Annotated in this window: 108 protein-coding genes, 1 tRNA gene and 1 pseudogene (1 of these 110 running past the window's edge); 52 read left to right on the top strand and 58 right to left on the bottom strand. The window is 71.0% G+C overall.

The annotated features are described in order from the left end of the window. Positions 1–325, bottom strand: the 5' portion of a protein-coding gene (dcd, locus tag AB0B94_RS03580) for a dCTP deaminase (protein ID WP_030332009.1). 254 nt of this gene lie to the left of the window's left edge; 325 of the gene's 579 nt are visible here — the first part of the coding sequence; its start codon is at positions 323–325; its stop codon lies beyond the left edge, outside the window. 99 nt (positions 326–424) lie between these two features. Here dcd and AB0B94_RS03575 point away from each other — a divergent pair, with 99 nt between their 5' ends. Beyond that, positions 425–982 carry a pyridoxamine 5'-phosphate oxidase family protein gene (locus AB0B94_RS03575; RefSeq protein ID WP_357267901.1) on the top strand — a complete coding sequence of 186 codons (558 nt, stop codon included), beginning with the start codon at positions 425–427 and terminating at the stop codon, positions 980–982. Between the two features lie 246 nt (positions 983–1228). Beyond that, a tRNA-Gly gene (locus AB0B94_RS03570) sits at positions 1229–1302 on the top strand. Between the two features lie 199 nt (positions 1303–1501). Here AB0B94_RS03570 and AB0B94_RS03565 read toward each other — a convergent pair. Further along, a complete protein-coding gene (locus tag AB0B94_RS03565) occupies positions 1502–2494 on the bottom strand; it encodes a TIR domain-containing protein (protein ID WP_357267899.1) in 993 nt (330 codons plus the stop codon). A 166-nt stretch (positions 2495–2660) separates the two neighbouring features. Here AB0B94_RS03565 and AB0B94_RS03560 point away from each other — a divergent pair, with 166 nt between their 5' ends. Next, on the top strand, positions 2661–3194 hold the full coding sequence (locus tag AB0B94_RS03560) for a hypothetical protein (protein WP_357267897.1): 534 nt from the start codon (positions 2661–2663) through the stop codon (positions 3192–3194). A gap of 194 nt (positions 3195–3388) precedes the next feature. On the opposite strand, the gene AB0B94_RS03555 is transcribed toward AB0B94_RS03560, so the two are convergent. Together AB0B94_RS03555 and AB0B94_RS03550 are read right to left on the bottom strand one after the other, a co-directional pair. Further along, positions 3389–4327 carry an LD-carboxypeptidase gene (locus AB0B94_RS03555; protein WP_357268420.1) on the bottom strand — a complete coding sequence of 313 codons (939 nt, stop codon included), beginning with the start codon at positions 4325–4327 and terminating at the stop codon, positions 3389–3391. Positions 4328–4514: 187 nt separating this feature from the next. Then, the gene (locus AB0B94_RS03550) at positions 4515–4712 is read right to left on the bottom strand and encodes a hypothetical protein (RefSeq protein ID WP_357267895.1); all 198 of its coding nucleotides are present in this window, start codon (positions 4710–4712) and stop codon (positions 4515–4517) included. A 588-nt stretch (positions 4713–5300) separates the two neighbouring features. On the opposite strand from AB0B94_RS03550, the gene AB0B94_RS03545 reads away from it, so the two are divergent. Further along, on the top strand, positions 5301–5642 hold the full coding sequence (locus AB0B94_RS03545) for a VOC family protein (protein WP_357267893.1): 342 nt from the start codon (positions 5301–5303) through the stop codon (positions 5640–5642). 24 nt (positions 5643–5666) lie between these two features. On the opposite strand, the gene AB0B94_RS03540 is transcribed toward AB0B94_RS03545, so the two are convergent. The 3 genes from AB0B94_RS03540 to AB0B94_RS03530 form a co-directional block, all read right to left on the bottom strand. Next, entirely contained in the window at positions 5667–6311 is a 645-nt protein-coding gene (locus tag AB0B94_RS03540) for a dihydrofolate reductase family protein (RefSeq protein ID WP_357267890.1), read from the bottom strand. Positions 6312–6343: 32 nt separating this feature from the next. Then, positions 6344–7048, bottom strand: coding sequence for a dihydrofolate reductase family protein (locus AB0B94_RS03535; RefSeq protein WP_357267888.1), 705 nt, complete (start codon positions 7046–7048; stop codon positions 6344–6346). Between the two features lie 78 nt (positions 7049–7126). Further along, the gene (locus tag AB0B94_RS03530; protein WP_357267886.1) at positions 7127–7495 is read right to left on the bottom strand and encodes a hypothetical protein; all 369 of its coding nucleotides are present in this window, start codon (positions 7493–7495) and stop codon (positions 7127–7129) included. Between the two features lie 220 nt (positions 7496–7715). On the opposite strand from AB0B94_RS03530, the gene AB0B94_RS03525 reads away from it, so the two are divergent. Next, positions 7716–8603, top strand: coding sequence for an LLM class flavin-dependent oxidoreductase (locus AB0B94_RS03525; protein WP_357267884.1), 888 nt, complete (start codon positions 7716–7718; stop codon positions 8601–8603). A 30-nt stretch (positions 8604–8633) separates the two neighbouring features. Here AB0B94_RS03525 and AB0B94_RS03520 read toward each other — a convergent pair whose 3' ends face one another. Genes AB0B94_RS03520 through AB0B94_RS03510 form a run of 3 tightly spaced genes read right to left on the bottom strand, consistent with a single transcriptional unit; the run spans position 8634 to position 10754 of the window. After that, a complete protein-coding gene (locus tag AB0B94_RS03520) occupies positions 8634–9065 on the bottom strand; it encodes an ASCH domain-containing protein (RefSeq protein ID WP_357267882.1) in 432 nt (143 codons plus the stop codon). Between the two features lie 57 nt (positions 9066–9122). After that, positions 9123–10169, bottom strand: a complete 1047-nt coding sequence (locus tag AB0B94_RS03515) for a questin oxidase family protein (RefSeq protein ID WP_357267880.1) — start codon at positions 10167–10169, stop codon at positions 9123–9125. A gap of 33 nt (positions 10170–10202) precedes the next feature. Beyond that, the gene (locus AB0B94_RS03510; RefSeq protein ID WP_357267874.1) at positions 10203–10754 is read right to left on the bottom strand and encodes a phosphoribosyltransferase family protein; all 552 of its coding nucleotides are present in this window, start codon (positions 10752–10754) and stop codon (positions 10203–10205) included. 187 nt (positions 10755–10941) lie between these two features. Here AB0B94_RS03510 and AB0B94_RS03505 point away from each other — a divergent pair, with 187 nt between their 5' ends. The 4 genes from AB0B94_RS03505 (at position 10942) to AB0B94_RS03490 (ending at position 15271) form a co-directional block, all read left to right on the top strand. Beyond that, positions 10942–11580 (top strand): septal ring lytic transglycosylase RlpA family protein, encoded by a 639-nt coding sequence (locus AB0B94_RS03505; protein ID WP_238669732.1) that lies wholly within the window; start codon positions 10942–10944, stop codon positions 11578–11580. A gap of 104 nt (positions 11581–11684) precedes the next feature. Continuing rightward, the gene (locus AB0B94_RS03500; RefSeq protein ID WP_357268418.1) at positions 11685–12809 is read left to right on the top strand and encodes a PP2C family protein-serine/threonine phosphatase; all 1125 of its coding nucleotides are present in this window, start codon (positions 11685–11687) and stop codon (positions 12807–12809) included. 128 nt (positions 12810–12937) lie between these two features. Then, on the top strand, positions 12938–14794 hold the full coding sequence (locus AB0B94_RS03495; protein ID WP_357267872.1) for an acyl-CoA dehydrogenase: 1857 nt from the start codon (positions 12938–12940) through the stop codon (positions 14792–14794). A gap of 207 nt (positions 14795–15001) precedes the next feature. Continuing rightward, positions 15002–15271: a DUF6458 family protein gene (locus AB0B94_RS03490; protein WP_030487564.1), complete on the top strand. Its 270-nt coding sequence runs from the start codon at positions 15002–15004 to the stop codon at positions 15269–15271. Positions 15272–15320: 49 nt separating this feature from the next. On the opposite strand, the gene AB0B94_RS03485 is transcribed toward AB0B94_RS03490, so the two are convergent. After that, entirely contained in the window at positions 15321–15860 is a 540-nt protein-coding gene (locus AB0B94_RS03485; RefSeq protein WP_357267869.1) for a histidine phosphatase family protein, read from the bottom strand. Between the two features lie 112 nt (positions 15861–15972). Here AB0B94_RS03485 and AB0B94_RS03480 point away from each other — a divergent pair, with 112 nt between their 5' ends. After that, positions 15973–16260 (top strand): DUF6458 family protein, encoded by a 288-nt coding sequence (locus tag AB0B94_RS03480; protein ID WP_357267866.1) that lies wholly within the window; start codon positions 15973–15975, stop codon positions 16258–16260. A 257-nt stretch (positions 16261–16517) separates the two neighbouring features. On the opposite strand, the gene AB0B94_RS03475 is transcribed toward AB0B94_RS03480, so the two are convergent. Continuing rightward, positions 16518–17195, bottom strand: coding sequence for a hemolysin III family protein (locus AB0B94_RS03475; RefSeq protein ID WP_357267862.1), 678 nt, complete (start codon positions 17193–17195; stop codon positions 16518–16520). A gap of 107 nt (positions 17196–17302) precedes the next feature. Between AB0B94_RS03475 and AB0B94_RS03470 the strand changes: the two genes are divergently transcribed. From AB0B94_RS03470 to AB0B94_RS03460, 3 genes are read left to right on the top strand one after another with little or no spacing between them, the layout of a single operon-like run. Continuing rightward, positions 17303–18007 (top strand): allophanate hydrolase subunit 1, encoded by a 705-nt coding sequence (locus AB0B94_RS03470; protein WP_357267860.1) that lies wholly within the window; start codon positions 17303–17305, stop codon positions 18005–18007. Beyond that, positions 18004–18867: a biotin-dependent carboxyltransferase family protein gene (locus AB0B94_RS03465; protein WP_357267858.1), complete on the top strand. Its 864-nt coding sequence runs from the start codon at positions 18004–18006 to the stop codon at positions 18865–18867. The genes AB0B94_RS03470 and AB0B94_RS03465 overlap by 4 nt, the downstream gene beginning before the upstream one ends. Continuing rightward, entirely contained in the window at positions 18851–19600 is a 750-nt protein-coding gene (locus AB0B94_RS03460) for a 5-oxoprolinase subunit PxpA (protein WP_357267856.1), read from the top strand. Before AB0B94_RS03465 ends, AB0B94_RS03460 begins: the two co-directional genes overlap by 17 nt. Before the next feature lie 32 nt (positions 19601–19632). Here AB0B94_RS03460 and AB0B94_RS03455 read toward each other — a convergent pair whose 3' ends face one another. Next, positions 19633–21471: an NHL domain-containing thioredoxin family protein gene (locus AB0B94_RS03455; protein WP_357267854.1), complete on the bottom strand. Its 1839-nt coding sequence runs from the start codon at positions 21469–21471 to the stop codon at positions 19633–19635. A gap of 66 nt (positions 21472–21537) precedes the next feature. Further along, positions 21538–21720 carry a hypothetical protein gene (locus tag AB0B94_RS03450; protein WP_357267852.1) on the bottom strand — a complete coding sequence of 61 codons (183 nt, stop codon included), beginning with the start codon at positions 21718–21720 and terminating at the stop codon, positions 21538–21540. Between the two features lie 1077 nt (positions 21721–22797). On the opposite strand from AB0B94_RS03450, the gene AB0B94_RS03445 reads away from it, so the two are divergent. Continuing rightward, positions 22798–23754 (top strand): hypothetical protein, encoded by a 957-nt coding sequence (locus AB0B94_RS03445; protein ID WP_357267850.1) that lies wholly within the window; start codon positions 22798–22800, stop codon positions 23752–23754. A gap of 142 nt (positions 23755–23896) precedes the next feature. Here AB0B94_RS03445 and AB0B94_RS03440 read toward each other — a convergent pair whose 3' ends face one another. The 6 genes from AB0B94_RS03440 to AB0B94_RS03415 all read right to left on the bottom strand — a co-directional run bounded on the left by AB0B94_RS03440 (position 23897) and on the right by AB0B94_RS03415 (position 28165). Beyond that, positions 23897–24118, bottom strand: coding sequence for an HNH endonuclease signature motif containing protein (locus AB0B94_RS03440; protein ID WP_357267848.1), 222 nt, complete (start codon positions 24116–24118; stop codon positions 23897–23899). 142 nt (positions 24119–24260) lie between these two features. Then, entirely contained in the window at positions 24261–24707 is a 447-nt protein-coding gene (locus tag AB0B94_RS03435) for a hypothetical protein (RefSeq protein WP_357267846.1), read from the bottom strand. A 320-nt stretch (positions 24708–25027) separates the two neighbouring features. Next, positions 25028–25945 (bottom strand): P22 phage major capsid protein family protein, encoded by a 918-nt coding sequence (locus AB0B94_RS03430; RefSeq protein WP_357267844.1) that lies wholly within the window; start codon positions 25943–25945, stop codon positions 25028–25030. Between the two features lie 399 nt (positions 25946–26344). After that, positions 26345–26749, bottom strand: a complete 405-nt coding sequence (locus AB0B94_RS03425) for a hypothetical protein (protein ID WP_357267842.1) — start codon at positions 26747–26749, stop codon at positions 26345–26347. Between the two features lie 313 nt (positions 26750–27062). Next, positions 27063–27203 (bottom strand): hypothetical protein, encoded by a 141-nt coding sequence (locus AB0B94_RS03420; RefSeq protein WP_357267840.1) that lies wholly within the window; start codon positions 27201–27203, stop codon positions 27063–27065. 56 nt (positions 27204–27259) lie between these two features. Beyond that, positions 27260–28165, bottom strand: a complete 906-nt coding sequence (locus AB0B94_RS03415) for a hypothetical protein (protein WP_357267838.1) — start codon at positions 28163–28165, stop codon at positions 27260–27262. Positions 28166–28627: 462 nt separating this feature from the next. Between AB0B94_RS03415 and AB0B94_RS03410 the strand changes: the two genes are divergently transcribed. Beyond that, a complete protein-coding gene (locus AB0B94_RS03410; RefSeq protein ID WP_357267836.1) occupies positions 28628–29206 on the top strand; it encodes a hypothetical protein in 579 nt (192 codons plus the stop codon). Between the two features lie 479 nt (positions 29207–29685). Here AB0B94_RS03410 and AB0B94_RS03405 read toward each other — a convergent pair. The 9 genes and pseudogenes from AB0B94_RS03405 to pdhA all read right to left on the bottom strand — a co-directional run. Further along, positions 29686–30036, bottom strand: a pseudogene (locus AB0B94_RS03405) (DUF2637 domain-containing protein); the annotation flags it as partial. Next, a complete protein-coding gene (locus AB0B94_RS03400) occupies positions 30033–30347 on the bottom strand; it encodes a hypothetical protein (RefSeq protein ID WP_357267834.1) in 315 nt (104 codons plus the stop codon). The gene AB0B94_RS03400 and the pseudogene AB0B94_RS03405, both read right to left, overlap by 4 nt. A gap of 87 nt (positions 30348–30434) precedes the next feature. Beyond that, complete coding sequence (locus tag AB0B94_RS03395; RefSeq protein ID WP_357267832.1) at positions 30435–31982, bottom strand: recombinase family protein; 1548 nt, start codon at positions 31980–31982, stop codon at positions 30435–30437. A 43-nt stretch (positions 31983–32025) separates the two neighbouring features. Next, entirely contained in the window at positions 32026–32148 is a 123-nt protein-coding gene (locus AB0B94_RS03390) for a hypothetical protein (RefSeq protein ID WP_357267830.1), read from the bottom strand. Between the two features lie 117 nt (positions 32149–32265). Then, the gene (locus AB0B94_RS03385; protein WP_357267828.1) at positions 32266–34953 is read right to left on the bottom strand and encodes a hypothetical protein; all 2688 of its coding nucleotides are present in this window, start codon (positions 34951–34953) and stop codon (positions 32266–32268) included. A gap of 342 nt (positions 34954–35295) precedes the next feature. Further along, positions 35296–35433 carry a hypothetical protein gene (locus tag AB0B94_RS03380; protein WP_165435866.1) on the bottom strand — a complete coding sequence of 46 codons (138 nt, stop codon included), beginning with the start codon at positions 35431–35433 and terminating at the stop codon, positions 35296–35298. Positions 35434–35651: 218 nt separating this feature from the next. Then, entirely contained in the window at positions 35652–37160 is a 1509-nt protein-coding gene (locus AB0B94_RS03375; RefSeq protein ID WP_357267826.1) for a dihydrolipoamide acetyltransferase family protein, read from the bottom strand. Beyond that, entirely contained in the window at positions 37157–38146 is a 990-nt protein-coding gene (locus tag AB0B94_RS03370; RefSeq protein WP_357267824.1) for an alpha-ketoacid dehydrogenase subunit beta, read from the bottom strand. Before AB0B94_RS03370 ends, AB0B94_RS03375 begins: the two co-directional genes overlap by 4 nt. After that, complete coding sequence (gene pdhA / locus AB0B94_RS03365; protein WP_238669744.1) at positions 38146–39321, bottom strand: pyruvate dehydrogenase (acetyl-transferring) E1 component subunit alpha; 1176 nt, start codon at positions 39319–39321, stop codon at positions 38146–38148. Before pdhA ends, AB0B94_RS03370 begins: the two co-directional genes overlap by 1 nt. 525 nt (positions 39322–39846) lie before the next feature. Here pdhA and AB0B94_RS03360 point away from each other — a divergent pair. After that, positions 39847–40764, top strand: a complete 918-nt coding sequence (locus tag AB0B94_RS03360; RefSeq protein WP_357267822.1) for a hypothetical protein — start codon at positions 39847–39849, stop codon at positions 40762–40764. A gap of 65 nt (positions 40765–40829) precedes the next feature. Then, entirely contained in the window at positions 40830–41453 is a 624-nt protein-coding gene (locus AB0B94_RS03355) for a phosphatase PAP2 family protein (protein WP_357267820.1), read from the top strand. Between the two features lie 63 nt (positions 41454–41516). On the opposite strand, the gene AB0B94_RS03350 is transcribed toward AB0B94_RS03355, so the two are convergent. The 3 genes from AB0B94_RS03350 to AB0B94_RS03340 all read right to left on the bottom strand — a co-directional run bounded on the left by AB0B94_RS03350 (position 41517) and on the right by AB0B94_RS03340 (position 46318). After that, a complete protein-coding gene (locus tag AB0B94_RS03350; protein ID WP_357267818.1) occupies positions 41517–42740 on the bottom strand; it encodes a hypothetical protein in 1224 nt (407 codons plus the stop codon). Between the two features lie 75 nt (positions 42741–42815). Then, positions 42816–44501, bottom strand: coding sequence for a GTPase (locus AB0B94_RS03345; protein WP_357267816.1), 1686 nt, complete (start codon positions 44499–44501; stop codon positions 42816–42818). Further along, the gene (locus tag AB0B94_RS03340) at positions 44498–46318 is read right to left on the bottom strand and encodes an ABC transporter (RefSeq protein ID WP_357267814.1); all 1821 of its coding nucleotides are present in this window, start codon (positions 46316–46318) and stop codon (positions 44498–44500) included. Before AB0B94_RS03340 ends, AB0B94_RS03345 begins: the two co-directional genes overlap by 4 nt. A 220-nt stretch (positions 46319–46538) precedes the next feature. Here AB0B94_RS03340 and dnaK point away from each other — a divergent pair, with 220 nt between their 5' ends. From dnaK to AB0B94_RS03315, 5 genes are all read left to right on the top strand, one after another. Then, positions 46539–48407: a molecular chaperone DnaK gene (gene dnaK / locus AB0B94_RS03335; RefSeq protein ID WP_357267812.1), complete on the top strand. Its 1869-nt coding sequence runs from the start codon at positions 46539–46541 to the stop codon at positions 48405–48407. Positions 48408–48455: 48 nt separating this feature from the next. Next, positions 48456–49211: a nucleotide exchange factor GrpE gene (grpE, locus tag AB0B94_RS03330; protein WP_357267810.1), complete on the top strand. Its 756-nt coding sequence runs from the start codon at positions 48456–48458 to the stop codon at positions 49209–49211. Between the two features lie 85 nt (positions 49212–49296). Further along, positions 49297–50478 (top strand): molecular chaperone DnaJ, encoded by a 1182-nt coding sequence (gene dnaJ / locus AB0B94_RS03325; RefSeq protein ID WP_357267808.1) that lies wholly within the window; start codon positions 49297–49299, stop codon positions 50476–50478. A gap of 30 nt (positions 50479–50508) precedes the next feature. Then, positions 50509–50949: a helix-turn-helix transcriptional regulator gene (locus tag AB0B94_RS03320; protein WP_030332087.1), complete on the top strand. Its 441-nt coding sequence runs from the start codon at positions 50509–50511 to the stop codon at positions 50947–50949. Between the two features lie 136 nt (positions 50950–51085). Beyond that, positions 51086–51280 (top strand): hypothetical protein, encoded by a 195-nt coding sequence (locus AB0B94_RS03315; RefSeq protein WP_238669752.1) that lies wholly within the window; start codon positions 51086–51088, stop codon positions 51278–51280. 346 nt (positions 51281–51626) lie between these two features. Here the strand turns inward: AB0B94_RS03315 and AB0B94_RS03310 are convergent, their stop codons facing one another. The 4 genes from AB0B94_RS03310 to AB0B94_RS03295 form a co-directional block, all read right to left on the bottom strand. Beyond that, entirely contained in the window at positions 51627–52058 is a 432-nt protein-coding gene (locus AB0B94_RS03310) for a hypothetical protein (RefSeq protein WP_030332093.1), read from the bottom strand. A gap of 292 nt (positions 52059–52350) precedes the next feature. After that, on the bottom strand, positions 52351–53565 hold the full coding sequence (locus tag AB0B94_RS03305) for a cation:proton antiporter (RefSeq protein ID WP_357267805.1): 1215 nt from the start codon (positions 53563–53565) through the stop codon (positions 52351–52353). A 5-nt stretch (positions 53566–53570) separates the two neighbouring features. Next, the gene (locus AB0B94_RS03300; RefSeq protein ID WP_030332098.1) at positions 53571–54071 is read right to left on the bottom strand and encodes a TrkA C-terminal domain-containing protein; all 501 of its coding nucleotides are present in this window, start codon (positions 54069–54071) and stop codon (positions 53571–53573) included. Between the two features lie 250 nt (positions 54072–54321). Next, the gene (locus AB0B94_RS03295) at positions 54322–55458 is read right to left on the bottom strand and encodes an epoxide hydrolase (RefSeq protein ID WP_357267803.1); all 1137 of its coding nucleotides are present in this window, start codon (positions 55456–55458) and stop codon (positions 54322–54324) included. A gap of 85 nt (positions 55459–55543) precedes the next feature. Here AB0B94_RS03295 and AB0B94_RS03290 point away from each other — a divergent pair, with 85 nt between their 5' ends. The 10 genes from AB0B94_RS03290 (at position 55544) to AB0B94_RS03245 (ending at position 64248) form a co-directional block, all read left to right on the top strand. Further along, complete coding sequence (locus tag AB0B94_RS03290) at positions 55544–56188, top strand: helix-turn-helix domain-containing protein (protein ID WP_357267801.1); 645 nt, start codon at positions 55544–55546, stop codon at positions 56186–56188. Between the two features lie 85 nt (positions 56189–56273). Continuing rightward, a complete protein-coding gene (gene clpB, locus AB0B94_RS03285; protein ID WP_357267799.1) occupies positions 56274–58865 on the top strand; it encodes an ATP-dependent chaperone ClpB in 2592 nt (863 codons plus the stop codon). A 112-nt stretch (positions 58866–58977) separates the two neighbouring features. Further along, the gene (locus tag AB0B94_RS03280) at positions 58978–59358 is read left to right on the top strand and encodes a hypothetical protein (protein WP_357267797.1); all 381 of its coding nucleotides are present in this window, start codon (positions 58978–58980) and stop codon (positions 59356–59358) included. 144 nt (positions 59359–59502) lie between these two features. Further along, complete coding sequence (locus tag AB0B94_RS03275) at positions 59503–60027, top strand: hypothetical protein (protein WP_357267795.1); 525 nt, start codon at positions 59503–59505, stop codon at positions 60025–60027. An 82-nt stretch (positions 60028–60109) separates the two neighbouring features. Continuing rightward, complete coding sequence (locus AB0B94_RS03270; protein ID WP_357267793.1) at positions 60110–60688, top strand: DUF4178 domain-containing protein; 579 nt, start codon at positions 60110–60112, stop codon at positions 60686–60688. 102 nt (positions 60689–60790) lie between these two features. After that, positions 60791–61555, top strand: coding sequence for a hypothetical protein (locus tag AB0B94_RS03265; RefSeq protein WP_357267791.1), 765 nt, complete (start codon positions 60791–60793; stop codon positions 61553–61555). 72 nt (positions 61556–61627) lie between these two features. Next, the gene (locus tag AB0B94_RS03260) at positions 61628–62284 is read left to right on the top strand and encodes a hypothetical protein (protein WP_357267789.1); all 657 of its coding nucleotides are present in this window, start codon (positions 61628–61630) and stop codon (positions 62282–62284) included. A 10-nt stretch (positions 62285–62294) separates the two neighbouring features. Continuing rightward, positions 62295–63104 carry an SDR family oxidoreductase gene (locus AB0B94_RS03255; RefSeq protein ID WP_357267787.1) on the top strand — a complete coding sequence of 270 codons (810 nt, stop codon included), beginning with the start codon at positions 62295–62297 and terminating at the stop codon, positions 63102–63104. 169 nt (positions 63105–63273) lie between these two features. Then, entirely contained in the window at positions 63274–63813 is a 540-nt protein-coding gene (gene pyrE / locus AB0B94_RS03250) for an orotate phosphoribosyltransferase (protein ID WP_112586136.1), read from the top strand. Between the two features lie 57 nt (positions 63814–63870). Continuing rightward, the gene (locus AB0B94_RS03245; protein ID WP_030332125.1) at positions 63871–64248 is read left to right on the top strand and encodes a metalloregulator ArsR/SmtB family transcription factor; all 378 of its coding nucleotides are present in this window, start codon (positions 63871–63873) and stop codon (positions 64246–64248) included. A gap of 166 nt (positions 64249–64414) precedes the next feature. On the opposite strand, the gene AB0B94_RS03240 is transcribed toward AB0B94_RS03245, so the two are convergent. Further along, complete coding sequence (locus tag AB0B94_RS03240; protein ID WP_357267785.1) at positions 64415–65236, bottom strand: DedA family protein; 822 nt, start codon at positions 65234–65236, stop codon at positions 64415–64417. 130 nt (positions 65237–65366) lie between these two features. After that, positions 65367–66917: an LPXTG cell wall anchor domain-containing protein gene (locus AB0B94_RS03235; RefSeq protein ID WP_357267783.1), complete on the bottom strand. Its 1551-nt coding sequence runs from the start codon at positions 66915–66917 to the stop codon at positions 65367–65369. Positions 66918–67098: 181 nt separating this feature from the next. Between AB0B94_RS03235 and AB0B94_RS03230 the strand changes: the two genes are divergently transcribed. Then, entirely contained in the window at positions 67099–67578 is a 480-nt protein-coding gene (locus AB0B94_RS03230) for a SigE family RNA polymerase sigma factor (protein WP_112586142.1), read from the top strand. Between the two features lie 2 nt (positions 67579–67580). Beyond that, entirely contained in the window at positions 67581–68642 is a 1062-nt protein-coding gene (locus AB0B94_RS03225) for an LCP family protein (RefSeq protein ID WP_357267781.1), read from the top strand. A 76-nt stretch (positions 68643–68718) separates the two neighbouring features. On the opposite strand, the gene AB0B94_RS03220 is transcribed toward AB0B94_RS03225, so the two are convergent. Together AB0B94_RS03220 and AB0B94_RS03215 are read right to left on the bottom strand one after the other, a co-directional pair. After that, the gene (locus AB0B94_RS03220; RefSeq protein ID WP_357267779.1) at positions 68719–70290 is read right to left on the bottom strand and encodes an LPXTG cell wall anchor domain-containing protein; all 1572 of its coding nucleotides are present in this window, start codon (positions 70288–70290) and stop codon (positions 68719–68721) included. A gap of 146 nt (positions 70291–70436) precedes the next feature. Next, entirely contained in the window at positions 70437–70649 is a 213-nt protein-coding gene (locus tag AB0B94_RS03215) for a hypothetical protein (RefSeq protein WP_357267777.1), read from the bottom strand. 123 nt (positions 70650–70772) lie between these two features. Here AB0B94_RS03215 and AB0B94_RS03210 point away from each other — a divergent pair, with 123 nt between their 5' ends. Both AB0B94_RS03210 and fbaA read left to right on the top strand, forming a co-directional pair. Further along, positions 70773–71156, top strand: a complete 384-nt coding sequence (locus AB0B94_RS03210; protein WP_357267775.1) for a phage holin family protein — start codon at positions 70773–70775, stop codon at positions 71154–71156. Between the two features lie 135 nt (positions 71157–71291). Further along, entirely contained in the window at positions 71292–72317 is a 1026-nt protein-coding gene (gene fbaA / locus AB0B94_RS03205) for a class II fructose-bisphosphate aldolase (RefSeq protein WP_124853722.1), read from the top strand. 51 nt (positions 72318–72368) lie between these two features. Here fbaA and AB0B94_RS03200 read toward each other — a convergent pair whose 3' ends face one another. Continuing rightward, positions 72369–73562, bottom strand: coding sequence for a hypothetical protein (locus tag AB0B94_RS03200; protein WP_357267772.1), 1194 nt, complete (start codon positions 73560–73562; stop codon positions 72369–72371). 249 nt (positions 73563–73811) lie between these two features. Between AB0B94_RS03200 and AB0B94_RS03195 the strand changes: the two genes are divergently transcribed. Next, entirely contained in the window at positions 73812–74240 is a 429-nt protein-coding gene (locus tag AB0B94_RS03195) for a DUF3151 domain-containing protein (protein ID WP_238672738.1), read from the top strand. A 44-nt stretch (positions 74241–74284) separates the two neighbouring features. Here the strand turns inward: AB0B94_RS03195 and AB0B94_RS03190 are convergent, their stop codons facing one another. Together AB0B94_RS03190 and AB0B94_RS03185 are read right to left on the bottom strand one after the other, a co-directional pair. Further along, the gene (locus AB0B94_RS03190) at positions 74285–76099 is read right to left on the bottom strand and encodes a chromosome partitioning protein (RefSeq protein WP_357268416.1); all 1815 of its coding nucleotides are present in this window, start codon (positions 76097–76099) and stop codon (positions 74285–74287) included. Positions 76100–76839: 740 nt separating this feature from the next. After that, positions 76840–77904 (bottom strand): diacylglycerol kinase family protein, encoded by a 1065-nt coding sequence (locus AB0B94_RS03185; protein WP_357267770.1) that lies wholly within the window; start codon positions 77902–77904, stop codon positions 76840–76842. Between the two features lie 124 nt (positions 77905–78028). Between AB0B94_RS03185 and AB0B94_RS03180 the strand changes: the two genes are divergently transcribed. The 6 genes from AB0B94_RS03180 (at position 78029) to AB0B94_RS03155 (ending at position 84013) form a co-directional block, all read left to right on the top strand. Beyond that, positions 78029–79318, top strand: a complete 1290-nt coding sequence (locus AB0B94_RS03180; RefSeq protein ID WP_238672740.1) for an adenylosuccinate synthase — start codon at positions 78029–78031, stop codon at positions 79316–79318. Positions 79319–79500: 182 nt separating this feature from the next. Continuing rightward, positions 79501–80181 carry a type IV toxin-antitoxin system AbiEi family antitoxin domain-containing protein gene (locus AB0B94_RS03175; RefSeq protein WP_357267767.1) on the top strand — a complete coding sequence of 227 codons (681 nt, stop codon included), beginning with the start codon at positions 79501–79503 and terminating at the stop codon, positions 80179–80181. Further along, on the top strand, positions 80156–80431 hold the full coding sequence (locus AB0B94_RS03170) for a DUF559 domain-containing protein (RefSeq protein WP_357267766.1): 276 nt from the start codon (positions 80156–80158) through the stop codon (positions 80429–80431). The genes AB0B94_RS03175 and AB0B94_RS03170 overlap by 26 nt, the downstream gene beginning before the upstream one ends. A gap of 119 nt (positions 80432–80550) precedes the next feature. After that, the gene (gene purD, locus AB0B94_RS03165) at positions 80551–81801 is read left to right on the top strand and encodes a phosphoribosylamine--glycine ligase (protein WP_357267765.1); all 1251 of its coding nucleotides are present in this window, start codon (positions 80551–80553) and stop codon (positions 81799–81801) included. A 416-nt stretch (positions 81802–82217) separates the two neighbouring features. After that, entirely contained in the window at positions 82218–82802 is a 585-nt protein-coding gene (locus AB0B94_RS03160) for a SigE family RNA polymerase sigma factor (RefSeq protein ID WP_357267763.1), read from the top strand. A 5-nt stretch (positions 82803–82807) separates the two neighbouring features. Next, positions 82808–84013, top strand: a complete 1206-nt coding sequence (locus AB0B94_RS03155; protein ID WP_357267761.1) for a hypothetical protein — start codon at positions 82808–82810, stop codon at positions 84011–84013. Positions 84014–84068: 55 nt separating this feature from the next. Here AB0B94_RS03155 and AB0B94_RS03150 read toward each other — a convergent pair whose 3' ends face one another. The 3 genes from AB0B94_RS03150 to AB0B94_RS03140 form a co-directional block, all read right to left on the bottom strand. Next, positions 84069–85631, bottom strand: a complete 1563-nt coding sequence (locus AB0B94_RS03150; RefSeq protein WP_357267759.1) for an AMP-binding protein — start codon at positions 85629–85631, stop codon at positions 84069–84071. A 252-nt stretch (positions 85632–85883) separates the two neighbouring features. Beyond that, positions 85884–87098 carry an acyl-CoA dehydrogenase family protein gene (locus AB0B94_RS03145; protein WP_357267756.1) on the bottom strand — a complete coding sequence of 405 codons (1215 nt, stop codon included), beginning with the start codon at positions 87096–87098 and terminating at the stop codon, positions 85884–85886. Between the two features lies 1 nt (position 87099). Continuing rightward, complete coding sequence (locus AB0B94_RS03140) at positions 87100–87552, bottom strand: SCP2 sterol-binding domain-containing protein (protein ID WP_196920508.1); 453 nt, start codon at positions 87550–87552, stop codon at positions 87100–87102. Between the two features lie 67 nt (positions 87553–87619). Between AB0B94_RS03140 and AB0B94_RS03135 the strand changes: the two genes are divergently transcribed. Then, positions 87620–88258, top strand: coding sequence for a TetR/AcrR family transcriptional regulator (locus AB0B94_RS03135; RefSeq protein ID WP_238672746.1), 639 nt, complete (start codon positions 87620–87622; stop codon positions 88256–88258). A gap of 43 nt (positions 88259–88301) precedes the next feature. On the opposite strand, the gene AB0B94_RS03130 is transcribed toward AB0B94_RS03135, so the two are convergent. Beyond that, complete coding sequence (locus AB0B94_RS03130; RefSeq protein WP_357268414.1) at positions 88302–88949, bottom strand: DedA family protein; 648 nt, start codon at positions 88947–88949, stop codon at positions 88302–88304. Between the two features lie 167 nt (positions 88950–89116). Here AB0B94_RS03130 and AB0B94_RS03125 point away from each other — a divergent pair, with 167 nt between their 5' ends. Next, on the top strand, positions 89117–90268 hold the full coding sequence (locus AB0B94_RS03125) for a histidine kinase (RefSeq protein ID WP_357267753.1): 1152 nt from the start codon (positions 89117–89119) through the stop codon (positions 90266–90268). Next, positions 90265–90906, top strand: a complete 642-nt coding sequence (locus AB0B94_RS03120) for a response regulator transcription factor (protein WP_238672748.1) — start codon at positions 90265–90267, stop codon at positions 90904–90906. Before AB0B94_RS03125 ends, AB0B94_RS03120 begins: the two co-directional genes overlap by 4 nt. A 6-nt stretch (positions 90907–90912) precedes the next feature. On the opposite strand, the gene AB0B94_RS03115 is transcribed toward AB0B94_RS03120, so the two are convergent. The 7 genes from AB0B94_RS03115 to AB0B94_RS03085 form a co-directional block, all read right to left on the bottom strand. After that, entirely contained in the window at positions 90913–91548 is a 636-nt protein-coding gene (locus tag AB0B94_RS03115) for a DedA family protein (protein WP_357267750.1), read from the bottom strand. A gap of 177 nt (positions 91549–91725) precedes the next feature. Further along, on the bottom strand, positions 91726–92988 hold the full coding sequence (locus AB0B94_RS03110; RefSeq protein WP_357267748.1) for an adenylosuccinate synthetase: 1263 nt from the start codon (positions 92986–92988) through the stop codon (positions 91726–91728). Beyond that, entirely contained in the window at positions 92985–93944 is a 960-nt protein-coding gene (locus AB0B94_RS03105; protein WP_357267746.1) for a hypothetical protein, read from the bottom strand. Before AB0B94_RS03105 ends, AB0B94_RS03110 begins: the two co-directional genes overlap by 4 nt. Positions 93945–93953: 9 nt before the next feature. Then, positions 93954–94922 carry a serine/threonine protein kinase gene (locus AB0B94_RS03100; protein WP_357267744.1) on the bottom strand — a complete coding sequence of 323 codons (969 nt, stop codon included), beginning with the start codon at positions 94920–94922 and terminating at the stop codon, positions 93954–93956. Continuing rightward, complete coding sequence (locus AB0B94_RS03095) at positions 94919–95671, bottom strand: NUDIX domain-containing protein (RefSeq protein WP_357267742.1); 753 nt, start codon at positions 95669–95671, stop codon at positions 94919–94921. Before AB0B94_RS03095 ends, AB0B94_RS03100 begins: the two co-directional genes overlap by 4 nt. A gap of 79 nt (positions 95672–95750) precedes the next feature. Next, a complete protein-coding gene (locus tag AB0B94_RS03090; protein ID WP_357268412.1) occupies positions 95751–96617 on the bottom strand; it encodes a MaoC/PaaZ C-terminal domain-containing protein in 867 nt (288 codons plus the stop codon). Then, positions 96617–98047: a 3-oxoacyl-ACP reductase gene (locus AB0B94_RS03085; RefSeq protein ID WP_357267740.1), complete on the bottom strand. Its 1431-nt coding sequence runs from the start codon at positions 98045–98047 to the stop codon at positions 96617–96619. Before AB0B94_RS03085 ends, AB0B94_RS03090 begins: the two co-directional genes overlap by 1 nt. A gap of 55 nt (positions 98048–98102) precedes the next feature. On the opposite strand from AB0B94_RS03085, the gene AB0B94_RS03080 reads away from it, so the two are divergent. Next, positions 98103–99395 carry an acetyl-CoA C-acetyltransferase gene (locus AB0B94_RS03080; protein ID WP_357267738.1) on the top strand — a complete coding sequence of 431 codons (1293 nt, stop codon included), beginning with the start codon at positions 98103–98105 and terminating at the stop codon, positions 99393–99395. A gap of 66 nt (positions 99396–99461) precedes the next feature. On the opposite strand, the gene AB0B94_RS03075 is transcribed toward AB0B94_RS03080, so the two are convergent. Both AB0B94_RS03075 and AB0B94_RS03070 read right to left on the bottom strand, forming a co-directional pair. Next, positions 99462–101789 (bottom strand): PKD domain-containing protein, encoded by a 2328-nt coding sequence (locus tag AB0B94_RS03075; RefSeq protein ID WP_357267736.1) that lies wholly within the window; start codon positions 101787–101789, stop codon positions 99462–99464. 495 nt (positions 101790–102284) lie between these two features. Continuing rightward, positions 102285–104711, bottom strand: coding sequence for a PKD domain-containing protein (locus AB0B94_RS03070; RefSeq protein ID WP_357267734.1), 2427 nt, complete (start codon positions 104709–104711; stop codon positions 102285–102287). Between the two features lie 68 nt (positions 104712–104779). Between AB0B94_RS03070 and purB the strand changes: the two genes are divergently transcribed. Continuing rightward, complete coding sequence (purB, locus tag AB0B94_RS03065) at positions 104780–106204, top strand: adenylosuccinate lyase (RefSeq protein WP_357267732.1); 1425 nt, start codon at positions 104780–104782, stop codon at positions 106202–106204. A 117-nt stretch (positions 106205–106321) separates the two neighbouring features. On the opposite strand, the gene AB0B94_RS03060 is transcribed toward purB, so the two are convergent. After that, a complete protein-coding gene (locus AB0B94_RS03060) occupies positions 106322–106885 on the bottom strand; it encodes a YbjQ family protein (RefSeq protein WP_238672763.1) in 564 nt (187 codons plus the stop codon). 24 nt (positions 106886–106909) lie between these two features. After that, positions 106910–107593, bottom strand: coding sequence for a trypsin-like serine protease (locus AB0B94_RS03055; protein ID WP_357267729.1), 684 nt, complete (start codon positions 107591–107593; stop codon positions 106910–106912). Between the two features lie 358 nt (positions 107594–107951). Between AB0B94_RS03055 and purS the strand changes: the two genes are divergently transcribed. The 4 genes from purS (at position 107952) to AB0B94_RS03035 (ending at position 112392) form a co-directional block, all read left to right on the top strand. Further along, on the top strand, positions 107952–108215 hold the full coding sequence (purS, locus tag AB0B94_RS03050) for a phosphoribosylformylglycinamidine synthase subunit PurS (protein ID WP_030491392.1): 264 nt from the start codon (positions 107952–107954) through the stop codon (positions 108213–108215). Next, positions 108212–108895, top strand: a complete 684-nt coding sequence (gene purQ, locus AB0B94_RS03045; protein ID WP_091396055.1) for a phosphoribosylformylglycinamidine synthase subunit PurQ — start codon at positions 108212–108214, stop codon at positions 108893–108895. Before purS ends, purQ begins: the two co-directional genes overlap by 4 nt. Before the next feature lie 67 nt (positions 108896–108962). Further along, complete coding sequence (gene purL / locus AB0B94_RS03040) at positions 108963–111632, top strand: phosphoribosylformylglycinamidine synthase subunit PurL (RefSeq protein WP_357267727.1); 2670 nt, start codon at positions 108963–108965, stop codon at positions 111630–111632. Positions 111633–111636: 4 nt separating this feature from the next. Further along, positions 111637–112392, top strand: coding sequence for a 2-phosphosulfolactate phosphatase (locus tag AB0B94_RS03035; protein ID WP_357268410.1), 756 nt, complete (start codon positions 111637–111639; stop codon positions 112390–112392). Positions 112393–112689 lie beyond the last annotated feature (297 nt).

The raw sequence follows: 112689 nt of genomic DNA, 5'->3' as shown, positions 1-112689 counted from the left end.
GGCCGAGCCGGCCCAGGGAGCTCTTGCCCTCCAGCCGGCCGGCGAGCTGGTCACCCAGCGAGATGACCTCCAGCGTCGAGGCGAGCACGAACTCCCCCGGGTGCAGCACGAACGGCTCGCCGTCGGGGACCTCGACCGCCGAGGTCAGGTCGTCCTGCTGCATTGCCGGATCGATGTGGGTGTAGAGGTGGTTGTTGAAGACCCGGAACAGCCGGTCGAGTCGGACGTCGATGCTGGAGGGTTGGACCAGGGTGGGCTCGAACGGCTCCAGGCCCAGCGTGCCGGCCTTGATCTCGGAGACCAGGTCGCGGTCGGAGAGCAGCATCGGACCACCATAGCCGCGTTGCCAAGAGTGGCCGGATTCGGTGCCGGTGACCAGCGCGTCGAGGTCGCTGCTCGTACATTTGTTCGATAGAATGCCCACATGGCTTCCTGGTCCGAATTCGCCGCCGACGAGCCCCGACTCGCCGACGGGATCCGCGTTCTCCTCCAGCAATACGGGCCGGGCTTCGGCTATCTGGCCACGGTCCGTGCCGACGGCGGGCCCCGCGTCCATCCGGTCTCCCCGGTCATCACCGCCGAGGGGCTGTTCTGCTTCATCATCGACTCGCCCAAGCGCCGCGACCTCGAACGTGACGGCCGTTACGCGCTGCACTCGTTCCCTGCGGAGGAGAGCGACGACGAGGCGTACGTGGCGGGAAGCGCCCGTCCGGTGACCGATCCGGTCCTGGTGGCGCAGCTGGCGCGGAGCGCCCGGGCCGAGCCCCAGGCCGACTGGCGGCTGTTCGAGTTCACAGTTGACGTGGCCATGCTCACCCGCCGCGAGCAGCACATCGCGGGCATCCCGGGCCTCGCTCCGGGTCGGCCGGCCGTTCGGGTCTGGCTCGACCCAAACGCCCCGTCGGCGGTGGCGGCGCCCGTCGCCGTCCCGCAGGCGCGTCCGACCCGCCTCAGCCGTGACGTCCAGTGCACTGCCGCCTGACCACGGCCGGACGATCATCGCTGCCGGCTCCGTCGTAACGGAGCCGGCACCGGTCGTACGCACCGACCGCCTGGGATGATCAACTCGATCTCAAGGAAATCGCGGTGTCCCAGCGCTCCGGATGCCTCGACTTCCAGAAAGCCGAGTGGATCAACCTGGACGGAGGGGTACGCGTCCGCGGCAGCCGCGACCGGCGGGGGTGCCTGGGTGCAGAGGCTCGACGACTCGGGTACAGTGGTGCCGCTTGCGGGTGTAGTTCAATGGCAGAACATCAGCTTCCCAAGCTGACAGTGCGGGTTCGATTCCCGTCACCCGCTCCACGTACGGGAGCCCTGGTCAGGACACATGTCCGCCAGGGCTTCCGTGGTTCAGGGCCATGCGCCTGGCGTCGTCGCGGTGGTGGCTGACGTGCAGCAGGCAGCGCGGCCGGGCGCACTCGCCCCGCTTCGGGCTGGGCCGCTCATCGGCTCGACCGCCTAGGGAGACACACCGTCCTGCTCAAGCACTACCCGGATCGCATCAATTCTCGCTCGAATCGAGATCCATGCCCTGGGCAAGTGGCGACAGTAGAGCGTGCCGTGCGACGAGCCACATTTGTTGGCCACTCTCGAAGTTGACCTGGACCCGCTGGCCCGGACCCTCACCGGCGATGTCGACGACCTCTCCCTTTCCGTATGCTCGGTGTCTGACCAGGTCGCCGACCCCGATCTCGTACCCCGTATTGCGTTGGCGGTTCACCTTTGGTCGATCGGCATTTACCCTGGCCCCTGCCGCAAATTCCCTATCGGTGTGTTGAAGTTGTTCGAGGCGGCTTACTGAGTCTGAGAGTTCTTTGACGTAATCCGCAAGGTGGGATAAGCGGGACAGCGACTCGTCGAGTGCTACCACAGTGCGATCCAGTATTCTGAGATCACGGTGGGACAGTCCACTGAATTGCTTGTCGGTCTCACTGTCCCGCTCGAGGTTCCGGATTCGTGTCACCAGTTCTGCCAGCATGTCGTCAGGGCTGCGGCGAGGGCCTTCGGTGTTGTTGTGCTGGGTTGCCGCCAGTCGGACCTTCTCCTCCAGTTCTGGCCACATCGCTTCGAACAACCGGTCGATGGGTTCACGCGGCATGGGCTGTTCAGACATCTCGCGTAGCTCATGAATCAGCCGCCTCATGCCCTCCATGTCCAGCTTTCGTGACTGGAAAGACTGGAGTGGGGAAATCACTTCAGCCGGTTCGAGGTCAATGCATAACGGCACAAGACGTGCTACATCCAAACGTTTTGCCAGTGCTCCGGATTCGAACATCAACCACGGAGCCGACTGATTGGAGCGAGTCACGCAAACCAGCCCGAAATCGGCGCTCTCCAGGTTCGCGGCGATAACGTCGTTCCACCTGGTGCCGCTCTCGATCTCGACGTCGGACATCCAGGGCCGTACGTGCTGAACAACGATGCCCAGCCAACCGTGCAACTCGGATGCTATGGAGCGGCTCGGCTCGCCGCTCCAGGAGATGAAGACCTTCACCAGCCCTCCTGCGGTATCAAATGGTTCAACGTTACTCGACTTCATGTCGGGGCGGAATAAGATACTTGGATAACCTTAATGGCTTTATATCGTGATAATGCACAGAAGCGGTGACTGCTGCTCTCCTCTTGGTGACTGAGGGCTGCCGGTGCGGCAAGCTGATACGGTGACCGCCGCAATCATCGCCGCCAGCGCGAGCATCGTCGTAGCCGTATTTGCATTTCTGCTCAATCAGTATGGACAGCTGCGGCTAGAGCGGAGACAGGCTCGTCTCAGTCGAGTCAACAGTCAACTTCGCGACCTCTATGGGCCTTTGAACGCGATGGTCGACGCAAACGAACGGATCTGGGTGGTGCTGCGCCAGACGCATCTGCCGAAGTCGTCCGAACGGGGCCCAGAGGGCGGTGACACCGAATGGCGGCGATGGCGAGACGAAGTGCTACAGCCCGCAAATCGTCGAATGCGTGACCTCATCCTTGCGCATGCCGACCTGGTTGTGGAGGTCGAGGTGCCGGAGCCGCTGCGCGATTTCTGCGCCCACGTCGCCGCCCAGGAGATCGTCCGTGTCGCGGAGGTCGAGGAGGGTGCCCGCGAGTGGGCGCTTATTCGTCATCCCGGCGATGCGTACGTTTCCTACGTCCGACGCACGTTTGCCTACCTCAAGAGGGAACAGGCGCAACTCCTGCGCCAGTCCGTGTGAGCCGGTCCTTGTCGTGTGTCGCGTGAGCAGCGCAGGCTCATGTCGCCGCGGACGGGTAGAGGACAGTCACGTGCGCCGGCACGCCCCACCCGGCGGCCCGGTCGAGCGATGCCCGGAACCGGCCCACCGCCTCCTCGGCCTCGGGTATCGGCACGATGAGGGCCGACTGTGTCGGCTCCAAACCCTGCGGCTTCCTACCGGTAGTCGGCGAAGATTCGACGTTCCACACCATCGACGGTGATCGGGCCGCCGTGCGGAAGGATCCACTGTGGTTTGGTGTGGCCGAACGGGACGCCGACGCAGACGACCGCCTCGGGGTTGTAACGGGTCACCACGTCGACGACAGTGTCGCGCTGCTGCTCGCGAAGGAGCGCCCGATCCGCGGCGGGGGGTCGACGGGTGTGGTCGGAGACGGGCGGACGGGCGACCAGGACCGCGTCGACGGCGCCGAGGAGACCGCGTTCACCAAGTGAGCGGACGATCCAGCCAACCTCGCGGGCGGGGAGGAGTTCCTCCGACGTCTCGATGATCAGCACCCCGCCGTGCAGGACCTCCGGGGGAAACGGGAAGCGTCCCGCCGTCAGGATCCACTGGATGACTTCCAGACAGCCACCCCAGGTGGGGCCGGTGACTGCGCGGGACGGCCCGTACCAGCTCCACGGTTCCGTCGGTTCGCGCTCTCCATGCGACTTCAACGCCTGCGGATCTGCCCAGTCGATGCCGATGTCCTCGGACTCGCCCGGGTCGGTGATTTCCAGCCGTTCCCCGGTGAGCAACGCCGCTCGCAGCGACCGGACGTGGACGTCGTCGACGGCAGGCCCGGGGCCGAGGTGAACCTGGGACGACCCGCCGTAGAAGCTGGCGATGCCGAGACCCCAGAGCCAGTGGTGCAGGTTGGTGTTGTCGCTGGTGCCGAGGAACGGCTTCGGGTCGGCTCGGGCCAGGTCGCCGTCCAGGTGGGGGATGACGGTGATCTGGTCCTCGCCGCCGATGACGGCGAGGATGCCGCGTACCTGGGGATCCGCGAAGGCGGCGTTGATGTCCGCCGCCCGTGCCGCCGCGTTCGCGCCCACCTGGCGGGTGGTGGGATATTCGACCGGAACGAGGCCGGTCAGGTCAGCAAGCCGTCGCATGGCCTGCTCGTGGATCCCGGGATAGGCACCGGCCGCGGCGAAGGACGGTGAGAGGACCGCGAGGTGGTCCCCCGGGCGTGCCTTCCGGGGACGAACAAGCTCATGCTTCATGTCGAGATCCAACAGGTGCGTGAGCCCGTACGCATCTCATTTTGGGGCGGCTGTGAACGCGCACGCCAGTGGCGTTTCAGCACCTGCCTGCGGATGGCTGGATCGTTTTCTCGGCGACGAAGTAGGGCTCGGCCGCCTCCAGCCGGGGCACCTCCACGCCCAGCCTGCGCGCCTCCGCCAGGGTGTCGCGGCAGACCGCGCGCAGCTCCTCGGGGTTGGCGTGGGCCTGCATGACCAGACGCATCGGCGGGAAGTGCCTGAACAGCCAAGCCATCGCCGGTGCTGCCAGCCAGACGGGCGCAGTGAAAGGAGGCAGCTCGCCGCGGTGCCGCCGCAGATCAACGCCGCGAGCCTCGACGAGCCGAAGGAGTTCGCGGGTGGCATCGCTTCGCGTACGTTGCCGGACGTCAGCTTGGACAACGAGCCCGACTTCAGGCTCTGCGTGTGCAGGCCCGCGTTCTGAACGAAGTGGATCGACAGCCAGCCACGGAAGTCGGCGTTCTCCTGGAGCCTGAACCCCGCCTCCCGGTACACCTGGCGCACGGCCCGCTCGCGCTCGGTCGGCGGCCGATCGAGAGTGCCGAAGAAGACCACGGGCAGCAGAGCCCCACGCAGCACACCGTCGTCGCCGAAACCACCGCCGGCTCCGGGGCAGCCACAGGCCACCTGGTCGGCGGGGAGGTGTTAGGTCGCGGTCAGCGGCGCGACCCAGAGGTTGTTGAAGACGAGCACAGGCGCTCTGCCCGCGCGCGATCAGGTCGGCCTCCTTCAGCAGGGCGAGGTGTGGTAGTTCCTGCCGGGCCTCGCCAGCGGCTAGGGTCCGGCTTGGAGGTGGTCCGTGTTCACCGAAGCCTTTCCGATCGTGACGACACCTGACCTGCCACGACTGATCGCGTTCTACCGGGACGTGGTCGGCTTCGAGCTGACCTACCGGTTCCCGGACGAGGGTGCCCCGGAGTTCGTCGCGCTGCGGCTGGGCAGCAGCGAGCTCGGCCTGGCCGCCAACCCGGAGGCTGGCGGGCCGACCGACTCGCACCGCTGGGAGTTGTGCGTCTACGCCGACGACTGCGACGCAGCAGTGGGCGCGCTGCGCACCGGTGGAGCGACAGTCACCGAGGAGCCGGTCGACCAGCCCTGGGGTGAACGGTCCGCGCGAGTCACCGACCCCGACGGCAACCGGTTGCTGGTGCTGGCCCGGCTCTAGACGAACGGGCCGCGACCAGGGCTGTCATCGCCTCCAGAACAGCAGATGGGTGACCCCGCTGGTGCTGGGCACCGACTCGAGGTGGAAGCGGTCGAGCAGTTCGTCGGGGCTGTCCCACAACCGCTCGCCCCGGTGGAGGTCGACGGGCGCCACGGCGATGTGCATCGTGTCGACCAGATCGGCCTCGATGAACTCGCGGATGGTGGCGACCCCACCACCGAGGCGTACGTCCCGACCGTCGGCAGCCTGTTTCGCCTCGGCCAGTGCCTCGGCCGGGCTGACATCGCGGAAGTGGAACGTGGTGTCGGACCGGCTGAACGACGGACGCACGTGGTGGGTGAGCACGAAGACCGGCGTGTGGAACGGTGGGTTGTCCCCCCACCAGCCCTGCCAGTCATGGTTCTCCCAGGGGCCACGCTGCGGGCCGAACTTGTTGCGACCCATGATCTCCGCGCCGATGTTGCACTCGGCGTCGCGGGTCAGGTAGTCGTCCAGGCCACGGGTGCCCCCCGGCTCGGTGCGATACACGAAGCTGGCGGTGGCGGCACGCCAGGAGAACAGCGGGGTGGGGTCCGCGTGACCGAAGGGCCGTTCCAGGCTCTGCCCCTCCCCGGTGCCGAACCCGTCGCGCGAAACGTTGAAGCACTGCACCCGCAACAGTTGCGCCATGGTGTCTCCCTCTTCCTCCGATGGGCAGTGATTCAGTTCGCGGTCACCGTCGGGCCGCCTCCGCTGCCCCGGTCGTCGAGCACGAGGGGGGCGCGACCGCGCACCGCGTACCGGATGTGGGTCACCTGTGGGGTGGCGAGGACGCGGGTCGGCGTCAGCTCGACCCCCTCCCGATCGCCCAGGTCGAGGTCCGCGTCGAAGAGCCGCAGGCCGGTGCCGAGCACGACCGGTACGACGTGCAGCTCCAACTCGTCGAGCAGGCCGGCCTTGAGCACCTGCCGGACCAGGCTGCCGCCCCCGGCCACCGCGACATCCTTGCCACCGGCCGCGGCGCGCGCCTGCTCCACGGCGCTCGCCACGCCGTCGGTGACGTAGGTGAAGCTGGTGCCCCCACCCCGCTGCAGCCGCTGGCGGGGACGGTGGGTGACGACGAAGACCGGCGCGCGAAACGGCGCCTCCTCACCCCAGGGGATCTCACCCCCGTCGGCCATCCGGCGTCCCATCACGTACGCGCCGGCCGCGCCGAACGACTCGGCGATCACCTCGGAGTTGGTGTCCTGCTCGCCGCCGGCAAAGCCCTGCCGTTCGCGCCAGGCCGCCGCTTCGGTCGCCCACCGGGTGACCCGGAAGAATTTCGCGCTCTCCGCCGAGTCCATCCAGTTGCCGTTCCCGTCGAACTGTGGGCCGGCGTAGAAGCCGTCCACTGACACCGACAGTTGTGCGGTCACCTTCGTCATCGCGCTCCGAATCCTCTCCTCGGGCGACACCCCGCCTGGGTGCCGCTCCCCGAGGGGTCGGAGCCGAACGCGATGTCCCTACCGGGAAGAAGTGTGACGCGTGCCACTTGCGGGCTCGGCCAGGTACCACGTCCCGGCGTGTTCCGGGTCGCGTGACCAGCGCATCCGGGGCTTCTCCTCCGGGCGGGGGCTCCAGTCCCGATGGGGCGAGAGGGACACCCGCCAGGCGATCACCGCGAAGAAGTAGAGGCCCGGGCCGACCAGCCAGAGCAGGGCGTCGCGTCGCCGATAGGAGGCGTAGGGCGCGAGCCACGCGGTCGCCGCCATCGGCACCGCGACCGTGCTGAGATCGGCCACCGGCCCACTGCCGAATCGAGCCTCGACCAGCTCGCGGAGGATGAGGGACGGGACGAACACCCCGACCAGCAACGCCACCGTACGGATCATGCGGACCCGGCCTGCCCGGCGATCCGGAGATACGCGGGCAGCAACTGCTTCGGTGGGCATCCCCGGAGAGTACGGGCCGGCCGCATCTGTGGATCTGGGACTGCCGGTCGGCGATGGCGGCCTCGATTCGCAGACCGATACCGCTCAGCCGCCGGTCCTGACCGATGGATCGCCTGGTCCACGAGGTGCCGGGGCGCGGGCGGCCGGCCCGGCTAGGCTGGTGATCATGCGGATTGGCATCGTGATTCTGCCGGACCAGCGGTGGGCGGAGTCGCAGCGTCGCTGGCGGCAGGTCGACGAGTGGGGCTTCGACCACGCCTGGACGTACGACCACCTGGGTTGGCGTGACCTGGTCGACGGCCCGTGGTTCGACTCGATGGCCACGCTGACCGCAGCCGCGACCGTGACCTCGCGGATTCGACTAGGCACCCTCGTGGCGTCGCCGAACTTCCGTCACCCGGCCGCGTTCGCCAGGCAGATCACCACCCTGGACGACGTCTCCGCCGGCCGGCTGCTGCTCGGTCTGGGCGCCGGGGGAAGCGGCTTCGACTCGACGGTGCTGGGGGGTGAGACGCTGCCACCGCGTCAGCGGGTCGACCGGTTCGCCGAGTTCACCGAGTTGTTGGACCTGATCCTGCGGGAGGACGGCACCACCTGGCGGGGCGACTGGTTCGCCGCTGTGGATGCTCGCAACAACCCCGGCTGTGTGCAGCGGCCTCGGGTGCCGTTCGTGGTGGCCGCCAACGGGCCACGGTCGATGCGGTTGGTGGCCCGCCTCGGGCAGGGGTGGGTGACCACCGGCACTGGTGACGACAACGACCTGTCGGGTTGGTGGGCCAGTGTGTCGGCGCTGTCAGCGCGGATGGACCGGACCCTGGACGAGGCCGGCCGTGACCCGGCCAGCCTGGACCGTTACCTCTCGCTGGACGCGGGGCCGGTCTTCTCGCTCAGCAGCGCACAGTTCTTCGCCGATCAGGTCGGCCGGGCCGCCGAGTTGGGCTTCACCGACGTGGTGACGCACTGGCCGCGCGCCAGCAGTTGGTACGCCGGTGACGAGGCGATCCTGGTGGACGTGGCGACGCGGTTGCTGCCACAACTACGCGGCTGAGGCGGCCACCGAACCGGCCGGGGCGGCCGGTCAGGTGCCGAGGTCGCCGCTGGCCACACCGCCCTCGCCGCCGGAAACCAGGCGGAAGCGTAGGCAGACGATGGGGGTGTCGCCGTCGACAGGGGTGCCGAGCCGCGCCCAGTAGGTCGAGTGCCCGGCCCGCCACTCCTCGATCGAGCGGTCGCCCTCGCCCTCGGCGTGGGCGAAGTCCCAGGGCACGTCGGCGAAGCGGACCACCTCGACTCCGGTGATCTCCACGACGCCGGCCAGTGCGTTGGCGTCGTCGACGAGCGCCAGGCGTTCGCCGACGTGCTCCAACTCCTCGCCTTCTTCCGCGTACTCGGCGAGCCGGCCGGCCGTCGCGGTCTTCACACCGGCCAGCACCAGGGTGTTGAGGGTTGCCCGCAACTCACCGGGGGTACCGAGGGCGAGGGCGCGCAGTTCACCGATCCGAGGCCACATCCTGCCGAGGCTAGGCCAGGGCGGCCCGGCCCGCCGCCGCAATACCCGTCGCCCCGCTCAGATCAGTTGGCCGGCGTAGCCGGGTGCGGTGAGGAGCCGCTCGTCAGCACTGGTCGCGTACGCGTCGAGGATCGCGTCGGCGAGCTTGACCACGTGCTCGTCACCGTGGCGGGCCGCGCGGGCGAAGACCTCCGCCGGCGTTGCGGGGGTCACTGTCGGTGGCGCGATGCCGTCGGCTGGGGCGTACCCGGAGGTCATGGCCGCCGTCGCGGCCCAGGCCGCGGTGAGGCTCGGCGCCCACAGGCCACGGTCCAGTGCCGGCAGGGTACGCAGCACGGCGGTCGGGGCGGTGACCGCGTGCACCAGCATGACCGGCGCGGCGTGCCCGAAGCGCAGGTAGTTCAGGCCGGCCCGGTGCGCCAGCGCGGTGAGCCCGCGCTCCGCCTCGGCCGGGCTCCGCGCGGGGCGCAGCGTCGCGAGCGCCGGCTCCCATCGGGGTACGCCCGGCAGTTGGTCCAGCCGATCCCGGACGCCGCCGGTCTGGTCGTCGATCCGGGGCAGCCCGGCCAGCGCGGCTGCCACGTCGATGTCGTCGGCGTCGGGCTGGTCCGAATCGACGCTGAGCAGCCGGTCGGTGCCGGGGATCGGCTGCCAGCGGGCCGCCCAGTAGCCGAGGGCCTGGCCCAACTCGGTGAGCCGCTGTGGGTTCTCGTCGTCCGGGCCGAGCGCGCGTACGGCGTGCCCGACCCGGATCACACCGTGCGTGGCACCGGCGGCGATGCCCGGCAGCAGCCGGGGCCACCAGGTGCCGAGCACCGCACGCCACTGGTGTTCGCGCAGTTGCCGGTCGAAGTAGGCCAGCCAGTCGCCGGCGCGCTTCGGATCGCCCAGCGCCGACCGCCAGTCGTCGATCGGGTGCAGCCCTCGGGGCAGCTCGTCGAGGCGGCCGAGGTAGTCGTCGAGCCACCGGTGCACCCGGTGTGGGTGCCCGTGTCGGACCAACGCCTCGACGGCCATCGGCCCGTGGTTGGACAGCCAGCCCTGATATTCGGGGCCGGTGCGGTGCAGTCGCTCGTACGCCTCGTCGAGAACTCCGTCACTCATCAGCCGATCGTCGGTGCTGAACCTCGCTTCAGGTCAAGCGGGCAGATCCGCGGCGTCGATAAGGCCGGTGATCCGTAGCTCGGCAGCGACTTCGGGCGGGCAGTCCACTGCCACCACCGCGGTGCCCAGCACCTCGGCGCCCCGCGCATCGCAGATGTCGTAGAGGGCGCGTAGTTGCGCGCCGGTACGCACCCAGTCGTCCACCACCAGCACCCGGTCGCCGGGGCCGAGGTGTCGGTCCCGCACGGCGAGGTCCACCCGTCGACCCCGGTAGTCCGGTGGGCTCTGCGCCCAGGTGAGCGGCCCGGCGGGCAGTCGACCGTCGCCGGGCTTGTGGGCGGCCGCGAAGCCGACCCCGAGGGCGGTGGCGGCCAACGGCCCGAGGAGCAGCCCGGTGACGGCCGGCGCGAGCACCACGGTGGGCCGGGCGGCCCGGTACGGCGCCACCAGTGCCGGCCCCAGCTCGGCCAGCACCGCCGGGTCCCGCCACCAACCGGATATGTCGCTGACCAGGTGACTGGTGTCCGGGCCGGGGTCGATCCACTGGAACAGGGCGGCCAGGCGTTCGGTCAGATCGGCGGGCATCCGCTCATCCTGCGGCACGGGCGGCGGGCGCGGTGGCACCCGGGCCACCCGGCCCACCCGGGGTCGGATGATCGGCTACACGTACCCGTGCAAATACGGGCATACCATCATGATCACGTTGACGTCGGAAGTGCTTCTCTCGTTACGGTCCGACCCGGTTTGTTCAGACGACGAAAGGACCGGGCCGGTGGTAGGCAAGCACTCTCGTACCCGCATCTTCTCCTCCCCGGCGGGCATCGTGGCCACCGCGGCGGTCGGCGTCGCCCTCGCCGTCGGAGGCACCGTAGGTGCCGTGCAGTTGGTTTCCGGCTCCGACCAGTCGGGGCAGGTTGCTCTCGACCTCACCCCGACCACCGCCGCCAGCAGCCTCACCCCCAGCTCCCCGGCCGTCACCCCGAGCGCCAGCGCCTCGCCCAGCGTGACCGCCAGCCCGTCGGCGACCCGATCGCAGCAGGCCGCCTCCCGGGGCAGGGAGCGCACCTCGTCGCCGAAGCCGAAGCCGAAGCCGACAGTCAAGAAGACCACCGCCGCGGCGAAGGTCCTGGACAGCGGTTCGTGTGGCGCCTCGTTCTACTCCGACGGGCAGCTCACCGCCAACGGCGAGTCGTTCAACCCGAACGCGCTGACCGCCGCGCACAAGACCCTGCCGTTCAACACCAAGGTCCGGGTGACCAACCCGGCCAACGGCAAGTCGGTGACGGTACGGATCAACGACCGCGGCCCGTTCATCGACGGCCGCTGCCTGGACCTCTCCCGGGCCGCCTTCGCCAGCATCGCCTCGGTCGACGTGGGTGCGCTCACCGTCCGCTACGAGGTCCTCGGCTGAGCGGGACCGGCGACACCGATTCGGCCGGCCGACTGGGCCGGCCGGACAGAACCTCCTCGGACGACGGGTCAGGTTCATTCACCGGTTCACGTGGATCAGGCAAACTGTCAGTCGTATCCACGCGACTCCTCCAGTCGGGCCGTCGCCCGCTGAGCCCCGGATCCCGCGCCGGCCTCGGCGCGGCCCTCGCTCTGCTCGCGATCGTGTCGGCGGTGGAGGCGGCGGACGGCCGCAAGGTGCACTACGTCGCGCTCCTGGCGGCCGCGCCGGTTCTCGCCGCCGCCCTGGCGTCCTGGCTGGTGGTCCTGGGGGTGGGCGTCGCGGCGACGGTGATCGGCGCCGGCTTCGCGCTGGTAGCGCCGAAGGTCTCGTTGGTCACCTCGGTCAACGTTGTCGCGGTCGCGCTGACCACCGGAATGGCGGTGGCGGTGGCGTGGGTCCGGCAGCGGCAGGCCGAGCGGATCGTCGAGCTGACCAAGCTCGCCGCGGTGGCCCAGCAGGCGGTGTTGCGCCCGCTCGGGCCGCAGGTCGGCACGCTCTCGGTAGCGGGACGCTACATCTCCTCCACAGCGACGGCGGAGATCGGCGGTGACCTGTACGAGGCGATCGACACGCCCTACGGCGTCCGCATGATCATCGGTGACGTGCGGGGCAAGGGTCTGGACGCGGTCCGGCTGGCCAGCATCGTCCTCGGTTCCTACCGGCACGTGGCGTACGAGCGGGCCGACCTGCGGGCCGTCGTCGCCGACCTGGACCGCGCTGTGGCCCGCAACGTCGGCGACGAGGACTTCGTCACGGCGGCACTGGTCGAGGAGCGTGGTGGCACCCTGACGATCGTCAACTGCGGGCACCCGCCACCGCTGCTGCTACGCCGGGGGGCGGTGATCCCGCTGGAACCGCCGGCCCCGGCGCCTCCGCTCGGGTTCATGCCGGTGGTCCGCCCCCGGGTCGAACGCCTGGAGCCCGGGGACCGGCTGCTGCTGTTCACCGACGGTCTCGGCGAGGCGCGGCGGGACGGCGAGTTCTTCCCGACCGCCGACCGGGCCTGGCGACTGCTGGGCCATGGCACTGTCGCCGACGGGCTGGCATCGCTGGAGACCGCGCTGGTCGAGTGGGTGCACGGTCGACTCGACGACGACATCGCGCTGGTCCTGATGGAGTATGTGGGTGCCCGCACCGGCGCTGCCGTCGCCGTCCCGAGCTGGGAGGTCGGCGCCGCCGAGAGCTGAGCCGGCCGCCTGGTCCGCGAGTGTGTAATCGCCGTCACTTGGGTGATCGGCTTGTCGCTGCCTACCCGCGAGTAATACAGTCGGGGTTACTGATCGGTAACACCTGTCCGGAAGCGGGGCCAGCGAGCATGACCCACTACAAGAGCAACCTCCGGGATCTCGAGTTCAACCTGTTCGAGGTCTTCGGGGCGGACCGGGCGTTCGGCCAGGAGCCGTACTCGGATCTCGACACCGACACCGCCCGCAGCTTCCTCGCTGAGGTCGACCGCCTCGCCCGCGAGGATCTGGCCGCCAGCTACACGGACAGTGACCGCAATCCGCCGGTCTTCGACCCGGCGACGCACACCGCGCCGCTGCCGGAGTCGTTCAAGAAGTCCTACCAGGCGTTCATGGACTCCGAGTTCTGGCGCCTTGACCTGCCGCCGGCGCTGGGCGGCACCAACGCGCCGCGCGCCCTCTGGTGGGCGCTCGCCGAGCTGGTGCTCGGTTCGAACGCGCCGGTCTGGATGTACGCCTCCGGCCCGTCCTTCGCGCACGTGCTGCACGTCGAGGGCAACGAGCGGCAGAAGAAGTGGGCCAAGCTCTTCATCGACAAGCAGTGGGGCTCCACGATGGTGCTCACCGAGCCGGATGCCGGCTCGGACGTGGGCGCGGGGCGCACCCGGGCCGTCCAGCAGCCCGACGGCACCTGGCACATCGAGGGTGTGAAGCGCTTCATCACCTCGGGTGAGCACGACCTGAGCGACAACATCGTGCACTACGTGCTGGCGCGCCCGGTCGGCGTGGAGGGTGTCGGCGGCCCCGGCACCAAGGGCCTGTCGCTCTTCGTGGTGCCGAAGTTCCACTTCGACGAGACCACCGGCGAGCTGGGCGAGCGCAACGGCGTCTACGCCACCAACGTCGAGCACAAGATGGGCCTGAAGGTCTCCAACACCTGCGAGGTGACCTTCGGCGAGCACGGCGTACCGGCCAAGGGTTGGCTGCTGGGCGACAAGCACGACGGCATCCGGCAGATGTTCATGATCATTGAGTACGCCCGGATGATGGTCGGCACCAAGGCCATCGCCACCCTCTCCACCGGCTACCTCAACGCCCTCGAGTACGCGAAGAACCGGGTGCAGGGCGCCGACCTGATCCAGCAGGCGGACAAGACCGCCCCACGGGTCACCATCACCCACCACCCGGACGTCCGCCGTTCGCTGCTGCTGCAGAAGTCGTACGCCGAGGGTCTTCGTGCCCTTGTCCTCTACACCGCCACCTGGCAGGACGCCGTCGCCGTCGCCGAGGCCGCCGGCGACGAGAAGGCCACCAAGCTGGCCAAGCGGGTCAACGACCTGCTGCTGCCGCTGGTCAAGGGCGTCGGTTCGGAGCGGGCGTACGAGCTGCTCGGGCACGAGGCGCTGCAGACCTTCGGCGGCTCCGGGTTCCTCCAGGACTACCCGCTGGAGCAGTACGTCCGCGACGCCAAGATCGACACCCTGTACGAGGGCACCACCGCCATCCAGAGCCTCGACCTGATCTTCCGCAAGATCGTGCGGGACAACGGCAAGGCGCTGCTCGCGGTCTCCGGCGAGATCCAGGAGTTCATCTCCTCCGAGGCGGGCAACGGCCAGCTCAAGGAGGAACGGCAGGCGCTCGGCAAGGCGCTGGCCGAGATCCAGAACATCCTCGGTGTGCTGACCGGCTGGCTCGGCGAGGCGCAGGGCGGCGACACCCGAGCGCTCTACAAGGTCGGGCTGAGCAGCCGGCGGTTCCTGCTGGCGATCGGCGACCTGGTGGTCGGCTGGCTGCTCCAGCGGCAGGCCGAGGTGGCGCTGAAGGCGCTGGCCGGCGAGGTCTCCGCCAGCGACAAGGCGTTCTACACCGGCAAGGTGGCCGCTGCCCGCTTCTTCGCCCGTGAGGTGCTGCCCCGCATCGGCGCCGACCGGCGGATCATCGAGGGCGCCGACCTCGACATCATGGACCTCCCGGAGGAGGCCTTCTGAGCAGGAACGTGTGACGATGCCGGGTCGCACCACCCGGCACCGCGCGACGGCCGGCGGGGCTTCTGCCCCGCCGGCCGTCGCCGTCTCCGCCTGACGGCGGCACGTATTGGCCGAGCCCGCTCGGGTATGCCGCTGCCGTGGCGGGTAACCGTCGCGTGACCTCGAAAGGGAACGCCCAGAGCCACCGCACGGGGGAGTGCAGCGCACATGGGTGTAGGAAGCGGTATTTTTCTCATCGCGATCGGCGCGATCCTGACCTTCGCGCTGAGAGCCAACGTCTGGTGGATCGACGTACGCGCTGTCGGCTGGGTGTTCATCCTGGCCGGGCTGGCCGTACTGCTGACCACTGTCTGGTTCTGGCAGGACCGGCGCAAGCGGGCTCGAACCCTCATCGTGGAGGAGAACCGGCTGTCTCATCCGACGGCGATGATGCCGCCACCGCCGGACCCGCCGCCACCGACAGCGCCGCCGTCCTGATCCCCGCGCACCGCGTACCCCTGGGCCACCCGTCTGATCGGCGGGTGGCTCAGTCGCGTGCGGTGTGCCGAGCCGTCAGCGGCGCTCCCGCCCTGCTCAACTCCGCCCAGCCGGGCGGGCAGCGGTGCACCGCCAGCTCGGCGGTGCGCAGACCCTCGTCGCCCACTCCCTCGGGATCGAGGAACGCGGAGAGCAGGGAGATGCCCGGATTGTGGGCAATGAGCAACGCCGTGCGGGCCGCCGGATCCACAGTGCGGACCAGCGACAACAACTCCTCGGGGTGCGCGTCGTACGCACCCGACTCATAACGGACGGTCGGGCGAGGACCGGTCGGGCCACCCTCCGGCGGTGAACCGGTCATCCCCATCGCCACCCCGTGCCAGGTCTGCCGGGTGCGTCGGGCCGTCGAGCAGATCACCACGTCGGGCAGCAGCCCCTGGTGCGCCAACCACGCCCCAGCCGCAGCCGCGTCGGCGTTTCCGCGTGCGCTCAGCGGCCGTTCCGCGTCGTCCGACGCGTCGCTGCCCTGCTCGGCCTTCGCGTGCCGCAGCAACACCAGAGTCCGTGTGTCGGGGTCGGCGTCCGTCATGCCCCCAGCTTGCCCGATTGGCGATCTCCGTGCCTGGGTAAGTCGATGGATGCCGCACCCCTACCGACGGCCGCGGCGCGACGTACGCCAGGTTAGAGCCGAGGAGCGAGACATGGGCATTGGTGGCAGCATCTTCTTGATCGCGCTAGGCGCGATCTTCGCGTTCGCAGTGGAAGCCGACCTGGGCTGGCTGGACCTGTCAGTCGTCGGCTGGGTGCTGATGCTCGCCGGCGTCGCCGGCCTGCTCGCCACCCTCTACTTCTGGAGCAACCGCCGCCGCGCGGTGGTCGCCGCGCCGGTGCGCGAGGAGCGCGTGGTGGCCGACCGGGTCGTTCCGGTCCAGAACGACCAGGTCGTGCAGGAGTACCGCGAGGTGCGTCGGCCGGGCCGACCGATCTGATCCTCGCCCACACACTCCGGGGTCCCGCAGCGTCGCGGGGCCCCGGCTCGCGTCCGGGCCGGACCTCGGTGCTCGCGCCCCCTCGCGGATCTTGAGGTGTGTGCCCGATCCCGGGGAGCAGCATCCCGATGATCGTCCTCGATCCAGGAAACAGGGCTCTCGGGCGCGAACGAAACCACCACATCCTGGATCGAGCACGATCGTGCAGCGTCGGCATGGACGGGTGTGGCCGCGCCCGTGCGCCAGGGCCGGCTGGGTCAGGCGAACAGCGCGAAGTAGATCGCGATGTGGTGACAGAGCGCCGCCAGCAGCGTGCAGGCGTGGAAGAACTCGTGGTGGCCGAAGACGGTCGGCCACGGATTGGGTCGGCGCAACGCGTAGAAGACCGCGCCGACGCTGTAGATCGCGCCACCGACGACAAGCAGCACCAACGCGGCGACGCCGCCCCCGTGCAGGATCTCCGGCAGCATGGCCACCGCCACCCAGCCCAGCGCCAGGTAGAGCGGCGCGGACACCCAGCGCGGCGCGTGCGGCCAGACCACCTTGACCGCCACGCCGGCCAGCGCGCCGCCCCAGACCAGGGCCAGCATCACGGTGGCCGGCCGGGGCGCGAGCAGCATCGCGCAGAGCGGTGTGTACGTGCCGGCGATGAACACGAAGATCATGCAGTGGTCCATCCGGCGCATCACCTGGTAGCCGCGCTCTGACCACACCCGACGGTGGTACAGCGCGCTCGTGCCGAACAGCCCGCAGACCGTCAGGCTGTAGATGAGGCAGCTCACCAGGGGTGCCCACCCCGGCCGGGTGGCGGCGATCGCGCAGAGCACGATGCCGCAGACCACTGCGACGAAGAAGGCGTACGTGTGTAGCCAGCCGCGCATCCGGGGCTTACCGATGTCGACCGGCTTCAGGCGAAGCGGGGCGGAGGTGGTCACCCAGTCAGGTTACGGCACCGTAGGTTACTTGTAAGTAGTGGCGTTGGTGACACCCGGCACCGTCAACGTGAACACCGGATCGGCACGACATCGGCGAGGATGAACGGATGCGGATCCGACCCGTCGGGGCGCACGCCCTGCTACTCGACTGCACCGCCCCCACCGACACCCCCGAGGCCGTGGCCGACGTCCCGGAGGCCGCGTTCGTCGAAGCGTGGCGGGCCGAACTGTGGCGGCGTCGGGAGCGGGGCGACCTGATCGCCGTGGAGATCGTGCCAGCGGCCCGGACCGTGCTGCTCGACGGCCTGCCCGACCCGACCACAACGGCCGAGCAGCTGACCCGATGGGCGTCCGCCGTCACCGCCACGACCATCCGCTCCAACCAGGCCGACGCCCACGCCGCAGCCACTGCCGAAGACGGAGCCGACGACGCGGCGGAGGTGTTGGTGCCTGTCACCTTCGACGGGCCGGACCTGCCGGCCGTGGCGGAACACTGGGGCATGGACGCGCCGGCAGTGCGACACCGGTTGACCAACACCCGGTTCCGGGTCGCCTTCTGCGGATTCGCCCCCGGATTCCCCTACCTGACCGGGCTGCCCGCCGAGTTGGCGCTGCCCCGGCTGGCCACGCCCCGTCCCCGGGTGCCGGCCGGCTCGGTCGCGTTGGCCGGCCCGTACGCCGGCATCTACCCGGGCGCTTCCCCGGGCGGCTGGCTGCTGGTCGGTCGGACCGACCTGGTGCTGTTCGACGTGGCAGCCGACCCGCCGACCCGACTCGGGCCGGGCACCACGGTGCGGATGGTGGCGGCGTGACCCAACCGGCCGCCATCGAGGTGCTCCGCGCCGGTGCGCTCACCACAGTGCAGGACCTGGGCCGTCCCGGCTGGGCGCACCTTGGGGTGCCCCGGTCCGGCGCCCTCGACCCGGCTGCCCTGCGGTTGGCCAACCGGCTGGTCGGCAACCCGGAGCACGCGGCCGGCCTGGAGATCACCCTGACCGGCTGCACAGTGCGGCTGACCCGGGCCGCCACGGTGGCGATCACCGGCGCCGATGTCCCCGTCCACGCGGGTGTCCGGCCCGGTGACACCGGACGCCCGCTCAGCCTGCCGGCCGCAACGGTGCTGCGGATCGGTCCTGCCCGGCGGGGCGTACGGAGTTGGCTGGCGGTGGCCGGCGGCATCGAGGTGTCACCGGTGCTCGGTAGCCGGGCCACCGACACCCTCTCCGGGCTCGGCCCACCTCCGTTGCGGGACGGCGACCTGCTGCCGGTCGGTGATCAGGTCGGCAACCCCGCGCCGGTGGACCTGACCGTGTGCCCCGCGCCGCCCGAAGAGCTGCATCTGACGCTGGCCCCCGGTCCTCGCGACGACTGGTTCACGCCGACAGCGTTCGACAGGCTCTTCGGCAGCGCGTACACCATCAGCCCGGTGAGCAACCGGGTCGGCGCGCGGCTCGCCGGCGCGGCGCTGCCCCGCGCGGTCGCCGGCGAACTCCCCAGCGAGGGCATCGTGCTCGGCGCGGTGCAGGTGCCGGCGGACGGGCAACCCCTCGTCTTCCTCGCGGACCACCCGACCACCGGCGGATACCCAGTCATCGGGGTGGTCACCGACGTGACCCCGCTCGCGCAGGCCCGGCCAGGTACTACCGTCAGATTCCATGGACCTCAACGCTGACCTGGGCGAGGGATTCGGCATCTGGCGACTCGGTGACGACGACGCGCTGCTGAGCCTCGTCACCTCCGCCAACGTCGCCTGCGGCTTCCACGGCGGCGACCCGTCCACCATGCGGCGGGTCTGCGAGGGCGCCGCGCGACGCGGGGTCGCGGTGGGCGCGCAGGTCGGCTACCGGGACCTGGCCGGCTTCGGTCGGCGGCACATCGCGTACGACTTCGCCGAGCTACGCGACGAGGTGACCTACCAGTTGGGGGCGCTGGACGCATTCTGCCGGTTGTTCCGCACCCGCGTCCGCTACCTCAAACCGCACGGCGCGCTCTACCACGCGGCCAGCAACGACGAGTCCCAGGCGGCGGCCGTGGTCGCCGCCGTCAGCGGTTACGACGCCGAGTTGCCCGTACTCTGCCTTCCCGGCTCGACGCTCGCCCAACTCGCAGTGGGCGCGGGCCTGCCGGTGGTTGCCGAGGCGTTCGCCGACCGCGCCTACCTGCCCAACGGGGCGCTGGTGCCGCGCGGCACCCCCGGCGCGGTGATCACCGACCCCGAGCAGGTCGCCGAGCGGGCGGCGCGGATGGCCACCGAACGCAGCGTGGTGGCGGTCGACGGCACCGTCATCCCCTGCTCGGTCGACTCGATCTGCGTGCACGGCGACACCCCGGGCGCGGTCTCCGCCGCCGAACTCGTCCGCGCCACCCTGCTCGACGCCGACATCACACTGGCCCCCTTCGCCTGATCGGAAGGGCCCAGCGGGCCCCTCCGACCGGGTCAGGCGTCCAGGCCGCGAAGCACCAGCGGCAGGCGGGTCACCGCGCCGTCGACCACCCGGACCGGTACTCCCCAGTCCTGCCGGGTCAGGTGGCACGCCGCGTGCTCGACATCCGCGTCACAGGTCGCCGCCTGCGCTGTCACCTGGAGCACCCCCGCGGTGACCTCGCCGTTGAGCACCAGCCGGCGGGACAACTCGGTGCCCGCGCCGGCACCGTTTACCAGCAGCTCCGGCGGGGACGCGGAGACCACCAGCCGGGTCGACGGCCCGTACGTCTCGTCCAGCTTCTGCCCCGGCGCCGGGGTGAAGACGATGTCCAGGGTGACCTCGCCCGCGGCGACGTCGGTCGGCTTGCGCTCGGTGCGGTGCCGAGGCCCGTCCACAGTGCTGGCACCCGCCGCCGACAGGGCACCGGGGGCGAGCCGGGTCAACCGGTGCGCGGCGGACTCCACCACCAGCACCTCACCGGACGGGGTGAGCACCAGGTCGCTCGGCTCCGCCAACCCGTCGGCGACGGTGGAGACCTGGTTGCTGGCCGGGTCGAAGCGGCGCACCGCGCCGTTGTACGTGTCCGCGATCAGCACCGAGCCGTCCGGCAGCGCGCACACCCCCAGCGGATGCTGGAGCAGCGCCGACTCCGCCGGACCGTCCACGTGCCCGAAGTCGAACAGGCCCTGCCCGACGGCTGTGCTCAGCACACCGTTCTCGACGTACCGGACGGAACTGGTCTCGCTGTCGGCCACCCAGAGCCGGGTGCCGTCGGCGGAGGTCGAGAGCCCCGACGGCTGAGCCATCCACGCCTCGGCCAGCGGACCGTCGCGCAACGCCTCCACAGTCGTGCCGGCGTACATGCCGGCGGTCCGCTTGATCGGGTCGAACCACCAGAGCTGGTGGATGCCGGCCATCGCGATGATCAGCTTGTCGTCGTACCAGGCCAGGTCCCACGGCGAGGACAGGTCGACGGCGAACGCGTCGTGAGCGTGGTCGTCGACCTCGGCGCGCCACTGCCGCCCACTGCCGGCCACAGTGACCACCTCGCCGGACTCCAGCCGTACGCCGCGCAGCAGGTGGTTGACAGTGTCGGCGACCACCAGGTCGTAGCCGGCCACCTCGGCGACGTGCGTGGGCAGCAGACACACCCCCTGCGGCTCGGAGAACGTCGCCGCGGCGGCCGGCCCGTCCGCCCGGCCGCGCTCGCCCGAGCCGATCCGACGCACCGGCGTCTCGCCGTCCGGGTCGATCTCGACCAGTGAGTGTCGGGCCGAGTCCGAGACCAGCAGGTTGCCGTTGGGCAGCTGCACCGCCTTACCCGGGAAGCGCAGCGCGGTCTCCGGCGCCGGCGGCGGGACGTACGGGCCGTTCCCCCGGTGCAGGGTGCCCTTGGCCTCGTGAGTGGCGATCAACTCGTCGATCAGTCGGGCCAGCCCCTCGGCATGCCCCTCGCCGGCCATGGTGGCCACCACGTAACCCTCGGGGTCGATCACCGACAGGGTCGGCCAGGCCCGGGCCGCGTACTGCTGCCACATGTCCAGCTCAGGATCGTCGAGTACCGGGTGGTGCACCCCGTACCGCTCCACCGCGGCGGCGAGCGCGTCGGCGTCCTTCTCGTGCTCGAACTTCGGCGAGTGCACGCCGATCACGACGAGCACGTCGCCGTACTTCTCCTCCAGCGGGCGCAGCTCGTCGAGCACGTGCAGGCAGTTGATACAGCAGAACGTCCAGAAATCTAAGATGACGCAACGACCTCGAAGATCCTGCAAGGTCAGGTTTTGTCCACCTGTGTTGAGCCACTGCCGGCCCCGTAGTTCGGGCGCACGTACACGCGCTGTCGTTCCCATGTCGTCAGCCTGCCACGCCGCATCGGGTCGGCCGTCCTGACCCGGATGACAAGCGGTCGAGGCTTTCTAGCCCGCGCCGCCTTCGTTGCGCTCCCGCCGCTTGGCGGCGTACTCGCGGACCTCGATCGCGTCCCAGATTCGGCCGACGGTCAACGTCTCCATCGGGGCCGGGAAGTCTGGGCGATCAACCAGGATCGCGGCGCGTTGGCGGGAGACGCCGAGGTAGTCGGCGACCTCCGCGAGGGCCATTACGCGCACGGTCGGACCATCCGGTGACACGGGTAGGCAACTTGTCACCGAGGGGGTTGACGACCTCCAACGGGTCAGCCAAAGTCGAGCGTATGCGCCTACGCCGAGCAACGGAGCCGATACCGTCTGATCTCGTTCACCGCCGCCAGCGGTGGTCCCGCGCGTGTGTCTGCGGCTTGCGCTGGCGGGATTGCCCAGACCGCCGCCGGACCCCGCCGCCAGCCGAACCGCCACCCCCGCGCCCGGCCTGGGCGAGCGCGCCGACCGACGCCTACCCGCAGCCTGGCCGCGCGCTTTGGCTGACGCGGGGCCAGGCATTCCGGGCCAACGCTGGGCGGCACTCGTGACCGGGCACCGGCCGCAGCGCCCCGCGTGGGATTGCGAGGCGTGTAAGCAGCCATACCCATGCCCGGACGCCCGGACGGCGCTCGCGGCCGGGGACCCCTGGACGGCGGCGACCTACCTCGCGGGCCAGTTCGTGACCGCCGTGAACGACCTTCCGACGGTGCCGGTGGTCGACCTGTACGCGCGGTTCCTGCTGTCGGTGCCCCTGCGGGGGTCCAACTCGTCCCGAAGGGACCACAGTTAGCCCTCGCGTCGTCCTCCACCAGGCACGGCAGAGCCCGGCTTGCATCCCATCGATACGCTCGTTTGTGGGGTAGGAACCTCCTCCCGCCGTAGCCCCAGGCGGCGGACCGGAAGCTAGCGCCGGTCCGGGTTCGTCAAATCCCTTGATGGGAGGCGGCGGCCCGAGAGGAATCCGAAATGCGCTCCATGCGCAAACCGAGAGTGCGGCGACGGGAAAGGGCAGGTCAAGATCAGGCACTACGAAGAGTCGACGGGGTCGGACGAGTCATCGAGACTGCGTTGAAGATCGCGTACCTGGTTCTGCTCATAGCCGGTCACTGGTACTGACGGTTCGGTCGAGGACCCCAGGCGGTTCCTCTACCCGTGACGGGGGCTCCACTGTCCGACGGGAGCCCCCGTCACCTAAAGGGCAGGCTCAGACTGGTCCGGGTGCCATGCGCAGGGCGGGGCGCTTCGCGTTAGGTTGCGCAGGCAGCGCACAATCACACGGTGCGTCTCAACCGGCCTAGTCGTCGATCTCTCTGGGTAAGCATCCCGACCATCGCAGGCATTGGAACGCTGCTTGGTGCCTTTGCGCTGACGTCAGACGGTGCTGGCGACTGGACGGCCGGCGTGCTGGTCAACGTCGGCGCGTCCGTGATACTGATCGTGCCTGTGTATCTGCTCTCCAAGCGTCTAGACGAGCGTATCGAGCAGGTGGGATCGGAGACGCAGTCGAGCGTCCAGGCGTTGACTGATCGCGTCGAGACATTTGAGCAGGACGTGGAGCGGCGTATCGACGACGTCGCTGCCTCGGTGTCCGCCCGACTTCTACAAGAGAGCCAAGCCGACGCTGCGGCATTCGAAGCTCTTGGGAGTATGCCGTCACGGGATGCAGTCCTGCGAGCACTCCGACGCGCTAACGGGCTTAATCTGATCTCTCAGCGACGCGGGCCGCGCGTCTGTGTGTCTGAAGAATGGAGGCTCTTCGTTCAAATCAGTTACGACGAAGAGCCCGATTACTTTCGGGGTGAGGAGGACGTCACCTTCACCGTAGAGAGTTACGACGGCACGGCCGTGGAGATCGTCCCTTGGGGCGAGAGTGACGACGTGGAAACCGTCCTAGTCAAGCTGGGTCGTATTCTCCAGAAGAGCACGGCAAGTCACCAGCTAGACGTTAAGGCCCTCTTCGAAGAGTTGAGCGAGGCGCTAGCTGTGGCCCAAACTGACCCTGACCGTCGGCCCATCTGGCAATTGTGCCCTCCGCAGTGGGCGGTGACTGCGCACGGAATTACCACCTACGGTAGCGCGCCGCACTATGTAGCATCTGTGGATGCGTTGGAAATGAATAGCCACCTCGCGACTCATATAGCTGAGAAGACCTGGGTGGACGAAGATTCATTAGATGAGGCGGTTGGAGTAGCCCTGGCACTGAACAAGGCGCAGCGCTTAGGGCGGCACTTCTGAGTTAGAGTCGGCTCGACAGCGTGAGCGGTTAAGTCAGAGCAACGACCTCTCTGCCCGTACAAAGCCAGGGACGCTATGCCGCTTCGGTGAGGGGGGCGAGGCCGAGGGGGGCACCCCCCAGGGCCACTCAGCGTGACAACACTCAGAGTGAGCCAGGATGCGACTCGGGCTTACGCGTGCGCGAAGGTCGCGGTCGTCGTGCCTGTGCCGCCTCGCCTGCTGTCTTACGTGCATGGCAATAGGTGCATAGGGTCTGAAGGTTGGATACGTCGTGGTTGTCCCCCGCGCTCGACGTGGTCCACTTCGCTACCGGGTGCGCCGCAGCGCTCCCCAGTGCTGAAGACCATGCGGCACCTGTAGCCATCCCGCCGCAGCACGCGCACGCGGCGCAGTGCCCAGTCATGCGGTAGGCGGGACCGGCGGTCTGACCCCTCCCAGGTCATCAGACCCCCATCGGTAGAAAGCAAACGCCGGGTCGCTCGCTGCCCCCAGCCCGTCCCGCTCGATCAGGCCGTGGCCGCGATGCGCCGGGCAACCTCGCGCGGGTCGTAGACGTCCCCGGCGTCGTTCGCCGCGCGGCCCGGGGTGAGCCGGGGCTTCGGTAGCTCGGGAAGCGCCGGGACCGCCTGAGCGGCGCTGCCGAAGTCGGCCGCGACCTTCGCGGCGCTCGCCTCGATCTCCTCGGCGTTGTCCCCGGTGATGTAGCCGGCCAGGCTCGCCGGGACACCGTGCTTGGTGATGGCGGCGCTACGGGCGTCTGCCAAGTCGCGAGAGGCTACGACCTTTTCAAGCTCGGCGGCACGCTCTCGCTCGGCGGTGAGGGCGCTCTTCGCCTCGGCCAAGTCTCGGCGCAGCGCGGCGACCAGGCGGCCGGCACGCTCTGGGTCAAACTCGCCGCTCCACTCGGCGGCGGGCTGGTCGGCGGTCTCGGCGGCGGGGGCGGTCTCAGGCATCGGCGTTCTCCATGTCGTGACGGGTGGATACGTGGTGCCACGCCTCGATTTGCTCGGGCGTGCCGTGCTCTCGCAGGAAGGTGTATAGCCGGTCGTACTCGCGCTGACCGGCTAGTCGGCGGCGCTCTTCGCTTGCGCGGGCGCGGTGACTGTCCGAGCAGAATCGGCGGTGGGGCCGTGATCCCTCGGGTAGCTGGCCGTCGCAGTGTTCGCAGTAGGTGACCACGGGGCCCCTCCTTCGTACGTGCGGTTTATGGGTAAAAGGAGGCCCGCTCGGACGCCGGTAGCGGAGGCAGCTACTGGCGTCCGAGCGGTGTCGGTCAGGCGGCGGTGAGCACCCGCACGGCCCCGGCGTTCGCGGTCAGGGTCACGGCCCCGGTCGTCTCGTTGACGATCGCCAGCGGCATCGCCTTCGCGCCAACGAACGTCGCCAGTAGCGACCGGTCGGCGGCCTGGGTCGAGAGATAGTCCGCGATCCAGCGCAGCGCGAAGCCGTTCTCAGCGAAGCTGCGGCCGGTCCTTGCTCCCTGGGGCATGACCGGCGCACGGACCGCGAGAGTGAACGCGTTCGGCACGAAAGCGATCACCTCGTCGGCCGCGAGCCGATTCGACTCGTAGACCGAGATGCCGCGAACCCGGCCCATCGCCTTACCGGCCTCGGCGGTCGCGGAACCGTCGGCGTCCCAGGTGCCCGCAGGGCCGTCAAGGAGGGCAGCGGCGACGTCGGTGCCGACAACGGCGCGGATCGGCATAGACGCCGGAACGCCCGCGTTCCGAAGTGTGGTCCGGATCTTCGTGAACATCTTCGCCGGGGCGGTGGCGTCCAGGTTGATACCGACGGTGTCCGGGGTCGCCTGCATCGCGGCGAGAATGGTGCGCTCGCAGTACGAGACGATCGCGGTCGTCTGAGGGAGAAGAACCTGATGCCCGAAGTCTTCGAGGTTTAGGCTCATGTCCGACTCGGACATAAGGACCGAGGAATAGGCCAGGGTGTTAAGCGTGACGGGAATCGACTGTTCGGCGATCTCATCGTCCACGAGCGCGGTCGTCTTGTCCGACCCGGCGCGGGTCCGGGCGGGAAGCGCACCCGGCACCCGAACGCGGATGGTCTCGCCCGTACCGCCGCCGAACTCGGCCGCGTAATCGCGGTGGACCAGCTCGCCGAGGACGAGATCCTTCTTCACCAACTCAACCGCGAGAGCCGCGATGTGGTCGGCGTTGAGAAAAGCGTTAGCCATGAAAGTTCGCTTTCAGGTTGAGGTAAAGGGGGTCGCCCAACCTGTGACCGGCCGATCGGTCGGCGCTCTGCGCCGCGTAGGAGGGTCGAAAGGGCGTAGGGGGTGCTCGGTACCGGGCGCTGCCTCGGCGGTGAGGAAAGAAATTGGAGTTGGCGTCCCGGCTCGCGGGTGACTAGTCCGGTCGTCGCCGGGACGCCCTTCCTCCCTGGGAAAGCCCTCCCGCCGAAGCGGGAAGCATGGCGAGGGTCACGGGCGGTGCGAGCCGGGGCGGACGAATCGTCAGCCCCGGCGTACCGCGACCACACCCGATGACCCTCCCGCCCGTCGTGGGCGGAAGTTGTCGCGGGAGACCGGCCAAGACCGAGAAAGCCCCTTGGGGAGCCTCGGCCGGTCGCCCCGCTACTTGTAGACGAACTCGGACGCGCCGGCCCGGTCACCGATCACGCGGCCGACGCCTAGCGTCGTGTCGCCCTCGTCGCGGCGGGTCAGCCGACGCGGGTCAAAGGTGCCAAGGGCGTCGCCTTCGATCCCGTATCCCAGGCCGTATAAAGCGCCGCCGGGAAGCTGGGAGATCGCGCGCTCAATTGGCGACCGGCGTACGCCCCGACGGCCCGCGACGATGCCGAGGGGCCATTCCTCGATCAGCTCGACCAGGCCGGCGGGCCCGTTGCGGACGGCGTCGGCCTCGACGGCCAGGGCGCGGAACTCTTCGAGCAGCGCCGGGGCGAACTCGTCCAGCGCGCCCGATAGCGGCGTCCAATCGCCCGGCTGTGGGGCGTCCGGTTCGCCGTACAGGTAACCCATGACGTCGGCGAGGCTTGCGGCGGCGTCGCCCTGGTCGGCGCGATGCGTCGCCTTCTCGGCGCGCTCTAGGCGCTTCCGGCAGGCGTCAGTGCACGTCCGGCCGATCGGCCCAGACGGGCCAGGGGCGAAGGCATTCGGGCAGCCCGGCGCCTGGCACGGGCGTGGGGTTGAGCGGTCAGGGTCAGTCACGACGGGGTCCAATCCAGGGAGGAGCGGTCGCCGTGGTCAACGGCGGCCGGGGCGGGGGAACGGACAACGCCCCCGGGTCCTTGCCGAAGGGGCGAAGGTCCGGGGGCGCTGCGAGTCGGTGCGGTTAGGCGGTGCGGCGGGCGCGACGGTCGGCGAGTTGGTAGACGCCGGGGCGAGACGTGGTCGTCGTCGGCCTGGTCGACCCGCTCGCCTGGCGGGCCCTGGCGTACGCGCCGAGGTAGGGCCGCAGCTCTTCGTAGGCCATCTCGGCTACTCGGTCGAGAATCGCTTCCGAGAACGCATCGCGGGCTTCCTGTTCCATTAGGCGGCCATCCTCCCGACGTCGGTGCCGGCTGTGGTGCGGGTCAGGAAATCGACCAGGTAGGCGCGCTGTTCTTCCCACGCGAGGCGGGCGACGCGCTCGGTTACCTCGGCGATCACGGCAGGCTCGGGAACTACCCAAAGCCGTTCGCCCCGGATCTTGCGCGGATCGCCGAGGACGTCACGGGCAAGCGCCATAAAGGCGTGTTTCCCGAGGCGTTCAGCGGATGGCGTCACGTCCGTGTAAGCCGTCCAGGTCGCGGCGACCGGCTGGCGGCCGGGGGCCAGCGCGGCCATGAACGCCCGCGCGGCCGACTCGGTCGCGGCCGGGTCCGGCTTCGGGGCGGCGACGGGTTTCGGGGTCGGCTTCCGCTTTGCGCGCCAGTTAGGCCAGGCAACCTCACCTCGGAAGTCGGGTAGGTCGTCGAGCGATTCCAGGACGTTTGAAACAACGTTGCCGACCCAGCGGACGCGGGACCCGCGCGGCGGGCCCTGACCGTTCCGCGGATTTCTGGGCATCGCTAGCCGAGCCAGGTCGCGGGCGGTCGCCACGGCCTCGCCCAGGCGCGGACAAGACCCGCGCGGCGGGTCAGGTAGCTCGGTCAGCAACCGGCAGACAAGGGCGGTCAGTTCGTGGCGCGGGACCGGGTCGGCGAGGTCCGGGGTATCCCGTCGGATGCGGACGACGACACGCCGCCATTCGTCGTCGTAGACCAGGCGGTGACGCTGCTCAAAAAGCGGTTCCAACAGGCTGGAAGCGTCATTGGCAACCAGCTCGCAGGTTTCGCGGCCGAGAAGGCGGCTGTAACCGTCCTCGATGTAGGGGTCAGCCTCGTAGAACGCGAGCGCGCGGGCGCGGAGAATGCCGGCCACGCGCTCGATTGGTGGCGGGTCCAAGTCGGACATATCAACTCCTCAGGGTCAGAGCCAGGGACGGCGCGGGGGACGGTGGGCGGCGGGGTACCTGGGGGGCCTCGGGGCGAATCGGCCATGGGTCGAACCTCCGGCATGGCTTGGTTGTCCAAATGAGGAGTGGGCCAGAGCGAGGCCGGGTGTTCACGGCGGCCGGGCACGGTGAGGGCGGCCCGCCTCAGGGAGGGGGCACTTTGACGATCGTGTGCATGCACCTGCCCCTGTATTACCTCCTCTAGTTCGTTCTCTCTCTCCCAGTAGAAGAGATATAGGGGCGACTGCATGCACACGATCGTCAAAGTGCCCCCTCCTCGCCTCGCCCGTCCTCGGCGTCGTCCAGGGCATCGCCCCGCCCGCCCGGCGGCCCGAGGTGGCCCGGAATCCTGCAACGAAGTCGCGCGGTCCGAGCGAGGTTGGCGGCAGCACGGCATTGCGCGTGCTGACTATCGTGCAATCGTGGCAAAAATTGATCTAGGTGACTTGCCAGGCTGGATTCAGGCCGTGACAACCATTGGAGCACTCGCCTTCGCGTGGATCGCCGCGAAGTCGGCTCTCAACCTCTACCGAATCGAGTCGGCACGCGATGAGCATCGGGCCAGGGTGGAGCGAGAGAGTCAGGCATCGCGGGTATGTGTCTGGATGGAGCCCGACTTGCATGCGCCTGTTGACGAGATTGAAGTTGAATTCATGCCCGGTAGATATGAGAAGGTTCAGGAACGGCAATGGCGGCCCTTGACCAATGTTAAGAATGGCTCTGAGCTGCCTGTTTATGCCGTGACCGTGTACTTCTACAGGGAAGACATGCTTAAGAACGGAGAAGTGGAGGAGCGCCACGATATCTTCAACTACCCTGTTATTCCCCCTGGCGGCGGCTTGACTATTCACACTAGCGACGATCTTCAACAACCTCCCTTCTACGGCCCGGCGGATCACGCGTTCCGTGTCGAGATGTCATTCCGCGACGCGGCGAACAACGAATGGCACCGTCACCCGGACGGCAAGCTCAGTCCACGAATTGAACGCCCATCGAAGTAGGCCCTACCGGGGGCCGACCGGCGTGTGTCCGGTCGGCCCCGGCGGGCGGGTCAGGCGGTGACCAGTGCCGGCGGGCGGGCCGCCTGGCGGCGGCGTGGCGGCACGGTGGCGGCGGGCATATATCGGCGGGCGGTACGTTCGGACACGCCCAGGCGGGCCGCCACCTGAGCGGGCGTCGCGCCCGGCGTCTCGGCCAAGGCCGCCGACACCCTGGCGGCGGTCTTCGGCGGTGCCGCCACCAGATCGGGCGCGGCCGGCGGGATGCCAACACGGGCCACGAGCGGCAACATCCGAACGCCAGACGGGATGACCGGCGGGCGAGGCCGGGGCGGCGCTAGGACGGTCGGCGCGGGGGTCCCGGGAGGACTAGGGACGACCTCAACCGGGCGAGGGGTACCTCCGGTAGGGGTCGCCCCGGCCGAGGCGGCTGCGGTCCCCCCGTGGGGGTCTTGGGCGATGGCGGGCGTCCGGGCGAAACCGAGTTTCACCAACGCCATGAAGGCGAGCGCGGGTACGGCCGAGAGCAGCCAGCCCGAGACGCCCTGCTTCGCCACGGCGAGCGAGAGGCACGCCGCCCCGACCAGCAGGGCGAGCGGGTACCCCGTCGGCGAGCCTGCCCGACGCCGCCGCCGGATTTCCAGCAGCGACGCCACCGGGACCAACTCGGATACGCAGGCGTTGACCCAGCCGAAGGCGTTCGGCGTCCCGTCAGGGCTGTTTGCCATCGTCCAGGCGTGGACGTGACTGAAGCTCGCCCAGCCGGCCGCAGCGCCCACAACGAGCAGGATTAGGAGCAGCAACACACCCTCGACGCGTTCGGTGCGGTTCATGCGGTGGGCAGGCGACGCAGGTAGGCCGGAACGTCGGCCAGGGTCACGACCGGCACGCCGTGAAGCGCGGCGTAGACGGGTTCGGGGAAGTCCTCGGCCCCGGGCAGAGTCACGACGACGTCAGCCGCGCGGGCGGCGTCCATGTCGTCGGCGACCAGGGCGACGAGGTCGTCAGCGTCGGCCGGGGCGGCGGCTGTCGCGGTGGCTACCAGATAGCCAGCGTCCAGCAGTGCGGCCACGGCGTCGGCGAGGGCGTCGGCGGCTCCGGCGGGAGCAGCGACGTAAGCGCGGGGGTCAGTAGGGTTGAACACAGCGAACCTCCCGGGGTTCGTTAGGGCCCTGGTCGGCGGCGGAATCGCTCGGCCGGGGCCTGTCTTATGCGGTTGTGGTGTCTGGTCTCAGGCGTCGGCGGGCACAGGATCGGGCTCGTCGGCCCAGGTGAAGCGCAGACGCGCGGCGGGGTCGAACCTGTAGCCCCTGCGACCCCCGGCGGGCGTGATCGTTACGGCGTTCAGGGCCAGGCCGAGAAGGTCGCGCCGGTCGGGCAGAGTCGCGGCGTCCCAAGCTTCGCGAGCTAGAACCGGATCAAGTAGCGGGCTGATGTCGGCCTCGGGCAACGGGAATTCGGCGAGGTTGCGACGCAGACCGGCCACGCGGGCGGTCAGGCGTTCGTGTAAACGGGTCCAGCGCTGGATCGCCTCGGGGCCGACGAACTCGCCGCGCAGGTATCGGGCGTCTTCGAGGTCGATCAGGGCGGCGTTGGCGTCGTCCAGGGCGGCCGTGATGGTGGCGCGCTCGCGGATCACGTTCGGGTCATGCCGGGCTACCCATCGCTCTGCTACGGCGTCTAGCAGTGGGTCGCCGGGCTCGGTTGCCGCGAGTCGGTTAATGAAGGCGTCGACTACCGCGCGGTCTACGGCGGGGATCATCGCCGTGGTGTGCGCCGGGCACGGGCGGCCGAGGCGGCGGGCCTGGCACACGTACGACTGACCGGCGGCGGACATGCGGCCGGCGCAGCCCCCGCAGCGCAGGTACCCGGTTAGGAGGTGGGCGACCTGCGCGCGGACACCCCGGGGGCGGCCCGACTTGTCGGCGGCGGTCCGCTGTTCGAGGAGGCGAACGGCCTGTAGCTGTTCGGCCGGCGTGACGATCCCTCGGCCGACCTCGACGGCCTCGCCGGTCTCCGGGTCGCGCCACGGAACGACCTTCGCCGTGTACTTCCCGTCGCGCTTGATGGTCTCAGGCAGTAGCCCGGCGAACGCGGGGGACTTGAGCAGAGTCGACAGCGTCCCGACGGCCCAACTACCGCCGCGCGGAGCGGGGATCTCCCGGGCGTTGAGGTTGCGCGCGATCCTCACCAGCGGTTCGCCGGATAGGGCCCGGTCGGCGATCTCGCGGGCGGTCGGCGCGGTGCGCGGGTCGTGGTCTAGCCGGCCGTCTTCGCCGACGGTCAGGCCGTACGGCGGCTGTCCCCCGATCCATCGGCCGAGAGTGCGAAGGTGCGCCTTCGCACTGGCGACGCGAAGGCCGATGTTCGCGGATTCGCTGCGGGCGACCTCGGACAGGAGGGCGAGTACGAGCCGGGCCTGAGAGTGCGACGTGTCGAGGCCGTCCTGTACGAAGACGATCCGCCCGCCGACCTTCTCGACGTCGTCAAGGACTTGGCCGACCTGACCCATGCCACGCCGGGACAGGCGGTCAACCTTCCAGACGACCAGCGTCCCGACGGTGCCGGTCGTTAGGGCAGACACGGCGGCGTCGAACCCGGCGCGGTCGACGGCCTTATAGCCGGACCGGCCCCGGTCGATGTGGACGGTACGGACCTCTAACCCGGCGCGCGTGGCCCAGGCCCGACAGTCGGCCTCTTGGCGCTCGATTGCGGTCTTTCCCTCACGGTCGAGGGACAGGCGTAGGTAGAGATCGGCGAGGTGTTCGTGATGGGACATGGCGAGGACGCTAGGTCCTCGGCGCGTGAGTTACAAGCTTCTTCTAGGACATCCAAAAATCCGCAATGACGATCTTGCCGCGAAGGTCGGCGAGCTTGAGGTCGCGTCCACCGGTGTTCAGCCAGCCCCGGCCGCGCAGTTCGGGAGCCCGTACTCGTGCGCTCATGCACCCATCGTGCCTGACCATCGGCCCGCGTCCGGCCGGAGGGGGCGAGATTCGATACCACCTGCGGGTACGACGACGGCGGGGTCACGGGCAACCGTGACCCCGCCGTCGGTGCAGCTACTTCGTGGCCGGCTTCAGGCAGAGCACCCGGTTGGTGCCCTCACCCGGCAGCACCACGTGGGGCTGCGTCGTGTCGGTGCACTTCTCCTTGGCGTCCACCTTCGAGACGATCGTGAACGCGCCCGCCTCGCCGCAGTCCGCCGCCGAGGCGCCGCCCTGCCCGGACTGCTTCACGCAGGTGCCGACCGCCGGGTCGAAGGACGGCGTGTCGTTTCCGCCGACCTTGCCGAGCAGCAGCAGCAGGCCGAGCGGCACCGCCAGGATGAGCATCGCGGCGATCAGCACCGCGGCCAGCACCCGGCCGTTGCGTACCTTCGGCGTCGGTGGCTCCACCTTCGGTTCGTCGGCGTCCGGCTTGAACGCGTCGAATCGGCCCTGGTCATTCTGGCCGGCCTCCTGGCCCCAGGACGGTGCGGGCTGCGGTGGTGGCGGGAACGACGGCGGGAAGCCGCCGCCCGGCACTGGTTCGGTCGCCGGCCCGCCGAAGCCCGGCGCGCCGGAGCCCGGGCCACCGAAGTTCGGCGCACCGAAGGTCGCCGTTGCGTTCGCGGTGCCGGCGGCAGGCGCCCCGGGGCCGCCGAACTGGTCCGCCGGCGGCTCGGCACCGGAGTGCGGGCGGGTGCCGTTCATCGGCCTGTTGTTGCCCGGGGCGTCGACGAAGGACGGCACACCCGGCGGGAACGCCGGCGGCGCGGACGGGGCCTCGTTGAACGCGTTCGGTGCGGGCTGCCGGTCGTCGAAGCGCGGATCGGCCGGGGCCTCGCCGCCCCAGCCGGGCCCAGCCTGCCGCTGCGCGTCGTTCTGCCAGTCGGGAGCGATCTGCCGCTGCCCCTCGTGCTGCCAGTCGGGCGTGGCCTGCCGGGGCGCGTCGTTCTGCCACTCCGGAGCACCCTGACGGTCGGTGCCCGAGTCGCCCTGGAACGCCTCCGGCTCCGGCTCGGCCTCCGGCTCCGGTCGTGCCGGACGGCCGTACACCCGAGGTTGCGGGTTGGCCGTGCCGGTCGGTCGGATGGCCTGGTCGGTCGGGGGCATGACCCGGCTGGCCAGCGGCACCGAAGCGCTCGCCGTGGCCCGGGCCGCTGCGCCGGCTGCCGACTCGGCGTCCGCCACCGGCACGACCGCGCGGCCCGCTCCGGACTCCGGAGAGGTACGCGGGGCGGGCACCACAGCGCCGCCCGCGGAGACGTCCTCGGGGCGACCACCGTACTGCGCGGGGGTGTCCGGGGTCTCCCGCTCGGCGTAGGCGGGCTGCTCGGGGATCGGAGCGAACTGGGCCTGGGGCGCGTAGTCGGACGGCGGGGCGGCAGCCAGGCTGGCACCCGGGACGCGCTGCTCCTGCGGAGGCAGCGGCACCGCGTTCGCCGGCGAGATGCCCGGCGCGGGGCCGGGCTGGTAGGCCGGTGCCTCGTCGCCCCGGTCCGCCTCCCAGCCTCCACGGGACTGGGCGGAAGCCTCGGCCTCCGCGCGACCCCACACCTCACCGGGAGCCCACGGCTCGGCCTCCGGCACGCCGCCGGGGTTGCCCTGGGCGGCGTTGTCCGGGCCGGCGGCCCAGTTGGGCGCGCCGCCGCTGGTGGGCACGCTGGCGCTGGCCCGGGCGGGGAGGTTGCTCGGCTCGGCCGGGGTCCACCCTGCCTGCTCCGGCCGCTCGGTCGGCTGCTCCGGTTGGGAGAGCACCCAGTCGGGCTGCTGCGGGCGGCCCTCGGCTTCGCCCCAGGCGGCCGGCTGCGCGGGCTGGTCCTGCCGTGCGTCGCCGCCGTCGTTCCACTGTGCGGGCTGCGCCTGCTGCTGCTGCGCGGCCCACCCGCCGGAGTTGGCCGGATCGTCCTGCGCCGGCCAGTTCGTCGTCGGGGCCGGGACCTGGGCGGCACCACGGGCCGGGCTCGGCTGGGCGGCCTGACCCCAGCCGGGGGCGGGCTGCTCGGTCGCTTCGGCGGGCTGGCCCCAGGTCGGTGGCGACTGCTCGGCCGGCGTCCACACCGGCTGGTCGTCGCGGGCGGCTCCGCCGGCGGGCCAGCCGCCGTTGCCAGCGGCCTGGTCCTGCTGGGCACCTCCGGACCATCCGGCGGCCTGCGGCGCGTCGGCTTGCGGAGATTCGGTCGCCCGCCAGTCAGCTGCGGGCGGGTTGGCCTGCGCCGCGCCGCCCCAGCCGTTGGCCGGGTCCTCCTGGGCGGGCCAGGCGGCGGTGGCCGGGGGAACCTGCGCGGCGCCCCGTGCGGCTGGCTGGGCCTGCACCCAGTCCGGCTGCTCGGCGGGGGCGTTCGGGGTCCAGGTCGGTGCCTGTGCGCTCTGCTCGGCGGGCGTCCAGCCCTGCTGCTGCGCGGCCCAGGGGTCGGGCTGTGCCGGAGCCGGCGCGCCGTCGTTGCCGGACCACCCGCCGGGCTGCTGCTGCGGCGGCTCGCTCGCGCCACCACCGGCGGCCCAGGCGGGCTGCGCCGGGTCGTTGGGCTGCGCAGCGGCGGCACCCCAGGCGGGGCCTGTGGGCTGCTCGGACTGGGTCGCCCATGCCGGCGCCGACGGGTTGGGCCGCGTCGGGGGCGGGGGCGCCCAGCCCAGGTCGGGGCCGGCGGCGTTCTGGCCGTTGTCCGGCTGCGCCGGGCGGTCGCCGTACGGCGCCGGTCCGCCGGCGCCCGGTGACACCTCGTCCGGCTCTTGGCCGGGTCGGTGCGGGCCCTCGGACGTCATGGGTGCGCCTCCTCCATCACATGTCGGCTCGCCGGTGCCGATCGGTCTCCTCGGCGTGGCTGCCGGCGTCACCGGCGTACCGCTGTGCCGGCTCCCCGCACGGTATCGGGTGGTGGCACGACACGTCCAAGGAGCACTGGCCGTCACTCACCGTTGCCGGTTGATGTCGAGCAGTTCTGTCGGCTCGGCCTCTGCCGGGTCGGCGGGCGGCGACCGAAGCCCACCGTACCGGGCGCTGCGGCAGGGCGGAATCCCGGTGGTGGTGGTTGGGAAACGCCGATGGCCCACCCGGTGGGCCGGGTGGGCCATCGATCTGGAGGAGGTGAGGAATGTAGTGGAGCGTCAGCTCATGTGACGCTGGGCGATGACGAGGATTTCCTCGCGAACCGCCGGCGAGTTCGCCGAGCGCAGCGCGTGCTCGATGGCACGGGCGCGGCGGGTCGCGTCGCGGTGGTTGCGGATTCGCTCGATCATGCTCATTGGTGGGTCCCCCTAGCTATTCGGTTGTCAGCCCCTGATGCGTCTATTCAACAGGAGAAGCCGGCGAACTTCCATCGATTATTAGGTGAGCTGAGACACTTGCCTAACAATCAAAGGTCAACAGGCCATCTGACCGACGGTTCCGTCGCCCAACGGACACGGCCGGTGTGCCGGGTGTTAACCCGTGGCACACCGGCCGTGGCTGGCGTTCGAAACGATCAGGTCCAGGCGAGCAGCGCCGCCTCCGGATCCGTGAGGAAGTCGCCGATGTCCCGCAGGAACTTCGAGCCCAGCTCACCGTCGATGATCCGGTGGTCGAAGCTCAGCCCCAGCGTGGTGACCTGGCGAACCTTGACCTTGCCCTTGTGCACCCAGGGCATCTCCCGCACCGCGCCGAAGGCCAGGATCGCGGACTCACCCGGCGGCAGGATCGGTGTGCCGGTGTCCACCCCGAACACGCCGACGTTGGTGATGGTTAGGGTGCCGCCCGACATGGCCGCCGGCGAGGTGCGGCCGGACTTCGCCGTCTGCACCAGGTCGGTCAGCGCGTCCGCCAACTCCCGCAGCGAGAGTCGGCCGGCGTCCTTGACGTTGGGCACGATCAGACCGCGCTCGGTGGCCGCCGCGATGCCGAGGTTGACGTACTCCTTCACCACGATCTCGTCGCCCGCCCAGGTCGAGTTGACCATCGGGTGCCGCTGCACCGCGAGCAGCACCGCCTTCGCCACCAGCAGCAGCGGCGAGACCCGTACGTCGCGCCACTCCCGTCGGCCGCGCAGCCGGTCCAGGGCCTTCATCGCCCGGGTGACGTCGACGGTCAGGAACTCCGTCACGTGCGGGGCGGTGAACGCCGAGCGGGACATGTTCTCGGCGGTCAGCTTGCGGACGCCCTTGACCGGGATGCGTTGCTCCCGGTCCGCGCCGAAGCTGGGCGCCGTCGTCGCCGCGATCGGCTCGGCGACCGCCACGCTCGCTCCGCTCGCCGCCTGCTGCACGTCCTCCCGGGTGATCGAGCCGAGCGGACCCGACCCGGTCAACGTGGCGAGGTCGACCCCGAGGTCCTTGGCGAGCTTGCGCACCGGCGGCTTGGCCAGCACCCCGCCGGTCGCCCCACGGCTCGCCACCGCCCCACCGCGCCGATCATGCACTTGTGGTGCCGGAATCGTGGCGGTCGCGGCTGTTGTGTCACCCACCACAACTCCTTGATCGACCCCAGCGGGGGCGGCGGGCGCCGTCACGGCCTGCGCCGGGACCGCGCCCTTGCGGGGGCGACGCTTCGCGGCGGTGGTACGCGGGCCGTAGCCGACAAGCACCGCCGTCCGCCCGCCAGGGGCCGCGCCGCCGATCAGGCCGGGCTCGATCATGCCCTCGGCCGGTGCCACCTCCACCGCCGCCAGCGAGGCCGCCGACGGGGTGGGCAGGTCACCGCTGGGCGTGGCCGTGGTCGACGGCGCGTCCAGCGGCCCGGCGCCCGGGTCGGTGTCGATCGCGATGATCGGCGTACCGACCTCGACAGTGGTGCCCTCCGGGTGGTGGATCGCCTGGACCTGGCCGGCCCACTTCGCCGGGATCTCCACCGCCGCCTTCGCCGTCTCCACCTCGACGATCGGCTGGTTCAGCTCGATGGTGTCGCCGACCTTGACCAGCCAGGCCAGGATCTCGCCCTCGGTCAGCCCTTCACCCAGGTCGGGCAGGTTGAACGTCTTGATCCGGGACATGTCGCTCACCAGCCGAAGGTGCGGTCGACGGCGTCGAGCACCCGATCGAGGTCGGGCAGGTACTCCTCCTCCACCCGGGCGGCCGGGTAGGGGGTGTCGAAGCCGGTCACCCGCAGCACCGGCGACTCCAGGGAGTAGAAACACTCCTCGGTGATCCGGGCGGCCAACTCGGCGCCGAGGCCGATGTTGGACGGCGCCTCGTGCACCACGACCACACGGCCGGTGCGCTTCACCGACTCGTACGCCGCGGTCAGGTCCAGCGGCGAGAGCGAGCGCAGGTCGATGACCTCCAACTCCCGGCCGTCCTCGGCGGCGGCGCTCGCCGCATCCAGGCAGGTCCGCACCATCGGACCGTAGGCCAGCACTGTGACGTCGGTGCCGGGCCGCACGACCCGGGCCGAGTGCAGGGGGTACGCGTCGGACAGCGGCGCGTCCAGGTCGACCTGGCCCTTCTCCCAGTAGCGCCGCTTGGGCTCCAGGAAGACGATCGGGTCGTCCGAGGCGATGGCCTGCTGGATCATCACGTACGCGTCCTGCGGGTTGGCGCAGGTCACCACCTTCAGGCCGGCGGTGTGCGCGAAGTACGCCTCCGGCGACTCGGAGTGGTGCTCCACAGCGCCGATGCCGCCACCGAACGGGATCCGGATCACCATGGGGATGCTGAGCCGGCCGCCCGAGCGGTAGTGCATCTTCGCCACCTGCGAGACGATCTGGTCGTACGCGGGGTAGACGAAGCCGTCGAACTGGATCTCGCAGACCGGCCGGTAGCCGCGGATGGCCAGACCGACAGCGGTGCCGATGATGCCGGACTCGGCCAACGGGGTGTCGATCACCCGCTGGTCGCCGAAGTCCTTCTGGAGACCGTCGGTGATCCGGAAGACGCCGCCGAGCTTGCCGACGTCCTCGCCCATGATGACGACCTTGGGGTCGTTCTCCAGGGCGCGGCGCAGACCGGTGTTTAGGGCCTTGCCGATGGTGAGCGTCTCCGTGGCCATCAGTGGGCGCTCCCCTCGAACGACTCCATGTAGCGGCTGAACTTCGCGCGCTGCTCGTCGAGCAGCGGAGACCCGTTGGGGTAGACGTTGTCGAACATCGTCACCGGCTCCGGGTCCGGCATTTCGAGCACCCGCTCGCGCAGGTGCACCGACTCGCGGCGGGCCTGCTCGTCGACCTCGGCGAAGAAGCCCGCGTCGGCGATCTGCTGCTTCTCCAGGAAGGCCTTGACCCGGGCGATCGGGTCCTTTGCCTGCCACGCCTCGACCTCGCTGGCGATGCGGTAGCGGGTCGGGTCGTCGGAGGTGGTGTGCGCGCCCATCCGGTAGGTGTACGCCTCGATCAGGCTCGGGCCCTGCCCGAGGCGGGCGTTGTCCAGCGCGGTGCGGGTGACCGCGTACGTGGCGAGCACGTCGTTGCCGTCCACCCGTACGCCGGGGAAGCCGAAGCCGGCGGCCCGCTGGTAGAGCGGGACACGGGTCTGCCGCTCCAGCGGTTCGGAGATCGCGTACTGGTTGTTCTGGCAGAAGAAGACCAGCGGCGCGTTGAAGACGCTGGCCCAGACGAACGCCTCGTTCACGTCGCCCTGACTGGTGGCGCCGTCGCCGAAGTAGGCGATCGCCGCCTCGCCGTCGTCGGTGCCGGTCTTGCCGTCGATGGTGATCCCCATCGCGTAGCCGGTCGCGTGCAGGGTCTGCGCCCCGATGACGATCGTGTACATGTTGAACTTGAACTCGTTCGGGTCCCAGCCGCCCTGGTCGACGCCGCGGAACAGGCCGAGCGGCATGATCGGGTCGATGCCCCGGCAGTAGAGGACGCCGTGCTCCCGGTAGGTCGGGAAGGCCATGTCCTGGGTACGCAGCGCCCGCCCGGAGCCGACCTGGGCGGCTTCCTGGCCGAGCAGGCTGGCCCAGAGGCCCAGCTCGCCCTGGCGCTGGAGAGCGGTCGCCTCGGCGTCCAGCTTCCGGACCAGCACCAGGTCGCGGTAGAGACCGCGGTATTCCTCGTCGGTGAAGTCGACGCGGTACTCGGTGCCGTCCGGCCCGGTGGCGCTGTCGATCCGTTCACCTTCGGGGGTGAGGAGCTGCACCAGCGCGGGGTCGCCGGCCGCGCCCTTCCTGGAGCGGGGTGCAGCCCGCCTGCTGCGGGTGGTGCCCCCGGGGTCGCCCTTTGCCATCGGTCTCTCCCTGTCGTGTCTGCGTCGGCACCGGGGGGTCACCCGGCCGCGCAACTCGTGCGCCTGCCCGGCTGCTGCCGGACCGGTTCCTGGCGGCCGCGCCTAGCCCCGGTGGGGGTTGCCGCACGGCGTGATCCGGGTTCTGGCCGAACCCGGATCGGGAGCGCCGGCGCTCAACCGCGCCTGCCGCGAGGGTGCGCGGAGGTCACGGCTGCGTTGCCGTCGTGCTCCATATTCGCAGAGCAGGTGAGCGCGCCCACAGTACGCCTGCCTCCGCAATCCGACAGCCCATGTTTTGACGCCGTTTGTCGCCATCATGCCGGCCCGCGTTTCCCATGCGTTGCGCCACGATTCGTCACCGTTCGGGCAGCACTGCGTGTCGACACGCGGTGGAGGTTGGCTGACCGAGGGTGACTGCGCGAGGCTGATTCCCGCAGGATCGCGCCTATCGGGTTAATTGTCGGGTTTTAGCCCCCCGGTGGCGTCCATTCGTGTCCTCCGACGGCCGACGACTAGGGGTGTGCGGTGTACGAGCCAGGTGACGGTCCCGGCACACCAGCGCTTGGTCGGCACCGGTCGCCCGGCGGTTACCGCCGGGTGGTCGGTGTCCACCGGGCCCCCGGCGCCGGTGGCCCCTCCCGCGGTTACCTGCTCACCGTCGCGCTGCTGGCCGGCACGGCGTCGATGCCCATCCTCGCCGCGATCAGCGCGGGCTCGGCCACCCCGGGCAGCACCGCCCTACCGGACAGCAGCACCCCGTTCATGCCGACCCCGTCCGTCGGGCCGGTGGTGATCCCCATGCCGATGACCAGCCAACCACCGCTTCCCCCGCTCGGCACACCCAGTGTCGACCCGACCAGCGGCTGGCTCCCGGCCGCCCCGTCGCGTCCACGGGAAGGGCCCGCCGCCGATGCCGGGCCCGGCCGGTGGACGACCGCCCCGCCGGCGGCACCGAAACCCACGCGGAGCACCTCGCCTCCGGTACCCCCGCCCGTTGCCCCGCCACCGCCGACCAACCCCGACCCCACCGACCCACCGGACCCGACCCCGACCGACCCCGACCCCACCGACCCACCGGACCCGACCGACTCGCCGGACCCGACCGACTCGCCGGACCCGACCGACTCGCCGGACCCGACCGACTCGCCGGACCCGACCGGCTCGGCCGATCCCGATCCGACCCCGACCCTGACCGTGGAACCGACGCCCACGCTGGGGCCGACGTTGGGGCCGACACCCACGCCGACCGACGACGCGACAGCGACCGCCGTACCGACCAGCACCCGGTCCGTCCCGGCCCCCACACCCACGCCGACCGCGGTACCGACCCGTCGACCCAGCCCGGCGATCCCGTCGCCGTCGGTCGTCGCCTCGACGCCCAGCGTCAGCCCGGCGCCACTGGCCGGACCGACAGACCCCGCGGCGTCGCCGACGGTACGGTGACGATCAGGCGCGGCCAGTCCGGCGACGGCGGCGTTCGGCGGTAGGCGCGTACCGGAGGGGGCGGCGTGGGCGGCGGTGCGGAACCCCGCCCGGTCGCCACCCGGCCCGGCCCGGGGTTGCGGATCGCCCGGCTGGTCACCGAGGTGACCGCCCCGGCGGTGCTCGTGTCGCTGCTGATCATCACGGTGAGCTGGCACAGTGCCAGCCGCCCCGGTCAGGGCCTGGTCTGGGGTCTGCTCGCCACTCTCTTCGTCACCGGCATTCCGTTCGCCTACATCGTCGGCGGGGTACGCCGTGGCCGGCTCACCGACCACCACGTCGGCCGCCGGGAGCAGCGCCGGGCGCCGTTGCTGGTCGGCCTCGGTTCGGTCGCTGCGGGGCTCGCCCTGCTCGCCGTGCTCGGCGCGCCCCGCCAGGTGCTGGCACTGGCGGTGTCCGGCCTTGTCGGCCTCGTCGTCGCCGTGTCGGTCAGCCACTGGTGGAAGATGTCGATCCACTCGGCGGTGGCCGCCGGCACGCTGGTCATCCTGATGCTGACCTTCGGGACCCGGCTGGTCGTCGCCGCACCGCTGCTGGCGGTGGTCGGCTGGTCCCGGGTACGGCTGAAAGACCACACGCTGGCGCAGGTGCTGACCGGAGGTGCGCTCGGCGCCCTGATCGCCGCGGTGATCTTCGGCCCGCTGCGCTAGCCCCCAGGCCCCGCTGGGCGAGCCGAGGGAGGGCGGCGTGTAGCCACCCACCCTCGGACGTCGTCAGGCGCCGTCGTCGGCGAGGCGGTGGCGGTTCGCCTCGATCCACGCGTCCAGCGCGGCCGGGTCGTCCGGGTCCACCCCGTCGGCCATCAGCTGGGCCACCGCTGCGGTGGCCGCGCTGCGCCGCTCACCGGTCGAGTAGAGGCGGGCGAACTCCGGCACCATCTCCTCGATCGCCTCGTCGGTGCGCGTCGCCGCCGCCTCGGGCAGCCCGCGCTGGCGCGACGCGTACCGCGCCCAGGCCCGCAGCACCCGGGGAAGCATCGCCGCGTCGTCCATGTCCAGTACGGCCCGGCGGTGCACCCAGTCGAGCAGGAAGAGCCCGGACACCGCGGGGCTCCAGCGCATCGGGTCGGCGTCCGGGAAGCTCGCCGAGTGGTCCAGCAGCAGGCTCAGGCAGAAGTGCAGGGAGGCCAACTCCGGCCCGTCGACGGCGTCCAGCCCGAAGCGGGCGGCCTCCGGCGCGCCGAGGAACCGTCGGACCAGGTCGGTGCGCTCGGCCGCGGAGAGCGGTTCGACCTCCGCCGGACCGGTCGGGTCGACAGCGGTGGGCAGCACCGCCAGGCGGGCTCCGACCAATGCTCGGTCGGTGGCGAGCGACCCCTCGCCAGGCAACTCGCCCAGGTCGTCGGTGACCGCCAGATGGCGTGCCACCTCGCCCCGGAACCGGGCTGGATCTTCGGTCCGGAACCAGGTCAGCTCGTCGTCGGCGCACATCTGCCGGACCTGGTCCAGGATCCGTTCGGCCGGCCCGCCCACGAAGATGTCCTTGGTGATCCCGATGTTGTGGTCCACCAGGGCCACCAGCGCGTGCTCCGAGCCGCCGGACTCGTCGTCGTAGGCGAAGGTCGCGAGGTAGGAGGTCTGGTCGCCGTACACGTCGCCGTACGCCCAGGTGCCGGTGAGGTGCACCCGGCCGAGCTGGGCTGTCCAGGTGGGCGCCTGGCTGCCCGCGCGCACCCGATCGGTGCCCTCGGCGGTCGGGACGAGCGTGGCGAAGACCTGCCGGATGGTGGTCGCCGCCGCGACCCTGCGGCGGGCGGTGGCGGCGAGGAAGCCGGTGACGAACTCCCGTACGGCGGCGTCGCGGTCGGTCTCCGCGATCGCGTAGACACTGCCCAGCAGGGCGCTGCCGAGCATCTCGGCGTCGAGGGCGGACTCCAGCTTGGTCACGTCGCGTGCGGCGTGCAGCACCGCGTCGTAGGGGGTCTGAGGCGTGGCCATGCTCCGACCCTACGCCGCCCGAGGCGTACGCAGAGCGGTAGCGAGCCGTGCGGAGCGTCGGCGGCGTGCCCAGCGTCAGCGGCCTGCGGCGTCCCGCAGCGCGTCCCGGGCCTGGGCGTACGAGCCGAGCACGATCCGTACCGGAGCCAGCACGTACTCGTCGCCCACCTGGGCGACCCGCGCCGTCAGCCGCTGGTCGGCGCGGGACCGGGCGCGCCGGGCGGCCCAGCGCACCACCGGCCGGGTCAGCGCCGCCACCAGCAGCCCGGCCAGCAGGCCGCCGAGCAGCAGGACGGTCGGCAGCGGCACCTGGCCGACCATCGGGTTGTCCAGCGCCGGCAGGCCGAGCGCTCGCAGCGCGTAGCCGAGCACCAACCAGCCCAGCCCGACCACAGCGGCGAGGGTGACCAACCACTGCACACCGCCGACGATCCGCCACCACAGCGGGCGACGGTCGAGGCCGAGGTCGGTGCCGGCGATCGTGCGATCCAGGGCGTCCGGCAGGTCGCCGAGGCGGGACCGGGCGGCGGAGGTGACCGCGCCGGGCCAGGCGGCGGGCAGGCCGTCGGCGGCCCGGTCGGCCACCGCGCGGATGGCGAGGCCGAGCGCCGAACGTTGGGCGGCCGTCGGGTCAGGTACCGAGGTGGCCGCTACCAGGCTCTCCGCCGGGTCGGCCTGGTCGCCGGTCGGGCCGGGCAGGTGCAGCCGACGCAGCGGGTCGGGTCGCAACCGCCGCCAGCCCCGGACCACGGGCCAGCCGGTGGCCGCGCCGGCCCGGTGCCGGTACGCCCGCTCCACGGCCTCGGTCACCGCTGGCACCCCGGCCGCCCCGGCCAACGCCCGGTTCAGCCCGTTGACGGCTGTGTCGTCCGGCCCGCCCGCCGGCCGGGCCGAACCGACCAGCTCGTCCAGGCCGGCGACGACAGTGTCGACATCACCCGCGAGCCGGCGCAACGCGGCCTGCCGCTCGGCGACAGTGCGCTCCAGCGCGTTGCGCAGCCCGACCATCCCGGCAGGGTCGATGGCGGTGGTGGCCAGCAGGGGCACCCCGGTCAGCCCGTCCGTGTCGAGCAGCCGACGCAGATCGTCCAGGACCCGGGGCACCTCGGCCGGGGGGAGCCGGTCGGCCTGGTTGAGCACTACCACTGTGACGTCGCGGTGCCTGTGGAACTCGCGCAGGTAGCTGTCGTGAATGACCCGGTCGGCGTACTTCTGCGGGTCGACCACCCAGACCACCTGGTCCACCAGGCCCAGGAGCCGGTCCACCTCGAGCCGGTGCGATCGCTGCACCGAGTCGAAGTCGGGCAGGTCGAGCAGGATCAGCCCGTGCAGGGCCGTCTCGTCGTCAGCGTCCAGGGCGCTCTCCCGGACGAAGCGGTGTCGGGGCAGCACGCCGATCCAGTCGAGCAGATGGTTGGCGCCCTCCAGCGGCCCCCACACGCAGGCGTGGGTGACGCCGGTGGTCGGCCGGCGGACCCCGACCGGCGACAGCTCCAGTTGGGCCAGCGCGTTGAAGAGGCTGGACTTGCCACTGCCGGTGGCGCCGGCCAGGGCGACCACCGTGTGGTCCCGGGACAGTGTGAGCCGGGTGCCGGCCCGCTCCACCACCGTGTGCGCGGGCACCAGGTCGGCGTCCGGCAGCAGACCGTCCACGGCGGTCAGGAACCGGCGTACCGCGTCCAGGCGGGCGATCAGCGCGTCGGCGTCGACCCGCTGGTCCCCACGGAACACCTCGCGGACCCGGCCGGCGATGTTGCTCACCGGGAACCCTCCTCGTCGGCGGCGGACAGGCCGCTGCGGTGCCGGGCCAGCTCGACCCGGCCGGCGGCCCGGCGCAGACCGTCGCCGGCGTCTTCGGCGGGGCGGGCGTCGGCGGTGCGGCTCAGGAAGCGGTCGGCCTCCGCGGCGAGCAGCGTCCGCACCCGGTCCAGCAGGTCGGTGCGGGCCTTGGCGGCGAGGGTACGCACCGCCTGGTCGCCGAAGATCGCCTGGAGGACGGCCTGTGCGGCGACAGTGGTGCCGGCCCCGGTGGCCAGCTCCAGCCCGGTCGGGATGAACGCGGTGGAGGCGAAGACGGCGATCATCACGGCCAGCCCGGTGGCGTTCACCGCGTACGCGGCGGTGCGGGCCACGAACCGCTTGTCACCGCCCTCGACCCGGACCAGCTCCAGCACACCGCGCTGCCAGTCCCGGACCATGCGCTCGGCGCGTTCGGGCAGGTCGTCGCTCGGGTGGGCGAGCGCCGGGTCGAGCAGCCCCGCGCCGGCCGGGTGTGCCTTCCACCCGGTGTACGCGGACTCGGCGGCCTCCGAGGCCACCCCGCGCAGCAGCGTCACCAGTTGGGACTCGATGGCGTTGCGCAGCTCGGCGGCGGGCGCCGGCCGACCGGTGACGGCAGCCACCACCCGGTCCCGGAGGCGGCCGATCCGTGCCTCCAGTGTGCGGAACAGCTCGCCGGTGCCGACGAACTCCTGCCAGCGGGCGAGCACCTCACCCCGCAGCAGCCGGCCGTCCTGGAGCCCCTGCTCGACGGTGCGCTCGGCAGCCCGATACGCGGCCAGGACCCGTTCGTCCAGCCCGTCGGCGGCGGCGAGCTGCTCGTCGGCGGCGTCGGCCAGATCCTCCACGGCGGGGTGGAGTGCGGCCAGCGCCCCGTCGAGGGTCTGGCGGACCACCGCCGCCCGCGCGTCCACGTCGGCGGCCAACCGGGCGAACCAGTCGGCCAGTGGGGCGGTCACTCCCTCGGGCAGCAGCCCCTGACCGTCGACCCAGGTCTCGGGCAACACGAACAGCGGCGCCCGGCCGAGGTCCTGCTCGGCGAGCATCTCGGTCAGGTGCGCGGCGATCTCGTCGGTGGCCTCGGCGGGCACCCGGTCCAGCACCATGGCGATCACCGCGCCGCGCGCCCGGGCACTGCGCAGCAGCTCCCAGGGCACCGCGTCGGCGTACCGGGCGGCGGTGGTGACGAAGAGCCACAGGTCGGCGGCGGCCAGCAGTTGGGTGGCGAGCGCCCGGTTGGCGTCGACGACCGAGTCGATGTCGGGCGCGTCGAGGAAGGCCAGCCCGGCGGGGAGGGCCGGGGCGGTGACGAGGTGCAGGGCGCGCGGATCGTCGCTCGGCTCGGTGGTGCGGGTCAGCCCGGGCAGCAGGTCACCCTGCCGAAACCAGGCCGCGTCGGACGGGTTGCAGACCAGCACCGGGGAGCGGGTGGTCGGCCGGAGCACGCCGGCCGCGCTGACCCGGGCCTTGACGAGGCTGTTGACCAGGGTCGACTTACCCGCGCCGGTGGAGCCGCCGACCACCACGAGCAGTGGCGCGTCCAACCGGGCGAGCCGGGGCAGCAGGTAGTCGTCGAGCTGGTCGGTGAGTGCTGTGGCGCTGTGCCGGGCAGCGTTGGCAGAGGGCAGCGCGAGGGGATACCGGGCCGCGCCGATCGCCTCCCGGAGGCCCGACAGTGCGCCGGGGAGGCTGTCGTCCCCGGTAGTGGCGGGCGGCTCCCCCGCGGCGTCCGGCGGGTCGGTGCGGGCTGCGACGGCGGGCGCACCGGAATGGGTGGCGGGATCGCCGTGCGTCGTCACCGCTAAAGCGTGCCCGACCGATGCAAGGGAAGACAACCGGACGGTAATAACGGCTGGGTTGCGTCGGGTTGACTCAAGTCAACTTGACGATTGGCCAACGCGTGGCACTATTGAGTCCAGTTCACTCAACTTGTGGTGGGGCCCGCTGCGGGCGGTGCTCGCCAGCAGCCCACGGGCGACGCCCGTCACCTGCACAACCTTACGAAGCGAGGAAGCGAAGATGGCACGTGCGGTCGGTATCGACCTCGGCACGACGAACTCCTGCGTCAGCGTTCTCGAGGGCGGTGAGCCCACCGTCATCGCCAACGCTGAGGGGTCGCGGACGACTCCTTCGATCGTCGCGTTCGCCCGCAACGGCGAGGTGCTCGTCGGTGAGGTCGCCAAGCGCCAGGCAGTGACCAACCCGGACCGGACTATCCGGTCGGTCAAGCGGGAGGTCGGCACGAACTGGTCCGTCGACATCGACGGCAAGAAGTACACCCCGCAGGAGATCTCGGCCCGGACGCTGATGAAGCTCAAGCGGGACGCCGAGGCGTACCTGGGCGAGCAGATCACCGACGCGGTGATCACCGTCCCGGCCTACTTCAACGACAGCCAGCGCCAGGCCACCAAGGAGGCCGGTGAGATCGCCGGCTTCAACGTGCTGCGGATCGTCAACGAGCCGACCGCCGCCGCCCTGGCGTACGGGCTGGACAAGGGCTCCAAGGAGCAGACCGTCCTGGTCTTCGACCTCGGCGGCGGCACCTTCGACGTGTCGCTGCTGGAGTTGGCCGAGGGCGTCATCGAGGTCAAGTCGACCAGCGGTGACAACCACCTCGGTGGCGACGACTGGGACCAGCGGATCATCGACCACCTGGTCAAGACGTTCCGCGGTGAGCACGGCATCGACCTCGGTCAGGACAAGATGGCCCTCCAGCGGCTCCGTGAGGCCGCCGAGAAGGCCAAGATCGAGCTGTCCGCCGCTACCACCACCAACATCAACCTGCCGTACATCACGGCCGGCGCGGCCGGCCCGCTGCACCTCGACGTGACGCTCAGCCGCGCCGAGTTCCAGCGGATGACGCAGGACCTGCTGGACCGTTGCAAGGGCCCGTTCGAGCAGGCCGTCAAGGACGCCGGGATCAAGATCTCCGACGTCGAGCACGTCATCCTGGTCGGCGGTTCGACCCGGATGCCCGCCGTGACCGACCTGGTCAAGCAGCTCACCGGCCGCGACCCCAACAAGGGCGTCAACCCGGACGAGGTCGTCGCCGTCGGCGCCGCCCTCCAGGCCGGTGTGCTCAAGGGTGAGGTCAAGGACGTCCTGCTGCTCGACGTGACCCCGCTGAGCCTGGGCATCGAGACCAAGGGCGGCATCTTCACCAAGCTGATCGAGCGCAACACCACCATCCCGACCAAGCGTTCCGAGGTCTTCACCACGGCCGACGACAACCAGCCGTCGGTGCTGATCCAGGTGTTCCAGGGCGAGCGGGAGATCGCGGCGTACAACAAGAAGCTCGGCACCTTCGAGCTGACCGGCCTCCCGCCGGCGCCGCGCGGCGTGCCGCAGATCGAGGTCGCCTTCGACATCGACGCCAACGGCATCGTCAACGTGCACGCCAAGGACCTGGGCACCGGCAAGGAACAGAAGATGACGATCACCGGCGGCTCCTCGCTGCCGAAGGACGACATCGAGCGGATGCGCCGGGACGCCGAGGAGCACGCGGAGGAGGACAAGCGCCGCCGCGACGACGCCGAGACCCGCAACGTGGCCGAGGCGCTCCAGTGGCAGACCGAGAAGTTCCTCGCCGAGAGCGGCGACAAGCTGCCCGGTGAGAACCGCGAGCAGCTCAACGAGGCGCTCGGCGAGCTGCGCGGCGCCCTTGGCGGTCAGGACATCGAGAAGATCAAGTCGGCGCACGAGAAGCTGGCGCAGGTCTCCCAGCAGGCCGGTTCGCTGCTCTACTCGTCTCAGGCCGAGCAGGGTCAGCAGCCGGGTGGCGAGCCCGGTCCGGGTGCGACCGGCGCGACCGGTGCGACCGGCGCGCAGGCCGGCGGCGCCGACGACGTCGTCGACGCGGAAATCGTTGACGAGGACGGTAAGAAGTGACCGTCGGCCTCCGACACGTTTCCACCGCGAAGGGGATGAGGTAGCCGCATGACGCAGAAGCCACGAGCCGCCGACCCGGGCGACACCGGGTCGACGCCGGGTGGCTCCGCGACCACGGAGCCGACCGGCGACGGGGAGCGGGTCGTCATCCGCAACAAGCGCAAGCTCGTCGACACCGCCGAGCCGGAGGGGACCGCCGCCGACGCGGAGACCGGTGTGCCGGCCGAGGGTCTGGTCGAGGACGCCGAGGTAGTGGTCGACGAGATCGAGGTCGAGGTCAACTCCACCGACGGGCCGGAGCCGTCCGGTCCGCCGGTGGTGGACGCCCCGGCGCAGCCGGTGGACGGCGGCAGCGCGGGCACCTCGCTCGGTGCCGAGCTGGAGGCGCTCCGGGCCGAGCTGGACGAGCGGACCAGGGACCTGCAGCGGGTGTCGGCGGAGTACGCCAACTACCGCAAGCGGGTCGACCGTGACCGCAGCCTCGTACAGGAGCAGGCGACCGGCTCGGTGCTGGTCGCGCTGCTGCCGATCCTGGACGACCTGGACCGGGCCCGGGAACACGGCGACCTGGTCGGGCCGTTCGGCACTGTGGCCGAACAGCTCACCACGGCGCTGGGCAAGTTCGGCCTGAACGCCTTCGGCGAGCAGGGCGACCCGTTCGACCCGACCCGGCACGAGGCGGTGGCGCACCAGACCTCGGCCGACGTCAGCGAGCCGACCTGCGTACAGGTCATGCGACGCGGCTACCAGCTCGGTGAGCGGCTGCTGCGCCCCGCGCTGGTCGCGGTCGCGGATCCGGAATAGTGCCAGACAGTGACCGGGCCGTCCCGTCCACCGTTCAGCGGTGGGCGGGACGGCCGGGCCACCAGGGTCGGAAGGAGGTGGACCGGTGAGTTCGAAGGACTGGATCGAGAAGGACTTCTACGCCGTGCTCGGCGTGGACAAGGCCGCCTCCGCGGATGACATCAAGAAGGCGTACCGCAAGGTGGCCCGGGAGTCGCACCCGGACCACAACCCGGGCGACCCGAAGGCCGAGGAGCGGTTCAAGGCCGCGTCCGAGGCGTACAACGTGCTGTCGGACAGCGGCCGCCGTCGCGAGTACGACGAGATGCGGTCGCTCTTCGGCTCGGGCGCGTTCCGGCGCAACGCCCGAGGTGAGGGTCAGCCGGGCGGCGTGCCGTTCGACGTCTCCGACATGTTCGGTGGCGGCGGAGGCGGTGATCGTCGCTTCGGCGGCGCCGGCTTCCAGGACCTGTTCAGCTCGATCTTCAGCGGCGGTCAGGCCGGTGGGCAGGCCGCACCGCGCGGTCCGGCCCGTGGTCGGGACGTGGAGACCGAGGTGGCGCTGGACTTCGGCGACGCGGTGCGCGGAGTGACGCTGCCCCTGACGCTGCGCGCGCCGGGCGTCTGCGACACCTGCCACGGCAACGGGGCCAAGCCCGGCACCCAGCCGCGTACCTGCCCGGTCTGTCATGGTGCCGGCGTGACCACCCGCAACCAGGGGTCGTTCAGCTTCTCCGAGCCGTGCCGCAACTGCCAGGGCGTCGGCACGGTGGTCGAGGAGAAGTGCCCGGAGTGCCACGGCAGCGGCGGTGTCACAAAGACCCGCACCATGAACGTGCGCTTCCCGGCCGGTGTGGCCGACGGTCAACGCATCCGGCTGGCCGGGCGGGGTGAGCCGGGCGAGCGCGGTGGCCCGGCCGGCGACCTCTTCGTACACGTCAAGGTTCGGCCGGACGAGCTGTTCGGGCGTACCGGGGACGACCTGACGCTGACCGTTCCGGTCACCTTCGCGGAGGCCGTGCTCGGCACGGACCTGCGGGTGCCCACGCTCGACGGTGCGATGACCCTGCGGGTGCCGCCGGGGACGCCGAGCGGGCGGGTGCTGCGGGCCCGCGGCAAGGGTGTGGCCCGCCGCGACGGGCAGGCCGGCGACCTGCTGGTCACGCTGGACGTGGTGGTGCCGGCCCGCTTGTCGGACGAGGCCCGCACGGCGCTGGAGTCGTTCGCCGAGCAGACCCCGCCGGCGGCCCGGGAACATCTCGACGCACGGGTGCGTCGAGTCAGTTAGTCCGGTGGAATGGACGCGGAGGTGAGCGGGATGTCGGGCGAGTTCCTCGGTTCGGGCGACCCTGCCTACGAGGCCAAGGTGCTGATGATCTCGGTAGCGGCACGGATGGCGGGGATGCACCCGCAGACCCTGCGCCAGTACGACCGACTGGGGCTGGTCCAGCCCGGCCGAGCCGCTGGTGGCGGGCGTCGCTACAGCGTCCGCGACGTGGTGCTGCTGCGCGAGGTGCAGCGGCTCAGCCAGGACGACGGGATCAACCTGGCCGGCGTCAAGCGCATCATCGGGCTGGAGCGGCTGCTGGAGCAGGCGCAGCAGCGGGTGGCCCGCTTGGAGGCGGAGCTGGACGCCGCGTACCGCCGGGTGGCGGAGCTGGAGTCGCTGGCCCGCTTCCCGGGCCGGGATCTGGTGCCGACCAACCGCACCTCCACGGCGCTGGTGGTGTGGCGCCCCCGCCGGACCCCCGATCGCTGACCTGCTGCTCACCCGGACCTGTCTTCTCGGCCCGGACCGCGCTGGATTCCCGGCGCGGTCCGGGCCGCTTCGGTTAGCCTGTCAATAAGGGTCCAAAATGCTTAATCCGGACCTACCGGCATGGCGAGGGGGAGCGATGGCGGAACCGGCGAAGAAGGTGGCCCAGCAGACGGAGGACCGGTTGGAGGACCTGGCCGAGACCGTCCGCAAGAAGTTCGACAAGGTGACCGAGGGGACCTACCGGGACCGGATCATCGCCGGCCGGTTCGCCGAAGACGGCGACCACGCCGACGAACCGGCCCGAGCCGAGACGGAACGCAAGCAGGAATAACCGGTAACCGACGTGCGGGCCGGGACCCACGGGGGGTCCCGGCCCGTTCGCCGTAATCGGGTGCGGGCCGGGACGTCGGGTTGCCGCAGTGGGGGTCCCGGCCCGTTCGCCGCTATCGGGTGTGGGCCGGGACGCGGCTTGGTTCCTCGCCGCCGCGGAGGCCGGCAATCGACTCGCAGGCCCTTTGGAGCTGAATCGTCTACGACATCGCGCGGCGGCTCCGGCTCTGAACCGCCTCGGTGTGCCGACCGATCCGGACTCGCGGGTGTGATTCGTTTGCGACATCAGCTCCAAAGGGGCTTTAGTCGCCCTTTACCCGCCGCCGCTGGTCGGCGGATCCGGCGAATCAGCCGAGGCGGCGGTTTTCGCGAACCAGGCCGCCCTCGCACCAGTCCCGGTAGACGAAGAGGTCCGGGCGGGCCAACAGCACCCGGCCGTTGTGCGCCCAGATCTTCATCAGCTCGTCGCCGTCCCGCTCGGCCTGCTCGACGAGCTTGCGGAAGCGGCGCTTGGGGTGGGCGCGGAAGTTCGTCCGGATGCCGTCGGCCGCGTAGATGTAGAGGCAGTGCAGCGCAAAACGCCGGGCCGGGCAGGTTGGATCCATCGCCAACTCGAAGAGCGTCAACACCAGCCGGTCGCCGGAGACCAGCAGGTCCCAGTCGGGTGGCATCGAGGCCAACGGGACCGAATCGGGCTTGTACGCCCAAGCTCGCAACTCCGCCGGAGTCGGATCGACGGGGTTGGCGAAGCCGTGGAACGTCGACTCCTGCACGCTCACCGGCCAACCTTCCGCTCTCGCCCGCGTTTGGCAACGCTGCCTGCGGACCCTGGCTGCTGGGGCGAAACGGTAACCCGCCATCGGGTGCTGCGGTAGTACCCGCGAGGAGCAATTCCGCAACCGTTGGCACGGGCGGGTCAATTGCATCGACGGCGGAGCCGATCATGCTCCCAGGATGATCCACGTTAGGCGGTGTCAGCGGGGTGCAGACGCCGAGTTCGTCATGGGGCTGGAGTGGCTTTTCGCCCCTTCCGGTAGCCGTCCCGGGGATTGGGACCGCGACCGGTGGAGTTCAGCCCAGTGAGTCGACGACCGGGGCCTGCTCCCGCCGTTGGGCCGCCGCGCGGTTGCGCAGCCACCGCTTGAACCACGGGAAGTCGGGAAGCCGAGCCAGGATCGGCCCGGTCACCACGGTGATCAGGACGTACGTCGCGGCCAGCGCTGCCAACCGCGGCTCGACGCTGCCGGCGGCCACCGCCAGCCCGGCGATGACGATGGAGAACTCACCTCGGGGTACGAGTGCCAGGCCGGCTCGCCATCGACCGGGTTCGGCGATACCGACCCGGCGGGCGGCGAGGTAGCCGGTGAGCGTCTTCGTCGCCATGGTGACCACTGCCAACGCGAGCGCCGGCAGCAGCACCGGCGGGATGTCCCGTGGGTCGGTGACCAGGCCGAAGAAGACGAAGAACACCGCCGCGAACAGGTCCCGCAGCGGTGAGAGCAACTCGGTCGCGTGGTGTGCCACCGGGCCGGAGAGCGCGATGCCGACAAGGAACGCGCCGACCGCCGCCGACACCTGGAGCTTCGCCGCGAGCCCGGCGATCAGCAGGGTCAGACCGAGTACGCCGAGCAGCAACGCCTCCGGGTCCTTCGCCGACAGGGCGGAGGAGATGAGGTGGCCGTACCGGATGGCGACGACCAGCACGAGCAGCACCGTGCCCACCGCGACGGCGAGTGCGATGCCGCCACCGAGCAGGCCGGTGCCGGCCAGCACGGCGGTGACCAGCGGCAGGTAGAGCGCCATCGCCAGGTCCTCGATCACGAGGACCGACAGGATCACCGGGGTTTCCCGGTTACCCAGTCGTCCCAGATCGGCGAGGACCTTGGCGATCACGCCGGAGGAGGAGACCCAGGTGATGCCGCCGAGCACCAGGGCGGCGACCCAGTCCCAGCCGAGCAGCAGGGCGAAGGCCGCGCCGGGCAGCGCGTTGAACACGCCGTCGATCAGCCCGGCCGGGGCCGCCGACCGTAGGTTGCCGACCAGTTCGTTGGCCGAGTACTCCAGGCCGAGCATCACCAGCAGCAGGATGACGCCGATCTCGGCGCCCACAGCGAAGAACTCCTCGCTGGCGGCGAGCGGAAGTAGCCCACCATGCCCGAACGCCAGCCCGGCGAGCAGGTAGAGGGGGATGGGCGACAGGCCTACCCGGCGGCTCAACCGACCGAGGACGCCAAGCAGCAACAGCAGCGCGCCGACTTCGACGAGCAGAGTGGTGGAATCGTGCATCCGCCTCAGCCGTCCGGGTCACTGTCGGCGAGGATGGCGGACACGCCGTCGAGACCTCTACGGGTCCCGACGACGACCACCACATCGCCGGCCGCGAAGCGGAAGGAGGGGAGTGGCGAGACGATCACTTCGCCTTCACGCAGAACAGCCACGATGGAGGCGCTGGTGCGGGTACGCGCCTTGGTGTCGCCGAGCTTCCGGTTGACGTACGGGGAACCGGCCGTGATGGCGATCTGCTCGGTGAGCAGACCGGCGGCCTGCTCGCGGAGCCCGGAGAGCTGGCCGAGCATCAGCGACGCGCCGAGGATGTCGGCCAGAGCCTCGGCCTCGTCGTCGGTCAGCGGAATGTCCGACTGGCAGGCGTCGGGATCGTCGGGATCGTAGAGAACGAGATCACGACGGCCATTGCGGTGGGAAACGACGCCCAGGCGGCGTCCGGACTCCGTCACCAGATCGTGACGTACCCCGATCCCGGGTAGGGCGGTCTGCTCGACACGTACTCGCACTCTCCAAGGCTACCGCTTCGTGAACAGAGCGCAGATCTTGGACGGACGGCGCCCCCGGACCCCCCCCGGCGTACCGCAGCGACCATGATCCACTCGCGTTCATTGAAACCGCGGTATCCGACCTGGCGGGATGCCCCGACTTCCTGAAAGCCGAGTCGACCAACCGCGCCGGACGCGCCGAGGCCCGGGGCTGGGACGCGTTGGTGCCCGCGCCGGCAGGGCGGGCGCGGGCACCTGGGCACGCCTACGGTCAGCGGAGGCTGGTGAAGAACTCGCGGATGTCGGCGACCAGCACCTCGGTGGCCTGGTGGGCCGCGTAGTGGCCGCCGACCTGGCCCCGGCCGTCGACGTCGGTCTCGTACGCCGTCCACCGGACGATGTTCGAGTGGTCGCGGTCGGCGAAGCGGCGGATGGACTGGAAGTCGCCGGGGAACATGGCCAGCGCGGTCGGAACGGTGGTCGGCTCGGTCGGCGGCTCGCCGGAGTGTGCGTCCTCCCAGTAGAGCCGGATCGCCGAGGCGGCAGTGCCGGTGAACCAGTAGAGCGCCACATTGGCCAGGATGAAGTCGGCGTCCAGGCTCTCGTCGAAGAGCTGGGCGTTCCAGGCGAGCAGCCCCACCGGCGAGTCGACCAGCCCGAACGCGAGGGTCTGCGGCTGCTGACTGTGCACCTGGTTGAAGGAGAACTTGTTCTCGTAGAACCACTGGAGGTGCCCGAGCGCCGCCTGGTCCGTCTCGGAGAGCCCGGCGAACTCGGCCGGGTCGCCGGAGGGGAACGAGAAGAGTTGGGTGACGTGTACGCCGAGCACCCGCTCCGGATCGATCCGGCCCAACTCCGGCGCGATCATCGAGCCGGCGTCGTTGCCGATCGCGCCGTAGCTGTCGTACCCCAGGCGGTTCATCAGCTCGGCCCAGGCGCGGGCGATCCGGAACCGGTTCCAGCCGGCGCTGCGGGTGGGGCCGGAGAAGCCGTAGCCCGGCAGCGACGGGACGACCACGTGGAACGCCGGCGCGTCCGGGTCGGTCGGCTCGGTGAGCGGGGCGATCACGTCGAGGTACTCCAGCACCGACCCGGGCCAGCCGTGGGTGAGCACCAGCGCGGTGGCGTCCGGCCGGGACGACCGGACGTGCAGGAAGTGGATCTGCTCGCCGTCGATCTCGGTGACGAACTGCGGGTGGGCGTTCAGCCGGGCCTCGACGGCCCGCCAGTCGAACTTGCCCTGCCAGTGGTCGACGAGGGTGCGTACCCGGTCGCTGCTCATCCCGTACGAGTCGCCCGCCGCGGGCAGGTCGGCGGGCCAGTTGGTGCGGGCCAGCCGGGCGGCCAGGTCGTCGAGGGCGGTCTGCGGGATCTCGACGCGGAACGGGCGGATCGCGGTGTCGCTCATGAGGGAACCCCTTCGGAACGGAATGTTTCGTTCTGCAATCACCATAGCAGAGCGGAACGATCCGTTCCACTGTTAGGCTGAGGGCATGTCAACGACTTCCGGCAAGACGTTGGGCGGTCGCCGCGCCCAGGCCGCCCGCAACGACGAGGTCATCCTCGAAGCCGCCCGCGCGGTCTTCCTCGACGACCCGAAGGCCCCGATCGCCGCCGTCGCGGACCGCGCGGGCGTCGGCATCAGCGCGCTCTACCGGCGGTACGCGGGCAAGGAGGACCTGCTGCGCCAGCTCTGCCACGACGGGCTGCGCCGGTACGTCGCGGAGGCTGAGGCCGCCCTCGACGAGCCGGACGACTGGGCCGCGTTCACCGGCTTCCTGGCCCGGGTGGTTGACGCCGACGTGCACTCGCTCACCGTCCACCTGGCCGGCACCTTCACTCCGACCGAGGAGATGGGCCGGGACGCGATGCGCGCCGGTGAGTTGGCCAACGCTCTGGTCGACCGGGCCCACGCCAGCGGGCGGCTGCGCCCCGACGCTGTCGTACACGATCTGGGGTTGTTGTTGGAGGCGTGCGCGGCGGTCCGCGTACCCGATCCGGAGCGGACCCGCCAACTGCGCCGCCGGCAGCTCGCGGTCCTGCTGGCCGGTCTGTCGTCGGCGCCGGGCGCGGAGCCGCTGCCCGGCCCGCCTCCGGCGGCCGGCGAGTTCGACTGGCGGTGGCGGCGCCGGGAGTGATGGGCGTCACGCGCTAAGGTTGAGCGGAATACGCTCAACTCTGGTTGTGTCCAACCCAGTGGACAACGCCGATCCGGGGGAGCCCATGAACACCGAAAGACTCACCACAAAGAGCCGCGAAACCATCACGGGCGCTGTCGCGCTGGCCAACCAGCGTGGTCACGCCACAGTGGAGCCCTGGCACCTGCTCCTGTCACTCCTGGACACCGACGGCTCGACCGCCACCGGCCTGCTGCGCGCCGTCGGGGCCGACCCGACCGAGCTGCGCCAGGCCGCCCAGCGCGCTGTCGACAACCTGCCGGCCGCGCGCGGCTCCAGCATCGCCGAGCCGACGTTGGCTCGGGAGTTCGTCAACGCCATCGGCGCCGCCGAGCAGATCGCCCGGCCGCTGGGCGACGAGTACACCTCCACCGAGCACCTGCTCGCCGGCCTGGCCCGGGTGGGCGGCGCGGTGTCCGGCGCGCTGAAGACCGCCGGTGCGACCGAGGAGGCCCTGGTCGCCGCCTTCCCGACCGTTCGCGGTGGGGACCGTCGGGTCACCACCGCCGACCCCGAGCAGACCTACCAGGCCCTGACCAAGTACGGCGTCGACCTCACCGCCAGCGCCCGGGACGGCAAGATCGACCCGGTCATCGGGCGGGACTCCGAGATCCGTCGGGTCATCCAGGTGCTCTCCCGGCGTACCAAGAACAACCCGGTGCTGATCGGCGAGCCCGGCGTCGGCAAGACCGCGATCGTCGAGGGCCTGGCCCAGCGGATCGTCACCGGCGACGTGCCCGAGTCCCTGCGCGACAAGAAGCTGATCTCGCTGGACCTCGGCGCGATGGTCGCCGGCGCGCAGTACCGCGGCCAGTTCGAGGAGCGGCTGAAGTCCGTCCTGGAGGAGATCAAGAACTCCAACGGGCAGGTCATCACGTTCCTCGACGAGCTGCACACAGTCGTCGGCGCCGGCAAGGGCGAGGGCTCGATGGACGCCGGCAACATGCTCAAGCCGATGCTGGCCCGTGGTGAGCTGCGGATGGTGGGCGCCACCACGCTTGACGAGTACCGCGAGCACATCGAGAAGGACCCGGCGCTGGAGCGCCGTTTCCAGCCGGTGCTCGTCGGTGAGCCAACCATCGAGGACACCATCGGCATCCTGCGCGGGCTCAAGGAGCGCTACGAGGTGCACCACGGCGTACGGATCACCGACGCCGCGCTGGTGGCCGCCGCGACGCTGTCCGACCGGTACATCACCGACCGGTTCCTGCCGGACAAGGCGATCGACCTGGTCGACGAGTCCGCGTCCCGGCTCCGGATGGAGATCGACTCCCGTCCGGTCGAGGTGGACGAGATCGAGCGGGCGGTCCGCCGGTTGGAGATTGAGGAGATGGCTCTGGCCAAGGAGCCGGACGCCGCCTCGGCCGAGCGGTTGGAGCGGCTGCGCAAGGAGTTGGCCGACAAGCGTGAGCAGCTCACAGTGCTCTCCGAGCGCTGGCAGACGGAGAAGAGCCACATCACCAAGCTCTCCACGGCCAAGGAGGAGCTGGAACGCCTCGGCGGTGAGGCCGAGCGGGCCGAGCGGGACGGCGAGCTGGAACGCGCCGCCGAACTGCGCTACGGCCGGATCCCCGCCCTGAAGGTCGAGCTGAAGCAGGCCGAGGAGGAGCTGGCCCAGCTCCAGGCCGACGGAGCGATGCTGAAGGAGGAGGTCGGCGCGGACGACATCGCCGCGGTGGTCGCCTCCTGGACCGGCATTCCCGCCGGCCGCCTGCTGGAGGGTGAGACGGCCAAGCTGCTGCGGATGGAGGAGTCGCTGGGCGGCCGGGTGGTCGGCCAGGCCGAGGCGGTCGGCGCGGTCTCCGACGCGGTACGCCGTGCCCGGGCCGGCATCGCCGACCCGGATCGCCCGACCGGCAGCTTCCTGTTCCTCGGCCCCACCGGCGTCGGCAAGACGGAGCTGGCCAAGGCCCTCGCCGAGTTCCTCTTCGACGACGAGCGGGCCATGGTCCGCATCGACATGAGCGAGTACGGCGAGAAGCACTCGGTCGCTCGCCTGGTCGGTGCCCCGCCCGGCTACGTCGGTTACAACGAGGGTGGTCAGCTCACCGAGGCGGTGCGCCGCCGGCCGTACTCGGTGGTGCTGCTTGACGAGGTGGAGAAGGCTCACCCGGACGTCTTCGACGTGCTGCTCCAGGTGCTCGACGACGGCCGGCTCACCGATGGCCAGGGCCGCACCGTGGACTTCCGTAACGCGATCCTGATCCTCACGTCCAACCTCGGGTCGTCGGTGATCAGCGACCTGACGCTCGCCGATGAGCAGCGCCGGGAGGGCGTGCTGGCAGTGGTCCGGTCGCACTTCAAGCCGGAGTTCCTCAACCGGCTGGACGACATCGTGGTCTTCGCCTCGCTGCGCGGGGACGACCTGCGCTCCATCGTCGACATCCAGCTGAACCGGATGCGGCGGCGGTTGGCCGATCGCCGACTGGGCCTGGAGATCACCGATGCCGCCCGGGACTGGCTGGCCGAGCACGGCTACGACCCGATCTACGGCGCTCGACCGCTCCGTCGCCTGGTGCAGACCGCAATCGGAGACCAACTGGCCAAGGCGCTGCTCTCCGGCCAGATCCGAGACGGTGAAACGGTGAAGGTGGACCGCTCCACCGAAACCAACACCCTCTCCGTAACCCCCGCCTAACCGCACCTCCAACGCGGTGATCAAGAGGTTTGCGTCAGATTCGCGTCTTCTCATGACGCAAACCTCTTGATCAACAGGGTGGGGCGGGGGCGGATGGGGAAAGGGGTGGGGCATGTTTGGGATTGGGAAGAAATGGGAGCGGGAACTTGGCGCCGCCGTCGACGAGTTGGTGGCGGCTGACACGCTCGCCTTTGGTGGGGTGGGGATCGCGGGCACGCTGTTGCCGGTGACCGAGGCGTACCACCGGGTCGAGGCCGCCCTCAGCGACCACCCCGAGGAGGTACGCCGCCAGCTCGACCGGGTGCTGGCCGACGGCACACCCGCCGGCCGGGCGTACGCGGCCACGCTGCTGGAGCGGGTCGACCCGGAGGCGGCTCGAGCGGCCTGGACGTCGCTGCGGGACGATCCGAGCGAGTTCACCACCTTCGTCGGCTGCGTGATGGACCGGGAAACCCTTGGCACGTACGCCAGTCGGCGGCTCGCCGCAGCATGATCCATTCGCCGGTCGGTGCTGCCCGATTGGTGCTGCCGGTCGCGGACGACGCACCGTACGTTGCGAGCCATGAGCCCGCCCGCCACCGCGCCGCGTCCGCCCCGCCCGGTCACCGTGACCGTCGCCTTCTGGCGGTAACTGGCAGTGGCGCTGGTGCTGCTCGGCCTGGCCGCGCTGACGGTGGCCGAGGCGGTGCACTTCGACGGCCAGATCGACCGCGCGGTACGGCTGGTGCCGGACGCCGACCCGGACGAGGTGGCTGGCGAGCGGCAGGGCAACGTCGCGATGACGCTGATCCTGGGCGTGCCGGCGGTGTTGCTCGCGGTCTGGCTGGCGGCCACCGCCGTCCCGCTCCGGCGGGGCGTCAACGTCGCACGGATCCTGGTCTTCGTGGCCAGTGGCGGGCAACTGCTGATCTGCTTCGCGCAGTGCCGTTCCGGCGGCCCGGCCTGGGTGATGCCAGTCCCCACCGACGCACCTACCGGTTACGGATACCCGACAGCTCCGCTCGTGCCGGGCTTCCTGCCGCCGAACCAGCCGCTCCCACCCGGCTACCTGATCTGCCCCGAGCCGGCCGCGCACCTGACGCCGGGAGCGCCGGGCACCTCACCAGGGCCGACCGGACCGCCGGCGGCCCCTCCGGACGACCTGCCCGACCACCTTCACTAGCTGAGCTGTCGGCCACAGCACGGGCCTTCCTGGTGCCGAGGGTTGTTACCGTCTGCGCCGACGTACCTGGGGAGGTGGTCGCATGGACGTGCTGGTGACGTGCCTGGTGGCGGCTGTTGCCGTACTCGCGGGGGTGGTGGTCGTCGTGCGGGCCCGCCGACGGCCGACGGGCCGGCCCGACGGCCAGCCGGCGGAGCCACCACGCGGCGGCCCGCTCCGCCTGACCCCTGGTGACCACGTGCGGATCCGCGAGCGGGAGTACGCGGTGATCGCCACGATCCGCCTGGTCGAGGGCGACTGGAGTTGGGTGCAGCACCTCATCGACGACGACTCCGGCACCCGCCACCGGCTCTCCGTGGAGAACGGCCCCGAACTCGAGCTGGTGTTCTGGACCGCCGAACCAGGCGCCACCGTCACCCCGGGCGCCCCGACCATCGAACTCGGCGGGCGGCGCTACACCTGGGCCGAGACCGGGCAGGCGCGTTACACCGCCACCGGAGAGAGCGAGTTGCCGTCGACCGGGACGATGCGCTACCACGACTACCAGTCCGGTGGCGCCGCGCGGCTCTCCTTCGAGGCGTACGGCGAAGAGGGCTGGCGGGTCGCCCGCGGCAATCTGCTCGACAGCGCCGACCTGACGATCCGCCCGCCCCGTGCCTGAGGCCCGCTGAACCGGACCGGGCGGACGCGCCGGGCTCGTCACGGCATGCCGAACTGGCCGGTTGTCGATACGGTGTGGGCGCGATCTTAGGGAAGGAGAATCGTGGTCGATTCCCAGAGCACGCCGGCCCGTCAGCGGCCATCCATTGTGTCGATTTCCAGCTACCTGCTTTTCCTGTTCCTGGCGCTCCAGGTGATCAGTCTGATCGTCACGCTCAGCACCTTCGGCACGACGCGGGACGCGGTCCGTGCGGCGTACGCGGACAGCGCCACCGATGGTGACCAGGTGGCCGACGTCTTCGCCGTCGTCGGCATCGGCGGGAGCATCGTCCTGCTGCTGCTCGCGGTGGTGCTGGGCGTGCTGGCCCTGTTCAACAACCAGGGCCGCAACGGCGCCCGGATCACCACCTGGATCGTCGGCGGCATCATGGTCTGCTGCGTGGGCGGTGGCCTGCTCAGCAACGCGGCCGGCGGATTCAACACCGGTGGCGGGACTACCGGCGACGGGCCGAGCCCCGAGGAGATCCAACGCCGTCTGGACGAGGCCCTGCCCTCCTGGGTCACCCCGGTCAGCCTCGTGCTCGGCGTGCTCAGCCTGATCGCGCTGATCGCCGCGCTGGTCCTGCTGGCGTTGCCGAAGGCCAACCCGTTCTTCCGCAAGCCCACAGAGGGCTGGGAGCCGCCGACCCCGGGCGCCAGCTACCCGGGTCCGCAGGCGCCCGGTCAGCCGGGCTACCCGCAGGCATCGGGTGAGCCGGGTTATCCGTCGAGTGGGGAGCCGAGCTACCCGCCGCCACCGGCAGCGAACCGGCCGGACGACACGCCGCCCACGGATCGGCCCGGGTCGACCCCGCCGTCGACGAGTTGACGGCTCGATAAGCACGACGCCGACGATCCCTCCGAGTAGGTTGCAACCCGACGCCTACCGGAGGGATTCGTCGTGTCGTACCCGGAATCGGCACCGGCCCGCCGGCCCGCCGCCGTCCTGTCGGCAGTGACCGTGCTGTTGGTGATGGCTGTCGCCGCGCTGGCGTACGCCGTGGTCGACCTTGTGGTGCTGGGCGGAACTGTGGACGCGTTCCGCTCCGCGGCCCGCGACACCTCGGCGAGCCCGGAGCAGATCGACGACGTGGTGACTCTGCTCCGCGCGTCCGCGGTGCTGTCGGCGGTGGTGGCGGTGCTCTCCGCGCCGCTGCTCGCCGGCCTGGCCCTCGGTCTGCTGACCGGTCGTAACGGTGTCCGGGTGGCGACCTGGGTGGTCAGCGGGCTCGGCCTGCTCGCCGGCTGTTGCAGCGTGGCGGTGGTGGTCGGCGAACGGGCCGCGCCACTGCAACTGGGCGCCGACGAGCACGCTCTCGCCGAGTTGCTGGGTCTGATCGGCGACGCGTACCCGTCCTGGTGGATCCCGCTCAACGCCGGGCTTTCCGTCGCACAGGCGCTCGGTTACCTTGTAGTAGCTACGTTGCTGGTACTGCCGGCGGCGAACAGGTGGTTCGGCCGCCACCGCTCGACTGCGCCAACCGCCCCGCCCATGTTCCCGCCCGCCCCGCACCAGCCCCCGTCGGCGCCGCACACGCCCCCGTACCCGCCCAGGTGAGGACCACTCCGTGACGCTCGACCCCACGACTGCCGAGCGCCGAGCCCTGATCACCGGGGCCACCGCCGGCATCGGCGCGGCGTTCACGCGGCGGTTGGCCGCCGACGGCTGGCACCTGGTGCTTGTTGCCCGCGACGCGGCGCGGCTGGCCGAGCTGGCCACCGAGCTGGGCTCCACGCACGGACACGAGGTGGAGACGATCTCGGCGGACCTGTCCACCGACGACGGCTGCGCCACAGTGGAGCAGCGGCTCACCGACGGCAGTCCGGTGCACCTGCTGGTCAACAATGCGGGGATCAGCCTGAACAAACCGTTCCTGCGCTCCACGGCGGAGGACGAGGCGCGACTGTTGCGACTCAACGTGCACGCGGTCATGCGGCTGACCCTGGCGGCGCTCCGCCCGATGACCGAACGGCGAAATGGGGCAGTGATAAATGTCTCTTCGGTCGCCGGGTTCGGTACGGCGATGCCCGGATCGACGTACTCCGCCAGCAAGGCGTGGGTCACCAACTTCAGTGAGTCCGTCGGGCAGTCGGCGCGGCCGTTCGGCGTCCAGGTGATGGCCCTCTGCCCCGGCTACACCCGCACCGAATTCCATCAGCGGGCTGGCATCAACATGTCCAAGACGCCGGAGTGGCTGTGGCTGCGGGCCGAGGATGTGGTGGACGAAGCCCTGCGTGACCTGCGCAAAGGCAAGATGGTCAGCATCCCGGCGTGGAAGTACAAGGTGGTCGTCGCCGGCATGCGACACGCACCGCGGCGGCTGCTCCAGGCGGTCGCGCGGGACACCCGCGGCCGGATCGGTCGCGACGAGCGCTGAGCTTCGACCGGCCCGCCGACACCGATCAGGTGATGGGGCGACGTTGGCACGCCGCTGTCGGGCCAGTTGCTGAGCGTAGTCGAACATAGCCAGTCATCGGTTCCCCTCGGGGCTGATCAGGGTGGACCCCGCACACGGCGTTCAGAGTTGCGCAGTAACCTCTATCGCCATGGGGGACCACGACGACCTGCGTAAATTCATTACCGACCTGGCTGTGGTCCACGGCCGGGTCGTGCTCTCGTCGGGGCGCGAGGCAGACTGGTACGTGGATCTGCGGCGCGTCACGCTCCATCACCGGGCCGCTCCTCTGGTCGGCCGGGTGTTGCTGGACCTCACCGCCGACTGGGAGTTCGACGCCGTTGGGGGCCTCACCCTGGGCGCGGATCCCGTCGCGCTCTCGATGCTGCACGCCGCCGCTCCGACCGGCCGGGCCCTGGACGCCTTTGTGGTGCGCAAGGCGGGCAAGGCCCACGGTCTTCAGCGGCGGATCGAGGGACCGGAGGTGGCTGGCCGTCGAGTGTTGGCGGTGGAGGACACATCCACGACGGGCGGAAGTGTTTTGACAGCTGTCGAGGCGCTTCGCGAGGCCGGGGCGGAAGTCGTGGGCGTGGTGGTTATTGTTGATCGAGGCGCCGGCGACGCGGTGCGAGCCGCCGGATTGCCGTACCGGGCGGCCTATACGTTGGCTGACCTCGGCCTTGTGGCGTAAAAGTCTGCCGATTCGGATCTGCTGATATGCAGGCGGATCGATGCTGCTGGTGGAAGGATGGAATACGTGGGAACTGCGTTGGCCGAAATGACTATGCCTCAGATCTCGCCGCTAAACGGCGAGCCGATCGAACGTGCCGATGCCGAGCGTCTCGCCGGGGTCCTCAAGGCCCTTGCTGATCCTGCTCGGTTGCGGCTGCTCAGCCTGATCCAGTCGGCCCCCGAGGGCGAGGCGTGCGTCTGTGACCTGACGGCGCCGCTCGGCCTCTCTCAGCCGACGGTCAGTCATCACCTGCGTATCCTCACCGAGGCTGGCTTGTTGCAGCGGGAGAAGCGCGGTGTCTGGGCGTACTACAGCCTGGTCCCGAGTGCGATCGCGACGATCGCCGACCTGCTGACCCCGCCGCGTAAGCGGGCCACCAAGAAGGCCCGCTGACGTAGGCACAACACGCCGTCCCGAGCCGGGGCGGCGTCCGGTGGCGAGCCAGGGGTGGCGCCACCGGTGGTTGACACCTGCTCGTCCCCGGTCGCACCACCGGAGGCCGGGTTCGACATGCCGACGGCCGACCCCCTTGCCAGGGGGCCGGCCGTCGTCGTACCGCTCACCGCTCCTGACCGTGCTCCGGGCGCTGACGACCGTGCTGGTGCCCGTCGTGGTCGAACGCCTCGCGGGCCGCCTCCACGGCACCGGCGGCACTGGCCGCCGCGACCACAGCGACCGCCTCGCCGCGCTTACGAGCCCGCCGGTCACGCAGGAACTCGAAGAAGATCGGCAGTACCGAGATCAGGATGATCAGGGCCACCACCGGCAGGATGTAGTGGTCGATCTTGTCGCCGATGGCCTGGTAGATCTGCTCGGCCAGCAGGTAGCCGATCAGCAGGATGCCGTCCACCCAGAGGACCGCGCCGACGATGTTCCAGAGCAGGAACTTCCTGGCCGGCATCCCGAGCGCGCCCGCGACCGGGTTGAGGAACGTCCGGACGATCGGAATGAAGCGCGCCAGCACGACGGCCTTCGCCGGGCCGAACTTCTGGAAGTAGTACTCGGCCTTCTCCACGTACTCCTTCTTGAAGAGCCGGGAGTTCGGCCGTTCGAACATCGGCCGGCCGTACCGCGCTCCGAGCCAGTGCCCCAGCTGCGCACCGGCGATCGCGCAGATCGGCCCACCGATCAGCAGGCCGGCAAGGGAGAGGCGGGTGCCGTCGCCGAAGATCGCGTCCGCCACCGGTGACGAGGCGACCCCGGCGAGGAACAGCAGCGAGTCACCCGGGAAGAAGAAGCCCACCAGCAGGCCGGTCTCGGCGAAGAGGATCACCCACACGCCGATCAGCCCGAAGGTCTGCAACAGATCCTTGGGATCGAGCGGGTTCAGGGCGACGCTCTCCACGAGAGCGCGGGTCTTCTCAGCTGTGTCCACGGCCACAAAGGGTACCGAAGCCCAGGGCCCCGGCCGCGCCGGACCGGCCCGTCACCACCCGCCCGCGCCGTGGGGTCCAACGACGGTGCCCCGCCGACCAGTGGTGGTCGACGGGGCACCCGTGGTGCGGGGTGGATCAGGCGACGAAGCGGGTCCGGCGACGCTTGGCCACCAGGTAGCCGCCGACGCCCGCGGCGAGCAGCAGCGCGCCGAGGCCGGCGATCAGCCCGGTGGACTGACCGGTGATCGGCAGCGAGCCGCCGTCACCGCCGCCGTTGCCGCCGGTCGCGTTCACCAGGATCTTGGCGACGTCGTTGGCCGGGTTCAGGTCCTTGATCTCGGTCTCCTCGTGCCCGGTGCGCAGCCTGACCTCGCCGGCCTGGTCGCCGGCCTGGTCGATCCGCACCTGGAACTCGTAGTCGACCTTCTCGCCCTTCTTGATCGAGCCGTCCACGAAGCACCGGTAGACCCGTGCGCCGGGCTTGCCCGGCTCCCAGGCGTCGTCCTCGGAGTCGAAGCAGTTCTCCGGAGCGCGGACGGCGGTGACGCCCTTCGGCAGCGTGACGGTGGTGCCGATCCAGGGCGACTCGCTGCCACCCGTGTTGACGGCCGCCGGCCCGTTGTTGACGTAACCGACAGCGAGCCCGACGGTGGCGCCGACGGCACCGGTCACCGTCGCGCCGCGCGCCGCCACATCGGCCCGCTGGTCGCCGGTCACCTGAAGGTCGACCCAGGTCGAGTTGTCCAACGGGTTGACGTCGGTCTGCCGGGAGCGCAGGTTCATGACCGGCTCCAGCTTCAGCTCACCCTCGGTGCCGTTCGGCCCGAGCTTGGCCGGGAGTTCGGCCATGGACCGGTACTCGTCCCAGTCGGCAGGCGTGAACCAGATGGAGAACCCGCCGAAGGTGTTCGGCGCCCAGGTGTCGGTGGGCACGGTGAACCCGAAGCTGTCGTCGAGGCGGAAGCTGCCGTTCTTGCCGATAGTGGCGTCCAGGCGGCAGGCGAACTCGAAGTCGTGCAGCAGGCCCTCGGCGTACTCACAGTTCTCGTAGCGCTTCGACGGCTGAAAACCGTCCGCGCCGACGACGTAGAGAACCGCGTCCTTCGCGGGCACCTCGCCCCGGTTCGTCACCTGGAACGGGGCCTTCAGCGTGGCACCGGGCGCGCCTTTGAGCTCCAGGGACTCGTTGGTGGCGAGGTCGACGCCCTCGCCGGTTTCGACAGTCGAGCTGTAGGAGGCGGATCCGGACTTGCCGTCCGGCGTGACAGTGAAGCTCAGCTCGCCCTTCTGATCGGGCTTGGCGCCGGCCTTCGCATGGACGACGAGGGAGACGAGGTTCAGGTACGAGCCGTCGTCGTCCTGGTCCTCGACCTTGCACGTCAGGATCGCACCGGACTCGGTGCAGTTCTCCCCGCTGCTCTCGACGTCGGCGAAACCGTCGATCTTGCTCCGGTCCACCTTGACCGTGTAGTCACCGGGCTGCCGCTCCGTGGTGAGCGAGAAGAGGGTGACCCACTTCTCGATGCCGCCGGACGCGACGATCACGTTGTTCGCGTACAGGTCGAGATTCTCTGCCGGTGCGGCGGAGGCTGCCGGTGCGGCGGAGGCGGGGATGGCGGCGGCAGCGACGAACGCGCCTGCCACGCCCAGGCCGGCGAGCCAACGCCGGGTGGAGTGGATGAGCATGAGGGGGGTTCCTCCAGTTGGGGGATCAGGTGGAGCCTGCGGATCTTAAGGAACCGCTAAGGCGGGCGGCAGCCCGCAAAGCCGCCCGCTGAGCAAGACAAACCAAAAGGTTGATCAGCGTCACCGCAATGTTCGGTCGGTCCACTTCCGTCATCTGAGGCAGGAGCCCCCGGGAGGTGCAGTGACGTACGAGGAGTTCGCGGACACGCGGCTGGCCCCGCTGCTGCGGTACGCGGTGATGCTGACCGGCGAACCACACCAGGCTCAGGACTTGGTCCAGGAGACCATGGTCCGGGTTCAGCTCAACTGGCGTCGGGTCGCCCGCGCGGATTCGCCCGAGCGTTACGTACGCCGGATGCTCACCAACCAGTACGTCGACTGGCGGCGCGGCTCGTGGGTGCGCCGGGTGCTGTTGCGCGGGGAGCCCGACGCGTCGGTGCCGGTGCCCACCGACCACGCCCAGTCCGCCGTGGACCGGGACCAGGTCTGGTCCTGGCTGTCCCGGCTGCCGCGTCGGCAGCGGGCCGCTCTGGTGCTGCGCTACTACGAGGACCTGCCCGACGTCGAGATCGCCGACATTCTCGGCTGTGCCGTCGGGACCGTCCGTTCGTCCATCTCCCGAGCCCTGGCCACGCTCCGGGCCGAGTACGTGGAGGCGTGAACATGATCGAGGATGACCTGCGTGCCGCGTTCGCCCGGCACGAGACGTCCACCCCGTCGACCGGCCCGCTGCGGGTAGCGATCGACCGGCTCGCCGCTGTCCGCCGTCGCCGTCGGCAGCGGTTCCAGGCCGCTGGCGTCACGCTCGCCCTGCTCGGCGCGCTCGGAATCGGGGTGCCGCAACTGCGGCCCGATCGGCCGGCGGAGCGCCCGTCGTTGTCTGGTCAACCGGTTGGGGGGCAGTCCGGGGCGTTGAACGTCCTGCTGCTCGGGGTGGACGGATTCGGCGAGCAACCGTCGTACCGGTTGGCGGACTCCGTCCTGCTGGTGCACATCCCGGCGGACCGCAGCCGGCCGTACCTCATCTCGTTGCCGCGCGACCTGGAGGTGTCGATCCCCGGCCGGGGGATCGAGAAGCTCAACAGCGCCTTCTTTACCGGTGCCGGCGAGCCAAGGCCCGACCTGGACGCCGGCTACGACCTGACCCGCCGGGTGGTCGCCGACCTGACCGGGGTACGCGTCGACGCTGGCGCGGTGCTGACCTTCGCCGGCCTGCGCCGGATCACCGAGGCGGTCGACGGGGTGGAGGTGTGCCTGCCGAAGGAGGTTCGGTCCTGGCACACCCGCCGGAGCTTCCCGGCCGGCTGTCAAATGCTCGACGGGGCTGCCTCCGTCGACCTGCTGCGGCAACGGCGGTACCTGCCCGACGGCGCGTTGGACCGGGACCGCAACGCCCAGCGTTACGTCGCCGGGCTGGTCCGACGGGCTGTCGCGCAGGACGTGCTGACCAATCCGGTCCGGCTCGCCCGGCTGCTGTCGGCGGCCGGCACGGGTCTGGCGGTCGACGACGACGGTCTGCCGCTGACCAGGCTGGTGGCGGTGTTACCCGAACTCAAGAGCGTCGACCCGGTGGGGCTCAGCCTGCCGGTCGGCCCCCCGGTGGACGACGTTTCGCGGCTGCCGCTGGACCCGAGGCGGGGTCCGGAGTTCCTCGCCGCGCTGCGTGAGGATCGGTTGGCGCAGTGGGTGGCGCAGCACCCGGAGCAGGTCGATCCCGTCCGCTGACGAACGAGGACATCACGACGACGCCCCACCAGCCCGGGTACGGGCCGGCGGGGCGTCGGTCGGAGCGGGCCGGGGGTCAGGCCACGGAGCGGGGGCCGCGGCGTCGGGCCAGCAGGCAGCTCGCCGCACCGGCGACGAGCAGCAGGGCCCCGATGCCGGCGATCAGGGTGGTGGGAGCACCGGTGATGGGCAGTGAGCCGCCGCCGCCACCGCCGCCACCATCACCGTCACCGTTGCCGTGGCCACCGCCGCCCTGGGCCGCGTTGACCACGATGGGGGCGGTGTCGTTCGCCGGTTTGGTGTCGTCCTTGAAGCCGCCGCCGGCGGGGCACTCGCACGGCGCGTTGACCCGCACCGCACCCCGGGCGTCGGAAATGACCCTGTCGATGCGCAGCCGGAACGTCAGCGGGTAGTTCTGCCCGGCCACCAGCAGCATCTCCGAGGCGCACTGGTAGGTGCGGGTGCCCTGCCGCAACTGGCAACTGTCGGGGACCTCGACGGCGGTGGTGCCCGGCGGCAGCTCGACGTCGGTGTGGGTGGCGGCCTCGAAGTCCCCGTTGGTCTTGTCGAGCGTCGCCGGGCCGTTGTTCCGGAAGCCGACGGTCGCCGTGACGACGGTGCCGGCCGTGCCCTTGAGCGTGGCGCCGATCGCCGCGAGGTCGGTGCCGTTCTCGCCGGTGGCCTTGATGGTCCACCCGGTGTGGTCGTTACCCGGGCCGACATCGGTCTGGTCGGCCTGCCGCACCCTGTCGGGGGCCTCGGCAAGAGTCAGTTTCGGGCCGCTGCCGGGGGTGGCCGCTCGGGTGCCGACGGCCGTCCGCACCCGGGTCAGGTCCTCGAAGTCGGCAGTGGTCATGAACTGGGCGTAGCCGGAGTGGTTGGCCGGCGCGTAGGTGTCCTTGCCGAATTCGAGGTTCAGCGTGGTGGCCAGCCCGGTGCCGACCGGGATCTCCTCGTCGAAGTGGCAGGAGACCAGGTGGTCGTCGGCGTAGCGGCAGTTGCTGAACCGGTCCCTGGTTCGGATCGAGTAGGGGAGGTCGAAGACCGCGACGAACCCGGTGACGGTCATGTCGCCGGCGTTGGCCACGACCAGCGGCACAGTGAACTTCCCACCCGGCTTGGCGGAGAGGCTGGTGAACGGTCCGCCGGCCAGGTCGACGCCCTCGCCGACCCGGACCCGGGAGGTGTAGCTGCCGCGCCGACCGCCGGCCGCCTGGAAGCTGACCGCGACGTCGCCGGAGTCGCCGAGCTGCGCATCCTCGGTGAGGCCGAGGTGCACCCGCTTGGCCCCGTTGCGGTAGATCCCGCTGCCGAGCGGCGGGATCTCGGACAGGACGACATCGGAGGGCTCCGTGCAGACGAGAACGCCCGGCTCCGGCGCGGTGCACTCCTGGCCGTCGGCAGGAGTCACAGTGAGCTTGTTGGCCAGGGAGCGGTAGTCGTACCGCACGGAGACGTCGGTCAGGACCGTCGGCTCATCGGCGTGCAGCAACAGGCCCCGGATGGTCGCCTCCGAGCCGACGGCCAGTGTGGCGTCCTGAAAGTAGGGCTCGATAGCGGGTGCGGCGACGGCGGGGGTGGCGGAGGCGGCGATCAACACGCCTGCGGCGCCGAGCCCGGTCAGCCAGCGGAGCGAGTGCTTGAGCATGAGGTCCTCCCGTGGGGGTACAGGTGGCGCTCGTCCAACCTAGGGACGCCCAGGCTCCTCCGGTAACCCCTTCGGATCGACATTCGTCGAATGACCCGAACGGCTGAACACCCCTGTCGCAACGGGCAGCCGACCCCGCGACGGAATCAGCGGTAGTCGTCCTCGTCCCCGGTGACCACCCGGGCCTGCTCCATCGCGTCCCAGTCGCCGACCTCCAGGCCACGGTGCGGCTCGCTGTCGACGTCGGCCGGGCCGGCGACGGTGGCCTGCTCGACCGCGTCGGCCGGGTCCGCCTCGGTGTCGCGTTCGTCGGGCGCGAGGTGGTCGCCGGGGGTGAAGTCCTCGTCGGGCTGACCCATCATCCCTCCCGGGAGTCTCGGGGCACGGTCCCCACCACCGTACGGGGTGGGCCGGCGCGCCGCCCGGAAGCGGAGTAGGCGGAATCAGCCCTCGGCGACGCGACCCGGTGCCAGGATGGTGCAGTGGGCTTCCTCATCAGACTGGCGATCACCGCTGTCGCGTTGTGGATAACCACGCTGATCGTGCCCGGGGTCGACGTGCACGGTCGTTCGGGTGGCAACACCGTTCTCACCCTGATCGTGGTGGCTCTGATCTTCGGCGTGATCAACGCGGTGCTCAAACCGGTGATCCGGGTCGTCGGTTGCGTGTTCTACCTGCTGACCCTGGGCCTGTTCGCGCTGGTGGTCAACGCGTTGCTGTTCCTGCTCACCGACCGGATCGCCGGCGGGCTCGACCTGCCGTTCCAGGTGGACGGATTCTGGCCGGCGTTCTGGGGAGCCATCGTGATGACAGTGGTGACCTGGTTGATCAGCGTCATCGTGCCGGACAACCTCGACCGCCGGTGAGCGGCTGGCACCCGGGTCGGTTTCTCCGCTGCACCTCACCTACGGGATACTTCGGGTGGAGGACAGCGCGGTCCGGCGCACAAATGAAGAACAGCGGCCAGCACGGCCGAGAGTGGTAAGTAAGGAGCACATCACATGCCCATCGCTTCCCCCGAGGCTTACGCGGAGATGCTGGACCGCGCCAAGGCTGGCCGGTACGCGTACCCCGCGATCAACGTGACCTCCTCCCAGACGCTGAACGCAGCGCTCAAGGGCTTCGCCGACGCGGAGAGCGACGGCATCATCCAGGTCTCCACGGGTGGCGCCGAATACCTCTCCGGCCCCTCGATCAAGGACATGGTCACCGGCGCGGTGGCGTTCGCCGCGTACGCGCACGAGGTCGCCAAGAAGTACTCGGTGAACATCGCCCTGCACACCGACCACTGCCCGAAGGACAAGCTGGACGGTTTCGTGCGTCCGCTGATGGGCATCTCGCAGGAGCGGGTGAAGCGCGGCGAGGAGCCGCTGTACCAGTCGCACATGTGGGACGGCTCGGCAGTGCCGGTCGCAGAGAACCTGCAGATCGCCGCGCAGCTGCTCGACGAGGCCGCCAAGGCCAAGATCGTCCTTGAGATCGAGGTCGGTGTCGTCGGTGGCGAGGAGGACGGCGTCGAGAACGCCATCAACGACAAGCTCTACACCACCACCGATGACGGCCTTGCCATGGTCGAGGCGCTCGGCCTCGGCGAGAAGGGCCGCTACATGGCGGCGCTGACCTTCGGCAACGTGCACGGCGTCTACAAGCCGGGCAACGTCAAGCTGCGTCCGGAGATCCTCAAGCAGATCCAGGACGCCGTCGGCGCCAAGTACGGCAAGGACAAGCCGCTCAGCCTGGTCTTCCACGGTGGCTCGGGCTCCCTGCTGAGCGAGATCCGCGAGGCTCTGGACTACGGCGTGGTGAAGATGAACATCGACACCGACACCCAGTACGCCTTCACCCGCCCCGTCGTGGACCACATGCTCCGCAACTACGACGGCGTGCTGAAGATCGACGGCGAGGTCGGCAACAAGAAGCAGTACGACCCGCGCGCCTGGGGCAAGGCCGCCGAGGCCGGCCTGGCCGCCCGGGTCGTCGAGGCCTGCGAGCACCTGCGCTCGACCGGCACCACGATGACCAAGTAACGACGTCCCACCCGACGGCCGGCTCCCCACCCGGGGAGCCGGCCGTCGTCGTCAGGTCGTCAGCAGGCGTACCGCCTCGCGAACGTCGTCGGTGAGGTGGATCGTCGACGACAGATCACCGAACGGGGACGCGGCCAGCAGCGGACGCAACAGCGCCTCCACCGGCAGCTCCGCGGTCCAGTAGGCGCGGTCCAGGAAGATGTACGCCCCGCTGGCACCGTCGGTGCCGTAGTAGGTCTTGGTGGCCGCCTGGAACACCTCCTGCACGGTGCCCGCCCGCCCCGGCGCGAAGACGATGCCGCCCCGGGCGAGGCGCAGGATGGTGTCCTCCCGGATCGCGTTCGAGAAGTACTTCGCGATCCGCCCGGCGAACAGGTTCGCCGGCTCGTGCCCGTACAGCCAGGTCGGAATGGCCAGACCACCAGCACGCGCCCAGCCCAGGTCGTCGCCGCGTTGCCGGGGCACCCCCGCGTAGCGCTGCCGGACCGTCAGCGCCGTGGCCGTGTACCGGTGGTGGTCGGTGAAGTCGGGCGCGGTGGCCAGCAGGTCGATCGCCGCCGTCACATCGGTCTCCGGCCGGTCCGCCAGGTAGGCGCCGAGGTTCGCCGCCTCCATCACACCCGGGCCGCCGCCGGTCACCACCAGCCGGTCGGCCCGTGCCAGCTCCCAACCCAGCACGGCCGCCATCCGGTACGCGGGACTGCCGCGCCGCACCGCGTGCCCGCCCATGATGCCCACCACCGACTGCGGTCCGTACGCGGTCAGCCAGACCCTCGTGGCGTCGGCCAGCGCGTTGTCCACGCCGTGGTCGTGCAGCCGCTGACCCAGCGCCTCCTTGACGTCCGGCAGCGCGCCGCCGTGCGCCCGGTAGTGGTCGTACACCCGGGTGTCGTACATCCCGGTGAACCCGCCCTCGGCGAACCCGGCGGCCAGCTCGTCAGGGGTGTAGAGGTGCGTCGGCTGGGTCGGGTACGGCAACCCGGAGAACGGCGGCACCACGTTCGCGCCACGCCGGACCAGGTCGGCGCCCACGTCCCGAGACGCGAACCGGCAACCGACGAAGAGGGTGCCGGCGACGTCGACGCCGGTCAGGTCGGGCACCGGGGCGAGATCGAGCCGCAGGCCCTGCACGGTCAGCCCGGCCAGCCGACCGGTGCTCAGCTGGCTGTCGAACTCGGCCCGGGTCTGGATCTCACCGGCATGCAGGTGCGGCTCGATGACGTCCGCGGGAGGTGGGGTCGGCACCGGGCCATCCTGCCCCTCCGCGAGGGCCGGTCAAACCTCGGGCCAGTGGCGGAACGGACAGGAGCCCGGCGGTCGTGGCCACCGGGCTCCTGCATAACCGGTTCCTGGGGAGGCTCCGGACCATTAGTTGTAGTGGAAAACACCAGGCAGCGGCATAGGCCGCAGGCGTGACCAACTCCTCAGCCGTTCAGCGGGACACGTCGGCCGACCCGCTCGCGTGTCGCCCTGTCCAGCGGGTTGAATGGGGCGATGCAGAACCTTTTGCCAGAGCCACCGGCCACCCGCCTGCCCGTGAACGACGAGGCCGACGCCGCCCTGGCCGCCGCCGACGAGGCCGGCACCGATGAGGCGTACGCCAACGTGGCGGCCGGCTTCCCGACCTACAGCGCGGCCTGGGCGGAGCTCGCGGCGCGGGCATTCGCGCAGGGCCAGGTGGTGGCGGCGTACGCGTACGCCCGCACCGGTTACCACCGGGGCCTCGACCAGCTGCGCCGCAGTGGTTGGAAGGGGCACGGCCCGGTGCCGTGGTCACACGAGCCCAACCGGGGCTTCCTCCGCTGCCTCTACGTGCTGTCCCGCGCCGCCGACGAGATTGGCGAGGCCGACGAGGCGGCCCGCTGTGCCCAGTTCCTGCGCGACTGCGACCCGGAAGCGGCGGACGCGCTGGCGAGCAACTGACCCGTCCCGACGGCCGGCCCGACATCGGGCCGGCCGTCGGCGGGTCACAGCCCTTCGGCGACCGCGGCGGCGATCTTCAGCCAGGCGTCCCGGGTGGCCGAGGAGAGCCCGCCGTACCGGATCGGCTCGCCGCTGTCGATGAGCCGCTCGTACGGGGCCAGCAGCACCGCCCGGGTGCGGGCCGCGAAGTGCTCCTGGATGGCCGGCAGGTCGATCTCCTTGCGGGACGGCGGCATCGACACCACCGTCACGGCCTGCCGGACCAGCCGCTGCCGGCCGCTCTGCTCCAGGTGGTCGAGCATCCGGGCGGCGGTCTCGGCGGAGTCGTTACGGGCCGACATGGTGACCACCAACTGGTCGGTGGCGTCCATCGACGCCTGCCAGTTCTGCGCCCGGACGTTGTTACCGGTGTCCACGAAAATCAACTTGTAGAACCGGCTGACCACCTCACGGATCTCGGCGAACGCGGCAGCTGTCAACATCTCGCCACCGGTGGCCGACTCGTCCGAGGCCAGGACGTCGAACATCCCCTCGCCCTGCGAGCGGACATACTGCGACAGGTCGCCGACCCGCCCGTGCGCACCCTGGAACTGCCCGAGGTCCCGCAACATGTCCCGCACCGTGCGGGAGTGGAAGTCCTGTTGGGCGCGCATTCCGAGGGTGCCCTGGGTCTCGTTGTTGTCCCAGGCCAGCACGTAGCCGCCGCGCTTCTGACCGAACGTCATCGCGAGCAGCAGGATGGCCACCGTCTTACCGGCACCGCCCTTCGGGTTGACCACCGTCACCTGCCGCAGACCGCCGAAGTTGCGGCGCACCATCTCGATGTCCCGTTTGAGCTCCTGCTCGTGCCGCCCCGGAGAGAGTCGGAGCAGGCCCATCTTGTTGACCACCGCGCGTACACCCATGGTGGCCACCGGGTCGGCGGGTCGAACCTGACGGCGCCGGGCGAAGTCCTCGGCGGTCGGCGCGGCTGTGGTGTCCGGTGTCCAGCTGGCGTCCGGGTACGCGGTCGCGTCCGGGTACGCGGGCGTCGGGACCCGGGTCACCCCGTCGGCCTCCTGGTACTGCTGAGCGGGCGTGCCGCCGGGCGAGCCCTGTTGCCAGGGCGGTGGGTACCAACCCGGCGAGGGCGGGAACGGCCCCGGCGGTGGGGTCGCCGGCCCGGCCTGCCCAGGAGCGTGCTGCGGTGCGGCAGCGCCGTGCGGTGGGCTGCTGAACTGCGTCACGTCGGGCGGCGGCGGAATCTGCGCCGGGCCGGCCTGGCCGGGGATGAACGGCTGCCCGGGGTGTGCCTGAGCGGGACCGGCGTGCGGGACGACCGGCGGTGGAGGCGGAATCGGAGGCGTCGCGCCGGCCTCGTCCTGAGCGGGGGCGGCCGTTCCGGCCGGGCGCTGCGGCGGGTACGCCCACGGCGACTCGGCAATCGGCCGTGCCGGCCCGTCGGCGGACCCGTCCGCACCGGGACCACCGGGCTGTGGTGCCGGCTGGCCGGGCTGCGGTGGCGGCCCACCAGCCTGCGGCGCGGTCCCGCCGGGCTGCGGTGTCGGCCCGCCGTTCTGTGCTGTCGGGCGGCCAGCCTGCTGCACTGATCCGGCAGGCTGTGGTGCCGATCCGGCAGGCTGTGGTGCCGGCCCGGCCGCTGCGAGGGCGGTGGCCGAGGGGTCTGCCGGCGCGGAACCGGCGGCCGTCGGACTGTCGGAGGCGCGTGGGCTGTCGGTGGCGTTCGGGCCGGCGGCGGACGCGGTGGCCGCCGGGATGGGCCGGTCGGTGGCTGCGGCCGTGGTGGGCCGGCCGGCGGGTGCCGGTGCGGCGGGGCGGTCGGCGGCGGCCGGGTGGTCCAGGGTGAACGGCAGATTCAGGTCGACGCCGCCCGGGGTGACAGGCGCGGCGGCCGGGCCCCGGTCGCCGGGCTGTACCTGCGCCGCGTCACCGACCTGGCTGGCCGCATCGGGCGCGGCACTGCCCGCGTCGATCGCGGCGGGCCGACCGTCCCTCGGCGCGGAGGTGGTGCCCGGTGTCGCCGCGACAGCCGGGATGCCGGGGCCGGCTGGGCCGCCGTTGCTTCCCGGGCCGGTCGCCGGCGGCGTCGGCCGGACACCGGTCGCTGGCGGAGCGGCCGGCGGTGACGCAGCGGCAGGGTCGGTCGGCGGCGGCCAACTCGGCTGCGCCGGCGCCCAACCCGACCCGACGCCGGACGGGCCGCTTGCCGTCCACCCCCCAGGTGCCGGGACGGCGCCGGTGAGCGACGGGTAGTCCGACGGCGAGGGCGGCGACTGGGCGGCTGCGCCGGGCTGGCCGGGAACCGGCGGTCGCCCGATCGGCGGCGCGGCCACCGGCGGCGTGACCGGATGGGTGACCGGAGACGGCCCACCCCGCTGCTGGGCGACCGCAGCCCACGGCGGCACCGCGCCCTGGTCGCCCGGATCTGGCGGCCAGAGTGGTTCGACGTCCCGCTCCGGCACCGGCTGCTGGCCGGGCACCTGCGCCCGGTCGGCGTTCTCGTCCATTACGGCCCTCCCCAGTCCTCCTGCGAGGATAGGCCCAATCGCCCACCAGGGCCGATCGGCGCAGACAGGTCGGCCGGTCGGTACGGTCGAGGTCAGCTCGACCAGACCGCCCAGGCGCCCGGCTCTACCCACCAGGAACGCTTACGGGTCAGCTCGCCCTCGACACCATCGTCGAGGTACGGCACCTTGCCCTCCCTGGGCAGCACCGACACCGCCCGCCCACGAGCCCGCCGAACTTCCAGGCGTACCCGCTTGCGCCCCCACGCCGCGCGGACGACCACCGGCACGGCCACCGCGACCTCGACCTGGCCGTCGGCCGGGTCCGGCGCGGTCAACAGCGTCACGTCGTTGAGCGTCGCGTACCCGCCTGCGTTCCCGACCGCGCAGGCCAGCAGCGGTTCCGCACCGTCGGAGAGGATGGTGTCGTCGACCTCCACCCGGGCGCGCCAGTGCAGCGGCCGGCCGGCGTCGTCGGCCGCGCCGAGGAGCGCGCCGTCCAGGGTCACCGAGCCACCGTCGTTGCGGAGCAGGTCCAACCGGCGCGGCGTGCCGTCCAGCACCGCGGCGGCCACCGCCGCCGGGTCACGGGGCAGCCCGAGCTGCGCGGCCAGGTCCCGGTGGGTGCCGCCGCGGGCCGGGTCGAGCGGGAGTACGGCCACCGGCGGCAGGTCGGGCAGGGTCCGGTTGCCGGGCAGATCCGCCGGGCGCTTGCTCGGCGCCGGGGCGTACCGCTTGACCAGCCGGCGCAGCACGGCGCGCAACTGCCCGTCGCTGGCCGTGGCGACGACCAGCCGGGTCTTGCTGTCCGGGTCCGGCCAGGTGAGGCCGTCCGGTCGGGCCGGGCCGTCGAGCCGGGCCAACACCGCGTCGATCTCGGCGTCGGAGCGGGCGGTGACCGTCTCCACCCGGGCACCCCGGGCGTTCAGCGCGTCGGCGCAGGCCAGCACCGGCACCCGTGGCCGCTCCGTCGCGCACTGCCCGGTGTCGGTCTCGGCCTGGCTGCTGCCGGTCTGGCCGGTGTCGGTCTGGCCGGTGTCGGTCTGGCTCGTCGGGGCGGTGTCGGCCCCGGTCGCGCCGCCGCAGCAGGCCCCGCCGCTGCCACAGCCCCCGGGAGCGTCCCGCTCCGAACCGAGGGTGAGCAGCACCACGTCGTACACGGAAGGAGCCTCCTGCCTCTCGACGCGACCCCTGCCGGCCACGCCGTCACTACTTGTTAACCTGACACCCCGGGCTCGCCGAGCGGTCGCCACCTGGCACCCGAGCCTTCTGGAGGCGGAAAAGATGCCAGCGATCGTGCTCATCGGCGCTCAGTGGGGCGACGAGGGCAAGGGCAAGGTTACCGACCTGCTTGGTGAGCGGGTCGACTACGTCGTGCGCTACTCCGGCGGCAACAACGCCGGGCACACGGTGATCACCCCGGACGGCCAGAAGTACGCGCTGCACCTGATGCCGTCCGGCGCGCTCTCGCCGAACGCGATGATCGTCATCGGCAACGGTGTGGTGGTCGACCCGAAGGTGCTGCTCGCCGAGATCGACGGCCTGGCGGAGCGCGGCGTCGACGTGTCCCGGCTGCGGATCTCCGGTGACGCGCACCTGATCATGCCGCACCACCGGGCGCTGGACCGGGTCATCGAGCGTTACCTCGGCTCGTCCCGGATCGGCACCACCGGCCGTGGCATCGGCCCGGCCTACGGCGACAAGGTCGCCCGGATCGGCATCCGCCTCCAGGACCTGCTCGACCCGGGCATCCTGCGCAAGAAGCTGGAACTCGCGCTGCGCGAGAAGAACCAGATCCTGTTCAAGGTCTACAACCGCAAGGCGATCGACGTTGAGGCGACCGTCGAGGAGTACCTGGCGTACGCGGAGCGGCTCAAGCCGTACATCGCGGAGACCCGGGCGATGCTCTGGGACGCCCTGGACCGGGGCGAGACGGTGCTGCTGGAAGGCGCCCAGGCCACCATGCTCGACATGGACCACGGCACCTACCCCTTCGTTACCTCGTCCAACCCGACGGCCGGTGGCGCCTGCGTGGGGGCGGGCATCCCGCCGACCGCGATCAACAAGGTCATCGCGGTGAGCAAGGCGTACACCACCCGGGTCGGCGCCGGGCCGTTCCCGACCGAGCTGTTCGACGCCAACGGTGACCACCTGCGCAAGATCGGCGCGGAGTACGGCACCACCACCGGGCGGGAGCGCCGGTGCGGCTGGTTCGACGCTGTCGTCGCCCGCTACGCCTGCCGCCTCAACGGCGTCACCGACCTGGTCATCACCAAGCTGGACGTGCTCACCGGCCTGCCCAAGGTGCCGATCTGCGTCGGCTACGAGATCAACGGCGTCCGGGTCGACGACATGCCGATGAGCCAGACGGACTTCCACCACGCCAAGCCGGTCTTCGAGGAACTCGACGGCTGGTGGGAGGACATCACCAAGGCCCGCACCATCGACGACCTCCCGGAGAACGCCCGCCGCTACATCGCGAGGGTCGAAGAGATCTGCAACACGAGGGTGAGCGTCGTGGGCGTAGGCCCAGGCCGAGAAGAAAACGTAGTCCTCCACCCCCTCCTCCCCTAACCCCCCCACCCCCTCCCCACCCCCTCTACGCCGCGTTGATCATGAAGTTATTGCCAGGACACGCCGACGTGACTGGCAATAACTTCATGATCAACCTGTGGTGATGGGCTGGTTATCCACAGGGAGGGAGTGGTTGTCCACAGGGGGTGTTTTGAGGGTTCGGGCTGGGCCAGGGTGGGCGGGTGGACGCCTTGGACGTGGCGCGGCGGGTTGCGGCCGCGCAGGACGGAGTGGTGACGCTCGGGCAGGCCCGCGCGGCCGGCCTGACCACGCATGAGGTGCAGCGGCTCTGTCGGGCTGGACGCTGGCGGGTTGTGGCGCGTGGCAGCTACCTGGTGGACGCCGACCTGTACGACGGCGTTCCTCGATCGGCACGGATCAGGGCTGCGGTGGCCTCCTTCGGACCAGCCGCAGCCGCTGTGCTCGCAACGGCCGCGGAACTGCACGGGCTGGCCGGTCTGCGGGCCACCGACGTGATCGACCTGTCGGTGCCAGGCCCGATCGCCAGGCCGGCCCGGCGCGCTCACCCGGAGGTGGTGGTCCACCAGTTGGTCATCCAGCCCGAGCAGCTTGTCCGGGTGCACGGAATTACCGCTACCGGGCCGCTGCGGACCCTTGCTGACGTGAGCCTGAGAGTTGATCGGTTCTCGGCGGTGAGCGTGCTGGATTCGGCGCTGAACCGTCGGCTCGTGACCACCGATGACCTGCTCTCCGTTCCGGGCCTCATTCGCGGACGACGCGGTGCGGTGGCGGCGCGCGGCTATCTCGCCGAGGCCGATGGCCGTTCACAGTCCCCGCTTGAGACGCGGGCCCGGTTGCGCTGCGTCGACGGGAAGGGTGCCACCGGACGCACTGCAACTTGAGGTCCGCGATGAGGACGGCTACCTGTTGGGAATCGGCGATCTCGGCTGGAGTGTTCCCCGGCTCATCGCCGAGGCCGACGGCCGTGGCCCGCACAGCGCCCCGGAAGCCGTCTACGCCGATCGTCGCCGCCAGAATCGCCTCGTCAACGCCGGCTGGACTGTCCTCCGATTCACCTGGGACGACACCCTCCGCCCCGACTACATCCCCTGGACCATCCGTCAGGCAATCGCCAACGCCCGTCACCGTTGATCCCGATCGCCAACCTCCCCGCCGCGTTGATCATGAAGTTATTGCCACGACTCGCCGGGGTGCAGGGCAATAACTTCATGATCAACGGTGGGTTAGTGGGGGACAGTAGGATCTCGGGCGTGCGGGTTCTTTTGGTGGGTGGTGGTGGGCGGGAGCATGCGCTCGCGCTCGGGCTGGCTGGCGACTCGGGGGTTTCCGCGCTTGTTGCGGCGCCTGGTAATCCGGGGATCGCCTCGGTGGCTGAGCTGCGTGCGGTGAGCGCCTCAGATCCGGCGGCGGTGGCGGCGTTGGCCGTGGAGACCGCCGCTGACCTGGTGGTGATCGGGCCCGAGGCGCCACTGGTCGCCGGGGTCGCCGATGCGGTGCGCGCCAAGGGCATCGCCGTGTTCGGTCCATCCGGTGCTGCCGCGCAGCTGGAGGGCTCCAAGGCGTTCGCCAAGGACGTGATGACCGCCGCCGGCGTGCCGACCGCCCGGGCGTACGTCTGCACGGACGAGGCGAGCATCGCTCGGGCGCTGGACGAGTTCGGCGCGCCGTACGTGGTGAAGGACGACGGGCTCGCCGCCGGCAAGGGCGTGGTGGTGACCGACGACCGGGCCGCCGCGTTGGCGCACGCGAACGAGTGTGGACGTGTCGTGGTCGAGGAGTTCCTCGACGGCCCGGAGGTCAGCCTCTTCGTGGTCACCGACGGCGAGGCGGCGCTGCCGCTGGTGCCGGCACAGGACTTCAAGCGGCTCGGCGACGGCGACATCGGGCCGAACACCGGTGGCATGGGGGCGTACGCGCCGCTGGCCTGGGCCCCGTCCGGGCTGGTCGACGACGTGATGCGCGACGTGGTCCACCCGACGCTCGCGGAGATGCGTCGCCGGGGCACCCCGTTCGCCGGCCTGCTCTACGTCGGGCTCGCGATCACCGCCGCCGGCCCTCGGGTGATCGAGTTCAACGCGCGCTTCGGTGACCCGGAGACCCAGGTGGTGCTCGCGCTGCTGGAGACCCCGCTTGGTGGGCTGCTGCACGCGGCGGCCACCGGCTCGTTGGCCGAGCACCCGCCGCTGCGGTGGCGCGACGGTAGCGCCGTGACGGTGGTGCTCGCCTCGGCGGGTTATCCGGCTGCGCCGCGCACCGGCGACGTGATCACCGGTGCGGACCGTCCGGGCGTCATCCACGCGGGCACCGCCCGCCGGGCCAGCGACGGCGCGTTGCTCTCCGCCGGCGGCCGGGTCCTCTGCGGTACGGCAACCGGTGCCGACCTGGCCGCCGCGCGGGACGCCGCGTACGCGCTGGTGGACGGGGTGAAGTTGGCCGGCTCGCAGCATCGCACCGACATCGCCGCCGCCGCGATCGAGAACCGGATCACGATCCCCAGCTGAGTCCCCGCGTCGGCGGGCTGGGTTTCGACCGCGAACCTCCGCGGTGTGGGTCGGGCTGATGGAGCCCCACCCGGTTCCGGATCACCCTTGGGTTCGCCACGCTCCGGTGCCGCCGAACGGCACCCTGAAGAGCCGCACCCGGGCACGTTCTGTCCCCGCCACGGCCGGACGGCCCGCCGACAGCCCACCGGCGTGCCGATCCGTCGCCCGGCCGAGCGGCCCGGTCGGTCGGTTGGCGTGCCGGTGCGGGCAGAAGTTGCGCCAGTCCGGTGCGGTTGTCGCCCCCCGAGGGGCAACCCCGCGTTGCTCCGGCCACGACTTAGCGGTGTCGGAGGCACAGCGACGCGAGGAGTGGAGATGCGGGTTTGCGGACGATCGCCGTGCTGTTGGTGGCCGGTGGGAGGACAGGTCCGAGGATGCCGCTGAGCCGGACGTCGGTCGAGCGGGCCGCGGCTGATGCCGAGTACACCGAGTGCGTCCGGGTTGGTCTGCCGCAGTGGCGGCGGACGGCGTACCTGATGAGCGGTGACTGGCATCAGGGCGACGACATCGTGCAGCGGGTGCTCACCGAGCTGTACCGCAACTGGTCCCGGGCGCGGCGGGCCGACAACCTGAACGCACTGGTACGGACGATGCTGATGCGACGGTTGATCGACGAGCGGCGACGTGGCTGGGCCCGGGTGCGGCTCACCGACCTGCTACCGGAGCGGCCCGCACCGTCCGCCCCGGACGCCGCTGAACGGCTCGATCTGGTGGCGGCGCTGCGCCAGGTCGCGCCCCGGCAGCGCGCCGTCCTGGTGCTGCGGTTCTTTCAGGACCTGACGGTGGAGGAGACGGCGCAGGCGCTCGGCTGCGCGCCGGGCACCGTCAAGAGCCAGACCGCCAAGGGGCTGGCGACGCTGCGAGGTCTGCTCGCCCCCGCCCGAGATGACGTGCCGGCCACCATGCGGACCGGCATGGCGAGTGGTACGCCGACCAGTGTGTTGGCCCACGGAGGTTGACGATGATGGATGACACGGATGTGGCGCGGTTGATGCGCGCCGAGGTCGAGGCGGCCGAGACACCGTCGGTCGTTGTGAACATCGAACGGGCGATGACCGTCGGGCGGCGGCAGCGCTGGTACGCACGGGGCGCTGGCGCCGCACTGGCGGTGGTCGCGGTTGCCGTCGGCGTGGTCACGGTGCCGGGCCTGGTCGCGCCGGACGGGTCGTCGCCGCCGTCGCTGGAGATGGTCGGTGCGCTGGCTCCGTTGGAGCCGTACACCGGGGAGGTGCCGGCGCCCGACACGTCCCGGATCCCGGCCGCGTTGGAGACGATCGATCCGACCGTTCAGTACGTTCGGTTCGGTTGGTTGCCGTCGGGTCTGGACAGCTTGCAGTACCAGTCGGGTCTGCTGCTGAGCGGGCCGGGTGTCGTCCTGATCGCGCACGCCGCCGACTCGCCGAACCCTAACTGGGCAGGGGTTGCGGTGAGTCTCCACCCGCGAGGGGTGACGCCGCCCGCGCCGCAGGTCATGGGCATCGACCAACGGGCACCCACCCTGAGTACGGCGCCCGCGCCCGATGTGCGGGGCACATCGGCGACCTTCACCCAGTATGACGTCGACGGCACTGACCGGCTCTCCCTCCGCTGGCGGTACGCCCCGGACGGCTGGGCCGCTGTCGACGTCTCACCCTGGGCGGCGGGGCAGGATGCCCGCGAGATCGCTCTGCACGTGGCGCAGCGGCTCAGGTTCGCTACGACCGAGCTGGTGCGGATGCCGGCCCAGGTGAAGGGGGTGGTGTCGCAGAAGGTACGGCCGATCCAGACCACCGTTTCCGGGCCGCTGACCCCGGACGGTTGGCGGTGGTACGCCGGCGTCACGTACAGCGCCGAACCCTCCACGGCTGATCCCGGTAGGCAGCGGGCGAAGACGGTGGATGTCGGCTTCTCCCCGTACGCCGAGATGACCGACAAGATTCGGGCCGAGTTGAAAGGGAAGGAACTCTTCCGGCCGCCGAACACCACGGTCGACGGTCATCAGGCGTCCTTCTACGCTGCCGCTGATCCGAGCTCGTCGGAGACGCTGGAGGTGCTCGACGTACGGGGGATGGTGGTCGAGATCGACGCACACAGCGGAACGCTCGATGAGCAGGGCACGAAGGGCCTGTTCCAGCGCCTCGACCTCGCCGAGGCCAAGCCGGACTGGCGGCCTTCGCTGATGGTCGACTGACGGGCACGGTGACCGCCCCGGAACTCGTCGGCTTTCGCTGACGGTTTCGGGGCGGTCAGCCGTAGTAGCGGCGCAACTCCCGGCTGAGCACCTTGCCGGTGGCGTTCCGGGGCAGGTACTTCACGAAGATGACGTCTCGGGGGACGGAGAATCGGGCCAGGTAGTGCCGGACGTACTCGCGTACCGCCTCGGGGTCGAGCGTCTCGTTGGGGTGCAGGGCGAGGAACGCGGACAGTCGCTGGCCGTACTCGGGGTCGGGCACGCCGATCACGGCCGCTTCGCGGACCTGGGGCAGTTGGGCGAGCAGATCCTCCACCTCGGACGGGAAGACGTTCTCACCACCGGAGACGATCATGTCGTCGGCCCGGCCGTCGACGAAGAGCAGCCCGTCGGGGTTGAGTCGGCCGAGGTCACCGGTGTCGAGCAGCCCGTCGCGGGTCTCCCGGTTGGCACCGGAGGTGTACCCCTCGAAGAGCATCTCGTTGCCGACGAAGATCCGCCCGACCTGTCCGTTCGCGACCGGCTGTCCGTTGTCGTCGAGCAACTCCAGCCGGGTTCCGTGTGGTGGTCGGCCTGCCGTCGTGGGTGCCTCGCGCAGGTCCTGGGGGCCGGCGATGGAGGCCCAGGAGACCTCGGTGGAGCCGTAGAGGTTGTAGAGGACGTCTCCGTAGACGTCCATGAACTTCGGGGCAAGCCCACCAGGCAGCGCCGAACCGCTGACGGCGACGACCTTGAGTGGCGGGCGCGGGTCTGGCGCGGGCACCTCCAGCAGCCGCTGCACCATCACGGGTACGGCGAAGAGCGCGTCGCACCGGTGTTGGTGCAGCGCGGTGAGCGTGGCGGCCGGGTCGAAGCGGCGCTGCAGCACGATGGTGGCCCGTAGCGCGAGACAGACCTGGAGGGCGGCGAACCCCCAGGTATGGAAGATCGGCGCTGTGATCATGACCCGGTCGCGGGTGTGCAGCGGGATGCGATCGATGATGGACACCAGCGGGCCGAAACCGCTGGGCGTGGGTCGTCGGGCGCCCTTGGGTGCCCCGGTGGTGCCCGAGGTGAGCACGATGATCCTGCCGTCGCGCTCCGGCGGGTGCAGCTCGCCCGGGAGGGCCCCGGCGACCAGCTCCTCGCGGGCGCGTTCGTCGAGGCGGGGCAGTTCGGCGGGGAGGCCGAGGACCCGCTCGGCGAACTCGTCGTCGTGCACCAGCAGCCGGAGTTGCTGCTCCTCGGCGACGGTGACCAGTTGGGCGGTGGAGAGCCCGGTGTTGACCAGGACCGCGTCCACACCCAGCAGGTTGGCTGCGACGATCGTCTCGATCAGCCCGTGGTGATTGCGGCAGAGCACGCCGATCCGGTCGCCGGCCTGTACGCCGAGCCCGGCCCGCATCGACCGGGCCATCCGTTCGGCCCGGTCGAGCAGGTCCTGATAGGTCAGCTCGGTGCCGTCCTCGTCGATGACCGCCAGCCGGCCGGGGTCGCGGGCGGCTGCCTGGCGTAGTTCGCCGGCCAGGCTCCACCCCCAGGTGCGCAACGCGTTGAGCTGAGAGGTGATCCGGATCGGGCTGCCCGGCATGAGCAGCCCGCGACGAGTCAGCGTGGCGACGAAGAACGGCAGGTCCATGCCGCAGACCTCCTACGGGCGGTGCGCGGACGGGTGACTGGTTCCCCCGTCCATCAGGGCTTCTTCCTTGATCATGCACTGGGCGCTGCGGAAGGCCCAGTCCGCGTCGGCGTGGGGTGACGAAGACGGCACAGATCGTGGATTCCGGCTGCGATGTGCAGCGGCGCTCGGCGCGGCCGGCCGGCGCAGGGACCGCCCGTCGCCCGGACCGGCCGGCCACTGGGCACCCCGAGCCGCAGGGGGGCCGGCCGGTCAGCGGATCTGCATCCCGGAGATCGCCCGGGAGATGACCAGTCGTTGGATTTCCGAGGTGCCCTCGAAGATGGTGTAGATCTTGGCGTCCCGGTACCAGCGCTCGACCGGGTGGTCACGCAGGAAGCCGGCTCCGCCGAGCAGTTGCACGGCCTTCTCGGTGACCGACACGGCCACCTCGCCGGCCTTGAGCTTGGACATCGACCCTTCGCCAGCGGTGAACGGGCGGTTGTTGCGGCCCATCCACGAGGCCCGCCAGACCAGCAGCCGCGCCGCGTCGATCTCCATCCGCATGTCGGCCAGCGCGAACGCGACCGCCTGGTTCTCGATGATCGGGCGTCCGAACTGGACCCGGTCCTTCGCGTAGTCGAGGGAGTATTCGTAGGCGGCCCGGGCCACGCCGAGCGCCTGGGCGCCGACTGTGGGTCGGGACAGCTCGAAGGTGCGCATCGCGGCCTGCCCGGTGGCCCGCTGACCGGAGCGGGCCCGGTCCAGGCGTTCCAGCAGGGCGTCCCGTCCGCCGAGCAGGCAGCGGCCGGGTACGCGTACCCCGTCGAGGAAGACGTCGGCGGTGTGTGACGCGCGGAGGCCGAGTTTGCGCAGCTTGCGGGTGGCGGCCAGGCCGGGAGTGCCCGGTGGTACGACGAACGCCGCCTGACCCCGGGAGCCGAGCGCGGGGTCGACGGAGGCGGTGACCACGTGCACTCCGGCGATTCCGCCGTTTGTGGCGTACGCCTTCTGGCCGGTGAGCACCCACTCGTCGGTGGCCTCGTCGTAGACGGCCCGGGTGCGCATCGCGCCGACGTCGGAGCCGGCTTCCGGCTCGCTGGTGCAGAAGGCGGCGACGGCAGGCCTGTCGACGTCGCCGAAGCACTGCGGCACCCATTCGACCATCTGGTCGGGGGTGCCGGCGCCGTAGATGGCGGCGACGGCGAGTGAGGTGCCGAAGATGCTCATGCCGATGCCGGCGTCACCCCAGAAGAGTTCCTCGCTGGCGATCGGCAGGGAGAGCCCGGTCGGGTCGGCCCAGCAGGTGGCGAGGAACTCGAAGCCGTAGAGGCCGACCTTGGCGGCTTCCTGGATCACCGGCCACGGGGTGTCCTCGCGCTCGTCCCACTCGGCGGCGGCTGGGCGCACGACCTCGGCGGCGAAGCCGTGCACCCAGTCGCGTAGATCCCGCTGTTCCTCGTTCAGGTCGAGCGAGAACTCGGCCATGTCAGGCCTTGGGGATGTCGAACAGGTTGGCGATGTTGGCGGCGAGGCCGAGATCGCCCTTCGCCTTCAACTTGCCGGTCATGAACATCATCACCGGGTTGGCGCCACCGGAGACGATCTTCAGGAACTCGACCGGGCCCATGGTGAGGCTCAGCTTCGGGTCGTGCTGCGGGGTCTCGTTCACGACGCAGGTGCCGTCGGCGATGACCACCTCGTAGGTGTCGCTGCCGCCGTCGGGGCGGCCGGTGATGATCCAGTGGATGACCGCGTTGGTCGAGCCGGCCCGGTCGGCGCGGAACAGCGACGGCATCCGACCGAACACCTCGCCCAGGACCTTGTCGCGCAGGTCGCCGGACATCACCTGGGCGATCTTGTCGTCCGGGGTGGACTTGACCAGCTGGGCGAACTCCTTGGGGCCGACGTTGGCGAAGGTGGCCGGGTCGAAGTCAGTCATCAGGTGCGCCTTCCGGAAGATTGGCTACTCGCGCGTAACCCTACGCACGAGTAGGTATGCTCGCAAGGTGTCCAGCGTCCCCGCCTTCAAGCGCCTGCCTCGCGCCGTCCGCGAGCAGCAGATGCTCGACGCGGCCGTCAAGGTCTTCTCCCGACGTGGCTTCCACGCCGCCAGCATGGACGAGATCGCCGAGGACGCCGGCATCTCCAAACCCATGGTGTACGCGTACCTCGGCACCAAGGAGGAGCTCTTCGTCGCCTGTCTGCACCGGGAGGGCACCCGGATGATGCAGGCCATCGCCGGGGCGGCGGCTCCCGACCTGCCGGCCGACGAGCGGCTCTGGCGCGGGCTGAGGGCGTTCTTCGGCTTCGTGGGCGCGCACCGAGACGGCTGGGCGGTGCTCTACCGGCAGGCCCGGGGTGAGCAGCCGTTCGCTGGCGAGTTGGCCACCATGCGGGCCCGGCTGGTCGAGGTGGTCGCCGGGATGCTCGACCACGCCCTGCGCGCCGAGGGCCGGGAGATCGCCGCCGTCGACCTGGAGGTCGTCGCGTACGCACTGGTCGGCGCGACCGAGTCGCTTGCCGACTGGCTCGCGGACCACCCGGAGGCCGACCCGGAGAAGACAGCCACCCGGATGATGAACGTGGCCTGGCTCGGTGCCGCCCAACTGCTGCACGGCGTCGTCTGGCGCCCGGCCGCCGACTGACCGCCCCGAGGGCAGCGCCGGCCGCTGACTGACCGCCCCGAGGTCAGCGCACCGGCACCCGGCGCACCGGTTCGGTCGCCGACGCCGACTCCGTGGATCGGCGCCGCCGGCCCAGCCAGCGAACCACCTCGACGATAGTGGTCACACCCAGGGCGAGGCCCAGACCGAGCAGGAGACCGCGCAGCGGGTCCTGCTCGAAGGCCATTCCGCCGAGGTAGCCCACCAGCCCGGAGTAGAGACCCCACGAGCCGGCGGCGAGGGCGTCGAAGGCCAGGAACCGCCGTCGGGGGTAGCGCACAGCGCCCATGGTGAGGGTGACCGCTGTCCGGCCACCCGGCACATACCGGGCCACGGTGAGGATGAGGCCGCCCCGGGTGGCGATCCCTCGCCGGGCCCACTCGATGGCGGCCCTGCGCCGGCCCTCGGCTGGCAGCCGGTCGAGTAACCGGGTGCCACCGCCCCGACCGATGGCGTACGAGATGTGATCGCCGATCAGTGCCCCGCTCGCGGCCACCAGGATCACCGCAGGAAGGTACGGCGCACCGGAGGCCGCGAACACCCCTGCGGTGATCACCGCCGTCTCGCTCGGTACCACCGGGAAGAAGCCGTCGAGCACCGCGATCGCGAAGATCGCCAGGTACACCCAGGGCGAGGACATCGTGTCGTGCAGCAGGTCGAGCAGATTCATGATCCTGATGCTGGTCGGGACGGCGGCTCCCGACATCGGCCAGTGGTCAGGTGGGCGGCACTACTTAGGTAGCGGCCGGCCCGGATTGTGCATAGGGGTCATCCCCCACCTCACCCGGGTACGGCGTTGCGGGGCGACCCGATCCGTCGGCTGCGCTCTAGGCTCGCTGCGTGGCCTCCAGCGCCGTCGCCCCCCGGCGGGTCGTCCATCGGTACGCCCCGCCGCTGCTCGCCGCCCTGGTCGCCGTGGCCGTGTGGGCCAGCGCGACCGGTGACATCGGGGTCCGCTCGCCGCTGCCGAGTGCTGTCGTGCTGCTGATCGCACTGGGCTCGGCGTGGGCCGCCGCCACGATCCGGTCCCGACGCTGGCCGTTGTTCCTGGCCGCGGCGGTCGGCTGGTTGGTGCTCGCCGCTGCGGCGGCCGGGGTGCTGGCCTCGTACCAGGCGGGTCTGCGGTTGCGCGGTCGTCAACTCGCCGGCTACCTCGCCGGTGTGGCAGTGGTGCTGACCGGCGGGGTGCTGGTCGGGCTGGCGGTGGGTGGCGTACGCCGGATCACCACCGCCAGCAGCGGCAACGTGCTGCTGCTCGCCGCCTGTCTGGTGGGGCTTCCGTTGGTCTTCGGTCTCTGGGTGCGGGCCCGTCAGGACACGCTCGCCGCTCTGCGGGACCGGGCCGAGCGGCTGGAACGCGAGCAGGAGGCCCGCGCGGACCGGGTCCGGGCCGAGGAACGGACCCGGATCGCCCGGGAGATGCACGACGTGGTGGCACACCGGGTCTCGTTGATGGTGGTGCATGCCGGGGCGCTGGAGGTGACAGCCGTGGACCCGGCGACCGTCGAGGCCGCCGCGCTGATCCGGACCACCGGCCGGCAGGCGCTCACCGACCTGCGCGAGGTGCTGGGTGTGCTGCGCCAGGCCGACCCGGCCGTGACGCCGGAGCGGGGGCTCGACACGTTGGACGAGTTGATCGGGGAGTCCCGTGCCGCCGGTCTGCGGGTGTCCCGGCAGGACGAGGGTGTGCCGACGGCACTTCCGGCGACGCTGGGTCGTACCGCGTACCGGGTGGTCCGTGAGGCGTTGACCAACGTGCGTAAGCACGCGGCCGACGCCGAGACGACTGTCTGCCTGCGTTACCTGCCCGACGGGCTGGAGGTGCTGATCCGCAACGGCCCGTCCGAGGGCGGATCGGGGCTGCCGGGTGCCGGGCAGGGTCTGCTCGGGCTGCGTGAGCGGGTGGAGCTGCTCGGCGGCCGGTTGGAGGCAGCTCCCGTGGACGGCGGCTTCCTGGTCCGGGCCCTGATCCCGCTGGCGGGTGCGGCGTGATCCGGGTGGTGGTGGTCGACGACGAGCAGCTTGTTCGGGCCGGGCTGCGGCTGATCCTTGAGGCGGCGGAGGACATCACCGTCGTCGGTGAGGCAGCCGACGGCGCTGGCGCGCTGGATCAGGCCCAGCGGTTACGCCCCGACGTGGTGCTGCTCGACGTGCGGATGCCAGGCGTCGACGGGCTGACCGTCGCGCCCGCGGTGGTCGCCGTCGGCCCGAAGGTGATCATGTTGACCACCTTCGACCTCGACGAGTACGTGCACCGGGCGCTGCGGGCCGGCGCTGTCGGCTTCCTGCTCAAGGACACCCCGCCCCGCGAGTTGGCCGCCGCCGTTCGGACGGTGGCCGCCGGCAACGCGATGCTCGCCCCGACGGTGACCCGGCGTCTGATCAGCTCGTTCGCCGAGCGTGGTCCGGCCCGCCGGGACGCGGCCCGTGAGCGGCTCGCACCGCTGACCGGGCGGGAGCTGGCGATCGTCCGGGAGGTGGCGCGCGGGCACGGCAACGCGGAGATCGCCCGGCGGCTGACGATGAGCGAGGCCACCGTCAAGGCGCACGTCAGCCGGGCGCTGGCGAAACTTCACGCGGGCAACCGGGTGCAGTTGGCCATCCTGGTGTACGACGCTGACCTGCTGTGACGGGTGTCAGGTCGAGCCGGCCCGGTCGGTGGTGGCGGCGGCGCGGCGGCGGGCCCGGTGGCGCAGCCAACGGACGCCCTCGATGCCCAGCGTGACGATCACCGACAGGCCGATCCCGGCGAGGACACCCTTGACCGGGTGCCGTTCGAAGGCCAGCCCACCGAAGTAGCCGAGCAGCCCGCAGTACAGGGCCCAGGTGACCGCCGCGATCGCGTCGTACAGCAGGAACGACCGGCGGGGATAGCGCACCGCGCCCATGGTGAGGGTGACGGCGGTCCGCCCGCCCGGCAGATACCGGGAGGTGGTCAGGATCAGCCCGCCGCGCCGGTTCAGCGCGCGCCGGGCCCACTCCGAGCTGGCTCGTCGGCGGCTGCCGTCGGGAAACCCGGCGAGGCGTCTCGCGCCGCCACCGCGCCCGATGGCGTACGAGACGTGGTCACCGGCGCAGGCGCCCAGCGCGGCGGCGACGACAACCGCCGCGAGCTTGGGATTTCCGCTGGTGGAGAGCACGGCGGCGGTGATGACGGCCGCCTCGCCGGGTACGGCCGGGAAGAACGCGTCGACCGCCGTGAGCCCGAAGATCAGCAGGTACACCCACGGTGAGGTGACCAGCTGTCGGAGCAGGTCGAGCGCGGAATCCATGCCCCCATGCTCGCCGGGTGCGACCCGCCCGGTGGCCGAAGCCGCGGGATAACCCCACCTCTCCCCGCGCCGATCTCGCACTCTGGGTCAGCACCAATCACTGCGGAAGCCGCGGAAGAACAACCGAAAGTGCAAGATCGACGGGGCGGGGCGGGGCGGGGTGGGGTGGGTGGGGGGTCAGGTTGAGTGGGCCAGGGCTGGCGGGGTGAGCAGCGGGCCGTGTGGGGTCTTGTCGTCGGCGGTGCGGCCTTGCGAGGTCAGCACCACAGGTACGTCCAACTCTGTGCTCACCGCCTGTGCCCAGTCCGTCGGCGGGTCGTCGTACACCGGGCGGGAGCGCAGCAGGCGGGCGGTGAGCGCGGCTTGGCGGTCCAGGTCACCGGGCGGGCCCGGGGTGAGCCGGTCGGTGGTGTCGTAGCGGCGGCAGATCCGCAGGTCGGGGCCGGCCAGATCGAGGTGGGTCAGTGCCAGGCCGTCGACGCCGCCGGCCGCGGCGAGGGCGTACCGGTGGGCGACCGCGTCGAAGTGGCCGAACCGGAACCGGCCCTGCCACTGGTTCGTGGCGTTGTGCCGGTCGGTGAACGGCAGGCTCGGGTCCTCGGTCACCAACGGACCGTGCCCGTGCCGGGTGGTGACCACCCGGAGCACCCCGATCCGGGTCACGTCGCCGGGCCGGCCCGCCTCGGCGAGCAGGCTGTCGACGTTGGCGAACGTGGTGGTGCTCCACGTCGTGTACGGGTGGAAGCCGTGCCACTCGTCGAGCAGCACCCCCTGCGCACCCTCGAAGACGCAGGTCCCGGTGCGCAGCGCCAGGGCCAGCCAGGTCCCGTCCACGATCGCGACCCGCCCGGCGAAGCCGGTGAACGCGGGCAGGCAGTCCTCGACCGGTGGCGCGTCCAGCGGGCCCAGCTCGGCTGTCAGCCGCTCCCGCAGTGTGGTCAGCCTGCGGCGCAGCAGTGCCGGGCTGTGGCAGTCGGCGACCCGGGGCGCGTCGTCGGGGTGGGCGAGACCGTACGCGACGGCCTCGCCCACCCCCAGCCCGCAGGAGCCGTGCCGGTCGGCTCCCCGGGCGATCTCGCGGGCCCGGTTGGCGGCCCGGTGGTACGGGGTGGCGAGCAGCGCGTCCCCGTCGACTGTCAGCCGGTCGAGCGCGTCGGGCACCCCGACAGTGGCGAGGTGGTCAGCCTCGGCGGCCAACGCCAGCGGGTCCACCACCACGTGCCGGGACAGGTGCGTACGCACACCGGGATGGAAGGTGCCGGCGCCGAACTGTGCGAACGTGTGGTGCCGCCCGTCGCGCAGCACGACGTTGTGTGCCGCCTGCGCGCCCCCGTTGAAGCGGACCACGGTGTGCACTCCACGGGTGGCGCAGAGCCAGTCCACGACAGTGCCCTTGCCGGCGTCGCCGTAGCCGAGGTCGACCACCGCCACGTGGTTCACAGCCGGGTCACCCCGCTGGCCGTGTCGGTGAACGCCGGCAGCGTCGACACCTCGGCCCGCCGTTCCCGGCCGAGGCGGGCCAGCGCCTTCGACACGGTCCCGGTGGCGCCGGAGCCGACGCGGTCCAGGTCGCGCAGGCCCTCGTCCAGGTTGATGGCCTCCTCGCCGAGGCCGATGGTGAGCGCGATGGTCTCGCAGACCGCGTCGAGGTCGTCGAGCACCACGGCGTTCTGCCCGAACAGGTCCCGCCAGAAGTCGAGCACCTTCGCGTTGCCGGCGTAGTGGCTGCCGGCGGGGAGCAGGTAGTAGGTGTCCCAGCGGCGGGTCACCTCGTCGACCACCTGCCGCAGCGGCACGTCCTCGGAGAGGTCGTCCCCGATCAGGCCGGCCACCTCCCGGGCCTTCACCCGCTGGTACGCCAGCTCGTCGCCGATGATGAACAGGTAACCGCGCCGGCCGCGCTTCTCCCAGTTGTCGGTGACGGTGTGCCGGGCCATGAAGTACATGGCCAGTTCGTACGACTCGCTCATCTGCCCGCCGCCACCGCCTTCGAGCACGATCCGGCCGAGGTCGTCGTCCATTCGGTTGTCCGACTCGAACTGGCCCACCTGCAACGGCACCCGGTCGCAGGTGGCGTCGCCGATGGCACCGAACATGATCTGCGGGTCGCTGGCGTAGCCCTGCCGTTGCAGCAGCCCGAGCAGTTGCGGCAGCTTGGTCTGCAGGACCCGCGGCACGGTGCGCATCGAGCCGGTCACGTCGAAGAGCACCGCGACGGGCGTCGACCGGGGGTGCTCGTCGGAGTCGCGGCTCTCCCGGGTCGTGTCCCTGGGGTCGAGTGCGGGGTGCACCGTGCGCGCCCCGCTGTCGCTGTAGGAGAAGGCGCTCCTGCCGGTGGACCGGCGGTAGCGGTCGGCGGCGTCGTACACGTCGGTGGACCAGATTCCACTGCCCATGACAGCTCCTTAGGGGGTGAGGGTGAAGGGTCGGAAGGTGCGTGGCCCGTAGAGCCGGTCCAGCACCTGGTCGAGCTCGCGCAGCAGGCGCCAGGCGTCGTCGGGCCGGGCGTCCACTGACCGTTGCCGGCAGCCCTGTGCGAAGGTGTGCAGCTCGCGGGGGGCGCGCGGCCCCATCAGCCAGCTCATGCAGTGGCTGGCCATCGCGATGTCGGTGCCCGGGCCGCACTGCTGCTTCTTGATGACTTCCTCCGGGTCCCAGCCGTGGCCGGGCACGACCGCCGGGATCGTGCTCCCGACGGCAGCGGAGAAACACCAGTCGATCAGCACCACGCCGTGGGCGTCCGGCTCGATCAGCACGTGTCGGGGCACTACCGCGCCGTGCACCACGCCCGCCCGGTGGGCCAGGCCGAGCACCACCAGCAGCCGCCGCCACATCCAGGCGACGTCCCGGGCGTCCAGCCCGTCGGGGTACGCGCGCCGCACCTCGTCGAGGTCGTGCAGGCCGGGTGCGGTGGCGAGCACGTTGATCCGCCGTTCCGCTCCGGTGCTGGCGTCGCGGTGCCTGAACTCGTCGACCAGCCGGGGCACGTACGGCAGGTAGCGCGGGTCGCCGCGCTCGGCGATGGTGCGCAGGGCGTGCGCCTCGCGGGCCATCAGGTCGTTGTCGGTGGGCCGTCGGGGGAGCTTCAGCAGCCGGTCGTCGCCGACGTCGTAGAGGTCGGCCAGGTCACCCGAGTGGGCCGGCGCGCCGAGCCGGTAGTCGCCGAGGACCGTGGTCTGCCGTGCCTGCCACCGGGTGGTGACGTGGATGAACGCGTCGAGGGCTTCGGCGCGTACCGCCGGGTTGGTCGGCAGGCGGTCGGGGTGCAGGGCCGCTACCAGCTCGCGGTAGCGGTGCGCCGGCTGGTCGGCGCCGAACAGGTCCGCGTCGGTGCGGGCGGCCGCGACCAGGCGGATGGCCTCCGTGGCCCTCACCGCACCGTCTCCTCGCGGGCGGGGCGCAACAGCGCCGGGTGCAGCAGGTGGGCGTCGCCGGCCCGGTAGAGCCGGGCGCGCGGGCCGCCGCGGGCACCGCCGCGCTCGGTGCTGGCGCCGGTGCTCTCCACGAAGCCCGGCACGGAGAGCACCTTGCGGTGGAAGTTGCCGGCGTGCAGCGGGTGCCCCCAGACCGTCTCGTAGACGGCGCGCAGGTCGCTGATCGTGAACTCGGCGGCGAGGAAGCGGGTGGCGAGCGGGGTGTACTCCAGCTTGGAGCGGGCCCGTTCCAACGCGTCGTCGATGATCCGGCCGTGGTCGAAGGCGAGCTGCCGGCTGGTCAACGCGGTCACCGGGAGCCAGATCGCCTCGTCGGCGTCGCTGCCGGCGGCCGGGTCCGGCAGGTCGGGGGCGAACGCGAGGTGGGCGATCGAGACGACCCGCATGCGCGGGTCACGGTCGGGAGCGCCGTAGCTGCCCAACTGCTCCAGGTGTACGCGGCGCAGCGCCTCGCCGCCGAGCCCGGTCTCCTCGGCCAGCTCCCGTCGGGCGCCAGCGGTCAGGTCCTCGTCGGGGCGGACGAAGCCCCCGGGCAGCGCCCAGTGCCCCGCGAAGGGTGCCTCGCCCCGCCGGATCAGCAGCAGGTGCAGTGCGCCGTCGCGGATGGTCAGCGCCACCACGTCGACTGTCACCGCGACCGACGGATAGGCCCGGGGGTCGTACGCGGCCAGGAACTCCTGCTCGTTCATCGCGTCTCTCTCACTCTGAGAACATCTCGTTGTGAGAACAACCTAGCGCATGGGGACGCCGCTGCCAAGCGGACGCCCGTCAGCGCAGGTGGCCCGCCAGGTGCGGTCGGCCGCGTGAGTCGTGCACAGCGAACCCACCATCCGGCAGGAGCGCGAAGCTCACGGTGCTCGGCAGCGGCACGGGCAGCTTGAAGGTGACCTCGACCGTGTACGCGTCCGGCAGCCGGGCCTCCAGCGCGGCCAGGCAGCGCGCCTTGCTCCACATGCCGTGCGCGATCGGCCGGTGGAAGCCGAACAGCCGCGCCCCGAGTCGGGAGGTGTGGATCGGGTTGTGATCGCCGGAGACCCGCGCGTACTCCGTACCGATGCGCGGTTCCACCCGCCAGCGGGCGGTGGCAGCCGGTGCCGCAGGCCGTTCGCCGGGCTCGCGTCCGCCCGGCTTGCGCTCCCGACCGAGGTACGTCGAAACGCCGCGCCACACCTCCGTCCCGTCGACCGAGCCGACCAGCACCACGTCCACCTGCCGTCCCCGGTCGTGGGGGCGCAGGTTCTCCGCGTACGTGGTGAAGTCGACCGTCTCGTCGGCGGTGATCGGGCGGTGCGCGGTGATCCGGTTGCCCACGTGCACCAGACCGATCAGCGGGAGGGGAAAGTCCGGCGCTGTCATCAGGCGCACTGCCAGCGGAAAGCCCATGACGTGGGGAAACGTCGCGGGCAGCCGGTCGGTTAGCCGGAACCCGCAGACCCGGTCGTAGTCGGCCAACGTCGCCCGGTCGACGCTCACCCCGGCCACCGCCAACTCGACCGCCGGCAGGTCGGGCCCGCGCCGCCCACCGCCGAGGCCCGGTAGCGCACCGAGCAACGCCCGTCGGTGCAGCGCCCCGACCGCCGGCATCCGGGGCAACTCGACCCGGCTGCGGCTGTCCGACTCCGGCCCCGCCCCCATCACGCCCCCAGCAGGCTCTGGCCGCAGACCCGGACCACGTTTCCGCTGACCGCGCCGCTGGCCGGCCAGGCCAGCCAGCCGATCGTCTCGGCCACGTCCACCGGCAACCCGCCCTGGGCCAGGCTGTTCATCCGCCGGCCCGCCTCGCGAACCACCAGCGGGATGCGCGCGGTCAGTCGGGTCTCGATGAAGCCGGGGGCCACCGCGTTGACGCTGATCCCGCGCTCCCGCAGGGCCGGCGCGAGTGAGTCGACCAGTCCGATCACCCCGGCCTTGCTGGTGGCGTAGTTGGTCTGCCCCCGGTTGCCGGCGATCCCGGCGATTGACGAGACCGAGATGATCCGCCCGCCGGCCGTAATCAGCTCCCGCTCCAGCAGCACGTCGTTGATCCGCTCCTGGCTGGAGAGGTTGACGTCGATCACCTGGTCCCACCGGTCGGCGTCCATCCGGCCGAGCGTCTTGTCCCGGGTGATGCCGGCGTTGTGCACCACCACGTCGACCCGGCCGTGCCGGCTGGCCAGGTGCTCGGCGAGTCGGGTCGGCGCGTCCGGCGCGGTCAGGTCGAGTTGGACGGCGGTGCCGCCGATGTCGTTCGCCACCGCCGCGAGCGCGTCACCGGCGGCCGGGACGTCCAGGGCCACCACCTGCGCGCCGTCGCGGGCGAGCACCTTCGCCAGCGCCGCGCCGATGCCCCGCGCGGCGCCGGTGACCAGCACCACCTGCCCGTCCAGCGGGCGGTCCCAGTCGGCCGGGACGCTCGCCGCGCCGCCGCCGACCCGGATGACCTGCCCCGACACGTACGCGGACCGGCCGGACAGCAGGAACCGGAGTGTCGATTCGAGGCTCGTGATCGTCCCAGCCGATTGGGTCGGGTCGTCCGACGCGGTACTGCTCACGTAGACGAGTTGTGCCGTGGTGCCCCGGCCGAACTCCTTGCCGATGCTGCGGACCAGCCCTTCGAGGGCGCGCTGGGCGGTCGCCTCGCGGGGTGTCGGGCACTCCTGCGGCGGGGTGCCCAGCACGATCACCCGGCCGCTGGGCAGCACCGCCCGGGCCTGCGGGTGGAAGAAGTCGTAGAGCTGGCGCAGCTCGGTGGAGTCGGTGATCCCGGTGGCGTCGAAGAGCAGTGCCCCGTACCGCTGCGGGGCGTCGCCGTGCGAGCGGGCCGGTGGCGCATCCTGCGCCGGAGCGCCCCCGGCCCATCCGGCGGCGGCGGCCGGGTCGGCCAGCTCGACCCCGGCGGCGGTGAGGATCTTGGTGACCTGCGCGGCGAGCCGGCCGCCGGTGGCCGCGCCGAGCAGGGCTGGGTCGGCCAGCAGCGGGTCGCCGGGGTGGTGCCGGCGCAGTCGGGGCGGGTCGGGCAGCCCGAGGCGCTTGACCAGCGCGCGGCCGGCGGCCGATTGGACGAAGCTCGCGTACCTGTCGGTCATGGGCGTAGCCTACTGGCGAGTAGGGTTCGAGCAACACATGTCGAGGAGGCGGATCGTGCAGAGCATCCGGCGGGTCGCGGTCATCGGGGGCAACCGCATCCCCTTCGCCCGTTCCAACGGCCGCTACGCGGACGCGTCGAACGCGGACCTGCTCGGCGCGGCGCTCGACGGCCTGATCGCCCGCTACGGGCTGGCCGGGCAGCGCGTCGGCGAGGTCGTCACCGGTGCCGTGCTCAAGCACTCCCGCGACTTCAACCTCACCCGGGAGGTGGTCCTCGGCTCCCGACTCGACCCCCACACCCCGGCGTACGACATCCAGCAGGCCTGCGGCACCGGCCTGGAGGCGACCATCCTGGTCGCCAACAAGATCGCCCTCGGTCAGCTGGACGTGGGCATCGCCGGCGGTGTCGACACCACCTCCGACGCCCCGCTCGCCGTCAACGAGGAGATGCGCCGCACGCTGCTCAAGCTCAACTCGGCCCGCACGCTGGGCGAACGGCTCAAGATCGCGGCGAAGCTGCGCCCGTCTCAGCCGTTCAAGCCGGAGATCCCACGCAACGCCGAGCCGCGTACCGGCCTGTCCATGGGCGACCACGCCGCCCGGACCGCAGTGCGCTGGCAGATCGACCGGCGCTCCCAGGACGAGCTGGCATTGCGCTCGCACCAGCGCCTCGCCGCCGCGTACGACAGGGGTTTCTTCGACGACCTGATGACGCCGTACCTGGGGCTCACCCGGGATGCGAACCTGCGCCCGGACAGCACCCTGGAGAAGCTCGCCTCGCTGAAACCGGTCTTCGGCACCCGTGGCCCGGACGCCGAGCACGCCACCATGACTGCCGGCAACTCGTCGCCGCTCACCGACGGGGCGTCCACTGTGCTGCTGGCCAGCGAGGAGTGGGCGGCGGCGCACCACCTCCCCGTGCTCGCCTGGTTCAGCTGGTCGGAGACGGCGGCTGTGGACTTCGTGCACGGCGACGAGGGGTTGCTGATGGCACCCGCGTACGCGGTGCCCCGGATGCTGGCCCGTGCCGGGCTGACGTTGCAGGACTTCGACTACTACGAGATCCACGAGGCGTTCGCGTCGCAGGTGCTGGCCACCCTCGCCGCCTGGGAGTCGCCGGAGTTCGCCAAGGACCGGCTCGGCCTGGACGCCCCGCTGGGCGCGATCGACACCGACCGGCTCAACGTCAACGGTTCGTCGCTGGCCGCCGGGCATCCGTTCGCCGCCACCGGCGGGCGGATCGTGGCTACCCTGGCGAAACTGCTGGCCGAGCGGGGCAGCGGGCGTGGGCTGATCTCCATCTGCGCCGCCGGTGGGCAGGGCGTGACCGCCATCCTGGAGCGCTGAACGGAGTGTGTACGGCGACGCCCGCCAGACCGTGCGGTCTGGCGGGCGTCGAGGTGATGAGGCGGCTCAGCCGAGGGTGAACCTCTCCCAGGAGCTGATGACCGGGCCGCTGGCGATCAGTGGCTTGCTGCCCGCGCCGTCCGCGCTCACGTACTTGTTGTTGACGGCGGCCTTGAAGCTGACAGTGCCGTCGCTGCTGCGGACCATTGTGAACCGCTCCCAGGTGCTGGCGGTCGCCGCGCCCGCGATCAGCGGCTTGGCGCCAGCGCCGTCGGCGGACACGTAACGGTTGTTGACACGGGCGAGGAGGCCGACCTGCCCGTTGCCGAGATCCACCACGTCGAACCGCTCCCAGGTGCTGGCGGTCGGCGCGCTCGCGATCAGCGGCTTGGCGCCAGCGCCGTCGGCGCTGACGAAGCGACCGTTGACCTGCGCCTTCAGGGACCGGTTCGCGTCCGGTACGACGACCTGGAGGAACTTCTCCCAGGTGCCGATGGTGGACTGGCTGGCGCTCATCGGAACGGCGCTGTTGACGTCGGCGGTCACGTATTTACTGGTGATGGGGGCCTGGAGGCTGATGGTGCCGTCGCCGTTGCGCACCAGCTTGAACATCTCGCGTACGTCCACGACGACGCTGTCCGCGGTCAACGTGGCGAGGTCGAACTGGGAGATGGCGACGTAGCGCCCGGCCGCCCGAGAGAAGAGGGCGACCTTGCCGTTGCCGGCGTCCGCCAGGTCGAACTGCGCGATCGTAGTCGGTTCGGCCTGGTTCGGTCGAAGCCCGTAGTTGTTTTCGTAACTCACGTAGCGGCGGTTTGACAGGGCCCGCAGACCCACGGTCCCGGTCGGCCGGAGCATGCTGATCTGCCTGCTGTAACTCCCCGACCGACCGTCGGTGCCAGTGACCGTGACGCCGATCTGGTAGCCGCCCGGGTTCGCGTAGGTGTGCGAGGCGATCGGGCTCGTCTGGGTGACGGTGCTGCCGTCGCCGAATGTGAACCGGTAGGACTCGATCGGGTTGAGGCCGGGGAGGGAGGCGGACGCGTCCACAGTCACCGAGCGCGCCTGGATGTTCATGGCGACGTCGAACCGCACCTCCGGGCTGCGGACGGCTTCGGTGGTGCCACGGTCGGCGTACGTGACCGGGCCGGCACCGGTGTTCGGCACGCCCGGATCGTCGATGCGCGGCGCGCCGCCGCGGGCGAGGGTCGGGTAACCGGGGGCGGCCGAGTTCGCCGAGTCGATGTTGTCCCGGGCCTGCCCCGTCTCGCGGTCGTGGGCGGCCTGGCCGGAGGCGGCCCGGAACGCGGCCAGCGACATCCGGGTGTTCCAGGCGTAGATCTCCGGTGAGTCGTTGTCGTAGTGGTGCGCGTTGTTGTAGTCGACCACCGTCTTTCCGACGGCACCGCCGTAGACGCCGATCTCGACCCCGTCCAGCACCTTGCTGTAGCAGTAAGCCAGATCGAAGTAACCGTTCAGAGCGAGCACGTTGTTCTGTACGGAGACGCCGGACGAGGCTCCGTCGACGCGGATGCCGTCCCGGCAGCGGTTATTGATGGTGTTGTTGGCGATGGCCGTGCCGGTGGCCCCGTTGTTGTGCACGCCGTGGCCGGCGCCCCCGGAAATCACGTTGTTGGCCACCACAGTGCCGGCCGCGGTGGGCCCGAGCATGATCGCCGCGTTGGTGAAGCCGGCGATGCTGCCACCGATGTACGAGTTGCGCGGCCCGTCGATCCGGACGCCGATCGTGTTGTCGGAGAGGAGGTAGTTGGCATAGCCCTGCACGCTCGTGTCCTGGATGGCCACGTCACTGCTGGCGGCGTCCATGCTGATGCCGACGCTGGCGGTCAACCCACTGACGGTGATCTTCGACAGGCTCGAGCTGGTCACACCGGCGAACCGGATCACCGGTGACGTCGCGGTTATGTGCAGGCCGTAGGTGCCGCCCCGGATGGTGAGGCCCGAGGAGTTGCGCGCGTCCAGGGCCGGCACGTCGCCCGACCCGACGACGCGGAGGTTCTGGAGCACCACGTCGTGCTGGCCGTCGATCACGAAGCCCGCCGTCGCGCCGATCAGGGTCGCCGCGGAACTGGAGGTGGTGAGGAAGGTTACCGGCTGCTCAGGCGTGCCGGACGTGCCGATCGTGACGCGCTCCGGGTAGTTGCCGCCGCCGATGTCGACGGTCTGCCCGCCGGTGACGATCGCCGCTGCGGCTCCAATGGTGCAGAACGGCTGCTCCAAGGTGCCCGGGTACTGGTCGGAGCAGTTGGCCGGGGGGTTCTGCCGGACGTAGAGCGTCGTCGGAGCGCCCGCCTGGGCGGGCAGCGCGGTGCCCACCAGGGTGCCACTGGTCAGTACTACGGTCGCGAGACCGGCGAAGAAGGATTTGCGCATGCTGGCCTCGAAAAGGAGGAGGATCCGGCGACGCCGGAGGTCAGATAAGGCGATTCTGCATGATCGACAAGTGAGGTGCTGGCCTGGGTGACAAAACGGCCACCCGTCTCGTGACGGTCCTGATTCCGGCGAATCGAAGCCGCCGGCAGGTAGACCTGGGCTTCGGTGCGGCACCCGCCTGCTCCTCGAACTCGGCGTCTGGGCCGCCGCCGCGGCCACCGGTCAGCAGCACCTGCTGCGATGGTGGCCGGTGCCCCTCGTGCTCGCCTTCCTGGCCGTTCCCCGGTTACGTCGGCACTGGCGGGTCGGGGCCCGCCGGCCGCTCCCTCTCGCCTGGCACTGGATACAAGAAGTTCGTGATCTCTTCATCGGGCGGCCCGTTGCTGGCAAGGGTGCCCGATCGCCTCCGTCACCCTCTGACAAGCTGCGCTGACTCGTACGCGACGACGCCCGCCAGACCGTGCGGTCTGGCGGGCGTCGAGGTGGTGAGGCGGCTCAGCCGAGGGTGAACTTCTCCCAGGTGCTGACGACCGGGCCGTTGGCGATCAGTGGCTTGCTGCCCGCGCCGTCGGCGCTGACGTACTTGTTGTTGATGCCGGCCTTGAAGCTGACAGTGCCGTCGCTGTTGCGCACCAGGGTGAACCGCTCCCAGGTGCTGACGGCCGGGCCGTTCGCGATCAGCGGCTTGGCGCCTGCGCCGTCGGCGGACACGAAACGGCTGTTGGCGCGGGCGAAGAGAGCAACCTGGCCGTTGCCGAGGTCGGCGAAGTCGAACCGCTCCCAGCTACCGGCGGTCGCCGCGCTCGCGATCAGCGGCTTCACACCGGCACCGTCGGCTATCACGAAACGACCGTTCACGCTGGCCTTCAGCGACCTGTTCGCGTCGGCGACCGGGACCTGGGCGAACTTCTCCGAGACGCCGATGGTGGACCGGCTGGCGCTCATCGAGACGGTGCCGCTGGCGTCGGCGGTGACGTACAGGTTGTTGCTCGCCTTGAGGCTGACGGTGCCGTCGCTGTTGCGGACGACTGTGAACTTCTCGGTGGTGCCGACCACCTGGCCCGCTGCGTTCAGGGACTCGTTGGCCGACTGGGTGACGTAGCGGCCGTTGGAGCGCGAGACGAGGGCCACCTGGCCGTTGCCGGCGTCCCCCAGGTCGTACTGCGCGGCGGCGGTCAACCCGGCCTGGTTCGGCAGGAGAACCGACGCGGATGTACCCACGTAACGACGGTTCGACATCGCGAGCAGGCCCACGGAAGCCGTCCGCCGCAGCACGCTGACCTGTTCGGTGCTGCTGCCGCTCAGGCCGTCGGTTCCGATGGGGCTGACGGTGACGTTGTAGGTGCCCGGCGTGGCGTACTTGTGCGTGGCGATCGGACTGGACTGGCGGGTGGAGATCCCGTCGCCCCAATTGAAATCGTAATCACGGATCGGGACGAAGCCCGGCGTCGAGGCGGAGGCGTCCACCCTGACAGTGCTCGTGGCGAGGTCCACTGTGGCGTCGAAGGACGACACCGGGTGTTTGATGGACTCAGCAGCGCCACGGTCGGCGTACGCGATCGGGCCGGCGCCGGTGTTCGCCACCGCCGGATCGTCCCGGCGTGGCTTGCCCTCGGTGTCAAGTTCCTGGTAGCCGGGCGCCGTCGAGTTCGCCGAGTCGACATTCTCCCGGACATCCGACGTGTACCGGTCGTGTGCGGCCTGCCCGGAGACGGTGCGGAACTGGGTGAGACCCATCCTGGTTCCGTTCCACGAGTAGCCGGTCGCGGACGCGGACTCGTGCCAGGTGTTGTTGTAATCGATCACGGTGCCGCTCAGTGCGGCGTCGTGGACCGCGATCTCGGCTCCCTCGGCAGCCTGCGGATCGCAGTAGCCCTGGTTGAAGGCGCCGTTGTTGCGGAGCACGTTGTTCTGCACCGAAACCTCGGACGACGTCCCGTCGACCCGGACGCCGCCCAGGCAACGATCCTGGATGTCGTTGTTGGCGATGGCAGTGCCCACGGCTCCGCGGTTGTGGATGCCGTACCCGATCCCGCCCTTGATCCGGTTGTTGGCGATCACCGTCGTGGAGGCGGCAGGGCCCACCGAGATGGCAGCTCCGGAGAAGCCGGCAACGTCGCCGCCGACGATCGTGCTGCGCGGCCCGTCGACTCGAATGCCCACCCCGCCATCGGCGGCGACGTGGTTCGGGCCGGTCGACACCAGCGTGTTGCTGACGCGCACGTCGCTGGTGGAGGCATCCATCGTCAAGCCGTCGGCGAGCGCCGCTCCGGTGGCGATGAGGCCATCCAGCCATGACCACGTCACATTGGCGAGTCGGATGGCGGGCGCGGTGGCGACGTTCGCCATGGTGAATCTGCCGCCCGCGACCACTACGTTCGAGGCGTTCCGCAGATCGAGGGCGGGCACATCGGCAGACCCACTGACATTGATTTCCTGGATATAGATGTCGTGCTGGCCGTCGACGACCAGGCCGGCGTTCGGCCCGACGAGCGTCACCGGTGTGCGGGGATTCCGGGCCTTGAAGGCGATCCCCGCCTCTGGTGTGCCAGAGCTGGTGATGGTGACGCGCTCGGCGTAGGTGCCGCCGTCGACCCAGACCTCCCCGGGGGCGGTCACCACGGCGGCTGCGGCACCGATCGTGCAGAACGGCGTGTCGTCGGAGCCGGGCCCCTGGTCGGAGCAGTTCGCGTCGGCCTGCCTGACGTGCAGAAGCATCACAGGGTCGTCTGCCTGGGCTGGTGCGCCGGTGGCCAGCAGGGTGCCGCCGGTCACCGCGATCGCGGTGAGGCCGGCGAGGGATCTTCTACGCATGCGTGCCCTCTGTCGTGAAGGGTGGATTCGGCTTCGCCGGAGATCAGATCGAGACCATGATCCGATACCGGCTGGTAGCTGTGCCGCCCCGGGCGACAAAACGGCCACTGGGCCCCACCGGCACCCGCCCTGGCCTGCCGGTCGCACGGGCCGTCGGGTAGGAGAGAATGAGGCACGTGACGACGATCCCCAACGTGCTGGCCAACCGGTACGCCTCGCCCGAACTGGTCGCCCTCTGGTCCCCGGAGGAGAAGGTCCGGATGGAGCGGCGGCTCTGGCTCGCCGTTCTCCGCGCTCAGCGCGACCTGGGAGTGCCGGTGCCGGACGGCGTGGTCGAGGCGTACGAGCGGGTGCTCGACCAGGTCGACCTCGCCTCGATCGCCGAGCGGGAGCGGGTCACCCGGCACGATGTGAAGGCCCGGATCGAGGAGTTCAGCGCGCTCGCCGGGCACGAGCACGTGCACAAGGGGATGACCTCCCGCGACCTCACCGAGAACGTCGAGCAGCTCCAGGTGCGCGCCTCACTGGAGCTGATCCGCGACCGGGTGGTGGCCACCCTGGCCCGGTTGGCCTGGCTGGCCCACGAGCACTCCGAGCTGGTCATGACCGGCCGTTCACACAACGTGGCGGCGCAGGCCACCACGCTGGGCAAGCGCTTCGCGTCAGCGGCGGAGGAGCTGCTGATCGCGTACGAGCGGCTGGAGGAGCTGATCGCCCGCTACCCGCTGCGGGGGATCAAGGGACCGGTCGGCACGGCCGCCGACCAGCTCGACCTCTTCGACGGCGACGCCGACAAGGTGGCCGAGTTGGAGCGACGGGTCGCCGAGCACCTGGGCTTCTCCCGGGTGCTGGACAGCGTCGGGCAGGTCTACCCGCGCTCGCTCGACTTCGACGTGCTGGCCGCGCTGGCCCAGACCGCCGCCGCGCCGTCGTCGCTGGCCACCACGATCCGGTTGATGGTCGGTCAGGAGTTGGCGACCGAGGGCTTCAAGCCGGGCCAGGTGGGTTCCAGCGCGATGCCACACAAGATGAACACCCGTTCCTCGGAGCGGGTGAACGGGTTCGCCGTGATCATCCGGGGTTACCTGTCGATGGTCGGCGAGTTGGCCGGTGACCAGTGGAACGAGGGGGACGTGTCCTGCTCGGTGGTCCGCCGGGTGGCACTGCCGGACGCGTTCTTCGCCGCCGACGGGCTGTTCCAGACGTTCCTCACAGTGCTCGAGGAGTTCGGCGCGTACCCGGCGGTGATCAACCGGGAGCTGGAGCGCTTCCTGCCGTTCCTGGCCACCACGAAGATCCTGGTCGCGGCGGTCCGGCGGGGCGTCGGCCGGGAGGTCGCCCACGAGGTGATCAAGGAGCACGCGGTGGCGGTGGCCCTGGCGATGCGCGAGAAGGGCTCACCGGAGAACGACCTCTTCGACCGCCTGGCGGCGGACGGCCGACTCGGCCTGTCCCGCGCCGACATCGACACTCTGGTCGCCGACCGCAACGCCTTCGTGGGTGCCGCCCAAGCCCAGGTGGCAGCGGTGACCCGCCGCATCACGGCAGTGGTGGAAGCCCACCCCCACGCCGCCACCTACAGCCCACCCCCCATCCTCTAACCCCCCACGCCCCGGCCCCCACCCCCCACCCCTCCGCGTTGATCATGAAGTTATTGCCGCGACACGCCGCCGCGCATGGCAATAACTTCATGATCAACGGGGTGAGGTGGGGTGGGTTTATTCGCCGGTTGGGGTTTCGGCGGCGGTTCTCAGGTTGGGGGCGCTGGCGGGTTCGGCGATGCCGCCGAGCGACTCGGCGAAGCCTGCGGGCTCCGCGGTTCCCGCTGCGACAGCCGGCTGGTCGGCCGGCATGACCTCGGGCATCTTGGGTACGGCGACCACCGCCGTCCCGTAGGCGCAGATCTCCATCCACATCTCGCCACAGTCCCGGCTGTCGAACCGCATGCCGATCACCGCGTTCGCGCCGAGCCGCAGGGCCTCCTCGCCGAGGCGGGCCACCGAGTCGGTGCGCCACCGGGTCAGGTTGTCCGGGGCCATCGGGTCGTACGCGCCACCGCGCAGGTTCTTCACACCCTCGCGGTACGGGTTGCGCGTCCTGGCCATCGATGACACCACCTCACCGAGAATCTGGCGGATCTCGTAGCCGGGCAGTTGCTCTGTCGTCACGACCAGCACGTTTCCGATGCTGTCAGGAGTGGCGCGACCCGATCGTGTGCATTGTTCACCTGATCGGATGCTGCAAAACGACGCGGCGCGGACGGCCGGCACGTGGCCGACCATCCGCGCCGAGCGGGGCGCTAACCGTCAGACACCGGCCACCGAGGTGATCCAGGCCCGGTTGTACGCAACGCTGCCGTAGTTCTGGATGCTCGACCCGTCGGCGGTGGAGGCGACGCCGACCTGCTGACCGTTGTAGAACTGCGGGCCGCCGGAGTCACCGCGCCAGGCGTTGCCGTTGATCCGGCTGCTGCGGATCGCCTGGCCGCCGTACGCGTCAGTGGCGCTGTTGCTGGTCACCCGGACGGTGGCGGTCTTCAACACGGTGGACGCCGAGCAGCCGCTGTAGCAGGTCATGCCCCAGCCGTAGATCGAGTTCGTCGAGTTGATCGGCGGGTTGCTGCTGGCCAGGCTCACCGCTGAGGTGCTGACGGTGCTGGAGAGCCGCATGAGCGCGAGGTCGTTGCGGGTGTAGGTGGCGCTGACCGTGCGGGTTACCCCGCCGGAGGTGCGGTTCACGCTTCCGACGCGCACCGACATGGTGCCGCTGATGCAGTGCCGGGCGGTGAGCACCCACTGCGCGGCGATGACGCTGCCGGAGCAGGTGAACGAGCCGTTGCTGAGCACCGCGGCGGCCCAGGGGGCGGACGAGACGGTGCCGCCGCCGATGATGGGTTGCGGTCCGGCGGGGGCGGCGGACGCGGCGGACGTGACGCCGAGGGTGCCGACCAGCGCGGTGCTGAGGACGGCGAGCAGGGGGCGGATGCGCATCGGGTGGACTCCTTGGACGGGGCGGGCCCGGGGTCGCCGGGTGCGGATGGGGCCGGGCTCCGGGGGTTCCCGAAGCCGGCAGTATCGACCTACGTCGATGTAGAGTAGGGCGCGACGCGATCGTTATCAAGGAGGTCATCGAGGTTGCCCAATGTAACGATTCGGCCACCCGCTGCGCCGTATATGTCCTGCTAGGGCCACCTGTCGCGCCTGACAGGTCCGACTGAGCGTCAGTAATGTCGATCACTGCCTGAACCGCACCCGGCCGGTGCGTCCGCGGCGATATCTGCCAGGTACGCTGGCTGCGCTCGCCCATTGTGGGTCGGCACCCAACTGCGTACACAGTCAGGAGTGCCCAGTGCCTCGCGTCGTCGTCGACGTCATGCTCAAGCCCGAGATCCTTGATCCGCAGGGCCAGGCCGTCGCAAACGCGCTGCCCCGGCTCGGCGTCGGTGACGTCGCCTCGGTTCGGATCGGCAGGCGGATCGAGATCGAGTTCACCGGTGAACCGGACCTGGACCGCGCTCGGGAGATTGCCGACAAACTGCTCGCCAACCCGGTCATCGAGGACTTCACCGTCCGCCTGGTCGAGGCCGACGAGACCGCGGACGCCCGCTCGTGACCGCCCGGGTCGGTGTTGTCACCTTCCCCGGCTCGCTCGACGACGGGGACGCGGCCCGGGCCGTCCGGATCGCTGGCGCTGAGCCGGTCCGGCTCTGGCACGGCGACCCGGAGCTGCACGGTGTCGACGCGGTCGTCCTGCCCGGAGGCTTCTCCTACGGTGACTACCTGCGGTGCGGTGCCATCGCCCGGTTCGCCCCGGTGATGGAGACGATCGTGGACGCCGCCCGGGGTGGTCTGCCGGTGCTCGGCATCTGCAACGGCTTCCAGATCCTCTGCGAGGCGCACCTGCTGCCCGGCGCGCTCACCCGCAACCAGCACCTGCACTTCCGCAACCGGGACCAGGTCCTGCGCATCGAGTCGGCCGGGACGGCGTGGACCAACGCGTTCCAGCCCGGCCAGGAGGTGCTCATCCCGGTCAAGAACGGCGAGGGCTGCTACGTCGCGGACACCGCGACGCTGGACCAGCTCGAAGCCGAAGGTCGGGTGGTCGCCCGCTACGTCGGCGGCAACCCCAACGGGTCCCAGCGCGACATCGCCGCGATCACCAACGCCGCCGGCAACGTGGTCGGCATCATGCCGCACCCCGAGCACGCGGTGGAGGCGCTCACCGGCCCTTCGCTGGACGGCCTCGGCTTCTTCACGTCGGTCCTCAAGCACCTGGTGGGGGCGCCGGCATGACCGGCGGCACGATCATCGGTCAGCTCAACCGCATCTCTGGCGGGCACGAGCGCAGCGAGGAGAGGTCATGACCACCCATCCGGATCCGGTACGGGACACACCGGAGGCGTACTCCGCCCCGGCGCAGCCGGCCGAGCCGAGCGCGGCGCAGCCGGTCGCACCGGCAACCGCTCCCGCCCAGCCGGCCGCCGCCGTCTGGACCGAGGGCGTGGACACCGTGCCGCGCGCCGGTGGCACCCCGGGCGAGCTTCAGCCGTACACCGAGCTGGGCCTGCGCGACGACGAGTACGACAGGATCCGACAGATCCTCGGCCGCCGGCCCACGCAGTCCGAGCTGGCGATGTATTCGATCATGTGGAGCGAGCACTGCTCCTACAAGTCGAGCAAGGTGCACCTGCGCCAGTTCGGCGAGAAGGCCCCGCACAGCGACCGGCTGCTCGCCGGCATCGGTGAGAACGCCGGTGTCGTGCAGATCTCCGACGAGCTGGCGGTGACCTTCAAGGTCGAGTCGCACAACCACCCGAGCTTCGTCGAGCCGTACCAGGGTGCGGCGACCGGCGTCGGCGGCATCGTCCGGGACATCCTCGCCATGGGCGCCCGCCCGGTCGCGGTGATGGACCCGCTGCGCTTCGGTGCCGCGGACCACCCGGACACCGCCCGGGTCCTCACCGGCGTGGTCGCCGGCGTCGGCGGCTACGGCAACTGCCTGGGCCTGCCCAACATCGGTGGGGAGCTGGTCTTCGACCCCTCCTACCAGGGCAACCCGCTGCTCAACGCGCTCTGCCTGGGCGTGCTGCCGGTCAACCGGTTGCAGAACAAGGCCGCCGCCGGCCCGGGCAACGTTGTCGTGCTGATGGGCGCCAAGACCGGCCGGGACGGCATCGGCGGCGTCTCGGTGCTGGCCAGCGCCACCTTCGACGAGGGCAGCGAGGCGCGCCGACCCGCAGTGCAGGTCGGCGACCCGTTCACCGAGAAGCTGCTGATCGAGGCGTGCCTGGAGCTGTACGACGGCCAACTGGTGGTCGGCATCCAGGACCTCGGTGGCGCCGGTCTGACCTGCGCGCTCACCGAGACCGCCGCCGCTGCCGGCACCGGCATGCGGGTCTGGTTGGAGCGGGTGCCACTGCGGGAGCCCTCGATGGACCCGCACGAGATCCTGGCCAGCGAGTCGCAGGAGCGGATGCTGCTGGTCGTCGAGCCGGACAAGCTCGACGCGGTGCTCAAGACCTGTGAGAAGTGGGGCGTCCTCGCCACCGCGATCGGTGAGGTCACCGCACCGGAGCCGGACGGCAGCCCGGGTCGACTGCTGATCACCTGGCAGGACCACCTGGTCGTCGACGTGCCACCGGGGTCGCTCGTCGACGACGGCCCGGTCTACGCCCGGCCGATGCGTGAGCCGGCCGACCTGATCCTGCTCCAGGCCGACCGCGCCGAGACGCTGCCCCGCCCGGCCGACCCGGAGGCGCTGCGGGAGACCGTGCTGCGCATGATCGCGTCGCCCAACCTGGCCGACAAGACCTGGGTCACCGAGCAGTACGACCGCTACGTGCTGGGCAACACGGTGCTCGCCCAGCCGGAGGACGGCGGTGTGATCCGGATCGACGAGCGGACCGGTCTCGGTGTGGCGCTGTCGGTGGACGGCAACGGCCGGTACGCCAGGCTCGACCCGTACAACGGCACCAAGCTGGCCCTGGCCGAGGCGTACCGGAACGTCGCGGTGACCGGCGCGAAGCCGATCGCCGTGACCAACTGCCTCAACTTCGGCTCGCCGGAGGACCCGGGCGTGATGTGGCAGTTCGCCGAGGCCGTGCGTGGCCTGGCGGACGGCTGCCTGGAGCTGGGCATCCCGGTGACCGGCGGCAACGTCAGCTTCTACAACCAGACCGGTGCCGCGGCGATCCACCCGACCCCGGTGGTCGGTGTGCTGGGCGTGCTGGACAACGTCGCCGACCGGGTGCCGATGGGCTTCGTGCCGCGCGCCGGTGGCGACCACGACCAGCTCTACCTGCTCGGCGAGACGAACGTTGAGCTGTCCGGCTCGGAGTGGGCCTGGGTGACGCACGAGCACCTCGGTGGCATTCCGCCGCAGGTCGACCTTCTCCGGGAGAAGGCCCTCGCCGAACTGCTGGCCGAGGCGGCCCGCGTCGGTCACCTCAGCTCGGCACACGACCTCTCCGACGGCGGCCTCGCCCAGAGCCTGGTCGAGGCCTGCCTGCGTCGCGGCGTCGGTGCCCGGGTCGCCGTGCCGGAGCAGTTCGCCGAGGGCTCGATGCCGTTCGTCTACCTGTTCAGCGAGTCCGCCACCCGGGCGCTGGTCTCGGTGCCGCGCGGTCACGACAAGGCGTTCGCGGCCCTCTGCGCCGAGCGGGGCGTGCCGTTCGAGCTGATCGGCGTCACCGACCCGTCCGGTGGGGCGCTCGAGGTGCACGGCCAGTTCCGGATCGGCCTGGACGAGCTGCGTGCCGCGCACACCGAGACGTTGCCGCGCCTCTTCGGAGGCTCGGCGGCCGTCGAGGTGCCCGCGCCGGCTGCCGGTGTGGCGGGTGCGGTCGAGGCCGTCCCGCTGCCGGTCGCGCAGGCTGAGCCGGTCGACGCGGCGGCGGTGGTCTCCGAGCCGATCGCTTCGTCGGGCCCTTCCCCGGAGACCGGCGCTGTCGAGCCGATCGGGTCGGAGCAGCCCGGCGAGGCGTCCGAGTCTGACTCCGGTGTCACCGAGCCTTCGCCCGACGAGCGCTGAGGCGTTGACGGCCGCCGTCTACGGCCAACCCGGATCGGGTGCCCGGTTCGACTGGGGGCTGACCGGGGCGGCCGAGCTCGGCCGGGTCTGCGCGGCACTGGTGGTGGTGGACGTTCTCTCGTTCACCACCGCCGTGGAGGTGGCTGTCGCCCGGGGCATGCGGGTGCACCCGTTCCCCTGGGGTGAGCAGGCCGCCGAGTACGCCGTCCGGGTCGGTGCGACAGCTGCGGTCGGGCGGCGGCAGACGACAGCCGAACATCCGTGGTCACTGTCGCCCGCCGCGCTGAGCAGCGCACCCGTGGTGGCGGACCTCGTGCTGCCCTCCCCGAACGGCTCGGCCATCAGCGCCGCCGCCAGCGCCACCGGCCTGCCGGTGGTCGCGGCGTGCCTGCGCAACGCACGCGCCGTCGGGCGTTGGCTGCGCCGCCAGGGGTACGGCACGCTGGACGCCCCGATCGGCGTGATCGCCTCGGGGGAGCGGTGGCCGGACGGGTCGCTGCGCCCGTCGGTGGAGGACCAACTCGGCGCCGCCTCGGTGCTGGACGCCCTCTCCGGCGTGCCCGGTGGGCTGTCGGTGGAGGCGGCAATGGCGCTCGCCGCGCTGGCCAGCACCCCGGATCTGCCCGCCGCGGTGCGCGGCAGCGTCTCCGGACGGGAGTTGACCGAGAGCGGCTTCGCCGCGGACGTGGACGTCGCCGTCCGGATCGGCGTGTCGGACGTTGTGCCGGTGCTCCACCAGGGCATCTTCTCCGCCGCCTGACCGAGGGCCCGTCGCCCGTCCACACCAGCTACACCTGCCGCCCGCCCCCGCCTGCTGCCGACCTTGCCGCAGGTTGGGCGCTGAGCAGGGGCGCTGAAACAGCGGGGCCTGGAGCAGGGTCGATCCTGGGACGGCCCTGTCCTGCCACTACGAAACGGCCACCCGGAGATCCGGGTGGCCGTTTCCTGTGCCGTGGTGGGGTCAGTCGTCCAACCAGTCGAGGCGGCGACCGCCGCGCTCCGTCGGTGGCGGCGGCGGTGGGGCGTCCGGTCGGTTCCGCCCAGCGGGCTGGCCGTA

The sequence above is a fragment of the Micromonospora sp. NPDC048986 genome, from assembly GCF_040649335.1.
Lineage (GTDB): Bacteria > Actinomycetota > Actinomycetes > Mycobacteriales > Micromonosporaceae > Micromonospora > Micromonospora alfalfae.
This window is presented reverse-complemented; position numbering and strand designations above follow the sequence as displayed.

What these genes read in the sequence shown, in the direction of transcription:
- AB0B94_RS03540 (WP_357267890.1), bottom strand. Translation starts at nt 6,311, where the DNA reads ATGGCGCAACTGTTGCGGGTGCAGTGCTTCAACGTTTCGCGCGACGGG.
- AB0B94_RS03390 (WP_357267830.1), bottom strand. Translation starts at nt 32,148, where the DNA reads ATGAGCGCACGAGTACGGGCTCCCGAACTGCGCGGCCGGGGCTGGCTG.
- AB0B94_RS03290 (WP_357267801.1), top strand. Translation starts at nt 55,544, where the DNA reads ATGTCAACGACTTCCGGCAAGACGTTGGGCGGTCGCCGCGCCCAGGCC.
- AB0B94_RS03430 (WP_357267844.1), bottom strand. Translation starts at nt 25,945, where the DNA reads ATGGCTAACGCTTTTCTCAACGCCGACCACATCGCGGCTCTCGCGGTT.
- AB0B94_RS03555 (WP_357268420.1), bottom strand. Translation starts at nt 4,327, where the DNA reads ATGCGACGGCTTGCTGACCTGACCGGCCTCGTTCCGGTCGAATATCCC.
- clpB (WP_357267799.1), top strand. Translation starts at nt 56,274, where the DNA reads ATGAACACCGAAAGACTCACCACAAAGAGCCGCGAAACCATCACGGGC.
- AB0B94_RS03085 (WP_357267740.1), bottom strand. Translation starts at nt 98,047, where the DNA reads ATGACCGACAGGTACGCGAGCTTCGTCCAATCGGCCGCCGGCCGCGCG.
- AB0B94_RS03425 (WP_357267842.1), bottom strand. Translation starts at nt 26,749, where the DNA reads ATGGGTTACCTGTACGGCGAACCGGACGCCCCACAGCCGGGCGATTGG.
- AB0B94_RS03520 (WP_357267882.1), bottom strand. Translation starts at nt 9,065, where the DNA reads ATGTGGCCTCGGATCGGTGAACTGCGCGCCCTCGCCCTCGGTACCCCC.
- AB0B94_RS03235 (WP_357267783.1), bottom strand. Translation starts at nt 66,917, where the DNA reads ATGCTCATCCACTCCACCCGGCGTTGGCTCGCCGGCCTGGGCGTGGCA.
- AB0B94_RS03485 (WP_357267869.1), bottom strand. Translation starts at nt 15,860, where the DNA reads ATGACGGACGCCGACCCCGACACACGGACTCTGGTGTTGCTGCGGCAC.
- AB0B94_RS03115 (WP_357267750.1), bottom strand. Translation starts at nt 91,548, where the DNA reads ATGGATTCCGCGCTCGACCTGCTCCGACAGCTGGTCACCTCACCGTGG.
- AB0B94_RS03055 (WP_357267729.1), bottom strand. Translation starts at nt 107,593, where the DNA reads ATGCGCATCCGCCCCCTGCTCGCCGTCCTCAGCACCGCGCTGGTCGGC.
- AB0B94_RS03380 (WP_165435866.1), bottom strand. Translation starts at nt 35,433, where the DNA reads ATGAGCATGATCGAGCGAATCCGCAACCACCGCGACGCGACCCGCCGC.
- AB0B94_RS03105 (WP_357267746.1), bottom strand. Translation starts at nt 93,944, where the DNA reads ATGGGCAGTGGAATCTGGTCCACCGACGTGTACGACGCCGCCGACCGC.
- AB0B94_RS03535 (WP_357267888.1), bottom strand. Translation starts at nt 7,048, where the DNA reads ATGACGAAGGTGACCGCACAACTGTCGGTGTCAGTGGACGGCTTCTAC.
- AB0B94_RS03150 (WP_357267759.1), bottom strand. Translation starts at nt 85,631, where the DNA reads ATGGACCTGCCGTTCTTCGTCGCCACGCTGACTCGTCGCGGGCTGCTC.
- AB0B94_RS03270 (WP_357267793.1), top strand. Translation starts at nt 60,110, where the DNA reads ATGGACGTGCTGGTGACGTGCCTGGTGGCGGCTGTTGCCGTACTCGCG.
- AB0B94_RS03515 (WP_357267880.1), bottom strand. Translation starts at nt 10,169, where the DNA reads ATGAGTGACGGAGTTCTCGACGAGGCGTACGAGCGACTGCACCGCACC.
- AB0B94_RS03455 (WP_357267854.1), bottom strand. Translation starts at nt 21,471, where the DNA reads ATGGGAACGACAGCGCGTGTACGTGCGCCCGAACTACGGGGCCGGCAG.
- AB0B94_RS03370 (WP_357267824.1), bottom strand. Translation starts at nt 38,146, where the DNA reads ATGGCCACGGAGACGCTCACCATCGGCAAGGCCCTAAACACCGGTCTG.
- AB0B94_RS03095 (WP_357267742.1), bottom strand. Translation starts at nt 95,671, where the DNA reads ATGAACGAGCAGGAGTTCCTGGCCGCGTACGACCCCCGGGCCTATCCG.
- AB0B94_RS03460 (WP_357267856.1), top strand. Translation starts at nt 18,851, where the DNA reads ATGGACCTCAACGCTGACCTGGGCGAGGGATTCGGCATCTGGCGACTC.
- AB0B94_RS03350 (WP_357267818.1), bottom strand. Translation starts at nt 42,740, where the DNA reads ATGGCCACGCCTCAGACCCCCTACGACGCGGTGCTGCACGCCGCACGC.
- AB0B94_RS03470 (WP_357267860.1), top strand. Translation starts at nt 17,303, where the DNA reads ATGCGGATCCGACCCGTCGGGGCGCACGCCCTGCTACTCGACTGCACC.
- AB0B94_RS03155 (WP_357267761.1), top strand. Translation starts at nt 82,808, where the DNA reads ATGGATGACACGGATGTGGCGCGGTTGATGCGCGCCGAGGTCGAGGCG.
- grpE (WP_357267810.1), top strand. Translation starts at nt 48,456, where the DNA reads ATGACGCAGAAGCCACGAGCCGCCGACCCGGGCGACACCGGGTCGACG.
- AB0B94_RS03530 (WP_357267886.1), bottom strand. Translation starts at nt 7,495, where the DNA reads ATGATCCGTACGGTGGCGTTGCTGGTCGGGGTGTTCGTCCCGTCCCTC.
- AB0B94_RS03145 (WP_357267756.1), bottom strand. Translation starts at nt 87,098, where the DNA reads ATGGCCGAGTTCTCGCTCGACCTGAACGAGGAACAGCGGGATCTACGC.
- AB0B94_RS03315 (WP_238669752.1), top strand. Translation starts at nt 51,086, where the DNA reads ATGGCGGAACCGGCGAAGAAGGTGGCCCAGCAGACGGAGGACCGGTTG.
- AB0B94_RS03385 (WP_357267828.1), bottom strand. Translation starts at nt 34,953, where the DNA reads ATGACGTCCGAGGGCCCGCACCGACCCGGCCAAGAGCCGGACGAGGTG.
- AB0B94_RS03490 (WP_030487564.1), top strand. Translation starts at nt 15,002, where the DNA reads ATGGGTGTAGGAAGCGGTATTTTTCTCATCGCGATCGGCGCGATCCTG.
- AB0B94_RS03420 (WP_357267840.1), bottom strand. Translation starts at nt 27,203, where the DNA reads ATGGCCTACGAAGAGCTGCGGCCCTACCTCGGCGCGTACGCCAGGGCC.
- AB0B94_RS03480 (WP_357267866.1), top strand. Translation starts at nt 15,973, where the DNA reads ATGGGCATTGGTGGCAGCATCTTCTTGATCGCGCTAGGCGCGATCTTC.
- AB0B94_RS03195 (WP_238672738.1), top strand. Translation starts at nt 73,812, where the DNA reads ATGCAGAACCTTTTGCCAGAGCCACCGGCCACCCGCCTGCCCGTGAAC.
- AB0B94_RS03245 (WP_030332125.1), top strand. Translation starts at nt 63,871, where the DNA reads ATGGAATACGTGGGAACTGCGTTGGCCGAAATGACTATGCCTCAGATC.
- AB0B94_RS03320 (WP_030332087.1), top strand. Translation starts at nt 50,509, where the DNA reads ATGTCGGGCGAGTTCCTCGGTTCGGGCGACCCTGCCTACGAGGCCAAG.
- AB0B94_RS03090 (WP_357268412.1), bottom strand. Translation starts at nt 96,617, where the DNA reads ATGGGGGCGGGGCCGGAGTCGGACAGCCGCAGCCGGGTCGAGTTGCCC.
- AB0B94_RS03305 (WP_357267805.1), bottom strand. Translation starts at nt 53,565, where the DNA reads ATGCACGATTCCACCACTCTGCTCGTCGAAGTCGGCGCGCTGCTGTTG.
- AB0B94_RS03140 (WP_196920508.1), bottom strand. Translation starts at nt 87,552, where the DNA reads ATGACTGACTTCGACCCGGCCACCTTCGCCAACGTCGGCCCCAAGGAG.
- fbaA (WP_124853722.1), top strand. Translation starts at nt 71,292, where the DNA reads ATGCCCATCGCTTCCCCCGAGGCTTACGCGGAGATGCTGGACCGCGCC.
- AB0B94_RS03575 (WP_357267901.1), top strand. Translation starts at nt 425, where the DNA reads ATGGCTTCCTGGTCCGAATTCGCCGCCGACGAGCCCCGACTCGCCGAC.
- AB0B94_RS03075 (WP_357267736.1), bottom strand. Translation starts at nt 101,789, where the DNA reads ATGCGCAAATCCTTCTTCGCCGGTCTCGCGACCGTAGTACTGACCAGT.
- AB0B94_RS03280 (WP_357267797.1), top strand. Translation starts at nt 58,978, where the DNA reads ATGTTTGGGATTGGGAAGAAATGGGAGCGGGAACTTGGCGCCGCCGTC.
- AB0B94_RS03395 (WP_357267832.1), bottom strand. Translation starts at nt 31,982, where the DNA reads ATGTCCCATCACGAACACCTCGCCGATCTCTACCTACGCCTGTCCCTC.
- purL (WP_357267727.1), top strand. Translation starts at nt 108,963, where the DNA reads ATGACCACCCATCCGGATCCGGTACGGGACACACCGGAGGCGTACTCC.
- AB0B94_RS03060 (WP_238672763.1), bottom strand. Translation starts at nt 106,885, where the DNA reads ATGGTCGGCCACGTGCCGGCCGTCCGCGCCGCGTCGTTTTGCAGCATC.
- pyrE (WP_112586136.1), top strand. Translation starts at nt 63,274, where the DNA reads ATGGGGGACCACGACGACCTGCGTAAATTCATTACCGACCTGGCTGTG.
- AB0B94_RS03160 (WP_357267763.1), top strand. Translation starts at nt 82,218, where the DNA reads ATGCCGCTGAGCCGGACGTCGGTCGAGCGGGCCGCGGCTGATGCCGAG.
- AB0B94_RS03440 (WP_357267848.1), bottom strand. Translation starts at nt 24,118, where the DNA reads ATGGCTACAGGTGCCGCATGGTCTTCAGCACTGGGGAGCGCTGCGGCG.
- AB0B94_RS03435 (WP_357267846.1), bottom strand. Translation starts at nt 24,707, where the DNA reads ATGCCTGAGACCGCCCCCGCCGCCGAGACCGCCGACCAGCCCGCCGCC.
- AB0B94_RS03415 (WP_357267838.1), bottom strand. Translation starts at nt 28,165, where the DNA reads ATGTCCGACTTGGACCCGCCACCAATCGAGCGCGTGGCCGGCATTCTC.
- dnaK (WP_357267812.1), top strand. Translation starts at nt 46,539, where the DNA reads ATGGCACGTGCGGTCGGTATCGACCTCGGCACGACGAACTCCTGCGTC.
- pdhA (WP_238669744.1), bottom strand. Translation starts at nt 39,321, where the DNA reads ATGGCAAAGGGCGACCCCGGGGGCACCACCCGCAGCAGGCGGGCTGCA.
- AB0B94_RS03225 (WP_357267781.1), top strand. Translation starts at nt 67,581, where the DNA reads ATGATCGAGGATGACCTGCGTGCCGCGTTCGCCCGGCACGAGACGTCC.
- AB0B94_RS03220 (WP_357267779.1), bottom strand. Translation starts at nt 70,290, where the DNA reads ATGCTCAAGCACTCGCTCCGCTGGCTGACCGGGCTCGGCGCCGCAGGC.
- AB0B94_RS03495 (WP_357267872.1), top strand. Translation starts at nt 12,938, where the DNA reads ATGACCCACTACAAGAGCAACCTCCGGGATCTCGAGTTCAACCTGTTC.
- AB0B94_RS03510 (WP_357267874.1), bottom strand. Translation starts at nt 10,754, where the DNA reads ATGCCCGCCGATCTGACCGAACGCCTGGCCGCCCTGTTCCAGTGGATC.
- AB0B94_RS03215 (WP_357267777.1), bottom strand. Translation starts at nt 70,649, where the DNA reads ATGGGTCAGCCCGACGAGGACTTCACCCCCGGCGACCACCTCGCGCCC.
- AB0B94_RS03450 (WP_357267852.1), bottom strand. Translation starts at nt 21,720, where the DNA reads ATGGCCCTCGCGGAGGTCGCCGACTACCTCGGCGTCTCCCGCCAACGC.
- AB0B94_RS03180 (WP_238672740.1), top strand. Translation starts at nt 78,029, where the DNA reads ATGCCAGCGATCGTGCTCATCGGCGCTCAGTGGGGCGACGAGGGCAAG.
- AB0B94_RS03550 (WP_357267895.1), bottom strand. Translation starts at nt 4,712, where the DNA reads ATGGCTTGGCTGTTCAGGCACTTCCCGCCGATGCGTCTGGTCATGCAG.
- AB0B94_RS03295 (WP_357267803.1), bottom strand. Translation starts at nt 55,458, where the DNA reads ATGAGCGACACCGCGATCCGCCCGTTCCGCGTCGAGATCCCGCAGACC.